General features: G+C 71.2%; 91 protein-coding genes, 5 pseudogenes and 1 riboswitch. Of the genes and pseudogenes, 72 read left to right on the forward strand and 24 right to left on the reverse strand.

Annotated elements, in window-relative coordinates; all coding sequences use genetic code 11:
* Nucleotides 1-258 precede the first annotated feature (258 nt).
* Both AB0A61_RS27415 and AB0A61_RS27420 read right to left on the reverse strand, forming a co-directional pair.
* The gene (locus AB0A61_RS27415; RefSeq protein ID WP_361297547.1) at nucleotides 259-3,303 is read right to left on the reverse strand and encodes a tetratricopeptide repeat protein; all 3,045 of its coding nucleotides are present in this window, start codon (nucleotides 3,301-3,303) and stop codon (nucleotides 259-261) included.
* A complete protein-coding gene (locus tag AB0A61_RS27420; protein ID WP_361297550.1) occupies nucleotides 3,296-5,152 on the reverse strand; it encodes an HSP90 family protein in 1,857 nt (618 codons plus the stop codon). The genes AB0A61_RS27415 and AB0A61_RS27420 overlap by 8 nt, the downstream gene beginning before the upstream one ends.
* A 169-nt stretch (nucleotides 5,153-5,321) precedes the next feature.
* Here AB0A61_RS27420 and recG point away from each other — a divergent pair, with 169 nt between their 5' ends.
* The 9 genes from recG (at nucleotide 5,322) to AB0A61_RS27465 (ending at nucleotide 13,512) form a co-directional block, all read left to right on the forward strand.
* On the forward strand, nucleotides 5,322-7,553 hold the full coding sequence (recG, locus tag AB0A61_RS27425; RefSeq protein WP_361297553.1) for an ATP-dependent DNA helicase RecG: 2,232 nt from the start codon (nucleotides 5,322-5,324) through the stop codon (nucleotides 7,551-7,553).
* Nucleotides 7,554-7,848: 295 nt separating this feature from the next.
* Complete coding sequence (rsmD, locus tag AB0A61_RS27430) at nucleotides 7,849-8,436, forward strand: 16S rRNA (guanine(966)-N(2))-methyltransferase RsmD (RefSeq protein WP_361297556.1); 588 nt, start codon at nucleotides 7,849-7,851, stop codon at nucleotides 8,434-8,436.
* Between the two features lie 26 nt (nucleotides 8,437-8,462).
* The gene (gene coaD / locus AB0A61_RS27435) at nucleotides 8,463-8,942 is read left to right on the forward strand and encodes a pantetheine-phosphate adenylyltransferase (RefSeq protein WP_361297792.1); all 480 of its coding nucleotides are present in this window, start codon (nucleotides 8,463-8,465) and stop codon (nucleotides 8,940-8,942) included.
* A 155-nt stretch (nucleotides 8,943-9,097) separates the two neighbouring features.
* Nucleotides 9,098-10,198, forward strand: a complete 1,101-nt coding sequence (locus AB0A61_RS27440; protein ID WP_361297559.1) for a cell division initiation protein — start codon at nucleotides 9,098-9,100, stop codon at nucleotides 10,196-10,198.
* A 133-nt stretch (nucleotides 10,199-10,331) separates the two neighbouring features.
* Nucleotides 10,332-10,985 (forward strand): YceD family protein, encoded by a 654-nt coding sequence (locus AB0A61_RS27445; RefSeq protein WP_361297562.1) that lies wholly within the window; start codon nucleotides 10,332-10,334, stop codon nucleotides 10,983-10,985.
* A gap of 2 nt (nucleotides 10,986-10,987) precedes the next feature.
* A complete protein-coding gene (gene rpmF, locus AB0A61_RS27450) occupies nucleotides 10,988-11,161 on the forward strand; it encodes a 50S ribosomal protein L32 (protein WP_003951102.1) in 174 nt (57 codons plus the stop codon).
* A 7-nt stretch (nucleotides 11,162-11,168) separates the two neighbouring features.
* Entirely contained in the window at nucleotides 11,169-11,993 is an 825-nt protein-coding gene (rnc, locus tag AB0A61_RS27455; RefSeq protein ID WP_361297565.1) for a ribonuclease III, read from the forward strand.
* Nucleotides 11,994-12,191: 198 nt separating this feature from the next.
* Nucleotides 12,192-13,076: a bifunctional DNA-formamidopyrimidine glycosylase/DNA-(apurinic or apyrimidinic site) lyase gene (mutM, locus tag AB0A61_RS27460; protein ID WP_361297568.1), complete on the forward strand. Its 885-nt coding sequence runs from the start codon at nucleotides 12,192-12,194 to the stop codon at nucleotides 13,074-13,076.
* Between the two features lie 13 nt (nucleotides 13,077-13,089).
* Nucleotides 13,090-13,512, forward strand: coding sequence for a hypothetical protein (locus AB0A61_RS27465; RefSeq protein WP_361297571.1), 423 nt, complete (start codon nucleotides 13,090-13,092; stop codon nucleotides 13,510-13,512).
* A gap of 11 nt (nucleotides 13,513-13,523) precedes the next feature.
* On the opposite strand, the gene AB0A61_RS27470 is transcribed toward AB0A61_RS27465, so the two are convergent.
* On the reverse strand, nucleotides 13,524-13,922 hold the full coding sequence (locus AB0A61_RS27470) for a helix-turn-helix domain-containing protein (protein WP_361297574.1): 399 nt from the start codon (nucleotides 13,920-13,922) through the stop codon (nucleotides 13,524-13,526).
* Nucleotides 13,923-14,027: 105 nt separating this feature from the next.
* On the opposite strand from AB0A61_RS27470, the gene AB0A61_RS27475 reads away from it, so the two are divergent.
* From AB0A61_RS27475 to AB0A61_RS27485, 3 genes and pseudogenes are all read left to right on the forward strand, one after another.
* Nucleotides 14,028-14,612, forward strand: a complete 585-nt coding sequence (locus AB0A61_RS27475; RefSeq protein WP_361297577.1) for a flavodoxin family protein — start codon at nucleotides 14,028-14,030, stop codon at nucleotides 14,610-14,612.
* Nucleotides 14,613-14,721: 109 nt separating this feature from the next.
* Nucleotides 14,722-14,802, forward strand: a pseudogene (locus AB0A61_RS27480) (integrase); the annotation flags it as partial.
* 111 nt (nucleotides 14,803-14,913) lie between these two features.
* Nucleotides 14,914-15,213, forward strand: coding sequence for a DUF5959 family protein (locus tag AB0A61_RS27485; protein WP_361297580.1), 300 nt, complete (start codon nucleotides 14,914-14,916; stop codon nucleotides 15,211-15,213).
* Nucleotides 15,214-15,428: 215 nt separating this feature from the next.
* Here AB0A61_RS27485 and AB0A61_RS27490 read toward each other — a convergent pair whose 3' ends face one another.
* Nucleotides 15,429-15,803, reverse strand: a complete 375-nt coding sequence (locus AB0A61_RS27490; RefSeq protein WP_361297795.1) for a hypothetical protein — start codon at nucleotides 15,801-15,803, stop codon at nucleotides 15,429-15,431.
* A gap of 399 nt (nucleotides 15,804-16,202) precedes the next feature.
* On the opposite strand from AB0A61_RS27490, the pseudogene AB0A61_RS27495 reads away from it, so the two are divergent.
* A pseudogene (locus tag AB0A61_RS27495) lies at nucleotides 16,203-16,448 on the forward strand (tyrosine-type recombinase/integrase); the annotation flags it as partial.
* Nucleotides 16,449-16,468: 20 nt separating this feature from the next.
* Here AB0A61_RS27495 and AB0A61_RS27500 read toward each other — a convergent pair.
* Nucleotides 16,469-17,584, reverse strand: coding sequence for a CAP domain-containing protein (locus AB0A61_RS27500; protein WP_361297583.1), 1,116 nt, complete (start codon nucleotides 17,582-17,584; stop codon nucleotides 16,469-16,471).
* A 169-nt stretch (nucleotides 17,585-17,753) separates the two neighbouring features.
* Between AB0A61_RS27500 and AB0A61_RS27505 the strand changes: the two genes are divergently transcribed.
* The 4 genes from AB0A61_RS27505 to AB0A61_RS27520 all read left to right on the forward strand — a co-directional run bounded on the left by AB0A61_RS27505 (nucleotide 17,754) and on the right by AB0A61_RS27520 (nucleotide 24,097).
* The gene (locus AB0A61_RS27505) at nucleotides 17,754-18,035 is read left to right on the forward strand and encodes an acylphosphatase (protein WP_361297586.1); all 282 of its coding nucleotides are present in this window, start codon (nucleotides 17,754-17,756) and stop codon (nucleotides 18,033-18,035) included.
* A 379-nt stretch (nucleotides 18,036-18,414) separates the two neighbouring features.
* Complete coding sequence (locus tag AB0A61_RS27510; protein WP_361297589.1) at nucleotides 18,415-18,618, forward strand: hypothetical protein; 204 nt, start codon at nucleotides 18,415-18,417, stop codon at nucleotides 18,616-18,618.
* A gap of 215 nt (nucleotides 18,619-18,833) precedes the next feature.
* Nucleotides 18,834-22,388: a chromosome segregation protein SMC gene (smc, locus tag AB0A61_RS27515; RefSeq protein WP_361297592.1), complete on the forward strand. Its 3,555-nt coding sequence runs from the start codon at nucleotides 18,834-18,836 to the stop codon at nucleotides 22,386-22,388.
* 290 nt (nucleotides 22,389-22,678) lie between these two features.
* Nucleotides 22,679-24,097 (forward strand): sugar porter family MFS transporter, encoded by a 1,419-nt coding sequence (locus tag AB0A61_RS27520; protein ID WP_361297595.1) that lies wholly within the window; start codon nucleotides 22,679-22,681, stop codon nucleotides 24,095-24,097.
* A gap of 152 nt (nucleotides 24,098-24,249) precedes the next feature.
* Here the strand turns inward: AB0A61_RS27520 and AB0A61_RS27525 are convergent, their stop codons facing one another.
* Nucleotides 24,250-25,221, reverse strand: coding sequence for an LLM class flavin-dependent oxidoreductase (locus AB0A61_RS27525; RefSeq protein WP_361297598.1), 972 nt, complete (start codon nucleotides 25,219-25,221; stop codon nucleotides 24,250-24,252).
* A 207-nt stretch (nucleotides 25,222-25,428) separates the two neighbouring features.
* Nucleotides 25,429-26,880, reverse strand: coding sequence for a cytosine permease (locus AB0A61_RS27530; protein ID WP_361297601.1), 1,452 nt, complete (start codon nucleotides 26,878-26,880; stop codon nucleotides 25,429-25,431).
* A gap of 168 nt (nucleotides 26,881-27,048) precedes the next feature.
* Here AB0A61_RS27530 and ftsY point away from each other — a divergent pair, with 168 nt between their 5' ends.
* A complete protein-coding gene (ftsY, locus tag AB0A61_RS27535) occupies nucleotides 27,049-28,260 on the forward strand; it encodes a signal recognition particle-docking protein FtsY (RefSeq protein WP_361297604.1) in 1,212 nt (403 codons plus the stop codon).
* Between the two features lie 307 nt (nucleotides 28,261-28,567).
* Here ftsY and AB0A61_RS27540 read toward each other — a convergent pair whose 3' ends face one another.
* Nucleotides 28,568-29,230, reverse strand: coding sequence for a bifunctional DNA primase/polymerase (locus AB0A61_RS27540; RefSeq protein ID WP_361297607.1), 663 nt, complete (start codon nucleotides 29,228-29,230; stop codon nucleotides 28,568-28,570).
* Nucleotides 29,231-29,677: 447 nt separating this feature from the next.
* On the opposite strand from AB0A61_RS27540, the gene AB0A61_RS27545 reads away from it, so the two are divergent.
* The 6 genes from AB0A61_RS27545 to ftsH all read left to right on the forward strand — a co-directional run bounded on the left by AB0A61_RS27545 (nucleotide 29,678) and on the right by ftsH (nucleotide 39,405).
* Complete coding sequence (locus AB0A61_RS27545; protein ID WP_361297610.1) at nucleotides 29,678-31,201, forward strand: hypothetical protein; 1,524 nt, start codon at nucleotides 29,678-29,680, stop codon at nucleotides 31,199-31,201.
* Nucleotides 31,202-31,543: 342 nt separating this feature from the next.
* On the forward strand, nucleotides 31,544-32,884 hold the full coding sequence (locus tag AB0A61_RS27550) for an ammonium transporter (protein WP_361297613.1): 1,341 nt from the start codon (nucleotides 31,544-31,546) through the stop codon (nucleotides 32,882-32,884).
* Complete coding sequence (locus tag AB0A61_RS27555; RefSeq protein WP_030990174.1) at nucleotides 32,881-33,219, forward strand: P-II family nitrogen regulator; 339 nt, start codon at nucleotides 32,881-32,883, stop codon at nucleotides 33,217-33,219. Before AB0A61_RS27550 ends, AB0A61_RS27555 begins: the two co-directional genes overlap by 4 nt.
* 26 nt (nucleotides 33,220-33,245) lie before the next feature.
* Complete coding sequence (locus AB0A61_RS27560; protein ID WP_361297616.1) at nucleotides 33,246-35,702, forward strand: [protein-PII] uridylyltransferase; 2,457 nt, start codon at nucleotides 33,246-33,248, stop codon at nucleotides 35,700-35,702.
* A gap of 81 nt (nucleotides 35,703-35,783) precedes the next feature.
* Nucleotides 35,784-37,334, forward strand: a complete 1,551-nt coding sequence (gene ffh / locus AB0A61_RS27565) for a signal recognition particle protein (protein ID WP_361297619.1) — start codon at nucleotides 35,784-35,786, stop codon at nucleotides 37,332-37,334.
* A gap of 124 nt (nucleotides 37,335-37,458) precedes the next feature.
* Nucleotides 37,459-39,405 carry an ATP-dependent zinc metalloprotease FtsH gene (gene ftsH / locus AB0A61_RS27570; protein WP_361297622.1) on the forward strand — a complete coding sequence of 649 codons (1,947 nt, stop codon included), beginning with the start codon at nucleotides 37,459-37,461 and terminating at the stop codon, nucleotides 39,403-39,405.
* A 24-nt stretch (nucleotides 39,406-39,429) separates the two neighbouring features.
* On the opposite strand, the gene AB0A61_RS27575 is transcribed toward ftsH, so the two are convergent.
* The gene (locus tag AB0A61_RS27575; protein WP_361297625.1) at nucleotides 39,430-40,287 is read right to left on the reverse strand and encodes an SAM-dependent methyltransferase; all 858 of its coding nucleotides are present in this window, start codon (nucleotides 40,285-40,287) and stop codon (nucleotides 39,430-39,432) included.
* A 199-nt stretch (nucleotides 40,288-40,486) separates the two neighbouring features.
* On the opposite strand from AB0A61_RS27575, the pseudogene proS reads away from it, so the two are divergent.
* The 18 genes and pseudogenes from proS (at nucleotide 40,487) to AB0A61_RS27665 (ending at nucleotide 55,487) form a co-directional block, all read left to right on the forward strand.
* Nucleotides 40,487-41,902, forward strand: a pseudogene (proS, locus tag AB0A61_RS27580) (proline--tRNA ligase).
* 260 nt (nucleotides 41,903-42,162) lie between these two features.
* Nucleotides 42,163-42,759, forward strand: a complete 597-nt coding sequence (locus AB0A61_RS27585) for a hypothetical protein (protein ID WP_361297628.1) — start codon at nucleotides 42,163-42,165, stop codon at nucleotides 42,757-42,759.
* Between the two features lie 286 nt (nucleotides 42,760-43,045).
* Complete coding sequence (gene rpsP, locus AB0A61_RS27590) at nucleotides 43,046-43,468, forward strand: 30S ribosomal protein S16 (RefSeq protein ID WP_361297631.1); 423 nt, start codon at nucleotides 43,046-43,048, stop codon at nucleotides 43,466-43,468.
* A gap of 5 nt (nucleotides 43,469-43,473) precedes the next feature.
* Nucleotides 43,474-43,713 (forward strand): RNA-binding protein, encoded by a 240-nt coding sequence (locus tag AB0A61_RS27595; RefSeq protein ID WP_030612780.1) that lies wholly within the window; start codon nucleotides 43,474-43,476, stop codon nucleotides 43,711-43,713.
* Between the two features lie 84 nt (nucleotides 43,714-43,797).
* The gene (gene rimM / locus AB0A61_RS27600; protein WP_361297634.1) at nucleotides 43,798-44,361 is read left to right on the forward strand and encodes a ribosome maturation factor RimM; all 564 of its coding nucleotides are present in this window, start codon (nucleotides 43,798-43,800) and stop codon (nucleotides 44,359-44,361) included.
* Complete coding sequence (gene trmD / locus AB0A61_RS27605) at nucleotides 44,361-45,194, forward strand: tRNA (guanosine(37)-N1)-methyltransferase TrmD (RefSeq protein ID WP_361297637.1); 834 nt, start codon at nucleotides 44,361-44,363, stop codon at nucleotides 45,192-45,194. The genes rimM and trmD overlap by 1 nt, the downstream gene beginning before the upstream one ends.
* Before the next feature lie 134 nt (nucleotides 45,195-45,328).
* Complete coding sequence (rplS, locus tag AB0A61_RS27610) at nucleotides 45,329-45,679, forward strand: 50S ribosomal protein L19 (RefSeq protein WP_361297639.1); 351 nt, start codon at nucleotides 45,329-45,331, stop codon at nucleotides 45,677-45,679.
* A 47-nt stretch (nucleotides 45,680-45,726) separates the two neighbouring features.
* Nucleotides 45,727-46,482 carry a signal peptidase I gene (lepB, locus tag AB0A61_RS27615; protein ID WP_361297642.1) on the forward strand — a complete coding sequence of 252 codons (756 nt, stop codon included), beginning with the start codon at nucleotides 45,727-45,729 and terminating at the stop codon, nucleotides 46,480-46,482.
* Entirely contained in the window at nucleotides 46,475-47,566 is a 1,092-nt protein-coding gene (lepB, locus tag AB0A61_RS27620) for a signal peptidase I (protein ID WP_361297645.1), read from the forward strand. Before lepB (AB0A61_RS27615) ends, lepB (AB0A61_RS27620) begins: the two co-directional genes overlap by 8 nt.
* On the forward strand, nucleotides 47,454-48,464 hold the full coding sequence (gene lepB / locus AB0A61_RS27625) for a signal peptidase I (RefSeq protein WP_361297648.1): 1,011 nt from the start codon (nucleotides 47,454-47,456) through the stop codon (nucleotides 48,462-48,464). Before lepB (AB0A61_RS27620) ends, lepB (AB0A61_RS27625) begins: the two co-directional genes overlap by 113 nt.
* 251 nt (nucleotides 48,465-48,715) lie before the next feature.
* A complete protein-coding gene (gene lepB / locus AB0A61_RS27630; RefSeq protein WP_361297651.1) occupies nucleotides 48,716-49,492 on the forward strand; it encodes a signal peptidase I in 777 nt (258 codons plus the stop codon).
* 94 nt (nucleotides 49,493-49,586) lie between these two features.
* Nucleotides 49,587-50,054, forward strand: coding sequence for an NUDIX hydrolase (locus tag AB0A61_RS27635; protein ID WP_361297798.1), 468 nt, complete (start codon nucleotides 49,587-49,589; stop codon nucleotides 50,052-50,054).
* Nucleotides 50,055-50,110: 56 nt separating this feature from the next.
* Entirely contained in the window at nucleotides 50,111-50,419 is a 309-nt protein-coding gene (locus tag AB0A61_RS27640; protein ID WP_008745401.1) for a DUF2469 domain-containing protein, read from the forward strand.
* Nucleotides 50,420-50,507: 88 nt separating this feature from the next.
* Nucleotides 50,508-50,909 (forward strand): YraN family protein, encoded by a 402-nt coding sequence (locus tag AB0A61_RS27645; RefSeq protein ID WP_361297654.1) that lies wholly within the window; start codon nucleotides 50,508-50,510, stop codon nucleotides 50,907-50,909.
* Nucleotides 50,909-52,534 carry a YifB family Mg chelatase-like AAA ATPase gene (locus AB0A61_RS27650; RefSeq protein ID WP_361297657.1) on the forward strand — a complete coding sequence of 542 codons (1,626 nt, stop codon included), beginning with the start codon at nucleotides 50,909-50,911 and terminating at the stop codon, nucleotides 52,532-52,534. The genes AB0A61_RS27645 and AB0A61_RS27650 overlap by 1 nt, the downstream gene beginning before the upstream one ends.
* The gene (gene dprA, locus AB0A61_RS27655) at nucleotides 52,531-53,691 is read left to right on the forward strand and encodes a DNA-processing protein DprA (protein WP_361297660.1); all 1,161 of its coding nucleotides are present in this window, start codon (nucleotides 52,531-52,533) and stop codon (nucleotides 53,689-53,691) included. The genes AB0A61_RS27650 and dprA overlap by 4 nt, the downstream gene beginning before the upstream one ends.
* Nucleotides 53,692-53,960: 269 nt before the next feature.
* A complete protein-coding gene (whiG, locus tag AB0A61_RS27660; RefSeq protein WP_361297663.1) occupies nucleotides 53,961-54,803 on the forward strand; it encodes an RNA polymerase sigma factor WhiG in 843 nt (280 codons plus the stop codon).
* Between the two features lie 126 nt (nucleotides 54,804-54,929).
* Nucleotides 54,930-55,487 (forward strand): helix-turn-helix domain-containing protein, encoded by a 558-nt coding sequence (locus tag AB0A61_RS27665; RefSeq protein ID WP_361297801.1) that lies wholly within the window; start codon nucleotides 54,930-54,932, stop codon nucleotides 55,485-55,487.
* 176 nt (nucleotides 55,488-55,663) lie between these two features.
* On the opposite strand, the gene AB0A61_RS27670 is transcribed toward AB0A61_RS27665, so the two are convergent.
* A complete protein-coding gene (locus AB0A61_RS27670) occupies nucleotides 55,664-56,206 on the reverse strand; it encodes a M23 family metallopeptidase (RefSeq protein WP_361297666.1) in 543 nt (180 codons plus the stop codon).
* Between the two features lie 521 nt (nucleotides 56,207-56,727).
* On the opposite strand from AB0A61_RS27670, the gene rpsB reads away from it, so the two are divergent.
* From rpsB to AB0A61_RS27725, 11 genes and pseudogenes are all read left to right on the forward strand, one after another.
* Complete coding sequence (gene rpsB, locus AB0A61_RS27675; protein WP_361297669.1) at nucleotides 56,728-57,642, forward strand: 30S ribosomal protein S2; 915 nt, start codon at nucleotides 56,728-56,730, stop codon at nucleotides 57,640-57,642.
* Between the two features lie 155 nt (nucleotides 57,643-57,797).
* Complete coding sequence (gene tsf, locus AB0A61_RS27680) at nucleotides 57,798-58,634, forward strand: translation elongation factor Ts (RefSeq protein ID WP_361297672.1); 837 nt, start codon at nucleotides 57,798-57,800, stop codon at nucleotides 58,632-58,634.
* A gap of 196 nt (nucleotides 58,635-58,830) precedes the next feature.
* Nucleotides 58,831-59,589, forward strand: coding sequence for a UMP kinase (gene pyrH, locus AB0A61_RS27685; RefSeq protein WP_361297675.1), 759 nt, complete (start codon nucleotides 58,831-58,833; stop codon nucleotides 59,587-59,589).
* Nucleotides 59,590-59,772: 183 nt separating this feature from the next.
* Complete coding sequence (frr, locus tag AB0A61_RS27690) at nucleotides 59,773-60,330, forward strand: ribosome recycling factor (RefSeq protein WP_361297678.1); 558 nt, start codon at nucleotides 59,773-59,775, stop codon at nucleotides 60,328-60,330.
* Complete coding sequence (locus tag AB0A61_RS27695) at nucleotides 60,330-61,517, forward strand: phosphatidate cytidylyltransferase (RefSeq protein ID WP_361297681.1); 1,188 nt, start codon at nucleotides 60,330-60,332, stop codon at nucleotides 61,515-61,517. The genes frr and AB0A61_RS27695 overlap by 1 nt, the downstream gene beginning before the upstream one ends.
* Nucleotides 61,518-61,573: 56 nt before the next feature.
* A pseudogene (locus AB0A61_RS27700) lies at nucleotides 61,574-61,687 on the forward strand (polyisoprenoid-binding protein); the annotation flags it as partial.
* A gap of 71 nt (nucleotides 61,688-61,758) precedes the next feature.
* Complete coding sequence (gene rlmN / locus AB0A61_RS27705; protein ID WP_361297684.1) at nucleotides 61,759-62,865, forward strand: 23S rRNA (adenine(2503)-C(2))-methyltransferase RlmN; 1,107 nt, start codon at nucleotides 61,759-61,761, stop codon at nucleotides 62,863-62,865.
* 27 nt (nucleotides 62,866-62,892) lie between these two features.
* Nucleotides 62,893-63,000, forward strand: a riboswitch (TPP riboswitch).
* Between the two features lie 80 nt (nucleotides 63,001-63,080).
* Nucleotides 63,081-64,154 carry a thiamine ABC transporter substrate-binding protein gene (locus AB0A61_RS27710; RefSeq protein ID WP_361297687.1) on the forward strand — a complete coding sequence of 358 codons (1,074 nt, stop codon included), beginning with the start codon at nucleotides 63,081-63,083 and terminating at the stop codon, nucleotides 64,152-64,154.
* Between the two features lie 92 nt (nucleotides 64,155-64,246).
* A complete protein-coding gene (locus tag AB0A61_RS27715; protein WP_361297690.1) occupies nucleotides 64,247-65,851 on the forward strand; it encodes an iron ABC transporter permease in 1,605 nt (534 codons plus the stop codon).
* The gene (locus AB0A61_RS27720; RefSeq protein WP_361297693.1) at nucleotides 65,851-66,885 is read left to right on the forward strand and encodes an ABC transporter ATP-binding protein; all 1,035 of its coding nucleotides are present in this window, start codon (nucleotides 65,851-65,853) and stop codon (nucleotides 66,883-66,885) included. The genes AB0A61_RS27715 and AB0A61_RS27720 overlap by 1 nt, the downstream gene beginning before the upstream one ends.
* A 9-nt stretch (nucleotides 66,886-66,894) precedes the next feature.
* Nucleotides 66,895-67,689 carry a maleylpyruvate isomerase family mycothiol-dependent enzyme gene (locus AB0A61_RS27725; protein WP_361297696.1) on the forward strand — a complete coding sequence of 265 codons (795 nt, stop codon included), beginning with the start codon at nucleotides 66,895-66,897 and terminating at the stop codon, nucleotides 67,687-67,689.
* Nucleotides 67,690-67,745: 56 nt separating this feature from the next.
* Here AB0A61_RS27725 and AB0A61_RS27730 read toward each other — a convergent pair whose 3' ends face one another.
* The 6 genes from AB0A61_RS27730 to AB0A61_RS27755 form a co-directional block, all read right to left on the reverse strand.
* A complete protein-coding gene (locus AB0A61_RS27730) occupies nucleotides 67,746-68,435 on the reverse strand; it encodes an LAETG motif-containing sortase-dependent surface protein (RefSeq protein WP_361297699.1) in 690 nt (229 codons plus the stop codon).
* Nucleotides 68,436-68,741: 306 nt separating this feature from the next.
* Nucleotides 68,742-69,149 (reverse strand): VOC family protein, encoded by a 408-nt coding sequence (locus AB0A61_RS27735; protein ID WP_361297702.1) that lies wholly within the window; start codon nucleotides 69,147-69,149, stop codon nucleotides 68,742-68,744.
* A 142-nt stretch (nucleotides 69,150-69,291) separates the two neighbouring features.
* Entirely contained in the window at nucleotides 69,292-70,929 is a 1,638-nt protein-coding gene (locus tag AB0A61_RS27740; protein WP_361297705.1) for a hypothetical protein, read from the reverse strand.
* Nucleotides 70,911-71,660 carry an ATP-binding cassette domain-containing protein gene (locus AB0A61_RS27745; RefSeq protein WP_361297707.1) on the reverse strand — a complete coding sequence of 250 codons (750 nt, stop codon included), beginning with the start codon at nucleotides 71,658-71,660 and terminating at the stop codon, nucleotides 70,911-70,913. Before AB0A61_RS27745 ends, AB0A61_RS27740 begins: the two co-directional genes overlap by 19 nt.
* A 215-nt stretch (nucleotides 71,661-71,875) precedes the next feature.
* Complete coding sequence (locus tag AB0A61_RS27750) at nucleotides 71,876-73,255, reverse strand: aspartate aminotransferase family protein (RefSeq protein WP_361297710.1); 1,380 nt, start codon at nucleotides 73,253-73,255, stop codon at nucleotides 71,876-71,878.
* Entirely contained in the window at nucleotides 73,240-73,752 is a 513-nt protein-coding gene (locus AB0A61_RS27755; RefSeq protein WP_361297713.1) for an Lrp/AsnC family transcriptional regulator, read from the reverse strand. The genes AB0A61_RS27750 and AB0A61_RS27755 overlap by 16 nt, the downstream gene beginning before the upstream one ends.
* 250 nt (nucleotides 73,753-74,002) lie before the next feature.
* On the opposite strand from AB0A61_RS27755, the gene AB0A61_RS27760 reads away from it, so the two are divergent.
* Nucleotides 74,003-75,442: a gamma-aminobutyraldehyde dehydrogenase gene (locus AB0A61_RS27760; protein WP_361297716.1), complete on the forward strand. Its 1,440-nt coding sequence runs from the start codon at nucleotides 74,003-74,005 to the stop codon at nucleotides 75,440-75,442.
* A gap of 279 nt (nucleotides 75,443-75,721) precedes the next feature.
* Nucleotides 75,722-76,912, forward strand: a complete 1,191-nt coding sequence (locus AB0A61_RS27765) for a spermidine/putrescine ABC transporter substrate-binding protein (RefSeq protein WP_361297719.1) — start codon at nucleotides 75,722-75,724, stop codon at nucleotides 76,910-76,912.
* A gap of 78 nt (nucleotides 76,913-76,990) precedes the next feature.
* Here AB0A61_RS27765 and AB0A61_RS27770 read toward each other — a convergent pair whose 3' ends face one another.
* From AB0A61_RS27770 to AB0A61_RS27790, 5 genes are all read right to left on the reverse strand, one after another.
* A complete protein-coding gene (locus AB0A61_RS27770; protein WP_361297722.1) occupies nucleotides 76,991-77,413 on the reverse strand; it encodes a peptidase inhibitor family I36 protein in 423 nt (140 codons plus the stop codon).
* Nucleotides 77,414-77,763: 350 nt separating this feature from the next.
* A complete protein-coding gene (locus AB0A61_RS27775) occupies nucleotides 77,764-78,876 on the reverse strand; it encodes a histidine kinase (RefSeq protein ID WP_361297725.1) in 1,113 nt (370 codons plus the stop codon).
* Nucleotides 78,873-79,097: a hypothetical protein gene (locus AB0A61_RS27780; RefSeq protein ID WP_361297807.1), complete on the reverse strand. Its 225-nt coding sequence runs from the start codon at nucleotides 79,095-79,097 to the stop codon at nucleotides 78,873-78,875. The genes AB0A61_RS27775 and AB0A61_RS27780 overlap by 4 nt, the downstream gene beginning before the upstream one ends.
* 635 nt (nucleotides 79,098-79,732) lie before the next feature.
* A complete protein-coding gene (locus AB0A61_RS27785; RefSeq protein WP_361297728.1) occupies nucleotides 79,733-80,437 on the reverse strand; it encodes a glycerophosphodiester phosphodiesterase in 705 nt (234 codons plus the stop codon).
* Between the two features lie 70 nt (nucleotides 80,438-80,507).
* Entirely contained in the window at nucleotides 80,508-81,557 is a 1,050-nt protein-coding gene (locus AB0A61_RS27790) for an adenosine deaminase (RefSeq protein ID WP_361297731.1), read from the reverse strand.
* A gap of 194 nt (nucleotides 81,558-81,751) precedes the next feature.
* On the opposite strand from AB0A61_RS27790, the gene AB0A61_RS27795 reads away from it, so the two are divergent.
* Together AB0A61_RS27795 and AB0A61_RS27800 are read left to right on the forward strand one after the other, a co-directional pair.
* On the forward strand, nucleotides 81,752-82,483 hold the full coding sequence (locus AB0A61_RS27795) for a DUF4190 domain-containing protein (RefSeq protein ID WP_361297733.1): 732 nt from the start codon (nucleotides 81,752-81,754) through the stop codon (nucleotides 82,481-82,483).
* Nucleotides 82,484-82,604: 121 nt separating this feature from the next.
* Nucleotides 82,605-83,090: a DUF4190 domain-containing protein gene (locus tag AB0A61_RS27800; protein WP_361297736.1), complete on the forward strand. Its 486-nt coding sequence runs from the start codon at nucleotides 82,605-82,607 to the stop codon at nucleotides 83,088-83,090.
* Between the two features lie 47 nt (nucleotides 83,091-83,137).
* On the opposite strand, the gene AB0A61_RS27805 is transcribed toward AB0A61_RS27800, so the two are convergent.
* Nucleotides 83,138-83,701, reverse strand: a complete 564-nt coding sequence (locus AB0A61_RS27805) for an NADAR family protein (RefSeq protein WP_361297739.1) — start codon at nucleotides 83,699-83,701, stop codon at nucleotides 83,138-83,140.
* A 208-nt stretch (nucleotides 83,702-83,909) separates the two neighbouring features.
* On the opposite strand from AB0A61_RS27805, the gene AB0A61_RS27810 reads away from it, so the two are divergent.
* The 7 genes from AB0A61_RS27810 (at nucleotide 83,910) to AB0A61_RS27840 (ending at nucleotide 91,717) form a co-directional block, all read left to right on the forward strand.
* Nucleotides 83,910-85,448: a gamma-aminobutyraldehyde dehydrogenase gene (locus AB0A61_RS27810; RefSeq protein ID WP_361297744.1), complete on the forward strand. Its 1,539-nt coding sequence runs from the start codon at nucleotides 83,910-83,912 to the stop codon at nucleotides 85,446-85,448.
* 85 nt (nucleotides 85,449-85,533) lie between these two features.
* Nucleotides 85,534-86,781: a spermidine/putrescine ABC transporter substrate-binding protein gene (locus AB0A61_RS27815; RefSeq protein ID WP_361297747.1), complete on the forward strand. Its 1,248-nt coding sequence runs from the start codon at nucleotides 85,534-85,536 to the stop codon at nucleotides 86,779-86,781.
* Entirely contained in the window at nucleotides 86,778-87,941 is a 1,164-nt protein-coding gene (locus AB0A61_RS27820) for an ABC transporter ATP-binding protein (RefSeq protein WP_361297750.1), read from the forward strand. Before AB0A61_RS27815 ends, AB0A61_RS27820 begins: the two co-directional genes overlap by 4 nt.
* Nucleotides 87,941-88,870 (forward strand): ABC transporter permease, encoded by a 930-nt coding sequence (locus AB0A61_RS27825; protein ID WP_361297753.1) that lies wholly within the window; start codon nucleotides 87,941-87,943, stop codon nucleotides 88,868-88,870. Before AB0A61_RS27820 ends, AB0A61_RS27825 begins: the two co-directional genes overlap by 1 nt.
* On the forward strand, nucleotides 88,871-89,671 hold the full coding sequence (locus AB0A61_RS27830) for an ABC transporter permease (RefSeq protein ID WP_361297756.1): 801 nt from the start codon (nucleotides 88,871-88,873) through the stop codon (nucleotides 89,669-89,671).
* A gap of 35 nt (nucleotides 89,672-89,706) precedes the next feature.
* The gene (locus tag AB0A61_RS27835) at nucleotides 89,707-91,134 is read left to right on the forward strand and encodes an FAD-dependent oxidoreductase (RefSeq protein ID WP_361297759.1); all 1,428 of its coding nucleotides are present in this window, start codon (nucleotides 89,707-89,709) and stop codon (nucleotides 91,132-91,134) included.
* Nucleotides 91,135-91,258: 124 nt separating this feature from the next.
* Entirely contained in the window at nucleotides 91,259-91,717 is a 459-nt protein-coding gene (locus tag AB0A61_RS27840; RefSeq protein ID WP_361297762.1) for a hypothetical protein, read from the forward strand.
* A 226-nt stretch (nucleotides 91,718-91,943) separates the two neighbouring features.
* On the opposite strand, the gene AB0A61_RS27845 is transcribed toward AB0A61_RS27840, so the two are convergent.
* Together AB0A61_RS27845 and gabT are read right to left on the reverse strand one after the other, a co-directional pair.
* On the reverse strand, nucleotides 91,944-92,756 hold the full coding sequence (locus AB0A61_RS27845; protein WP_361297765.1) for a phosphatase PAP2 family protein: 813 nt from the start codon (nucleotides 92,754-92,756) through the stop codon (nucleotides 91,944-91,946).
* Between the two features lie 437 nt (nucleotides 92,757-93,193).
* Nucleotides 93,194-94,528: a 4-aminobutyrate--2-oxoglutarate transaminase gene (gabT, locus tag AB0A61_RS27850; RefSeq protein ID WP_361297768.1), complete on the reverse strand. Its 1,335-nt coding sequence runs from the start codon at nucleotides 94,526-94,528 to the stop codon at nucleotides 93,194-93,196.
* Nucleotides 94,529-94,880: 352 nt separating this feature from the next.
* Between gabT and AB0A61_RS27855 the strand changes: the two genes are divergently transcribed.
* The 8 genes and pseudogenes from AB0A61_RS27855 to AB0A61_RS27890 form a co-directional block, all read left to right on the forward strand.
* Nucleotides 94,881-97,310, forward strand: a complete 2,430-nt coding sequence (locus tag AB0A61_RS27855) for an ATP/GTP-binding protein (RefSeq protein WP_361297771.1) — start codon at nucleotides 94,881-94,883, stop codon at nucleotides 97,308-97,310.
* A 159-nt stretch (nucleotides 97,311-97,469) separates the two neighbouring features.
* Nucleotides 97,470-99,254, forward strand: a complete 1,785-nt coding sequence (locus tag AB0A61_RS27860; RefSeq protein ID WP_361297774.1) for a PucR family transcriptional regulator — start codon at nucleotides 97,470-97,472, stop codon at nucleotides 99,252-99,254.
* A gap of 173 nt (nucleotides 99,255-99,427) precedes the next feature.
* The gene (locus AB0A61_RS27865) at nucleotides 99,428-100,873 is read left to right on the forward strand and encodes an aldehyde dehydrogenase family protein (protein ID WP_361297777.1); all 1,446 of its coding nucleotides are present in this window, start codon (nucleotides 99,428-99,430) and stop codon (nucleotides 100,871-100,873) included.
* A 227-nt stretch (nucleotides 100,874-101,100) separates the two neighbouring features.
* Nucleotides 101,101-101,841, forward strand: a complete 741-nt coding sequence (locus tag AB0A61_RS27870) for a DUF4097 family beta strand repeat-containing protein (protein WP_361297780.1) — start codon at nucleotides 101,101-101,103, stop codon at nucleotides 101,839-101,841.
* 315 nt (nucleotides 101,842-102,156) lie between these two features.
* Nucleotides 102,157-104,097 (forward strand): acyl-CoA dehydrogenase family protein, encoded by a 1,941-nt coding sequence (locus tag AB0A61_RS27875; RefSeq protein ID WP_361297783.1) that lies wholly within the window; start codon nucleotides 102,157-102,159, stop codon nucleotides 104,095-104,097.
* 198 nt (nucleotides 104,098-104,295) lie between these two features.
* Nucleotides 104,296-105,558 carry a 1-deoxy-D-xylulose-5-phosphate reductoisomerase gene (dxr, locus tag AB0A61_RS27880; RefSeq protein ID WP_361297786.1) on the forward strand — a complete coding sequence of 421 codons (1,263 nt, stop codon included), beginning with the start codon at nucleotides 104,296-104,298 and terminating at the stop codon, nucleotides 105,556-105,558.
* 8 nt (nucleotides 105,559-105,566) lie between these two features.
* On the forward strand, nucleotides 105,567-106,859 hold the full coding sequence (locus AB0A61_RS27885) for a site-2 protease family protein (protein ID WP_361297804.1): 1,293 nt from the start codon (nucleotides 105,567-105,569) through the stop codon (nucleotides 106,857-106,859).
* A 169-nt stretch (nucleotides 106,860-107,028) separates the two neighbouring features.
* Nucleotides 107,029-107,166 (forward strand): annotated as a pseudogene (locus AB0A61_RS27890) (4-hydroxy-3-methylbut-2-en-1-yl diphosphate synthase); the annotation flags it as partial.

Consider the following 107,166-nt stretch of genomic DNA (forward strand, 5'->3'; position numbering starts at 1 on the left):
TACGTGCTGGGTGTCCGGCCCGTACGGGTACCGGGTTCGCGGTGCATCCGTACTGCTGGGTGTCCGGCCCGTACGGGTACCGGGTTCGCGGCGGATCCGTACTGCTGGGTGTCCGGCCCGTACGGGTACCGGGTTCGCGGCGGATCCGTACCGCTGGGCACCCGCCCCGCACCGCCGCGCACTCGCATCGCACTTGCACCGCGCCTGCAGCGCATCCGCACGGCACCCGCGGCGCGCGCACCGCCCCCGCTCCGGTCACTACTCCACCCGTGCCTCCGGCACGTTCAGCAGCCGCCCCGCCTCGGCCCTGCGCGACTGGACCGTGGCGTCCCCGTCGTCGGCACCCTCGTACGCGGCGAGCACCGCACGCGCGCGTGCCGCCCCCGCGCCGGGCCGGCCCAGGTCGACCTCCAGCCGGCCGGCGGCGAGCTCGGCGCCGGTGCGCTCGTGCAGGGCGGTTTCGCCCAGCGACGCGAACGTCCCGGCGGCGCGGTCCACTTGGGCCAGGGCCTCCTCGAACGCCCCCCGGATCGCGTCGTCCTTCGCCGCCTCGGCGCCGTACCGGGCGAGCAGGTCGGCGAACTGCCGGTGGGTGTGCCCGAGTTCGGCGACCAGCCGCAGCCGCGCCTCCTCGTCGTCAACCGAGTCCAGCGCCGCCCGGCACTCCCGGACAGCGGCCGTCATCAGCTCCCGCGCCCGGTCCCCGCGCGCCCCGTCAACACCCCCTGGCTCCACGCCTCCCGACTCAACACTCCCCGACTCAACTCCCGCTGCCTCCACACCCCTTCCCTCCCCACTCGCCCCGGTGCGCAGCGCAAGCCAAGCGCGGGCACGCAGTGAGCGGACGAGGCCGTGGACGCTGCCCAGCGAGCGCCACAGGTCGCCCGCGCGCGCGTAGGCACGGTCCGCCTCGGTGAGCAGTCCCGCCTGGCCAAGGGACTCCGCGGCGAGGTGGGCGAGCGTCGCGTGGTCCTGCTGCTCGGGCCAGTGACGGGCGATCTCGGCCGCCTGGAGCCGGCGTTCGGCGGCGGCGCGGTGCTCCCCCAGCTCGCTCAGACAGTCGCCGAGCCACCACTGCGTCTGCACGACCGCGCCGTCGCCGTGCGTCTCGGCCGTCAGGTCCGGCAGCGCGGACTCCAGCACCTCCGCGGCCTCGGCCCAGCGCCCCAGCCGCAGCAGCAGCCCGCCGAGCTGCTGACGCGCCCAGGCGCCCAGCGTCGGACCCTGGCCGGCCTCGTCGGCCCAGTGCGCCGCCTGGAGGGCGTGGTCCGCGGCCTCCTCGGCCCGGTCCCGTCCGCCGAGCACCTCGGCGAGCTGGAGGTGGAGCTGGGCCCGTCCCGTCGCCTCCAGATGCGGCCCGCCGTGCTCCAGGGCGGCCCGCAGGGCCCGTTCGGCCCCCGCCGGGTCGCCCAGGTGGTGCGCGAGTCCGGCCAGCCGCGCCTCGTACTCCACCGCGAACCACGGCAGCCCGGCGTCGACGTACTCGTCCGAGGCCCGCTGGAACAGCTCCGCGGCCGCCCGGAGGTCCCCGGTGCGGGCGGTGATCTCCGCGAGCATCGCCCGCGCCTCCGCCGCCCGCGACGCGAGGCGCACATCGTCCCCGGCGTACCCGTCGACCAGCGCCAGCACCTCCCGCGCGGCCGCGTCCGCGGCCGACAGGTCCGCCTGTGCCACCGGCCCGTCGGCCTCGTGCACCCGCCGCATCAGGATCCGCGCCCGCCCGATCAGCACGGACGCCGTCTGCCGTACACCGGTGCCGTCCTCGGCGTACAGCGCGAGGACGGTGTCGCAGGGCCCGGCGACTGCCGCGAGCGCCCCGTCCACGTCGCCCGCCAGTGCCCGTACGTACGCCGCACGGGCGTGCGCGGCCAGCGCCTCGCCGGGGTCGCCCGCCTCCGCGTACAGTGCGGCAGCCCGCTCGAACAGATCGGCGCCCTCGGGGCCCCGGTCCATCGCCTGGTGGTCGGCGATCTCCGCGCGGTCGCGGGCGTCCAGCTCGACGCCCGCCAGACCCTCCGCGGCCCGCGCGACCGCCGCCCATGCCTCCATGGCGTGCGGCTGCAGCGTCTCCGACAGCCGCCGGGCCTCGGCGATCAGTGCGGGCAGCCCGGACGCGTCCGCCGGGACGTCCGCGGCAGGCGTCGCCGTGGGGCGCACCGGGGGAGCCGGGGAGGCGGCGGCCGGTCGCGCCGCCGTCCGCACGCCCAGCGGCAGCCGGTCCACCAGCGGGCGCTGCGCCATGCGCGAGCGTGCTCCCTCGCTGATGTGGGAGGTGCCGTTGCGCAGGTCGAAGCGCGCGGCCAGCGCCTCGGCCTGCGCGCGCGTGTGGACGGCCAGTTCGGCGGCGGTCCAGGCGCGACCCGCCGGGCCGGGCACCCGCTGCCCGCCCAGCCCGAGCTGCACCAGACGGTCCATCAGCAGGGTCACCACGGCCAGGAAGTCCAGCCTGCTGCGCGGATGCCCGGAGTCGGTGAAGTACGCCGGGCGCTGCGCCAGCAGCTCGAGGCCACGCGCCTCGTTGCCGGTCAGCGCGCAGAACTCCACGTGGTCGGCGTACGCGCCGCGCATGCTCTCCATCGGCCGCACCAGCCGGAAGCCGCGCAGATGGTGGGCGCGTGCCTCGTCGACGCGGCCGAGCCGCAGCAGCGGCGTCAGGGAGGACGCGAGGGCGGTGTGCGGCTGGTGGGCGCAGCTGTACTCGCCCTCCAGGACCGGCCGCCACAGTTCGACCGCCTCCGCGTCCCGGCCCCGTTCGGCCTGCCACCAGCCCTGCCCGTGCAGCTCGCAGGCGTGGCAGTCGGCCATGCCGTCCCGGTCGGCGGACAGCCATGCCGCGTAGGCGCGTTCGGCGCGCGCCACGTCTCCGACGTGTGCGGCGACATGGAACTCGGCGCTGCGCACCGCCCGTTCGGAGTGCCCGGCGAGCCGGTAGCGGTGCTCCATCTCGCCCAGCCACTTCTCGACCGACGCCAGCGGGATGTGCGGCTGGTCGAGCATCCCGGCCGTCATCCACTTGAAGACCCAGTGCAGTGAGTGGGTCTCGTACTCGTCGAAGTCCTCGGGGCGTTCGTCCCACATGCGCAGCAGCCGCGCGAACGGGACGAACATCTTGTCCTTCTCGGAGCTGTAGTTGTAGACCTTCAGCTGGTGCCCGAGCGCCTCGATCACGGCGAGCGGGACGTTCAGCCTCTCGGCCTCGGCGAGCAGTTGCTCCGCGCGCGCGTTGCGGGCCGGGCCCTCCGGCTGCTCGCCGTTCTCGGCCATCGCCCGGCGCAGCGAGTCGAAGTCGGTGATCTCACTCATCGGTGACCGTCCCCGTCGAGTCGGTGTCGCTGTGGGTGGCCCACTCCAGGAGGCCGAGGAACGCGCGGTTGAGCAGTGCCGAGTCGGCCGGCCGCAGCGGACGCTGCGCCATCAGCAGCGCCTGGCCGTACAGGGACTCCGTGGCGGTGCCGATCAGTTCCGCCTCGTGCAGCGAACCGATCCGGCGGATCAGCGGGTTGAGGTGGTTGAGCACCAGACGCGCGCGTGGGGCGCCACCGCGCAGCGAGCCCAGGATGCCCGCCCACAACTCGTCGGCCTGCGCCTCGGCCTCGGCGCGCGCCTGCTCGTGCCGTGCCGCCCGGTCGTCCAGGTGCAGCGCGGGCACCGACAGGGGGTGGAAGGCGCGCAGGACGACATCACAGCCCAGCGGGTCCAGCTTGGCGCGCGCGGCGGCCAGAAAGTCCGACAGTGCCAGCTCCTCGGCCGGGTCGACGGCGTCCAGGTGGGCGGTCACGGTGTCCGCGTCGAGCTCGGCGACCACCGTCCCCGGCCGCACCGACGGCAACGCCTCGATCAGCTCGCTGTCGTACGTGTAGCCGCCGTTGACGACGCCGATGCCCTGCGCGGAGGCGATCGGGGCGACCTGCCGGTACTCCTCGACCGTCCGGGTGAAGTGCACGACCGGATGCCGCTGCGCGAACTCCTCCAGGGACAGCTGCCCGTCGGTCGTCTCGAAGGGCAGCCACGGCAGCATCGTGCGCAGCATGTCCCTGTCGTGCCGGGCCAGGGACTTCACACCCAGGAAGTGCACGGACAGGAACGCCGCCAGCCGTTCCGGATCGCCGGCCGCCAGGCCCGTCAGCCAGGACCGAATCCTTTCGCCGAGTGCCTCCCGCACGGCGGCCAGCGTCTCGTCCTCGTACAGCGCCTCGCGGGAGGCGGTGGGCCGCAGGCTGTCGGTGTCCAGCACACAGCGCACGAAGAACGCCCAGTCGGGCAGCAGCTGTTCGGCCCGCTCGGTCAGCAGCATGCCCTTCAGATGCACCCGGTGTCCCGCCCGCTGTGCCGGGCTGACCGCCGAGGGCAGTACGTACGCCACCCCGCGGATCCCGGCCAGCGGCACGTCCAGGTCGATCGAGTCCAACGGCGTGAAGCCGAACACGTCGTGGCAGTGCCGGGCCAGGGCCACCCGCCGGGTCGCGGGGGAGGGGTACGCCCGGTCCCAGGGCGCGGGCAGCTCGGTCACCGGGGTGTCGCCGACACGGACGTCGTAGGGCAGCAGCGATCCGAAGTCCCGGGCCAGGGCGAGCACACGCTGCTCGGACAGCCACTCGGCCGCCCCCGCCCGCGCCTGGAGGTGCACGGTGGTGCCGGGTTCGGGCCGTACCGAGTCCGGCAGCGTCCGCACGGTGTACGAGCCGTCGTCGCGCGCCGTCCACTCCACGGGCGGCGCCCCGGGCGTACGGGCGCTGCGGCTGACGACCCGGATCCGCTCGGCGACCACGAAACAGGCCAGCAGGCCGATGCCGAACTGGCCGAGGAAGTCCGAGCGGGCCTCCTGCAGCCCCTCGGCCCGCTTGGAACTGCGGCCGATGGTCGCCAGCAGGTCGTGCACGTCGGACTCGGTGAGCCCGACGCCGGTGTCCTCCACCCGCAGCGTGGCGGCTCCTTCGGTGTCCACCGACAGCCGCACCACGGCCGGGGCGTCGGGGTGTTCCGCGCGCCGGGCGGTGATGGCGTCCACGGCGTTCTGCAACAGCTCGCGCAGATAAACCTTGGGACTGGAGTACAGGTGGTGCGAGAGCAGGTCCACCAGACCGCGCAGGTCGACCTGGAACATGTGGGCTGACTGGGGTGCCTGTGATGACTGTGAGGTCTGGGAGTCCATCGTCGCAGCGCCGGTGGGGGGAACTTCGCGACGGCGCGGGGTCGGGCGGTCCCATGGGTGGGGCGGTGACCGCGGGGGAGGCCGGAGCGCGCCATCCTAGAGCCGGGACGACCCGCCTGACCAGGGGTTTCACCGGACGTATACGGCATTGTCGGTGCCGTGGTGTGCAATGGATCTCGTGCCCGCACTGGAAGAACCACTGGAACAGCCACTGAAGTCGGTGCTCGGCCCCGCCACCGCGAAGGTGATGGCCGAGCACCTCGGCCTGCACACCGTCGGCGACCTCCTCCACCACTACCCGCGCAGATACGAGGAGCGCGGTCAGCTCACCCACCTGGCCGACCTCCCCATGGACGAGCACGTCACGGTGGTCGCCCAGGTCGCCGACGCCCGCCTGCACAGCTTCGCCTCCCCCAGGGCGCCCCGTGGCAAGGGCCAGCGCCTGGAGGTGACGATCACCGACGGCAGCGGCCGGCTGCAACTGGTCTTCTTCGGCAACGGCGTGCACAAACCCCACAAGGAACTCCTGCCGGGCACCCGCGCGATGTTCGCGGGCAAGGTCTCCGTGTTCAACCGACGGCTCCAACTGGCGCATCCCGCGTACGAATTGCTGAAGAGCGACACCGAGGAGGCGGTGGAGACCTGGGCCGGAGCGCTCATCCCCCTCTACCCCGCCACCGCCAAGCTGGAGTCCTGGAAGATCGGCAAGGCGGTCCAGACGGTGCTGCCCAGCGCCCGGGAAGCCCTCGACCCCCTCCCCGACTCGCTCCGAGAGGGCCGGGGCCTCGTCTCCCTCCCCGAGGCCCTGCTCAAGATCCACCGCCCGCACACCAAGGCGGACATCGCCGACGCCCGCGCGCGCCTGAAGTGGGACGAGGCCTTCGTCCTCCAGGTCGCCCTGGCCCGCCGCCGGCACGCGGACGCCCAGCTCCCGGCGGTCCCGCGCAGGGCCGCCCCGGACGGCTTCCTCGCGGCCTTCGACGACCGCCTGCCGTTCACGCTCACCGAGGGCCAGCAGAAGGTCTCCAAGGAGATCTTCGACGACCTGGCGACCGAACATCCGATGCACCGGCTGCTGCAGGGAGAGGTCGGCAGCGGCAAGACACTCGTGGCCCTGCGCGCCATGCTCGCCGTGGTCGACGCGGGCGGGCAGGCCGCGATGCTCGCGCCCACCGAGGTGCTGGCCCAGCAGCACCACCGGTCGGTCGTCGAGATGATGGGCGCGCTGGCCGAGGGCGGGATGCTGGGCGGGGCCGAGCAGGCCACCAAGGTGGTGCTGCTCACCGGGTCGACGGGCGCGGCCGCCCGACGGCAGGCGCTGCTCGACCTGGTCACCGGGGAGGCCGGCATCGTGATCGGCACGCACGCGCTGATCGAGGAGAAGGTTCAGTTCCACGACCTGGGGCTCGTCGTGGTCGACGAGCAGCACCGGTTCGGGGTCGAGCAGCGCGACGCCCTGCGCGGCAAGGGGCACTCCCGGGGGGAGAAGCGGACTCCGCACCTGCTCGTCATGACCGCCACGCCCATTCCGCGCACGGTCGCCATGACCGTCTTCGGCGACCTGGAGACGTCCGTACTCGACCAGCTCCCGGCCGGCCGCTCACCCATCGCCAGCCATGTCGTCCCGGCCGCCGACAAGCCGCACTTCCTGGCGCGCGCCTGGGAGCGGGTGCGCGAGGAGGTGGCGAACGGGCACCAGGCGTACGTCGTCTGCCCGCGCATCGGCGACGAGGAGGACGGCGCGAAGGCGGCGAAGAAGAAGTCCCCGGAGGACGAGGCCGAGAAGCGGCCCCCGCTCGCCGTGCTCGACGTGGCCGACCAGCTCGCCAAGGGTCCGCTGGGCGGCCTGAGGGTCGAGGTCCTGCACGGCCGTATGCACCCCGACGACAAGGACGCGGTGATGCGCCGCTTCGCCGCCGCAGAGACCGACGTGCTGGTCGCCACGACCGTCATCGAGGTCGGCGTGAACGTGCCGAACGCCACGGCGATGGTGATCATGGACGCGGACCGCTTCGGCGTCTCCCAGCTGCACCAGCTGCGCGGCCGGGTCGGCCGGGGCTCGGCGCCCGGCCTGTGCCTGCTGGTCACCGAGATGCCGGAGGCGAGCGCGGCCCGCCAGCGGCTGAACGCGGTGGCGTCCACCCTCGACGGCTTCGAACTCTCCCGCATCGACCTGGAACAGCGCCGGGAAGGTGACGTCCTGGGCCAGGCGCAGTCCGGCGCCCGCTCCAGCCTGCGCGTGCTCGCGGTCATCGAGGACGAGGAGGTCATCGCCGAGGCCCGTGAGGAGGCCGCGGCGGTGGTGGCCGCCGACCCGAACCTGGAGCGCCTCCCGGGGCTGCGGACCGCACTGGACGCCCTGCTCGACGACGACAGGGAACAGTATTTGGAAAAGGGCTGAAAACGGCAGAAGCAGAAAAGGCCTGAAGGGGGCAGGAAAGGGCTGGGGCGGCTGAGGCGGCTGAGGGCAGCGCGGTCAAGGGGCGCGGGGAACTGCGCGCCCAGCCACCGCGAATCCGCACCCGCCGACGGCGAATCCGCACCCGCCGACGGTGAATCCGCACCCGCCGACGGCGAATCCGTGCCACCACCTCTGCCTGCCAAAGATCCGCACTCACCTCTGCCTGACAAAAATCCGCACCCCACCTCTGCCTGCCAAACTGGACGCGTAACCATCCCCGGAGCAAGGACCCGAGATGACCCGCGTGATCGCCGGCGCAGCCGGCGGACGCCGCCTGGCTGTACCACCCGGCACCGGAACCCGGCCGACCTCCGACCGCGCACGCGAGGGCCTCTTCTCCACCTGGCAGTCCCTCATCGGCGGCCCCCTGGACGGCGAACGGGTCCTCGACCTCTACGCCGGATCGGGCGCGGTCGGCCTGGAGGCGCTGTCCCGCGGCGCCGGGCACACCCTCCTCGTCGAGGCCGACGCCCGCGCCGTCCGCACGGTCCGCGACAACGTCCGCAGCATCGGCCTGCCCGGCGCCGAGGTGAGGGCGGGCAAAGCCGAACAGATCGTCCGCACGGCACCGCCGAGGGACCCGTACGACATCGTCTTCCTCGATCCCCCGTACGCCGTCTCCGACGACGATCTTCGCGAGATTCTGCTCACACTCCGCACGGAGGGGTGGCTCGCCGAGGAAGCCCTCGTCACCGTGGAGCGCAGCACCAGGGGCGGAAAATTCACATGGCCGCACGGATTCGCCGCGATCCGGGCCCGTCGCTACGGCGAAGGGACGTTTTGGTACGGTCGCGCCGCCTCTACGTGCGAAGACGCACAATGACCGGACCGGAGAGCGAGGGATCCCAGTTGCGCCGCGCCGTCTGTCCCGGGTCGTTCGACCCCATCACCAACGGACACCTCGACATCATTGCCCGCGCCTCCCGCCTGTACGACGAGGTCTATGTGGCGGTGATGATCAACAAGGCCAAGAAGGGCCTGTTCGAGATCGACGAGCGGATCGACCTCATCCGCCAGGTCACCGCCGAGTACGGGAACGTCCGGGTGGAGGCCTTCCACGGGCTCCTCGTCGACTTCTGCAAGCAGCGTGACATCCCCGCCATCGTCAAGGGCCTGCGCGCCGTCAGCGACTTCGACTACGAGCTGCAGATGGCCCAGATGAACAACGGCCTCTCGGGCGTCGAGACGCTCTTCGTGCCCACCAACCCCACCTACAGCTTCCTGTCGTCCTCCCTGGTCAAGGAGGTCGCGGCCTGGGGCGGCGACGTCTCCCACCTGGTGCCGCCGGTGGTCCTGGACGCCCTCACCGAGCGCCTGAAGACGGACTGACCCCCCTCCCGGGCGGCCCATGTCCGGCCCCCCGGAAACCCACGGGGACCGCCGGGAGGCCTGACTGCCCGTCACCCGGTGTCCCGCGGCCACCCCAGGGCCGTACAGTCGTCCCGTCCGTCTCCAACACATCGGTAGAGAGTGGCGAGCACACGGTGGACGTGCAGAAGAAGCTCGACGAGATCGTCACCGCGATCTCCAGTGCCCGGTCCATGCCCATGTCGGCGTCGTGCGTGGTCAACCGCGCCGACCTGCTCGCCATGCTCGACGAGGTGCGCCAGGCCCTGCCCGGCTCCCTCGCGCAGGCCCAGGAGCTGATCGGCGACCGCGAGCAGATGGTCGAGCAGGCCCGCCAGGAGGCCGAGCGGATCATCGAGCACGCGCACGCCGAGCGCGGCTCGCTGATCTCCGACACCGAGGTCGCCCGCCGCTCCCAGGCCGAGGCCGACCGGATCCTCACCGAGGCCCGCCAGGAGGCCGAGGAGATCCGCGCCGACGCCGACGACTACGTCGACTCCAAGCTCGCCAACTTCGAGGTCGTCCTCACCAAGACCCTGGGCTCGGTCGGCCGCGGCCGCGAGAAGCTGCTCGGCACCGGCCCCGGCCTGGACGAGGACGGCTACGAGGACGAGGACGCCCCCGAGCGCAGCCACGACCCCGACACCCTGCGCCGCAACGCCGACGCCTACGTCGACGTCAAGCTCGGCGCCTTCGAGGCGGTCCTCGCCAAGACCCTGGAGGCGGTCGGCCGAGGCCGTCAGAAGCTGCACGGCCGGATCGCCACCGACGACCTCGGCGCCCTCGCCGACGACACCAGCACCGTCCAGCACTCCAGCGACGCCGACTACCTCGCCGACCTCGCCGCCATGACGGAGACGCCCGTGGTCCAGCCGGCCGAACAGCCCGCCCCACCGTCGTACGAGCCGCAGCCGGCGTACGGCTACCAGCAGCCCGCGCAGACCGACCCGTACGCCGGCTACCAGCAGGGCTACGGCCAGCAGGCCGACCCGTACGGCTACCAGCAGGCCGATCCGTACGCCTCCACCCAGGGTTACGCTCAGGCGGGAGGGGCCACCTTCCAGGGCTACGACGCCCAGCAGGCGGCCTACGACCCGAACCAGGTCCAGCACGAGCACCAGGGGTACGCCCAGCCGCAGGCCCAGCAGCCGCACGCCCTCGACGAGACCAGCCTCTTCGACACCAGCATGATCAGCGCGGAGCAGCTGCGGGCCTACGAGCAGGGCCGCGGCCTGTAGCCGGACACCGGATTGGGCCGAGAGCGAAAGGTCCAGTATCCTGGCTCTTCGGTCGCGAGTACGTCTGCGATCAGCGCTGCCCGGGGGCACCTCCGGACGGCGTCCCCCCGAACCCAGAAGATCGAAAGCAGGAATGGCCGCCAACGCCCGCCTCGACCACCGCAACCCACTCGTGTTCGACACGCATGAGCTGGGTCGGCGTCCCGGTGCGCTGCAGCGGCTGACCCGCACGGTCCCGGCTCCCCGGGACTTCGGTATCCAGGGGGTCATCGGAGTGCCGGACGGCGCTCCGGTGGAGCTCGAACTCCGGCTTGAGTCGGTCATGGAAGGGGTGCTCGTCACGGGCACCGCCCGTGCAACGGCCCAGGGGGAGTGCGTAAGGTGTCTGGAGCCGGTCGGGCTGGAGCTCGAAGCGGAATTCCAGGAGATGTTCTCGTACCCTGACGCCGACGACCGGGGCCGCGTGATCGCGGAGCCCGGCGACGACGTTGAGGACGACGAGGACAGGCTCTTCCTCGAGGACGGACTCTTCGACCTCGAACCTCTGCTGCGCGATGCGGTGGTGCTCGCACTGCCGATGCAGCCGGTGTGCCAGGAAGACTGTCCGGGCCTGTGCTCCGAGTGCGGAGCGCGGCTCGCGGACGACCCGGACCACCACCACGACGCCGTCGACATCCGTTGGGCGGCTTTGCAGGGACTCGCCGACACCATGACGGGCGGCGAGAAGGACGAGATGAGCGGCGACGCGCCTCGATCAGCACGCGTCGACGAGAAGCAGGAGAAGTAGCCGTGGCTGTTCCGAAGCGGAAGATGTCGCGCAGCAACACGCGCCACCGCCGGTCGCAGTGGAAGGCTGCGGTCCCCACCCTGGTTGCGTGCGAGCGCTGCCACGAGCCCAAGCAGCAGCACATCGCGTGCCCGTCTTGCGGCACCTACAACAAGCGCCAGGTCCTCGAGGTCTGAGCGGCTGGTGAGAGGCACCGTGTCCACTGCCAAGAAGGCGGATGACGCCAAGGCGGACCCAACCGCCAGGAAAAAGTCGGACAACACGGCCTCGTCCCACACGCTTCTGGAAGGGCGGCTCGGCTACAAGGTCGAGTCCGCCCTTCTGGTGCGAGCACTGACCCACCGTTCCTACGCGTACGAGAACGGCGGTCTGCCGACGAACGAGCGGCTGGAGTTCCTCGGTGACTCCGTCCTGGGTCTCGTCGTCACGGACACGCTGTACCGCACCCACCCCGACCTGCCCGAGGGCCAGCTGGCCAAGCTGCGGGCCGCGGTGGTGAACTCGCGTGCGCTGGCGGAAGTGGGCCGCGGTCTCGACCTGGGTTCCTTCATCCGGCTGGGCCGGGGTGAAGAGGGCACGGGCGGCCGGGACAAGGCGTCCATCCTCGCCGACACCCTCGAAGCGGTGATCGGCGCGGTCTATCTCGACCAGGGCCTCGACGCGGCGTCCGAACTGGTGCACCGCCTGTTCGACCCGCTGATCGAGAAGTCCTCGAACCTCGGAGCCGGCCTGGACTGGAAGACCAGCCTCCAGGAGCTCACCGCGACCGAGGGGCTCGGCGTGCCCGAGTACCTGGTCACGGAGACCGGTCCCGACCACGAGAAGACCTTCACTGCTGCCGCCCGCGTCGGAGGCGTCTCGTACGGCACCGGCACCGGCCGCAGCAAGAAGGAGGCGGAGCAGCAGGCCGCGGAGTCCGCATGGCGGGCCATCCGGGCCGCGGCGGACGAGCGCGCCAAGGCGGCGCGGGCCGCCGAGGGCGCCGACGAGGCGTCCGCCTCCGCCTGACCGACCGAGCGTCGGACCCCCGTCGGCCCTGCCGCGCGGGGAGCGGCGCGAAGAACGCACCCGAGCGCCCGCCCCTGCCCCGGGGCGGGCGCTCGGCCGTCCCGGCGGGTGCCCGGGTCGGGCTTTTGGGCGCTCCGCCGCGGACGCGTAGGCTCAGACGACGGCCCCAGCGGCCGTACACGTGTGGACGGGGGAGCCATGCCCGAGTTGCCAGAGGTCGAGGTCGTACGGCGTGGGCTGGAGCGGTGGGTCGCCCACCGGACCGTGGCCGACGTGGAGGTGCTGCACCCGCGCGCGATTCGGCGGCATCCAGCGGGCGCCGACGACTTCGCGCACGCCCTCAAGGGCCACCGCGTCGGTACGCCCAGCCGCCGCGGCAAGTACCTGTGGCTGCCCCTGGAGGACAGCGGCCAGGCGATCCTGGCCCACCTCGGCATGAGCGGCCAACTGCTGATACAGCCGCACGAGGCGCCGGCCGAGAAGCACCTGAGGATCCGGGTGCGGTTCGCGGACGCCCTCGGCACCGAACTCCGCTTCGTCGACCAGCGCACCTTCGGTGGTCTGTCGCTGCACGACACCTCCCCCGACGGCCTGCCCGACGTCATCGCGCACATCGCCCGTGACCCCCTCGACCCGCTGTTCGACGACGAGGCCTTCCACCTGGCGCTGCGCCGCAAGCGGACCACCATCAAGCGGGCTCTGCTCGACCAGTCGCTGATCAGCGGGGTCGGCAACATCTACGCGGACGAGGCGCTGTGGCGGGCCCGTGTCCACTACGAGCGTCCGACCGCGACCTTCACCCGCCCGCGCACGGCCGAGCTCCTCGGCCACATCAGGGACGTCATGAACGCGGCCCTCGCCGTGGGCGGCACCAGCTTCGACAGCCTGTACGTCAACATCAACGGCGAGTCGGGCTACTTCGACCGCTCCCTGGACGCCTACGGCCGCGAGGGCCTGCCCTGCCGCCGCTGCGCCACCCCGGTGCGCCGCCGCCCGTGGATGAACCGGTCCAGCTACTTCTGCCCGACGTGCCAGCGGGCGCCGCGGACCCGAGTCGCCGCGGGCCCGGCCGACCGGGGCTGAGAGGATCACGGGGATGGCCCTGCCCGAGCACGACGACCTGACCACCCTCGTCCTGCGGACCGACTTCCGTGACGACGCGGCCTGGGACGCGCTGTGCGCCGCGATCGACGAGGAGCAGGAGTACTCGACCGCCACCTGCGCGAGCGATCCCCGCTTCGCCGAAGTGAGCGTCCAGGCGCTGATCGAGGAGGACGGCGCCGCGCAGGACGACGCGAAGGCCCTCCAGGTGTTCCTCGCGGACGCGACCACCATGGCCGACCCCTGGCACCGGCTGCTGGCCGTCGACCTGTACGACCAACCCGGACGGACGTTCCGGGTGCCGCCCCGCTGGTTCTCCGAGATCTCCGGCAACCTGAGCATCGCCAACACGGACTTCGCCGAGTTCGCGGACGCCGCCGACACATCGGGCACGTACCGGGGCTTCGGCGACGCCTGAAGTCCGAAGCCCTACGACGACTGACGGGCGTCGTACTCCTCGCGTGCCGTCAGCACCTCGTCCATGCGGCCCTCCACGCAGTGGATGAGGGCCAGCAGGCGCTCGGCGACCTCGCGGCCGAGCGGGGTCAGCTCGTAGTCCACCCGGGGCGGGTTCGTCGGCTGGGCGTCGCGGTGCACCAGGCCGTCGCGCTCCAGCGCGTGCAGCGTCTGGGACAGCATCTTCTCGCTCACGCCGTCGACGCGGCGGCGCAGCTCGTTGAAGCGCATCGAGCCCTCGTACAGCGCGCCGAGCGTGAGACCGCCCCAGCGGCCGGTGACGTGCTCCAGCGTGCCGCGGGAGGGGCACGCCTTGGCGAACACGTTGTACGGGAGGTCCTGCTCCTCCGCACGCTCCTGAATGCCGTTCATCCCTTGAGCATACTCACGCGCAGCGCTAACTGGTCGCTTGCGCTAACGAAAAGTTAGTGCTTTCCTATGGTTACTTCTACTGAGCTGCCCCTTCGAGGAGTTCGCATGACCGCGCCCGTTCTCTCCATCGCCTACCACTCCGGCCACGGCCACACCGCCGTCCTCGCCGAGGCCGTCCGGTCCGGTGCCGCCGAGGCCGGTGCCGAGGTGCACCTGATCAAGGTCGACGAGATCACCGACGAGCAGTGGGCAACGCTCGACCGCTCCGACGCGATCGTCTTCGGCTCGCCCACCTACATGGGCACCGCGTCCGGCGCCTTCCACGTCTTCGCCGAAGCGTCCTCCAAGCGCTGGTTCGGGCAGGACTGGAAGGACAAGCTGGCCGCGGGCTTCACCAACTCGGGCTCCAAGAGCGGCGACAAGCTGCACACCCTGCAGTTCTTCCAGATCCTCGCCGCCCAGCACGGCATGAACTGGGTCAACCTCGGGCTGCACCCCGGCTGGAACAACAGCGCCGGCTCCGAGCACGACCTCAACCGTCTCGGTGTCTTCGCGGGCGCGGCCGCCCAGACCAACGTCGACGAGGGTCCCGAGGCCGTCCACAAGGCCGACATCGCGACGGCGGAACACCTCGGCCGCCGGGTCGCCGACACGGCACGCGCATTCGCCCGGGGCCACGCGGCGGCCTGAGCCGGAAGGCACCGCACACGTACTACGAGGCCCCCGGGGACAGGGCGAATTCGAGGGGGCCTCGCAGTACGACGGCCGGCCGGTGAGCAGCCGGAGAAGTGAAGGGCCCTTCCATGCCTCGGTCCTCCTGGACGCGGGGGAGAGCATCAAGGCCCGGAGCGAGTGCCTGGGGCACCACGACCCCGGTTTTCTCTCAGGTCTCTGACCTGCGGTTGTCTCGGTAGCCGAAGAAGTGAAGGGCCGGGTCTCTGACCTGCGGCCGTGTAATCGATCAACGCTGCGACCTGCGACTCAGCTGCCGGTGTGGTTGTCAGCGTTGGTCGTCGTTGAGCGCCTTCCGGCGGCTCCGCGACGGCCCCAGGGGTTCGAAGAGTGGGAGGAGGCACTGAGACGCCTCGGTGCTGGTGAAGACGCCAGCTGGCCCCATGGAGGCCAAGGGCTAGGGCTGTACTTTCACCTACACGAAGACGGCTGGCTCTCCATCTCAGTCCACGATCCTGACAGGTTGACGGTGATGCTGGGGCTCGAACCAACGTCTGAGTGGATTGATGAGCACGAGGCAAAGCTTCAGCGTCTACGTGACGCCTGCGGCGAGTCCTGAAGACAAGCAACAAGGGCGCATGCGCTCTCGATCAGTTCTTCTGGAAGTGATGACCCAAGTCCCTCACGAACGGCGACACACTGTAGCTGAGCCTGCGACCTGCGTGAATGTCGGGACTAGCTGTCATCCTCTGTCAACGTCGGTTCGCCTCGGACGGCCCAGAGACGGCCCAGGGTCGGCTGGCACCAACGCCGGTCGCACCAGGCCTTCCCGAGCTACTCGTCGATCGGACGCACGTATTCCAGGGTCCACGTCTGCTGGAAATCGGGCTTCGGTGGGGTGAGTTCGATCTGCGCGCCGCGGTGGCTAGCGGACCAGGCGAGGCCTTTCTCCGAGAGGATCTTGACGCCGCCGAGAACCGGCTCGAAGGTGAACCTCGCCCACTCGCTGCTGGGGACGTTGTTGACCCAGAGTTTGTCCTCGGCGATCACCAGCCCCGCGGTCTCGTGGGAGGCGAGGCGAATCAAGTAGGGCGCTCCCGGTTCCGGCTCGAAGGGCTCGATGGCCCACTCCTGTTCGATCGGGAGGGGATTGAGGCGGTCGGTGATGACTGGGGCGCCGTTCTTCACGGCGTACTCGGTGGCAGTCACCAAGGAGCTCGGGCCAATGATGTGGGCGTGAAGCTTGTAGACGCCAGGTTTCAGCGGGACCGGAGGCATGGACAGACCCTCTCTCGCGCTCTGCTGTCAATTGATGACCTACTGTCACCAACACAGTTGCAACATCACCATGAGTTCACCGCCGACGCACGAGGGGTTCCGCCATGCTGGGTACGGCAGGTGCTGCGCTGTCACGTTTGCGGCTTCGGCGTACCGCTTGCCCCAGCAGCCACGCCAGGTCGGCGGAACGGCTTTGGGCTGGAGCTGCCTTGGCGCGAGTGATCATGGCCCCTTACGCTGGCCCGCGAATCGGGCAGGCTTGTGGACCTGCCCGTTAGTGCCCGCTGCGGGGCCATGATCTTCGAGGCTCGCGATCGGGCTGCTGGCCCCGAGACCGGGCGGGACAACGGCATGCACGCGCTGAGGCACTTCTACGCCTCGGTGCTCCTGGACGCGGGGGAGAGCATCAAGGCGCTCAGTGAGTACCTGGGCCACCATGACCCCGGCTTCACGCTCCGCACCTACACGCACCTGATGCCGTCGAGTGAGACCCGGACCCGGGCCGCCGTTGATCGCGTCCTCCAGGAGGACGATCCTGCGGATGACGGCCCCGAGACGGCCCAGGAAGGGTTTTAGTTCGCTGACCTGCGGTTGTCTCAGTAGCCGAAGTCCTGCGTCCACCACGGGCCGCCGGGCCCGAAGTGCACGCCCACGCCCAGCGTCTTGAAGTCGCAGTTCAGGATGTTGGCGCGGTGGCCGGGGCTGTTCATCCAGGCGTCCATCACGGCTGCCGCGTCGGCCTGGCCACGGGCTATGTTCTCGCCGCCGAGGTTGCTGATGCCGAGCTTCGCCGCCCGGTCCCACGGCGAGGCGCCGCTCGGGTCGGTGTGGTCGAAGAAGTCCTGCACGGCCATCGCCTTGCTGAAGGTCTCCGCCAGGTCGGTCAGGGTGCTGTTGGCCGCCACCGGGCTGCAACCCACCTTGGCTCGCTCCTGGTTGACCAGCCGGAGCACCTCCGCCTCGGCGGCCGCCTCGGCGGTGACCTTCGCCGGGCCCTGGGTCTTGGCCGGCGCCTTCGGACCCTTCCGGGGCGGCGGGATCTTCGGTTCCTTGGTCTTCGCCGGCGCGGGGGCCGGTTTCGTCGACGGCGCCGACGTGGTGGGGGTCGCCGACGGCGTGGCGGAGGCCGAGGGGGACGCGGGGGAGGAGGCGGACCGCGTCGGCGAGCCCGACCGGTCCGAGCCCCGGCTCGTCGACGAGCCGCCGCCCCGGTTCTCGACGCTGCCGGACGTGCCGCCCTGCTGGCTCTCGCTGTTGGACGGCGAGCCGTCGGCCTGCACCTTGTCGGCGCCGCTGTTCGTGCCGCCGCCCAGCTTGTAGTTCTGCAGGCCGGGCACCGCGCCCGTGGCGACCGCCACCGTACCGATGGCGACCGCGGCCGAGACCCCCAGCAGGCCCGTGCGGACCGGCGTCGCGGCCTTCTTCCTGCGGCGGTGCCCACCGCCCTGGCGCGGCCCGTTGGAGGGGGTGAAGCCATCCGGCGGGAAGACGACGGTGTCGGTCGCCCGGGCGAAGTCGTCGTCCGTGGCGAAGAGGTACTCCTGGGTCCTCGTGTACGCCTCGGCATACACGTCGGGGTTCAGGTAGGGCGCGATACCCATGCGGTCGTCCGCGTCGTACGAGTTCCGCGGCGGGTGGCCCTGCGGGTGAGAGCCCTGCGTTTCCGTGACGCCCGTGGCGCGGCCGGCGTCCGAACGGCGGTGGCGTCCCATGTCCTGGCCTTCCTCGTCCCTGGCGGTCGACGCGCGCGTTGAACCGTTGCGGTCAACCGAACTCACTCCATCGAGTGAGTTTCATATGAGATTCATTGGCTCGGGACGGTACCGCATGGCGCCAGGGGGTGAAGTGTCTGCGGAGACATTGGCCCGTTAGGTTGCAGCCATGAGTGAGGATGTACGGATGGTCGCCTGGGTGCGCGGACGCGTCCAAGGTGTGGGTTTTCGCTGGTTCACGCGGGCGAGGGCCCTGGAGGTCGGCGGCCTGAGTGGCTTTGCTCTCAATTTGGGCGACGGACGGGTCCAGGTGGTCGCCGAGGGCTCGCGAGAGGCGTGCCAGAAGCTCCTCGACTGGCTGCAGGGCAGCGACACGCCCGGACTCGTGGACGGCGTCACCGAGATCTGGGACACACCGCGCGGGGGCTATGACGGCTTCGCCGTCCGCTGAGCCGGTGGCGCGTGATCGCCGGCCGGATGCGGAGGGAGACGCCCTCGGCACCGGTCGTGAGCAGAAAGAAGCAGGTGGTTGCCAAGAAGTGCTTGCCGTGGCAGGCTCCGCACGGCAGGATGATCGCCACGCCCCGAGGGGCCCGCAGGAGTCGCAGCGCAGCCACTTTCCGGCCGCGCGCCCCCGGGACGCCCGCCGATACGGGGCGTGATCGTGTTGACCGTCAAACTTTTTGGTGAGACGCTGAAAGCCCGCGCACCTTAGCTGTTTGGCATGGATGAACGGCAGCACAAACTCAACAGTGCCAAGCACCGCGGGTGCGAATCCCTCACGACCCACACCGCTTCGGTCGGTCACTCAGTGTGGAGGACCATCCATCATGGCAAAGGCGCTTCTCGGTTACGTCGGTGGCTCCGACCCTCGACTCCTCGCCGAGATGCGACGGCTCCAGCAGCGTGTCCAGGACCTGGAATCCGAAATCGTACGGATCCAGGCCGAGAATGATGCGCTGACGGCTGCCGCTTCTCACGACAGGATCATGGAGCGCGTCGACGCACACCAGGCGGAGCCTGCGCTCACCTGATCACTGCATCGCACAACGACACAGTGGTTGGGCTGCCCGTATCAACCGCTCAGCTGTCAGAGTTGCAAGGGACGCTTCGGCGTCCCTTCTTTCTTGCCCCCGCGCATCCTTTCACCGTCTTTAACGTCTGGTGTGCCCTGCATGTTCATACGTGAAACCGCGTGGTTGCGAGGGTTCATGGAGTGAGACAGCGGCGGCGGGTAGAGTCCACCGGCGTGCACCTCAAGGCCCTGACCCTCCGTGGGTTCAAGTCGTTCGCCTCGGCGACCACCCTCCGGTTCGAGCCGGGGATCACGTGCGTCGTCGGTCCGAACGGCTCGGGCAAGTCCAACGTCGTGGACGCGCTCAGCTGGGTCATGGGCGAACAGGGCGCCAAGTCGCTGCGCGGCGGCAAGATGGAGGACGTGATCTTCGCCGGCACCACCGGCCGTCCGCCCCTCGGCCGCGCCGAGGTGTCCCTGACCATCGACAACTCCGACGGGGCCCTGCCCATCGAGTACGCCGAGGTCACCATCACGCGGATCATGTTCCGCAACGGCGGCAGCGAGTACCAGATCAACGGCGACACCTGCCGCCTGCTGGACATCCAGGAACTGCTGTCCGACTCCGGCATCGGCCGCGAGATGCACGTCATCGTCGGCCAGGGCCAGCTCGACTCCGTCCTGCACGCCGACCCCATGGGCCGCCGCGCCTTCATCGAGGAGGCCGCGGGCGTCCTCAAGCACCGCAAGCGCAAGGAGAAGGCGCTGCGGAAACTGGACGCGATGCAGGCCAACCTCGCCCGCGTCCAGGACCTGACCGACGAACTGCGCCGCCAGCTCAAGCCGCTCGGCCGGCAGGCGGCGGTGGCCCGCCGGGCAGCCGTGATCCAGGCCGACCTGCGCGACGCGCGCCTGCGCCTGCTCGCCGACGACCTCGTCCGGCTGCGGGAGGCGCTGAAGGCCGAGATCGCCGACGAGGCCGCCCTCAAGGAACGCAAGGAAGCCGCCGAACAGGAGCTCAAGAAAGCGCTCCAGCGCGAGACAGTCCTGGAGGACGAGGTACGCCGGCTCACCCCGCGCCTCCAGCGCGCCCAGCAGACCTGGTACGAGCTGTCCCAGCTGGCCGAGCGGGTGCGCGGCACCATCTCGCTGGCCGACGCACGGGTGAAGAGCGCCACCTCCGCACCCGTCGAGGAGCGGCGCGGCCGCGACCCCGAGGACCTGGAGCGCGAGGCCGCCCGGATCCGCGAGCAGGAGGCCGAGCTGGAGGCGGCCCTGGAGGCGGCCCAGCGCGCGCTGGACGACACGGTCGCCCACCGCGCCGAGCTGGAACGCGAACTGGCCCAGGAGGAGCGGCGCCTGAAGGACGCGGCCCGCGCCATCGCCGACCGCCGCGAGGGCCTCGCCCGGCTCAGCGGCCAGGTCAACGCGGCCCGCTCCCGCGCCACCTCCGCTCAGGCGGAGATCGACCGGCTGGCCGCCGCCCGGGACGAGGCCCGCGACAGGGCCGTCCGCGCGCAGGAGGAGTACGAGGCCCTCCAGGCCGAGGTCGACGGCCTGGACGCGGGCGACCAGGAACTCGCCGAACGGCACGAAGCCGCCAAGCAGCAGCTGGCCGAGGCGGAGACCGCCCTCACGGCCGCCCGCGAGGCGGCCACGGCGGCCGAACGCAAGCGGGCGGCCACCCAGGCCCGGCACGACGCCCTGGCCATGGGCCTGCGCCGCAAGGACGGCTCCGGCGCGCTGCTCGACGCCCGGGACCGCCTCACCGGGCTTCTGGGCCCGGCGGCGGAGCTGCTGACGGTCACTCCGGGCCACGAGGTCGCCCTGGCCGCCGCCTTCGGCGCGGCGGCGGACGCGGTCGCGGTGACGACCCCGGCCGCGGCGGCGGACGCGATCCGCCTGCTGCGCAAGCAGGACGCGGGCCGGGCCGCGCTGCTGCTGGGCGGGGCCCGCGACGACGTACCGCGGGAGCCGGTCACCGACGGCCCTCCCCACGCCGCCGACCTCGTGAGCGGCCCCGCCGAGCTCATGCCCGCGGTACGCCGGCTGCTGCGCGGGATCGTCGTCGTCGGCACCCTCGAAGACGCCGAGGACCTGGTCCAGGCACGGCCCGCCCTCACCGCGGTCACCGCCGAGGGCGACCTGCTCGGGACGCACTTCGCGCAGGGCGGTTCCGCCGGGGCGCCCAGCCTGCTGGAGGTGCAGGCGTCCGTGGACGAGGCCGCGGCCGAGCTGGAGGAGCTGGCCGTACGGTGCGAGGAGCTGACCGGGACTCAGCACCACGCCGGCGAGCGCCGCAAGGAGTGCGCCGCGCTCGTCGAGGAACTGGGGGAGCGGCGACGGGCCGCGGACCGGGAGAAGTCGGCCGTCGCCCAGCAGCTCGGGCGGCTCGCCGGGCAGGCCCGTGGCGCCGCCGGGGAGGCGGAGCGCTCCACGGCCGCCGCGACCCGCGCCCAGGAGGCCCTCGACAAGGCCCTCACCGAGGTCGAGGAACTCGCCGAACGGCTCGCTGTCGCCGAGGAGATGCCGGTGGAGGAGGAACCCGACACCTCCGTACGGGACCGGCTCGCCGCGGACGGCGCCAACGCCCGCCAGACCGAGATGGAGGCCCGCCTCCAGGTCCGTACGCACGAGGAGCGGGTCAGGGGGCTCGCCGGCCGGGCCGACTCCCTCGACCGGGCCGCCCGCGCCGAACGCGAGGCACGCGCGCGTGCCGAACAACGGCGCGCCCGGCTGCGCCACGAGGCGGCCGTCGCCGAGGCCGTCGCCTCCGGTGCCCGCCAGCTGCTCGCCCACGTGGAGGTGTCGCTGGCCCGCGCCGGGCGGGAGCGGACCGCCGCCGAGGCCGCCAAGGCCCGCCGGGAGCAGGAACTCACCCAGGCCCGCGCCGAAGGGCGCGATCTCAAGGCCGAACTCGACAAGTTGACCGACTCGGTCCACCGGGGCGAGGTGCTCGGTGCCGAGAAGCGGCTGCGGATCGAGCAACTGGAGACCAAGGCGCTGGAGGAGCTCGGCGTCGAACCCGCGGGGCTGATGACCGAGTACGGCCCGCACCAGCCGGTGCCGCCCTCGCCCCCGGCCGAGGGCGAGGTGCTGCCGGAGGACCCGGAGCACCCGCGCAACCAGCCGAGGCCGTATCTCAGGGCCGAGCAGGAGAAGCGGCTCAAGGCCGCCGAGCGGGCCTACCAGCAGCTCGGCAAGGTGAACCCGCTGGCCCTTGAGGAGTTCGCGGCGCTGGAGGAACGACACAAGTTCCTCAGCGAGCAACTGGAGGACCTGAAGAAGACCCGCGCCGACCTGCTCCAAGTGGTCAAGGAGGTCGACGAGCGCGTCGAGCAGGTCTTCACCGAGGCCTACTGGGACACCGCCCGCGAGTTCGAGGGCGTCTTCGGCCGGCTCTTCCCGGGCGGCGAGGGGCGGCTCGTGCTGACCGACCCCGACAACATGCTCACCACGGGCGTGGACGTCGAGGCGCGGCCGCCGGGCAAGAAGGTCAAGCGGCTGTCCCTGCTCTCGGGCGGGGAGCGGTCCTTGACCGCCGTCGCGCTCCTGGTGTCGATCTTCAAGGCCCGGCCCAGCCCGTTCTACGTGATGGACGAGGTCGAGGCGGCCCTGGACGACACCAACCTCCAGCGGCTGATCCGGATCATGCAGGAGCTGCAGGAGACCTCGCAGCTGATCGTGATCACCCACCAGAAGCGCACGATGGAGGTCGCCGACGCGCTCTACGGCGTCTCCATGCAGGGCGACGGTGTGTCGAAGGTCATCTCGCAGCGCCTGCGCTGAAACCGCACGGGCGCCCCGCAGAAGTGCAGGTCGTCTCCCGCGGCAGCCACGCCGCCTCGCGGGTCCCGCATGCCTCCGCTCCTTCCGGGTAGACGGACCCCGTCTGGCATGTGAATTCAAGACTTGAAGGCAAGCCTCTGACGGGTCGCCGGGAACTCCTTGAGAAGAAACTATTGACTTCGAAACTTGAAGGCATAGTCTCTGCAACGTTGTATTTACCTTCAGGACTCACCGCCTGGAAGGGCTGACCCCCCACCCCGGCAGCGTTGCCGGTGGCCCGAGGAGTACACGTGACCAGCACAGCGCAGGCACCCCAGTCAGGAGCCAGGACGGCTCACCCCGATCATCTCGGGCACGTCATCTTCATCGCGGCAGCGGCCGCGATGGGCGGTTTCCTCTTCGGCTACGACAGTTCCGTGATCAACGGTGCCGTCGAGGCCATCCGGGACCGCTACGGCATCGGCTCCGCCGCCCTGGCCCAGGTCATCGCCATCGCCCTGATCGGCTGCGCCGTCGGCGCCGCGACCGCCGGCCGCATAGCCGACCGCATCGGCCGCATCCGCTGCATGCAGATCGCCTCGGTCCTCTTCACCATCAGCGCCGTCGGCTCGGCCCTCCCCTTCGCCCTGTGGGACCTCGCCCTGTGGCGCGTCGTCGGCGGCTTCGCCATCGGCATGGCCTCCGTCATCGGCCCCGCCTACATCGCCGAGGTCGCCCCGCCCGCCTACCGCGGCCGCCTCGGCTCCTTCCAGCAGGCCGCGATCGTCGTCGGCATCGCCATCTCACAGCTGGTCAACTGGGGCCTGCTCAACGCCGCCGGCGGCGACCAGCGCGGCAAGCTGATGGGCCTGGAGGCCTGGCAGGTCATGCTCGGCGTGATGGTCGTCCCGGCCGTCCTCTACGGCCTGCTCTCCTTCGCGATCCCCGAGTCCCCGCGCTTCCTGATCTCCGTGGGCAAGCACGACCGGGCCCGCCGGATCCTCGCCGAGGTCGAGGGCAACGGCGTTGACCTGGACGCCCGCGTCGCCGACATCGAGCACGCCATGAAGCGCGAGGAGAAGTCCAGCTTCCGCGACCTGCTCGGCGGCGGCTTCTTGTTCAAGCCGATCGTCTGGGTCGGCATCGGCCTGTCGGTCTTCCAGCAGTTCGTCGGTATCAACGTCGCGTTCTACTACTCCTCGACGCTGTGGCAGTCGGTCGGCGTCGACCCCACGGACTCGTTCTTCTACTCCTTCACGACGTCGATCATCAACATCATCGGCACCGTGATCGCGATGATCTTCGTGGACCGCATCGGCCGCAAGCCGCTCGCGCTCATCGGTTCCGTCGGCATGGCTCTCGGTCTCGCGCTGGAGGCCTGGGCCTTCTCCCACGACCTGGTCGGCGGCAAGCTGCCCGCGACCCAGGGCTGGGTCGCGCTGATCGCCGCCCACGTGTTCGTCCTCTTCTTCGCCCTGTCCTGGGGTGTGGTCGTCTGGGTCATGCTCGGTGAGATGTTCCCGAACAAGATCCGTGCCGCGGCCCTGGGCGTGGCCGCCGCCGCGCAGTGGATCGCCAACTGGGCCATCACCGCGAGCTTCCCGTCGCTGGCCGACTGGAACCTGTCCGGGACCTACGTGATCTACACCGTCTTCGCCGCGCTCTCCGTCCCGTTCGTCCTGAAGTTCGTCAAGGAGACGAAGGGCAAGGCGCTGGAGGAGATGGGCTGACCCGTTCGGCAGCCCCCTGACCCGAGGAGAAGGGCCAAGTCCCCGCTGCCCCTCTCCTCGTACCCTCCGCCGCCCCCGTTCCGGCCACCGCCCGGACCGGGGGCGGCGGTGTCGTACCGCTCACCGTACGAGGCCGGCCGCGCCGGCCCAGGTCAGCCGTCCAGTGCCGGAAGCACCTCCTCGGCGAACAGCCGCAGGCTGCGCCACCCCTCGTCGACGGGCATCCCGCCGGCCAGGGGATGCAGGACGTAACTGTCCAGGCCCTGCGCCACACACTCGTCCGGGGTGAGGATCCGGTAGACGCCCTCCGCGCGCAGTTCCCGCACCGTCGTCGCGGCGGACCTCACGGCCGACCGGATACCGCCGGACTGCCAGGAGGCGTAGGTCCGGGCCTCGTGCAGGAAGTGCCCGCCGTACTCGGCCCAGGCTCGGTCCGGGTCGGCGGCGATGTGCAGCAGCGGGGTCTCGGCGGCGGGCATCATCGTCCAGCCCTCGGTCCCGTACTCGACGAGCCGCTCCTTGTAGTACGCCTCCAGCTCCGGCAGGTGCGCGCTGGGGAAGAACGGCAGGCCGAGCCGAGCCGCCCGGCGGGCGGCGGCCTTCGAGGAGCCGCCGACCAGGAGCAGCGGGTGCGGGTCGGAGCAGGGGCGCGGGGTGACCCGTACGGTACGGCCCCGGTACTCGAACTCCTCGCCGGTCCAGGCCTTCAGCAGGGTCTCCAGCAGCTCGTCCTGGAGCCTGCCGCGCCGTGCCCACTCCACGTCGAACAGGGCGTACTCCTCGGGCCGGTACCCGATTCCGGCGACCGTCACCAGCCGCCCGCCGCTCAGCAGGTCCAGTACGGCGATGTCCTCGGCCAGCCGCAACGGGTCGTGCAGCGGGCCGATGACCGCCGACACCGTGACCGCGATCCGGCGGGTCGCCCCGAACACCGCGCCCGCGAAGGCGAACGGCGACGGCAGCCAGTTGTTCGCGACCCCGTGGTGCTCCTCGGTCTGCACGGTGGTGACCCCGTGGTCGTCGGCGTACCCGGCCATGGCGACCGCCGCCCGGTAGCGCTCGCCGAGCGAGGCGGGGGTGGCACCGGGTTCGACCAGGTTGAAGCGCACGACCGTGACAGGCATGGGAAGTCCCCCTTCGCCGGGCGGGTGGGGTTCCCGCGCAGGGGGACGGTAGCTGACGGAGCGTCAGATGGCCATGGCTGTGGCTGTGGCTGTGGCTGTGGCCGTGGGGGTGGCCACGGGGCCGGCATGGCCGGGACGGGGCGCGGGCCGGCCCGGTCGTCAGGCCGTGACGTCGTCAGGCGGTGACGTCGTCAGGCGGTGACGTCGTCAGGCGGTGACGGAGACCGATTCCTCGGTCGGCGCCGTCGACGCGGCCGGGGTGACGACCGGTGGCTTGGGCAGCACCACGTACAGCAGCCCCGAGACGACGATCGTGGCGACCCAGCCCAGGCCGTACTCGCCGATCACGTTGTTCTTCGCCAGCGGGCCGGTGAACCAGTCCGACGTGGTGAACATCAGGCCCGCGCCGAGGCCGATCGCCCAGGCCGCGACCGCGGCGGGGGAGAAGCCGCCCCGGTACCAGTAGGCGCTGGTCCGGGTGGTGTCGGTCATGGCCTGCCCGTCGTACTCCGTACGCCGCAGCATGTCCGCGCCGAAGACGCCGACCCAGGCGGAGAAGGCGACCGCGAGCAGCGACAGGAAGGCGATGAAGGAGCCCATGAAGCTGGTCGCCACCAGCATCAGCGCGCCGCCGAAGACCAGCGAGATCACGGCGTTGACCGAGACCGCCCAGTGGCGGGGCACCTTGAAGCCGAGGGTCTGCGCGGTGAAGCCCGCCGAGTACATCGACATCGAGTTGATCAGCACCATGCCGATCAGGGCGATCAGCAGATACGGGACCGCGATCCAGGTGGGCAGGATCTCGCCCAGGAAGGAGACCGGGTCGGAGGCGGAGGCCAGGTCCGGCGTGGCGACCGCCATCACGGCGCCCATCAGCACCATGGGCAGTACGACGATGCCGGCACCGCCGACCGAGGTGCCCACGATCGCCCTGGACGAGGCGGTGCGCGGCAGATAGCGGGTGAAGTCGGGCGCCGAAGGGATCCAGCTGACGCCGCCCGCCGCGATCATGCCGATACCGGTGATCACCGCGGCCGTCGAACCGGCGGCGTGGCCGAGCACCTTCGACCAGTCGGTGTTCACCACCAGGTAGACCAGCACCAGCACCGAGAAGAGGCCGAAGAGGTAGGTCGCGTACTTGTTGCACTTCTGCACGGCGTGGATGCCGAGCCCGGAGATCGCGAAGGTCGCCACCACGAACGCCAGCAGCATCACCATGTCCAGCACGCCGTTGGCCTTGAGGCCGAAGGCGATGTCCAGGATGGTGAGCATCGCGTAGGCGCCGGTCACCGCGTTGATCGTCTCCCAGCCCCAGCGGGCGACCCAGATCAGCGAACCCGGCAGCAGGTTGCCGCGCTGCCCGAACACCGCGCGGGACAACGCCATGCCGGGCGCTCCGCCCCGCTTGCCGGCGATCCCGATCAGCCCGACCAGGCCGTACGCCACGACGGGGGCGGCGACGGCGACGACGAGCGCCTGCCAGATGTTCAGGTGGTACGCCACGACCAGGCTCGCACCCATCGTCAGCAGCAGAACACTGATGTTGGCGCCGACCCAGGTGGGGAACAGGTCGCGGGTCCTGGCGGTGCGCTCGTGGTCGGGCACCTGCTCGATGCCGCGGGTCTCCAGGGCGCCTTCGGTCTCGGCGATCTTGGTCATGTAGGAGGGTGCCTCAACGGTGGGGGACGGGTCGTCGGGACTCTACGCGCGTCGACGGAGCCATTGCCATCGTACTTTGGTCCTACTCCTGCCCTCAAGTGACGTTTGTCCCTTGGATGAAGACACAAGCAGGGTATGGCGAGGCCCATGGCTGATACTGGACGCGTTATGGAAACCGTCATCCTTGCTGTAGTCATCGCCGTGGTGGTGCTCGGCGCGCTCGGCGGGCTCATCGTGGGCAGCCGGCGGAAGAAGTCGCTGCCCCCTCCGCCCCCCGCCGCGCCCGACATCACCGCCCCGCCGGCCGAGCCGCATGTCGGCGACGAGGCCGAGACGCCGCGCGAAGAGCCGCGGCGAACCATCGAGGAGGTGGACCTACCGGACGGCTCGGCCCCCGTTGCCGTCGAGGAACCACCCTCCGTAGAAGAGCTCCCGGCACCCCCGATCGAGGTCCCGGAGCCCACCGCCGGCCGGCTGATCCGGCTGCGCGCCCGCCTCTCCCGCTCGCAGAACGCACTGGGCAAGGGCCTGCTCACCCTTCTGTCGCGCGAGCACCTCGACGAGGACACCTGGGAGGAGATCGAGGACACCCTGCTCACTGCCGACGTCGGCGTGCAGCCCACCCAGGAGCTGGTCGAGCGGCTGCGCGAGCGCGTCCGGGTGCTCGGCACCCGCACCCCGGACGAGCTGCGCGGGCTGCTGCGTGAGGAGCTGCTCACGCTGATCGGCACCGATCTGGACCGCACGGTGAAGACCGAGCCGGCGACCAGCAAGCCGGGCATCGTGATGGTCGTCGGCGTCAACGGCACCGGAAAGACCACCACCACCGGCAAGCTGGCCCGGGTCCTGGTCGCCGACGGCCGCAGTGTCGTGCTCGGCGCCGCGGACACCTTCCGCGCCGCCGCCGCCGACCAGCTGCAGACCTGGGGCGAGCGGGTCGGCGCCTACACCGTGCGGGGACCCGAGGCGGGCGACCCCGCCTCCGTGGCCTTCGACGCGGTGAAGGAGGGCAAGGAGATGGGGGCCGACGTCGTCCTCATCGACACCGCCGGGCGCCTGCACACCAAGACCGGTCTCATGGACGAGCTCGGCAAGGTCAAGCGAGTGGTGGAGAAGCACGCGCCGCTGGACGAGGTGCTGCTCGTCCTCGACGCGACCACCGGCCAGAACGGTCTCGTCCAGGCCCGCGTCTTCGCCGAGGTCGTCGACATCACCGGCATCGTGCTGACCAAGCTGGACGGCACGGCCAAGGGCGGCATCGTGGTCGCGGTCCAGCGCGAGCTGGGCGTGCCGGTCAAGCTGGTCGGCCTCGGAGAGGGCGCGGACGACCTGGCGCCGTTCGAGCCCGAGGCGTTCGTGGACGCGCTCATCGGGGAGTGACCGCCCGCCTTCCCGCAACGGCGCCCGTCCCCGAGATCCAGTGGGGGACGGGCGCCGCCGTCTTCGGGCAGTGATGCCGGGACCCGGCCGGGCGCGTCCCCCCGGACGGTTCGCCGGGCGACGAGACCTGCCACCGTCCGCCGCAAGCCGCAAGCCGCAAGCCGCAAGCCGCAAGCCGCAAGCCGCAAGCCGCAAGCCGCAAGCCGCAAGCCGCAAGCCGCAAGCCGCAAGCCGCAAGCGTCCGGGTGGAGGTGGCGTTGCCGGTGCCCCGCCGCTCGTATCGAAGGGTGGCGGGGTCGGGCAGTTCCTAGGCGCGCGACCGGTGCGCCACGTACGCCAGGGTGCCCAGGAGCAGTCGGGCTTCCGGGGGTCTGGCGGCCTCCAGGGCGGGCGGGCGCAGCCAGCGGACGGGGCCCAGGGCGCCCCGGTCGGAGGGTGGCGCCGTGATGTGAGTGCCCGGCCCGAGGCCGCGCAGGTCCAGGGAGGCCGGGTCGTCCCAGCCCATCCGGTAGAGCAGGGCGGGCAGCTCGGCCGCCGCTCGGGGGGCGACGAAGAAGTGGGCACGGCCGTCCGGGGTCGCGGCCACCGGGCCGACCGGGAGGCCCATGCGCTCCAGCCGGGCCAGGGCGCGCCGCCCCGCGGGCTCGGCGACCTCGATCACGTCGAACGCGCGCCCGACCGCCAGCATCACCGCGGCCCCGGGGAACTCCGCCCAGGCCCGGGTCACCTCGTCGAGCGTGGCGCCGGCCCGGATCTCGGGCGCGAAGTCCAGGGGATGGGCGCCCGGCGCGGAGCAGTCGGTGCGGCCGCACGAGCACGCGCCGCCGACGGCCCGCGCGCCCCGCACCACGTCCCAGCCCCACAGGCCGGTGTACTCGGCCACCGCGGTGCACTCCGACGAGCGGTACGACCGGCCGCGCCGCCGCGCGCCGGAGCGGATCTCGCGAATGCCGCCGATCGTGAAGCCCATGCCCCCTCCAACGGATCCGGCGCCTCGATGGTTACGAGGCGGATGCGGATCGTCACTCTCTGTTCACGCACTCTTCCCGGTCGCGCACAATCCAGGCGGCGTCCGGAAGCGTCCGGGGTGGTGCGCTCGACGTCGCGCGCCCTGACGCGCACCGCTCCGCCGACTCCCGGCTGTCCTGTGTCAAGTGAATCGCGACAAGGCCACCGAGAGTTCATTCGAAGGGGTGGCGAATGGTGGCGTTTCCGGGATCGCCGTGGCCGGGCGGGTGATCGTAGGATTACTGTGAGTGCGCGAGTCCTGGGGGCACATGCGCTTGTGGGTATGCCGGAGGCAAGTCGGCATTCCGTTCGACGGGTGAGAAACGGCGGACGGCGGCTGTGTTGACGGGCATTCTGATAGGGCTTGGCGCACTCGGCGACAAGTGGTCTCGGGAATGGGGGCGTTCCAGTGAGCGGCAACGGCGGTAGCGGGACGAGCGCTGCGAGTGCGGACAAGCGCCCCAATGAGCTGCTCACCTCGTGGTTCGTGCGCAGCGGCTGGTCCAAGGGCGAGCTCGCCCGCCAGGTCAACCGCCGGGCCCGTCAGCTGGGGGCCAACCACATCTCCACCGACACCTCGCGGGTACGGCGCTGGCTCGACGGGGAGAACCCGCGCGAGCCCATCCCCAGGATCCTGTCGGAGCTGTTCTCCGAGCGGTTCGGCTGTGTCGTCTCCGTGGAGGACCTCGGCCTGCGCACCGCGCGCCAGTCACCCTCCGCGATCGGGGTCGACCTGCCCTGGACGGGCCCGCAGACCGTGGCCCTGCTCAGCGAGTTCTCGCGCAGCGACCTGATGCTGGCGCGGCGCGGCTTCCTCGGGACCTCGCTGATGCTGTCCGCGGGCCCGTCCCTCATCGAGCCGCTGCAGCGCTGGCTCGTGCCCTCGCCCCCGTCCCCCAGGCTCCCGGCCTCGCTCGACCAGGCGGGACCTCCTTCGCTCCACGACCTCGAGCCCCCGGCCGCGTCCCGTCGCCCGGGCCGGCTCTCCCGGCCCGAGCTGGACCTGCTGGAGACCACCACCGTGATGTTCCGGCAGTGGGACGCCCAGTGCGGCGGCGGCCTGCGCCGCAAGGCGGTCGTCGGCCAGCTGCACGAGGTGACGGACCTCCTCCAGGAGCCCCAGCCCGAGGCCACCACCCGCAGACTGTTCAAGGTCGCCGCGGAGCTGGCCGAGCTGGCCGGCTGGATGAGTTACGACGTGGGGCTGCAGCCCACCGCGCAGAAGTACTTCGTCCTCGCGCTGCACGCCGCCAAGGAGGCGGGCGACAAGCCGCTCGGCTCGTACATCCTCTCCAGCATGAGTCGCCAGATGATCCACCTCGGCCGCCCCGAGGACGCCCTGGAGCTCATCCACCTCGCGCAGTACGGCAGCCGTGACTGCGCGAGCCCGCGCACCCTGTCCATGCTGTATGCGATGGAGGCGCGGGCCTACGCCAACATGGGGCAGCCCGGCAAGTGCAAGCGGGCGGTGCGCATGGCCGAGGACGCCTTCGCCGACGCCGAGGACTGGGACGACCCGGACCCCGACTGGATCCGCTTCTTCTCCGAGGCCGAGCTGTACGGCGAGAACTCCCACTCCTTCCGCGACCTCGCCTACGTCGCCGGCCGCAGCCCCGCCTACGCCTCGCTGGCCGAGCCACTGATGAACAAGGCCGTGCAGATGTTCGCCGAGGACCACGAGCACCAGCGGTCGTACGCGCTCAACCTGATCGGCATGGCCACCGTGCACCTGCTGCAGCGCGAGCCCGAACAGAGCACGGAGTACGCCGCGCGGGCCATGCGCGTGGCCAAGAAGGTCCGCTCCGAGCGCGTGAACACCCGTATCCGAAAGACCGTCGCCGGCGCCGTGCGCGACTTCGGCGAGCTCGCCGAGGTCATCGACCTCACCGAGCAGCTCGCCGTGGAGCTGCCGGAGACCGCAGAGGCCGTCTGAGACGCCCCGTACCCCGGCCGCGGCCGGCCCTCCCGAACTGCCCGACTCGGCTCCCCCATGCCAGGTCATCGGAAGGCCGCCCGCGGCCGGCCTTTTCCCGGGAAGCGCTTCCAGGACTTCTCTCGGAAGGTTGCGCCACGATAACGATCGCGCAGCCGGACATCCCGCAATTCATCGACGCGTAACACGCCAGGCGCCTTCGTCACCCCGGCGAAACAACGAGGGGCTTCCACCGAAACCGCGCTGCGCCAATCTCATGGCGCATAACCGGCCCACCCCTCACTGACCCGGACCGCTCAGGCTTCGCCCGCACGGGCCGTACCAACCGACGAGGAGACGCCGATGGCACCAGCCATCATGCTTGCGGCGGACGCACCCAAGTTGTCGTCCGCCAACACAGGCTTCATGCTGATCTGTTCCGCCCTGGTGATGCTGATGACCCCGGGCCTGGCCTTCTTCTACGGAGGCATGGTCCGCGTCAAGAGCACGCTGAACATGCTGATGATGAGCTTCATCAGCCTCGGCATCGTCACCATCCTGTGGGTGCTCTACGGCTTCTCGATGGCCTTCGGCACCGACCATGGCTCGATCGTCGGCTGGACCTCCGACTTCGTCGGTTTCAGCGGTATCGGGAAGACGGACCTATGGCCCGGATACACCATTCCGACCTTTGTCTTCGCCGTATTCCAGCTGATGTTCGCGATCATCACACCCGCGCTGATAAGCGGGGCGCTGGCCGATCGCGTGAAGTTCACGGCGTGGTCCCTGTTCCTCGTGCTCTGGGTCACGATCGTGTACTTCCCGGTCGCCCACTGGGTGTGGGGCACCGGCGGCTGGGCCTTCAAGCTCGGGGTGATCGACTTCGCCGGTGGTACCGCGGTCCACATCAACGCAGGTGCGGCGGCGCTGGGCGTGATCCTCGTCATCGGCAAGCGCGTCGGCTTCAAGAAGGACCCGATGCGCCCGCACAGCCTCCCGCTGGTCATGCTCGGTGCCGGTCTGCTGTGGTTCGGCTGGTTCGGCTTCAACGCCGGTTCCTGGCTCGGCAACGACGACGGCGTGGGCCCGCTGATGTTCGTCAACACGCAGGTCGCCACCGGTGCGGCCATGCTGGCCTGGCTGGCCTACGAGAAGATCCGGCACGGCGCGTTCACCACGCTGGGCGCCGCCTCGGGCGCGGTCGCCGGTCTGGTCGCGATCACCCCCTCCGGTGGTGCGGTCTCCCCGCTGGGCGCCATCGCCGTCGGTGCCATCGCGGGTGTGGTGTGCGCCATGGCGGTCGGCCTGAAGTACAGGTTCGGCTACGACGACTCGCTCGACGTGGTCGGCGTCCACATGGTCGGCGGTGTCATCGGCTCCCTGCTGATCGGGCTCTTCGCCAGCGGCAAGGGCCAGTCGGACGTCAAGGGCCTGTTCTACGGCGGCGGTCTGGACCAGTTCTGGAAGCAGTGCGCCGGTGTCTTCGCCGTCCTCGCCTACTCCCTGATCGCCTCCGCGATCCTCGCCTTCCTGCTCGACCGGACGATCGGCATGCGGGTCACCGAGGACGAGGAGATCTCCGGTATCGACCAGGCCGAGCACGCGGAGACCGCCTACGACTTCAGCGGTGCGGGCGGCGGCGTCCTCAGCGCCGTCACCGCCCAGGCCCCGGCCGCCACGCAGAGCAAGAAGGTGGACGCATGAAGCTCATCACCGCCGTCGTCAAGCCCCACCGGCTCGACGAGATCAAGGAGGCCCTGCAGGCCTTCGGCGTCCACGGCCTGACGGTGACCGAGGCGAGCGGCTACGGTCGTCAGCGGGGCCACACGGAGGTCTACCGCGGAGCCGAGTACACGGTCGACCTGGTCCCCAAGATCCGTATCGAGGTGCTCGCCGAGGACGACGACGCCGAGCAGCTGATCGAGGTCATCGTCAAGGCGGCCCGCACCGGCAAGATCGGTGACGGCAAGGTCTGGTCGCTCCCGGTCGAGACGGCCGTCCGGGTCCGGACCGGCGAGCGCGGCCCGGACGCGCTCTGACATCGCAGAAGGACAGGAGTCGCTGGGTGACGAGTACGGACGTGCGCGACGAAGCAGAGGACTCTGGACCCAGTGGCTACGCGGCGGCCCGGCTGCGCCTCCTCACCGAGGAGGCGCGGTCCGGGCCGCCGCGCCGTGCGGCCCTCGCCGAACTGACCGACAACTGGCTGGCCGGGCTGTTCGACGCGGCGGGCGAGGGACTGCGCGGCGTCTCGCTGGTCGCCGTCGGCGGCTACGGGCGCGGTGAGCTGTCCCCGCGCAGCGACCTCGACCTGCTGCTCCTGCACGACGGCGGCGACGCCAAGGCGGTCGCCGCCCTCGCCGACCGCATCTGGTACCCGGTCTGGGACCTCGGGCTCGCCCTCGACCACTCGGTCCGGACGCCGGCGGAGGCCCGGAGGACGGCGGGGGAGGACCTCAAGGTCCAGCTCGGCCTGCTCGACGCCCGGCACCTCGCGGGCGACCTCGGCCTGACCGCGGGTCTGCGCACCGCGATCCTCGCCGACTGGCGCAACCAGGCGCCCAGACGTCTGCCCGAACTCCAGGAGCTGTGCACCGAGCGGGCCGCCCGCCAGGGTGAGCTGCAGTACCTCCTCGAACCCGATCTGAAGGAGGCCCGCGGCGGCCTGCGCGACGCCACCGCCCTGCGTGCGGTCGCCGCCTCCTGGCTGGCCGACGCTCCGCGCGAGGGCCTCGCCGAGGCCCGCCGGCGCCTGCTCGACGTACGCGACGCGCTGCACCTGTCCACCGGACGCGCCACCGACCGGCTCGCCCTCCAGGAGCAGGACCAGGTGGCCGCCGAGCTGGGCCTGCTGGACGCCGACACACTGCTGCGCCAGGTGTACGAGGCGGCACGGGTGATCTCGTACGCCAGCGACGTCACCTGGCGCGAGGTGGGGCGCGTGCTCAGGTCGCGCGCCGTGCGGCCGAGGCTGCGCGCCATGTGGGGCGGCGGGAAGCCCGTCGCCGACAGGTCTCCGTTGGCCGAGGGCGTCGTGGAGCAGGACGGCGAAGTGGTGCTCGCCCGCGTCGCGCGCCCCGAACGCGACCCCGTTCTCCCGCTGCGGGCCGCGGCCGCCGCCGCGCAGGCAGGCCTGCCGCTCTCCCTGCACGCCGTACGGCGCATGGCGGCCACCACGCGCCCCCTGCCCGCGCCCTGGCCCGCCGAGGCGCGCGAGCAGCTCGTCACCCTGCTCGGCTCAGGCCGCCCCACCGTCGAGGTCTGGGAGGCCCTGGAGGCCGAGGGCCTGATCACCCGCCTGCTGCCGGACTGGGAGCGGGTGCGCTGTCGCCCGCAGCGCAACGCCGTGCACATCTGGACCGTCGACCGGCACCTGATCGAGACCGCCGTCCGCGCCTCCGAGCTGACCCGCGGCGTCAGCCGCCCCGACCTCCTCCTGGTCGCGGCTCTGCTGCACGACATCGGCAAGGGCTGGCCGGGCGACCACTCGGTGGCCGGCGAGATCATCGCCAGGGACGTCGCCGCACGCATCGGCTTCGACCGCGCGGACGTGGCCGTCCTCGCCACGCTCGTACGCCACCATCTGCTGCTGGTCGAAACCGCCACCCGGCGCGACCTGGAGGACCCGGCCACCGTCCACGCGGTCGCCGAGGCGGTGGGCAGCCAGAGCACGCTGGAGCTGCTGCACGCCCTGACCGAGGCGGACGCGCTGGCCACCGGACCGGCCGCCTGGTCGTCCTGGCGGGGCTCGCTGGTCGCCGAGCTGGTCAGGCGGGTCTCGGCGGTCCTCGCCGGGAATGTGCCCGACGAGCCCGAACCCGCGGCACCCACCGCCGAGCAGGAGCGGCTCGCCATCGAGGCAGTCCGCACGGGCGGCCCGGTGCTCGCGCTGCGCGCACAGCCCGAGCGGCCGCGCGAGCAGGAGCCGTCCGGCCCGGGCGAGCCCGAGCCCCTCGGCGTGGAGCTGGTGATCGCCGTCCCCGACCAGCCGGGCGTGCTGCCCTCGGTCGCCGGGGTGCTGGCCATGCACCGGCTGACGGTCCGCACGGCCGAGCTGCGCGCCCTGGAGCTGCCCGACGGCGTCGAGGAAGGCTCCGTCCTGCTGCTGAACTGGCGGGTCGCGGCCGAGTACGGTTCCCTGCCCCAGGCCGCCCGGCTGCGCAGCGACCTCGTCCGTGCCCTTGACGGCTCCCTCGACATTGCGGGCCGTCTGGCCGAGCGGGACGCCGCCTACCCGCGCCGCCGGGGCGTCGTGGCGCCCCCGCCGCGGGTGACCCTCGCGCCGGCCGCCTCCCGGCACGCGGCCGTGATCGAGGTGCGTGCCCAGGACGCACCGGGGCTGCTGTTCCGGATCGGCCGGGCCCTGGAGGACGCCAAGGTGCGGGTGCGCAGCGCGCACGTGTCCACCCTGGGTGCCAACGCCGTGGACGCCTTCTACGTCACCGGCCCGGCCGGCACACCGCTGCCCGCGGACGAGGTGGCGTCGGTGGCAAGGAAGCTGGAGGAGGCGCTGCGCGGATGACCGTGCCCCGGTCTTGTGCGGCCGGGATACCCTGGAGGGCGATTCCCCTAGCCATCCCCGACCCCGAGGACCGCGAGCGCCGTGTTCGACACTCTCTCCGATCGCCTGTCAGCGACTTTCAGGAACCTGCGCGGCAAGGGACGGCTCTCCGAGGCGGACATCGACGCCACCGCACGCGAGATCCGCATCGCGCTTCTCGAAGCCGACGTGGCGCTTCCCGTGGTGCGCACGTTCATCAAGAACGTCAAGGAGCGCGCCCTCGGCGCCGAGGTGTCCCGGGCGCTGAACCCGGCCCAGCAGGTTCTGAAGATCGTCAACGACGAGCTCGTCACCATCCTCGGCGGCGAGACCCGGCGCCTGCGTTTCGCCAAGCAGCCGCCGACCGTGATCATGCTGGCCGGTCTGCAGGGTGCCGGTAAGACCACCCTGGCGGGCAAGCTCGGCAAGTGGCTCAAGGAGCAGGGGCACTCCCCGCTGCTCGTCGCCGCCGACCTCCAGCGCCCGAACGCGGTCAACCAGCTCAGCGTGGTCGCCGAGCGCGCCGGTGTCGCGGTCTACGCGCCGGAGCCGGGCAACGGCGTCGGCGACCCGGTCAAGGTCGCCAAGGACTCCATCGAGCACGCCAGGACCAAGGTCCACGACATCGTGATCGTGGACACCGCCGGCCGCCTCGGCATCGACCAGGAGATGATGCAGCAGGCCGCGGACATCCGTGACGCGGTCTCGCCGGACGAGATCCTGTTCGTCGTCGACGCGATGATCGGTCAGGACGCCGTCAACACCGCGGAGGCGTTCCGCGACGGCGTCGGCTTCGACGGCGTGGTGCTCTCCAAGCTCGACGGTGACGCCCGTGGTGGTGCGGCCCTGTCGATCCGGCAGATCACCGGCAAGCCGATCATGTTCGCGTCGAACGGCGAGAAGCTCGAGGACTTCGACGCCTTCCACCCGGACCGGATGGCCTCCCGCATCCTCGACATGGGTGACCTGCTCACCCTGATCGAGCAGGCGGAGAAGACGTTCAGCCAGGAAGAGGCCGAGAAGATGGCCTCCAAGCTGGCGTCCAAGAAGGGCCAGGACTTCACCCTGGACGACTTCCTGGCCCAGATGGAGCAGGTCAGGAAGATGGGCAGCATCAGCAAGCTGCTCGGCATGCTGCCCGGTATGGGCCAGATCAAGGACCAGATCAACAACCTCGACGAGCGGGAGGTCGACCGCATCGCCGCGATGATCAAGTCGATGACCCCGGGCGAGCGCCAGGACCCGACGATCATCAACGGCTCGCGCCGCGCCCGTATCGCCAAGGGTTCCGGTGTCGAGGTCAGCGCGGTGAAGGGCCTGGTCGAGCGGTTCTTCGAGGCCCGCAAGATGATGTCCCGGATGGCCCAGGGCGGCGGCATGCCCGGCATGCCGGGGATCCCGGGCATGGGCGGCGGCCCCGGCCGGACCAAGAAGCAGCCGAAGAAGGCCAAGGGCAAGCAGCGCTCCGGCAACCCGATGAAGCGCAAGCAGCAGGAGCAGGAGGAGGCCGCCCGGCGGGCCGCCGCGGCTCAGGGCGGTGGCGCCTTCGGGCTGCCGCAGCAGGGCGGCCAGGACTTCGAGCTGCCCGACGAGTTCAAGAAGTTCATGGACTGACCGCCGCGTCAGCCGTGCGGCAGCCGACCGAGGGCGCTCCTCTTCGCAGGGGCGCCCTCAGCACGTGTTTGCAGGGGTGCCCTCAGCACGTGCCGGGGGCTGCCGTGTGTCGTAACGTCCAGGTATGAGCAATGCCGCGCCACCACGCAAGGCCCCTGACCAGCCGTGGCGCACCGAGGGCACGCCGGAGGAGTCGCCCAGGCGGCCCGGTGGCAGAAGGATGCGCGGCAGATGGTGGGGCCTGCTCGTCACCGCAGTGGTCGTCTTCCTGCTGTCCTACGTGGGGCTGACCTACTTCAACACGGGCAACGAGCCGACCGTTTCGTACACGGAGTTCAGCCGTCAGGTCGCCGCCGGCAATGTCGCCAAGATCTACTCCAAGGGCGACGCGATCCAGGGGCAGCTCAGGAACGACCAGGTCAACCCCGACGGCGGTGGCAAGTACAGCAAGTTCAGGACGCAACGCCCGGCCTTCGCCAACGACAACCTCTGGCAGAACCTGACCAGCCACCACGTCACCGTGACCGCGCAGCCGGTCGTGCAGGAACGCAGCCTCCTGTCCAACCTGCTGATCTCGCTGATCCCGATCGTGATCCTGCTGGCGGCGTGGATCTTCATCGTCCGGCGGTTCGGCCAGGGGCTGGGCGGCGCGGGCGGCCTCCTGGGGCGCAAGACCCCGCCCCGGCCGGTCGAGCTCCGGCCGGGCACCCAGCGCACGACGTTCGCCGACGTGGCCGGCATCGACGAGGTCAAGGGCGAACTGGACGACGTCGTCGACTTCCTGGAACACCCCGACGCCTACCGCAGGATGGGCGCCAAGATGCCCCGCGGTGTGCTGCTCGCGGGGCCGCCCGGCACCGGCAAGACCCTGCTGGCGCGCGCGGTGGCCGGCGAGGCGGGGGTGCCGTTCTTCTCCGCCTCCGCGTCCGAGTTCATCGAGATGATCGTCGGTGTCGGCGCCTCCCGCGTGCGTGAACTGTTCGCCGAGGCCCGCAAGGTGGCACCGTCGATCATCTTCATCGACGAGATCGACACGATCGGGCGGGTGCGCAGCGGCGGCGCGTCGGTGAGCGGCCACGACGAGCGGGAACAGACGCTGAACCAGATCCTGACCGAGATGGACGGCTTCTCCGGCTCGGAGGGCGTGATCGTCATCGCCGCCACGAACCGCGCCGACATCCTGGACCCGGCGCTGATCCGGCCCGGACGCTTCGACCGCGTGGTCACCGTCTCGCCGCCGGACCGGGCCGGACGCGAGGCGATCCTGAGGATCCACACCCGCGACATCCCGCTCGGCCCGGACGTGGACCTGGTCCAGGTCGCCCGGACGACCCCCGGCATGACCGGAGCGGATCTGGCCAACCTGGTCAACGAGGGCGCCCTGCTGGCCGTCAAGCGCAAGCAGGACCAGGTGACGCGGGCGGACCTGTCCGAGGCGCTGGAGAAGGTGCAACTGGGCGCGGAACGCTCCCTGGTGATGCCGGAGGAGGACCGCCGCCGGACCGCGTACCACGAGAGCGGGCACGCCCTCCTCGGCATGCTGCAGCCCGGCGCCGACCCGGTCCGCAAGGTGACGATCGTGCCGCGAGGCCGGGCGCTCGGGGTGACGCTGTCCACGCCCGAGGTGGAGAAGTACGCGCACTCGGAGGAGTACCTGCGGGGCCGCATCATCGGCGCACTCGGCGGCATGGCGGCGGAATACGTGGTCTACGGCGTCATCACCACCGGTTCCGAGAGCGACCTGGAGCAGGTCACCAACATCGCTCGCGGCATGGTGGCACGCTGGGGCATGAGCGAGCAGGTGGGCCGGCTGTCCGCCCTCCCCAGCGACGCCCAGCAGGCCTACGGGCTGTCGGCCGCCCCGCAGACCCTGGATGTGATCGACGCCGAGATGCGGCGCATCGTCGACGAGTGCTACGAGGAGGCCTGCCGCAAGCTGCGCGAGCACCGGGGTCAGCTGGACGCGCTGACCGAGGCCCTGATGGAGAACGAGACCCTGGACGAGGCCGACGCCTACCGGGTCGCCGGCATCACCCGCCTGAAGAAGGAGACGGACGCGGGCAGGCCCTAGCGAGGGCCTTCCTTCCGGGAGGCTTCAGCGGGTGCGGGCGATGAGGTACCGGAAGACGTTGGGCATCCACACCGTGCCGTCCCGCCGCTGGTGTGCGTGCAGAGCCTCCGTCAGCTCCTTGTCGACCTGGTTCCGGTCGGTCGCCGCGATCGCCGCGTCGAACAGCCCCGTCGACTTCAGGCCACGTACCGCGCTGTCGACGTCGGCGTACCCGAAGGGGCAGGCGACCCGACCCGAGCCGTCCGGCCGCAGACCGGCCCGCTGGGCCACCTCCTCCAGGTCGTCGCGCAGGGCGGTACGCCAACTCCGCCCACTGCGCGGCGGATCGGCCTGCCTGGTCGCCACACGCAGTACGGTCGAGGTGGTGCAGCGTTCCGGCGGCCCCCAGCCGGCCAGCACCACGGGTGCCCCGCGCTCGGCGAGCGGCGTCGCCGCGCCCAGCAGCTCGCCGAGCCCGTCCGAGTCACCGGCCAGGCACCCGATCGGCTCGAAGGCGGTCACCAGGTTGTACGCGGGCGTCTGCGCGTCGGCCGCGTCCCCGGGGGATCCGTCGACGATCCGGGCGTGTGCACGCGCGCGCGTGTCCCAGCCCTCCGGAAGCAGCCGCTGCCGCGCGAGGGCGAGCCGTTCGGGGCAGGAGGAGTCGACACCGGTGACCGCCGCCCCTCTGGAGGCCGCCATCAGCAGGGCGAGCCCGGAGCCGCAGCCGAGCCCCAGCAGCCGTGTGCCACAGCCCACTTCCAGTCGCTCGTAGACGGCCTCGTAGAGCGGAACCAGCATCCGCTCCTGGATCTCGGACCAGTCACGCGCGCGTGCACGCAGATCCACGCGGGGCACCGTCCCCGGGTGACGTACGTGCTGCCGCACGAGCGTAGGTGTCATGGATAAGCGCCCCAATCCGCCGAGAGTTGCCCCTGTGCCCGATTCCGTGGCCCCCGTGCAGTGCGCTCGCACTCCCCCCGTATGCCAGGAAACTGCGAGCTCGACCGTGCGTCCAGTGGGATGCCGTACCGGCTTGCGAGTTGACGGCGCGGGTGGCGAGATTTCACATTCCGGCAACCTGGGCCCGTACCATCGCGCCATGGCCAAGGCACCCGTACTCACGCCGCGGGCGGAGGACTTCCCCCGCTGGTACCAGGACCTGATCAACAAGGCGGAACTGGCCGACAACGGGCCCGTGCGCGGCACCATGGTCATCCGGCCGTACGGCTACGGGCTGTGGGAACGGATGCAGCAGGAGATGGACGCCCGGATCAAGGACGCGGGTGCCGCCAACGCCTACTTCCCGCTCTTCATCCCGCAGTCGTACCTCACCCGGGAGGCCGAGCACGTCGAGGGCTTCGCGCCCGAGCTCGCGGTCGTCACGCACGGCGGTGGCAAGGACCTGGAGGAGCCCGTCGTCGTCCGGCCGACCTCCGAGACGGTCATCAACGCCTCCTTCGCCAAGTGGGTGCAGAGCTACCGCGACCTGCCGCTGCTGATCAACCAGTGGGCCAACGTGGTCCGTTGGGAGATGCGCCCGCGCGTGTTCCTGCGCACCACCGAGTTCCTCTGGCAGGAGGGCCACACCGCCCACGCCACCTACGAGGACGCCCGGGACTACGCCGCGTACATCCACAAGGAGGTCTACGCCGACTTCATGGTGAACGTCCTGGGCATCGACGTGGTCCTCGGCCGCAAGACGGCGAGCGAGCGGTTCGCCGGCGCCATCAACACCCTCACCCTCGAAGGGATGATGGGCGACGGCAAGGCCCTGCAGCTGGGCACCAGCCACGAACTCGGCCAGAACTTCGCCAAGGCCTTCCACACCCAGTACCTCTCCAGGGACGGCCGGCAGGAGTACGTCTGGCAGACCTCCTGGGGCTCCTCCACGCGCATGATCGGTGGCCTGATCATGTCGCACGGCGACGACAACGGGTTGCGGGTGCCGCCACGGCTCGCGCCGGTCCAGGTCGTCGTCCTCGCGATCAAGGAGGACGACGCGGTTCTGGCCAAGGTCCGCGAGCTCGGCGACCGGCTGCGGGCGGCCGGGGTCCGCGTCCAGGTCGACGACCGCACGGACACCCCCTTCGGCCGCCGCGCCGTCGACTGGGAGCTCAAGGGCGTGCCCGTGCGCGTCGAGGTCGGCCCGCGCGACCTGGAGAACGGCACGGCGACGCTGGCCCGCCGTATCCCGCGCACCAAGAACCCGGTGTCCCTGGACGGGCTGGCCGCGCTGCTCCCGGCCGTCCTCGAAGAGGACCAGGCCCTGCTGCTGTCCCAGTCCCGGGCACATCGCGAGTCCCGCACGGCCGACGTGACGACGGTCGAGGAGGCCGCCGAGGCCGCCACCGCCGGCGGCTGGGCGCGCGTGCCCTAGGACGTCCTCGGCGAGGAGGGCGAGGCCAGGCTGGCCGAGCAGGCGGTGACCGTACGGTGTCTGGTCGCCGAGGACGGGTCGGTGCCGGACGCCGACGACGCGCCGGGTAACGTCGCGGTCGTCGCGCGCGCTTACTGAAGTAGCGCCTTCCGGAGCCAGAGCGGCCGAAACGCCTCTTGCGCATCGCGCGCCCCCAGGTGCACCGGCGTGCGCACAGGGGCTACGCGCCGGTGCGTACGCGGGGCTACGCACCACCTTGGTACGAGCTGTGAGGCTTCTCCGCAGATCGGCGCACCCGCCCTCGTCGGGACGCATCAGTGCCAACTGACGGGTAAGTGCAAATTATTTGGGATGGCCCGGAATAGGAACACAGCGGCCCCCAGGCTCGTTGTCATTACGTGAGCACGACACCACCTGTTCTCGCCGCAGAGCTGGCGCAGGCGTGGGCCGACATTCAGCGGTACCACCCCGAGCTGCCCGATCTTGCCGCGCCAGAGTCCCTGATCGGAGAGTCGTCGTCCGCATGCGGGCACGAACTCTCCTTCGAACGACTGCTCCATGAGGCAGTCCACGGCATCGCAGCCGCGCGCGGAGTGCGCGACACCTCCCGCGCCGGCCGGTACCACAACCGCCGATTCCTCGCGATCGCCGAGGAGCTGGGCCTGGACCACCCCGAGGAGCCGCACCCCAGCAGCGGCTTCTCGCTGGTCACGCTCAGCCCCGAGGCCAAGCGGCGCTACCGCCCGACGATCGAACGGCTGCAACGCGCCCTGAAGGCCCACACGGCGGCCACCGCCGCCGACACCGCCCGCAGCTTCCGGGGCCCGGCGGCCCGCCACGGCTCCTCCGGAGGCGGCGTGCGCGTCAAGGCGGTCTGCGACTGCGGGCGCAACGTCCGGGTCGTCCCGTCCGTCCTGGCCCAGGCCCCGATCGTGTGCGGAGGCTGCGGAAAGCCGTTCAGGATCCCCGAGGTGGTCGGCGCGGCGGCGGGCTGAGGCTGCGGCTGCTCGTGGCAGCCGCAGCCTCAGCCCGCTTGCGCGGCCGACGTGACCCACGGTCGGCACGGCGCCGGGTGCCGCTCAGTCATGCCCGCGTACAGCGCGCACCCGCCCTCGGCGGAAAGCGGCCCGCAGGGTGTGGCACAATGGCTAGCTGTACTCGACAGCCGCACAGGACCCCTCTCTCCTCCGGCTGACGCGTCCGTCGGGCACTCGGGTACCGCAACCCCACGCGGCCGCTCCGCCGTGCCCAACCACGTCAAAACCAGGAGAACCCACTCCCGTGGCAGTCAAGATCAAGCTGAAGCGTCTGGGCAAGATCCGTTCGCCTCACTACCGCATCGTCGTCGCCGACTCCCGTACCCGCCGTGACGGCCGGGCCATCGAGGAGATCGGCCTGTACCACCCGGTGCAGAACCCCTCCCGTATCGAGGTCGACGCCGAGCGCGTGGCGTACTGGCTCTCCGTCGGCGCCCAGCCGACCGAGCCCGTGCTCGCCATCCTGAAGAAGACCGGCGACTGGCAGAAGTTCAAGGGCGAGCCCGCCCCTGCTCCGCTGCTGCAGCCGGAGGAGAAGGCCGCGCGTCCGTCGTTCGAAGCCCTCGGTGGCGACGACGAGGGCAAGGGTGAGGCGATCACCCAGAAGAAGAAGGCCGAGAAGAAGGACGAGGCCGCTGCCGAGTCCTCCGAGTCGACCGAGGCCTGAGCAGCATGCTCGAAGAGGCGCTTGAGCACCTCGTGAAGGGCATCGTCGACAACCCTGACGATGTGCAGGTCGCCTCGCGCAACCTGCGCCGCGGGCGCGTGCTGGAGGTCCGGGTCCACCCCGACGACCTCGGCAAGGTGATCGGCCGCAACGGCCGCACCGCGCGCGCCCTGCGCACCGTCGTGGGCGCCATCGGCGGCCGCGGTGTCCGCGTCGACCTCGTCGACGTGGACGACGTCCGCTGACGCTTTTCACAGCACCGGCTCGGGCCGGGGAGGGCCACAGGGCCGTCCCCGGCCCGTAGTCGTTACGACAGGAGATCTTCCACAGTGCAGCTGGTAGTCGCACGGATCGGCCGCGCCCACGGCATCAAGGGCGAGGTCACCGTCGAGGTACGTACCGACGAGCCGGAACTCAGGCTCGCACCCGGCGCCGTACTGGCCACCGATCCCGCCTCCGCGGGCCCGCTCACCATCGAGACGGGCCGGGTGCACAGCGGCCGTCTGCTCCTGCGCTTCGAGGGCGTCCAGGACCGCACCGCCGCCGAGGCCCTCCGCAACACCCTCCTGATCGCCGAGGTCGACCCGGAGGAGCTGCCCGAGGGCGAGGACGAGTACTACGACCACCAGCTGATCGACCTCGACGTGGTGACCAAGGAGGGTGCGCAGGTCGGCCGGATCACCGAGATCTCGCACCTCCCCTCCCAGGACCTGTTCATCGTCGAGCGCCCCGACGGAACCGAGGTGCTGATCCCCTTCGTCGAGGAGATCGTCACCGAGATCGACCTGGACGAGCAGAGGGCCGTCGTCGATCCGCCGCCCGGCCTGATCGACGACCGTGCCGAGATCGCCTCCGCCCGGGAATCCGCGGAGCCCTCCGGGGAAGAGGCGTGATGCGGCTCGACGTCGTCACGATCTTCCCCGAGTACCTGGAACCGCTGAACGTCTCCCTCGTCGGCAAGGCACGCGCGCGTGGGCAGCTGAACGTCCACGTGCACGATCTGCGCACCTGGACGTACGACCGCCACAACACCGTCGACGACACGCCGTACGGCGGCGGCCCCGGCATGGTGATGAAGACCGAGCCCTGGGGCGACGCCCTGGACTCCGTCCTCGCCGACGGCTACGAAACGGGTTCCCGTGCGCCCGCGCTGATCGTCCCCACCCCCAGCGGCCGGCCCTTCACCCAGGAGCTCGCCGTCGAACTGTCCGAGCGCCCCTGGCTGATCTTCACGCCCGCCCGGTACGAGGGCATCGACCGCCGGGTCATGGACGAGTACGCGACCCGGATGCCGGTGTACGAGGTGTCCATCGGCGACTACGTCCTGGCCGGCGGCGAAGCGGCCGTCCTGGTCGTCACCGAGGCCGTGGCCCGGCTGCTGCCCGGCGTCCTGGGCAACGCCGAGTCGCACCGCGACGACTCCTTCGCGCCCGGCGCCATGGCCGGCCTCCTGGAAGGCCCCGTCTACACCAAGCCGCCCCGGTGGCGCGGCCGGGAGATCCCGGAGATCCTGCTCAGCGGCCACCACGGGAAGATCGCCCGCTGGCGCCGCGACGAGGCCCTCCGGCGCACGACGGCCAACCGCCCGGACCTGATCGAGCGTTGCGACCCCAGGGCGTTCGACAAGAAGGACCGCGAGATGCTGTCCATCCTGGGCTGGTGCCCCGACCCCGAAGGGGAGCCGTTCGGCCGATTTTGGCGCAGGACACCGGACGTGGAAGAATAGGCCGCTGTTGTGCGCCGTCCGGCGTGCGCCCCTGCCGCAGGGGGACACGACGCCCGTCCCGACGCGTGCAGCACTCGTCCCGAACACCTAGTTCCCGTTGATGACCTGTGGCATCAGCGAAGAAAGCAGACGAAATGTCTCACCTGCTCGACTCCGTCGACTCCGCGTCGCTGCGCGAAGACGTCCCGGCCTTCCGCCCGGGTGACACCGTCAACGTCCACGTGCGCGTCATCGAGGGCAACCGCTCCCGTGTGCAGCAGTTCAAGGGCGTCGTGATCCGCCGCCAGGGTTCCGGCGTGCGCGAGACCTTCACGGTCCGCAAGGTCTCCTTCTCCGTCGGCGTCGAGCGCACCTTCCCGGTGCACACCCCGATCGTGGAGAAGATCGAGCTCGTCACCCGCGGTGACGTCCGCCGCGCCAAGCTGTACTACCTGCGCGAGCTGCGCGGCAAGGCCGCGAAGATCAAGGAGAAGCGCGAGAGCTGAGCGCGCTCACCGGGGTTCACAGCGGGGCCGGATAGCATCTGGCCCCGATGGACACCGAAGCACAGCCCACGGAGCGCGACCGCTCCTCCCGCCCTTCCGCATCCGGGGAGTCCCCGGAGCCGCAGGGGCCGGAGGAACGGTCGCGTTTCGCGTTGGTGGCACGCGTCACGGACTGGCTGCCCGGCGGGCGGATCAGTCTGACCGTGCTGATCTGCCTGGTCTTTTTGCTTCTCCTCAGCACGTTCGTGGCGCAACCGTTCCAGATTCCGAGCGGATCCATGGAACGTGGATTGAGGATCGGGGACCGCGTTCTCGTAAATAAGTTGGCGTACCGTTTCGGTGGCGGGCCGCGGCGCGGCGACGTCGTCGTGTTCGACGGCAGCGGCTACTTCGGGGACGGCGACTACATCAAACGCGTTGTGGGTGTAGGGGGAGATCATGTCGTCTGCTGTGACAAGGAGGGGAGGCTCCAGGTGAACGGCCGGTCGGTCGACGAGTCGACCTTCCTCTACCCCGGCGACAGCCCGTCCACGGTGCCCTTCGACGTCGTCGTGCCCGACGGCACCCTGTTCGTCCTCGGCGACCACCGCGGCGACTCCAGCGACTCCCGCGACCACCTGGGCTCTCCGGGCGGCGGCATGATCCCCGTCGGGGAGGTCGTCGGCCGGGCCGACTGGATCGTCTGGCCCTTCGGCCACTGGACCCACCTGCGCCGCCCCGGCGCCTACGCGCGCGTGCCCGCCGCCGCGCCGGCCGGCTCGGGGACCGGCGAGCCGAGAGACGCGGGTGGCGCCCATGGGTAACCGCGGCAAACCGCGCGGCGTCCCCGTCAGCGCCGCCGACAACCTCCTGCCCACCGGGGCCCGGCGTACCTCCAGCCCGGGCGGCGGCCGCACCCGCGCCGAGCGGCGCAAGCTCCAGCGCAAGGTCAAGCGCAAGCGCAGACGTTCCGCCGTCCGGGAGATACCGCTCCTCGTCGGCGTCGCCGTCCTCATAGCCCTGGTGCTCAAGACCTTCCTCGTGCAGGCCTTCGTGATCCCCTCGGGCTCCATGGAGCAGACGATCCGCATCGGCGACCGGGTCCTGGTCGACAAGTTCACCCCGTGGTTCGGCTCCAAGCCGCAGCGCGGGGACGTCGTCGTCTTCCACGACCCGGGCGGCTGGCTGGCGGGGGAGCAGACCACGAAGAAGAACGACCCCGTCGTCGTCAAGCAGGTCAAGGAGGGGCTGTCCTTCATCGGTCTGCTGCCCTCCGACAACGAGAAGGACCTCATCAAGCGGGTCGTCGGTGTCGGCGGGGACCACGTCAAGTGCTGCGACGCGCAGGGACGGGTGACCGTCAACGGCGTTCCCCTGAACGAGAGGGACTACCTGTATCCCGGCAACGCGCCGTCCGACACGCCGTTCGACATCACCGTCCCCAAGGGGCGGCTGTGGGTCATGGGCGATCACCGGGGCAACTCCGCGGACTCGCGCGCCCACCAGAACACCGCCTACGGTGGGACGGTCTCGGAGAACTCCGTGGTCGGGCGAGCCATGGTCATCGGCTGGCCGCTCGGGCACTGGAGCATGCTGAAGGAACCGAGAACCTTCGCCGCGGTGTCCGACTCGGCGACCGGGTCGACCGCTGCCGCCCGGCTGTCGCATAGGGTTGCTCCCGACCATCCGAACGGATCGGTTCAGCTCCCGACCCCTGCGGAACTCCCGCTCGTTATGGGAGTGGTGGGCCTGCGCCGTGCGCGGCGCGGGCGGCGGCACGGAGTAAGGAGTTGGCGTGGGGGATGTGGCGGTTGGCGCACGGTCCGGACACGACGGCGAGGAGCACCGCGGACACCCCGTGGAAGCAGCTGTCCCCGCCTCGGGCGGGGCCGTGGCCTCCGGGAGTGACTCCACAGCACCCGAGGACGGCACGGTGACGGAGCAGAACGAGACCGGCGATCAGGGGACGGGTGGCAGCACCCCGCAGCAGCGCAAGCCCCGCTCCTTCTGGAAGGAGCTGCCCATCCTGATCGGCATCGCGCTGGTGCTGGCGCTGCTGATCAAGACGTTCCTCGTACAGGCGTTCTCGATCCCCTCGGACTCGATGCAGAACACCCTGCAGCGGGGCGACCGCGTCCTGGTCGACAAGCTGACGCCGTGGTTCGGCTCCAAGCCCGAGCGTGGCGAGGTCGTCGTCTTCCACGACCCGGCCGACTGGCTGGCCGGCGAGCCGACGTCCAAGCCGAACGCCCTGCAGACGGTCCTCAGCTGGATCGGCCTGATGCCGTCCGCGGAGGAGAAGGACCTCATCAAGCGGGTCGTCGGTGTCGGCGGCGACACCGTCGAGTGCAAGGGCACCGGCCCGCTGATGGTCAACGGCAAGGCGCTGAACGAGCCGTACGTCTACCCCGGCAACACGCCGTGCAGCGTGGACGACCAGGGCGGCCAGTTCAAGGTGAAGGTGCCCAAGGGCTACATCTGGGTGATGGGCGACCACCGGCAGAACTCGCGGGACTCGCGCTACAACCAGACCGACAAGAACCACGGCATGGTCCCGGTGAACGAGGTCGTCGGTCGCGCCATCGTGAAGGCCTGGCCGATCAACCGCTGGGGCACCCTGCCCATCCCGGACACCTTCGACCAGCCGGGCGTCAACCAGCAGTCCTCGGCGGCAGGAGCCCTGACGGCGGCACCCGAGGGCGTCGCCCTCACCGCGGTCGTCCCCGTGGCGCTGTGGCGCCGCAGGCGGACCGCGCGCGCCGAGTCGACGACGAGCACGGCATCGGTATCCGCCGGCAGCCGCTGAACGGTCTAGGTGCGGGGTCGCCGAGCGTGGTCGGCCCCGGGCCGCTGAGCATCGCCGGCCGGGAGTCGCTGAGTGGCATCGTCCGGAAGAGTCGCTGAGTGGCATCGGCCCGGAGCCGTGCGCGCGTCGGCGGGTGGTACGCGGCATTCCGCTCCTACCGCCCGTCCTCCGTGAAGCCCACGTGGAGCTGTGATCGCGGTCCCGAAAGAGGGACTCCCCCGCTTCCCAACCGCCGGGTAGGGTGCGGATCCATGGGTGGCGAGAGCACGACGCGTACGGCCCCGCGCAGCGGCGGCACAGGCAGGAGCCAGGTGGGCAGCCGGACCGGGCAGCGTTTGTCCGGGCTGGCCGTCGCGCTGGGCCTGCTGCTGTTCCTCGGAGGATTCGCATGGGGAGCGGTGGTCTACCGGCCGTACACCGTGCCCACCAGCTCGATGACGCCGACGATCAACATGGGCGACCGCGTCCTGGCGCAGCGCGTCAGCGGCAGTGAGGTCCGCCGCGGCGATGTCGTCGTCTTCACCGACAAGAGCTGGGTGACCAACGCCCCCGTGGTCAAGCGGGTCGTCGCCGTCGGCGGCGACACGGTCTCCTGCTGCAAGCAGGGCAAGCTGAGCGTCAACGGCAAGGAGATCGACGAGCCCTACCTGAAGGGGGGCGTCGCCGAGATCAAGAACTTCCCGACCGTCACGGTGCCCGCGGGCCGCCTGTTCCTGCTCGGTGACGAACGCCAGGGCTCCCTGGACTCCAGCGCCCACCTCACGGACGCGGCGAGCGGCACCGTCTCGCGTGGCGCAGTGACCGCCCGGGTGGACGCCGTCGTATGGCCCGCCAAGGGCATGCTGGAGCGCCCCACCGGCTTCGAGACCCTGGGCGCCCTCTCGCAGCCCGGACCGCTGCGCACGATCGTCCTCCTGATCATCGCCGGCGCCGTCCTCGTCCTCGCCGGCGGCGCCTACGGCCCGATCGCCAAGCGGCTGGGCCGCTCCCGGGGCCGCACGCGGACGGAGCCCGCGGGTGCCCGGTGAGGTGACGGACACCGACCCGACGGCGCGGCACGGCTCCTGCGACGACGCGCACGACGGCCCCCGTGGCGACGCGCACGACGGCGGGCCGCGCAAGGTGGCCCGGGTCGTCCTGCTGGACCCCGAGGACCGCATCCTCCTCCTGCACGGCCATGAGCCGGGCGATCCGGCCGACGACTGGTGGTTCACACCCGGCGGCGGTCTGGAGGGCGACGAGACGCGAGAGGAGGCCGCTCTCAGGGAACTCGCGGAGGAGACCGGCGTCACCGAGGTCGAACTGGGCCCGGTGGTGTGGCGGCGCCGGTGCTCGTTCCCGTTCGCGGGCCGCCGCTGGGACCAGGACGAGTGGTACTACCTGGCCCGCACGACCCAGACGGGGACCGAAGCCCTGGGCCTCACGGAGCTGGAGCGGCGAAGTGTCGCCGGAGCACGCTGGTGGACGTGTGGGGAACTGACCCGGGCACATGAGACGGTGTATCCGACCAGACTCGCCGAGCTGCTCCGCACACTGCTCGACGAAGGTCCCCCGGCCAGGCCTGTGACCCTTGATACGGAAATCGTCTAGGGCCTCACAAGACTGGCGCACAATGGGGGGATCGCACGGCTGAAGGGGAACATGCCATGAGCGCCGAGGACCTCGAAAAGTACGAGACCGAGATGGAGCTCAAGCTCTACCGGGAGTACCGCGATGTCGTCGGTCTGTTCAAATACGTGATCGAGACCGAGCGGCGCTTCTACCTCACCAACGACTACGAGATGCAGGTCCACTCGGTCCAGGGCGAGGTGTTCTTCGAGGTTTCCATGGCGGACGCCTGGGTGTGGGACATGTACCGGCCTGCTCGCTTCGTGAAGCAGGTACGCGTCCTCACCTTCAAGGATGTGAACATCGAGGAGCTGAACAAGACCGATCTGGAGCTGCCGGGCGGCTGACCGCCGGGCTCTGATCACCCGTACGAGTGATGGAGTTGTCCACAACCGCCGAGTAGCCCACCAAGATCCAATCGGTCGGGCCGGATGCGTGACGGTTGGCGCCGGAGGTGGTGCCGACATGAGCACACATCGGGCACGCAGCGCACTCGGCAAGTACGGAGAGGGCCTGGCCGCACGGCGGCTGACGGAGACCGGGATGTCGGTCCTGGCCCGCAACTGGCGCTGCGGCAGGACGGGCGAGATCGACATCGTGGCCAGGGACGGCGACGTCCTGGTCGTCTGCGAGGTGAAGACCCGCAGGGCGGGACCCTTCGGGTACCCCATGGCCGCGGTCACCGCGGACAAGGCACGGCGTCTGCGCGGCCTCGCCGAACGCTGGATCCAGTCCCACGGAGGCGCACCCGCGGGAGGCGTCCGTATCGACCTGGTCGGGGTACTCCTGCCTCGCCGCGGCGCACCCGTGGTCGAGCACGCGCGGGGGGTGGCTTGATGGGGTTCGCGCGCACGTGCTCCGTGGCCCTCGTCGGCGTCGAGGGCGTGGTCGTCGAGGTGCAGGCCGACCTGGAACCGGGCGTGGCCGCATTCACCCTGGTCGGACTGCCGGACAAGAGCCTGACCGAAAGCCGCGACCGGGTGCGGGCCGCAGTGGTCAACTCGGGTGCGGAGTGGCCGCAGAAGAAGCTCACGGTGGGACTCAGCCCGGCCTCGGTGCCGAAGGCCGGCAGTGGTTTCGACCTGGCCGTCGCCTGCGCGGTGCTCGGCGCCGCCGAGCGGATCGACCCGCGGGTGCTCGCCGACATCGTGATGATCGGAGAGCTCGGCCTGGACGGGCGGGTGCGCCCCGTCCGAGGCATCCTCCCGGCCGTCCTGGCCGCGGCGGACGCGGGGTACGAACAGGTGGTCGTGCCCGAATCCGCCGCGGCCGAGGCCGCCCTCGTCCCCAGTGTGTCCGTGCTCGGTGTACGCAGCCTGCGCCAGCTGATCGCCGTGCTGACCGACGAGCCCGTACCGGAGGAGGAGCCGGACGAACAGGGGCGGCCGGATCCGCTGCTCGCCGGCCTGCGGGTACCCGGAACCGGCGCGGCCACGGGCATGCACGGCATGGGCGCGGCCCAGCACGACCACGGACATGACCTGGCCGACGTCGTCGGCCAGATGTCGGCGCGGACCGCGGTGGAGGTCGCCGCGGCCGGCGGGCACCACCTGTTCCTGGAAGGGCCGCCGGGCGCGGGCAAGACCATGCTGGCGGAGCGGTTGCCCTCGGTGCTGCCCCCGCTCGGCCGGGAGGAGTCCCTGGAGGTCACGGCGGTGCACTCGGTGGCCGGACTGCTGCCTGTCGGCAAACCGCTGATCGACGTCGCGCCCTACTGCGCCCCGCACCACTCGGCTACCATGCAGGCACTGGTCGGCGGCGGCCCCGGCATCGCCCGGCCGGGTGCCGTCTCGCTGGCCCACCGCGGGGTGCTCTTCCTCGACGAGACACCGGAGTTCAGCAGCCGGGCCCTCGACGCCCTGCGCCAGCCCCTGGAGGCGGGGCATGTGGTCATCGCCCGCAGTGCGGGCGTCGTGCGCTTTCCGGCGAAGTGCCTCATGGTGCTCGCGGCCAATCCGTGTCCCTGCGGCCGCTTCTCGCAGCGGGACACCCTGTGCGAGTGCCCGCCCTCGGCCATCCGCCGCTACCAGGCCCGGATCTCCGGCCCGCTGATCGACCGGGTCGATCTCCGGGTCGAGGTGGACCCGGTCACCCGGGCCGAGCTCGCCCACAGGGGCGCCGGCGGCGAGTCCACGGCGACGGTCGGCGACCGGGTGCGAGCCGCCCGGGAACGCGCGGCCGCACGGCTTGCCGGAACGCCCTGGCGGACGAACAGCGAGGTGCCGGGGCGGGAACTGCGCAATCGCTGGCATGCCGTGAGCGGTGCGATGGACGAGGCCGAGCGCAACCTGGAGCGCGGCGTCCTTACGGCCCGTGGTCTCGATCGCGTGCTCCGTGTCGCCTGGACGGTCGCGGACCTCGTCGGCCACGACCGGCCCGACGCGACGGACGTCGCCCTGGCGCTGCAACTGCGCACCGGAGTGCCGCGGGGCGTCCCCATGGCCATCGGGGCACCGAGGTGACCGCCGAGCACGACGCCGACGCCGAACTGCTCGCCCGGGTCTTCCTCAGTCGCGTCGTCGAGCCGGGTGACGAGGTCGGTGGGCGGTGGGTGCGCGAGCTCGGAGCCGTGGAGGTGGCGCGGCGGCTGCGGGTGGGTGGGCCGCCGCCGCACGGTGTGTCCGACAAGCGGTGGGCGGGGCTGCGGGCGCGCGCCGCGCGAGCCGAGCCGGAGCGGGACCTCGCCCTCGCGCGCAGCGCCGACGTCCGGTTCGTCTGCCCCGGTGACACCGAATGGCCCGCGCAACTCGACGACCTGGGGGACGCGCGCCCCACGGGGCTGTGGGTGCGCGGCCGGCCCAGCCTGCGCACCTGGGCGCTCACATCCGTCGCCGTCGTCGGCGCCCGTGCCTGCACCGAGTACGGCGCCCACATGGCCACCACCCTCGCCGCCGGACTTGCCGAGCGCGGCTGGGTCGTGGTGTCCGGCGGTGCCTACGGGGTCGACGGCGCCGCCCACCGAGGCGCGCTCGGCGCCGGCGGCGCCACCGTCGCGGTCCTGGCCTGCGGTGTCGACCGGCCCTACCCCCCGGGGCACACCGAACTGATCGGCAGAATCGCCGGACAGGGCCTGGTCATCGGCGAGCTGCCGCCGGGCGATCACCCGACGCCGAGCAGATTCATCGTCCGCAACAGGGTCATCGCCGCGCTCACCCGCGCCACCGTGGTCATCGAGGCCGCGCACCGCAGCGGGTCCCTGGTCACCGCTCGCGCGGCGCAGCGGCTGGGCCGCCACACCATGGGGGTCCCCGGTCCGGCCACCAGCGCGCTGTCCGCCGGCGTCCACGAACTGCTGCGGGGTGAGGCGACGCTGGTCACCGATGCCGCCGAGGTCGTCGAACTGGTCGGCGACATGGGAGAACTGGCCCCGCCCCGGCGCGGTCCCGTACTGCCGCGCGACCTGCTGGAACCGGACACCGCAGACGTCCTGTCCGCCCTGCCCGCCCACCGCGCGGCGACACCGGCCGAGCTCGCGCGCGCCGCCCGGACGACGGAGGACGACGTGATCGCGAGACTGTACGAGCTCCGATCACTTGGCTATGTCGAACGACATGGCGATGGCTGGAAGTTGACACGCGAGGCGATGACCCCGGCCCGGTTCGGACCACCTCGATGCTGACCGAGCGTGTTCGGCCGTTCGGGCGAACCTCCCGGCCTGCGCGGATTCCCGCCGTCGGGGGCTCCCTCAGTCACCGAGGGTGACGCCCATGACCCGGCGGGGCGCTCAGCGGAACGAATCTGCGCACGCTCCGCGCCTCGCCGTTCGCGCACCGCGACACTCCAGTCACGCTACGCTCACGAGGTTCCGACGCAGACACCCGAATCGACACCAGACCGACACGCCCCACCGGCACCCCCACTTCACGGCAGAACGACACAAGGCGACGAATGCCCCAGCACACCTCCGGGTCCGACCGGGCGGCGATCCCCCCAGCCGCCCGCGACGGTGGCAGCGTGCGGCCGCCCGCTCCCTCGACGCTCGACGAGCTGTGGCGGTCGTACAAGGCGACGGGGGACGAGCGGCTGCGGGAGCAGCTGATCCTGCACTACTCGCCGCTGGTGAAGTACGTGGCGGGACGGGTGAGTGTCGGTCTGCCGCCCAACGTGGAGCAGGCCGACTTCGTCTCCTCGGGGGTCTTCGGGCTCATCGACGCGATCGAGAAGTTCGACATCGACCGGGAGATCAAGTTCGAGACCTATGCGATCACCCGGATCCGGGGCGCCATGATCGACGAACTGCGGGCGCTGGACTGGATCCCGCGGTCGGTGCGGCAGAAGGCGCGGAACGTGGAGCGGGCCTACGCCACGCTGGAGGCCCGGTTGCGGCGCACGCCGACGGAGGGGGAGGTCGCCGCCGAGATGGGCATCGCGGTGGACGAGCTGCACGCCGTGTTCAGCCAGTTGTCGCTGGCCAATGTGGTCGCACTGGAGGAGCTGCTGCACGTCGGCAGCGAGGACGGTGACGGCCTGAGCTTCATGGACACGCTGGAGGACACCGCCGCCGACAACCCCGTCGAGGTGGCCGAGGACCGGGAGCTGCGGCGGTTCCTGGCACGTGCGATCAACACGCTGCCCGAGCGTGAGAAGACCGTGGTCACGCTGTACTACTACGAGGGGCTCACCCTCGCCGAGATCGGCAACGTGCTCGGCGTGACCGAGAGCCGGGTCAGCCAGATCCACACCAAGTCGGTGCTGCAACTGCGCGCGAAGCTGGCGAGTTTCGGACGGTGACCCGGCGGGAGACGAGGGGATCGGGAGTCGAGGGGGACACGGGGCGCGGCCGGGGATGCAAGACGCTCCCGTCCCGGGTGGCGCGTCCGTACAGTGGTCGACGTGCCAAGGATTCGAGCGGCCTCCGTGGCCGAGCACCGGTCGATGCGGCGAGCCGCCCTCCTGGACGCGGCGCGGTCCCTGCTGGCCGAGGGCGGCACGGAGGCGCTGACTTTCCCGGCTCTGGCCGAGCGGACGGGGCTGGCGCGGTCCTCGGTGTACGAGTACTTCCCGTCACGGGCCGCGGTGGTCGAGGAGCTGTGCCGGGTCGACTTTCCGGTGTGGGCCGCGGAGGTCTCGGCCGCGATGGAGCGGGCGCAGGGGCCGCAGGCCAAGATCGAGGCGTATGTCCGCGTGCAGCTCGCGCTGGTCGGGGACCGGCGGCACCGGGCCGTGGTGGCGATCTCCGCCAGTGAGCTCGACGCGGCGGCCCGGGAGAAGATCCGGGCCGCGCACGGTGGGCTGGTCGCGATGATCGTCGAGGCACTGGCGGACATGGGACACGCCCGGCCGAGGTTGGCCGCGGTGCTGCTCCAGGGCGTCGTCGACGCGGCGGTGCGGCGGATCGAGCTCGGCGCGGCGGAGGATCCGGCGGAGGTCACGGACGCGGCCGTGGCGATGGCGCTGCGAGGTGTCCGGGGCTGAGCCCCGGGGACCGCGGAAGCCGCTGGGCTGCCGCGGCACCAGCAGCCACCAGTCGCGTCGCCTCCCGCGCCCGGGACCGTGCTCTTGCGGGGTCCCGCGTCCGGGACCCTGCCCTGTGCCGGACGACTCCCAGGGGGCAGGCCGGCACGCCCGGGGCGAGGTCGGCACTCCCGGGATCAGGCCGGCAGTGGAATCCCCACTACCGGCAGCAACCTCGAGGGTCCGGATCGCAGCAGCCAGGGCGGCAGCAGCAACAGCGGGTTCAGGTAGGTGTCGCCTCTCAGCAACCCCCAGTGAACGCACGCCGTCGCGCAGTGTGACCCCGTCGCCTCCACCGTGCCGATCACCTCGCCCGCCGCCACGTCGTCCCCCTTCCGTACCGACGCCCGCACGGGTTCGTACGTCGTGCGCAGCGGCGGGTCGCCGGACCCCGTCAGCGCCACCGACACCACGCCCCGCCCGGCGACCCGGCCGGCGAAGAGCACCCGGCCCGCGGCGACCGTCCGTACGGGAGCGCCCGCCGGTGCCGCCAGGTCCACCCCCCGGTGCCCCGGGCCGTACACCGTCGCCGGGGGCTCCCACCCGCGGACGACCGCGGGCCGCACCCCCACCGGCCACACGCGCGCCACCTCAGGCGCCGCCGGCACCGCCCCATCCGCCCCCGCCGACGCCGGCCCACTCGTCCCCGCCGGTGTCCGCCCGTCCGCCCCCGCCGTCACCCCCGCATCCGTCCCCGCCCGTCCCCCAGGAGCCGGAGAAGCCGGAGAAGCCGGAGAAGCCAGTACAACCGGGACAGCCGGAGGAGCCGGTCCACCGGCCGCCCATGCCGCCGAGGCCGGAACGCCGCCCGCCAATACCAGCAGCAGGCACACACCCAGCCCCACACTCAGTCCGGCAACCAACCCCGCACCCAACCCCGCACCCGGCGACACACCCGAGCGCCGCCGCATTCGCATCCGATCCATGCGCCCACCGTCCCGCACCCTTGGCGATCATGGCCGGGATCTGTGGACAACTCACCGGTTGTGGACAGCGGCGTCACCCGGTGCCTCCCCGGTCCCGTACACTTCTGGTGGCGACCCGGGTCACCGGGTCGACTTCGCACGCCCCGACATTCACGGCCGGCAACGGTCGGTGTCAGCGCCCCTCGGTCCTTCGTGGCACGGCGCACCGCGGGCGTCAGGCGCGGGAGCCGTCCGGCATCCGCGGCACAACCGAGAAACTCAAGGAGAGTACGGCCATGGCCGTCGTCACGATGCGGGAGCTGCTGGAGAGCGGCGTCCACTTCGGTCACCAGACCCGTCGCTGGAACCCGAAGATGAAGCGCTTCATCTTCACCGAGCGCAACGGCATCTACATCATCGACCTGCTCCAGTCGCTGTCGTACATCGACCGCGCCTACGAGTTCGTCAAGGAGACCGTCGCCCACGGCGGCACGGTCATGTTCGTCGGTACGAAGAAGCAGGCGCAGGAGGCCATCGCCGAGCAGGCCACCCGCGTCGGCATGCCCTACGTCAACCAGCGCTGGCTGGGCGGCATGCTCACCAACTTCTCGACCGTCTACAAGCGTCTGCAGCGCCTGAAGGAGCTTGAGCAGATCGACTTCGAGGACGTCGCGTCCTCCGGTCTGACCAAGAAGGAGCTCCTGGTCCTCTCCCGCGAGAAGGCCAAGCTGGAGAAGACCCTCGGTGGTATCCGCGAGATGCAGAAGGTGCCGAGCGCCGTCTGGATCGTGGACACCAAGAAGGAGCACATCGCGGTCGGCGAGGCCCGCAAGCTCAACATCCCGGTCGTCGCCATCCTCGACACCAACTGCGACCCCGACGAGGTCGACTACAAGATCCCGGGCAACGACGACGCGATCCGTTCCGTCACCCTGCTCACCCGCGTGATCGCCGACGCCGTCGCCGAGGGCCTGATCGCCCGCTCGGGCGTCGCCACCGAGGGCAAGGGCGAGAAGGCCGCGGGCGAGCCGCTCGCCGAGTGGGAGCGCGACCTGCTGGAGGGTGAGAAGAAGGCCGAGTCCGAGGAGGCCGCCCCGGCCGCCGAGGCTCCCGCCGCCGAGGCTCCCGCTGCTGAGGCGCCGGCCGCCGAGGCTCCCGCTGCTGAGGCGCCGGCCGCTGAGGCGCCGGCCGCCGAGGGCGAGCAGGCCTGACCGTCAGCGTCAGTGTTGACGGCGGGAGCGGTGACATGAAGTCCGCTCCCGCCGTTCACCCGTAGGTCAGCGGTGCGTCAGCGAGCCCCCGCTACATGGGACCGCAGACCCCCTGATCTTCGATCTTCCAGACATCGAGAAAGATTCACAGACTCATGGCGAACTACACCGCCGCCGACGTCAAGAAGCTCCGTGAGCTCACCGGCGCCGGCATGATGGACTGCAAGAAGGCGCTGGACGAGGCCGAGGGCAACGTCGAGAAGGCTGTCGAGGCGCTGCGCATCAAGGGCCAGAAGGGCGTCGCCAAGCGCGAGGGCCGCTCCGCCGAGAACGGCGCCGTGGTCTCGATCCTCGCCGACGACAACTCCTCCGGTGTCCTCGTCGAGCTGAAGTGCGAGACGGACTTCGTCGCCAAGGGCGACAAGTTCCAGGCCGTCGCCAAGGCGATCGCCGAGCACGTCGCCAAGACCTCCCCGGCCGACATCGAGGCGCTGCTCGCCTCCGAGATCGAGGCCGGCAAGACCGTCCAGGCGTTCGTGGACGAGGCCAACGCCAACCTCGGCGAGAAGATCGTCCTGGACCGCTTCGCGCAGTTCTCCGACGGCTTCGTCACGGCCTACATGCACCGTACGATGCCCGACCTGCCGCCGCAGATCGGTGTCCTCGTCGAGCTCGACAAGCCGAATGCCGAGGTCGCCAAGGGCGTCGCTCAGCACATCGCCGCCTTCGCGCCGAAGTACCTCGCCAAGGAGGACATCCCGGCCGACGTCGTCGAGTCCGAGCGCCGCATCGCCGAGGAGACCACCCGCGCCGAGGGCAAGCCCGAGGCCGCGATCGCCAAGATCGTCGAGGGTCGTCTCAACGGCTTCTTCAAGGACGCCACCCTGCTCGGCCAGCCGTACGCGCTGGACAACAAGAAGTCCGTCCAGAAGGTCCTGGACGAGGCCGGTGTCACCCTGAAGCGCTTCACGCGCATCAAGGTCGGCATCTGAGTCCGTACCGCGACGGACGCCCGACCCGGATAGGGTCGACAGCAGTCGTCCATGTCGCACGCGTACGCCACGCACGCGCGTGACGGACGACAGCAGATCTGACGAGGAGGCCATTGCCGCAGATGGGATGCGAACCACACCCCACCGGCAATGGCCTTCTTCGTATGTGCACCACGTAACAAAGGCGGAATCTCCGATGACCACCAAGGCCCAGAAAAGCGACGACGGCAAAGTGTCCGGCCGGTTTCTGCTGAAGCTGTCCGGTGAGGCGTTCTCCGGCGGCGGGGGCCTGGGCGTCGATCCCGACGTGGTGCACGCCATTGCCCGCGAGATCGCGGCCGTCGTACGGGACGGCGCCCAGATCGCGGTCGTCATCGGCGGCGGCAACTTCTTCCGTGGCGCCGAACTCCAGCAGCGGGGCATGGACCGCGCCCGCTCCGACTACATGGGCATGCTCGGCACCGTGATGAACTGCCTCGCCCTGCAGGACTTCCTGGAGCGGGAAGGCATCGACAGCCGGGTCCAGACCGCCATCACCATGGGCCAGGTCGCCGAGCCGTACATCCCGCTGCGCGCCGTGCGCCACCTGGAGAAGGGCCGTGTGGTCATCTTCGGCGCCGGTATGGGCATGCCGTACTTCTCCACCGACACCACCGCCGCCCAGCGCGCCCTGGAGATCGACGCCGAGGCGCTCCTCATGGGCAAGAACGGTGTGGACGGGGTTTACGACTCCGACCCGAAGGCCAACCCGGACGCCGTGAAGTTCGACTCCCTCGGCTACGGCGAGGTCATCACGCGCGATCTGAAGGTCGCCGACGCCACGGCCATCACGCTGTGCCGCGACAACAAGCTTCCGATCGTCGTCTTCGAACTCCTCAAGGAGGGCAATATCGCCCGCGCCGTCAAGGGTGAGAAGATCGGCACGCTTGTGGGTGACCAAGGCAGCCGGGACTGACCGGCAGACCTCCCGGTCCGCGGGACGGCACCTGTCCGGACGACGGACGGGACGGACCCTGACCGGGGGATGGACAATGTCCTGCCGGTCGGGAACCGTGCAGGAAGAAGACGCGACGCAGCCGGCCGTCGGCCCCGACAAGGAACCGCAGCCGGGCCTACTCAAGACACGCAGGAGCAAGTGGTGATCGAAGAGACCCTCCTCGAAGCCGAGGAGAAGATGGAGAAGGCCGTCGTGGTCGCCAAGGAGGACTTCGCCGCGATCCGCACCGGCCGTGCGCACCCGGCGATGTTCAACAAGATCGTGGCCGACTACTACGGCGCGCCGACGCCGATCAACCAGCTGGCTTCGTTCTCCGTGCCGGAGCCGCGGATGGCGGTCGTGACCCCGTTCGACAAGAGCGCGCTGCGCAACATCGAGCAGGCGATCCGCGACTCGGACCTTGGCGTCAACCCGAGCAACGACGGCAACATCATCCGGGTGGTCTTCCCCGAGCTCACCGAGGAGCGCCGCCGCGAGTACATCAAGGTCGCCAAGGGCAAGGGCGAGGACGCCAAGATCTCGATTCGCTCCGTGCGCCGCAAGGCCAAGGAGGCCATCGACAAGCTGATCAAGGACGGCGAGGTCGGCGAGGACGAGGGCCGCCGTGCGGAGAAGGAGCTCGACGACACCACCGCGAAGTACGTCGCGCAGGTGGACGAGCTCCTCAAGCACAAGGAATCGGAGCTGCTCGAGGTCTGATGAACGACTCTTCCTGGGGGGCGCCGCAACCGGCGGGGTACTGGGGGCCCGCGGACCAGGGTTCTGCCCGGGGTCCGGTCCAGGGGGCCGCCCCGGCGGGCCCCGCGTACGATGCGCATGACGCCCAGCAGACTCGCCCCATGCCCATCGTGCCCGACGTGCCCGCACACGGCGGAATCCAGGATGACGACCGGGGGGCCGCTCGGCCGGGCGGCCCCCCGTTCCGCGACGACACGCCGCAGACGCATCCGTACGACACGATGCGGCCGCGGTCCTACGACACGCCGCAGACGTCGCCCTCCCGCAGGACGGCCGCGCAGAATCCGGAGCCCATGCCCGACGCCCCGCAGCCGGCGCCCGCGCCGCAGAAGAAGAGCGCGGGCCGCGACCTGGGCGCCGCCATAGGGGTCGGTGTCGGCCTCGGTGTGGTGATCATCGCGTCGCTGTTCATCGTCAAGGCCGTGTTCGTCGGGGTCGTGGCGGTCGCGGTCGTGGTGGGCCTGTGGGAGCTGACCAAGCGGCTTCAGGAGCGCAAGGCCATCAGGGCGCCCCTGGTGCCGCTCGCGGTGGGCGGCGCGGCGATGGTGGTCGCCGGGTACGTGCGGGGCGCCGAGGGCGCCTGGGTGGCCATGGCACTCACCGCGCTGGCCATCCTGGTGTGGCGCATGACGGAGCCCCCCGAGGGCTACCTCAAGGACGTCACGGCCGGGGTCTTCGCCGCCTTCTACGTGCCGTTCCTGGCCACGTTCGTCGCGATGATGCTGACTGCCGCGGACGGTCCGTTCCGCGTTCTGACCTTCCTGCTCCTGACGGTGGTCAGCGACACCGGGGCCTACGCCGTCGGCTGGCGCTTCGGCAGGCACAAACTGGCCCCGCGCATCAGCCCCGGGAAGACCCGTGAGGGCCTGCTCGGAGCGGTCACGTTCGCCATGGCCGCGGGCGCGCTGTGCATGCAGTTCCTGATCGACGGGGGCGCCTGGTGGCAGGGCCTGCTGCTCGGCCTCGCCGTCGCCGCCAGCGCCACGCTCGGCGACCTCGGCGAGTCCATGATCAAGCGGGACCTGGGGATCAAGGACATGGGCACGCTGCTCCCCGGGCACGGCGGCATCATGGACCGCCTGGACTCGCTGCTGCCCACGGCACCGGTGGTGTGGCTGCTGATGGTGATCTTCGTGGGGTCCGCCTGACCGGCGCCCCGCCCGGGCCGCAGGGGCTCGTCGTCCACGGGACGGCGGGCCCCTCTGCCGACCGGGGCCTGACCTACGACGCCAGGCCGGCCGGGGGCGGAGCCATGGTGAGCGAGAAGGTCCGCCTCCAGTTCGACATCGCCGTCATCCGCGCCACCCCCACGCCCTGAAGAAGCACCGACCCGGGGACCTCGGCGCGGACCCCAGGTCACCCCATTCGATCTGAGACACTGGTGAGACCATGCCCAAGCCCGGAGAACTCACCTTCGTCGCCCCCCGCGGTGCCAAGAAGCCACCGCGGCACCTTGCCGATCTCACGCCTGCCCAGCGCAAGGAGGCTGTCGCCGAGATCGGTGAGAAGCCGTTTCGTGCCAAGCAGCTTTCGCAGCACTACTTCGCGCGGTACGCGCACGACCCCGAGCAGTGGACCGACATCCCCGCCGGATCGCGCGCCAAGCTGCGTGAGGCGCTGCTTCCGGACCTGATGACGGTCGTCCGGCACCTGTCGACCGACCAGGGCACCACCCGCAAGACGCTGTGGCGGCTGTTCGACGGCACGCTCGTCGAGTCGGTGCTCATGCGCTACCCGGACCGGGTCACCATGTGCATCAGCTCGCAGGCGGGCTGCGGCATGAACTGCCCGTTCTGTGCGACCGGGCAGGCCGGACTGGACCGCAACCTGTCGACCGCCGAGATCGTGCACCAGATCGTGGACGGGATGCGTGCCCTGCGGGACGGGGAGGTCCCCGGTGGTCCCGCGCGTCTGTCCAACATCGTCTTCATGGGCATGGGTGAGCCGCTCGCCAACTACAACCGCGTCGTCGGCGCCATCCGGGCGCTGACCGACCCCGAGCCGGACGGGCTCGGGCTGTCCCAGCGCGGCATCACCGTCTCGACCGTCGGTCTCGTCCCGGCGATCCACCGGTTCTCCGACGAGGGCTTCAAGTGCCGCCTCGCCGTCTCGCTGCACGCGCCGGACGACGAACTGCGCGACACCCTGGTCCCCGTCAACACGCGCTGGAAGGTGCGGGAGGTCCTCGACGCCGGGTTCGAGTACGCCGCGAAGTCGGGGCGCCGGCTGTCCATCGAGTACGCCCTGATCCGGGACATCAACGACCAGGCCTGGCGCGGTGACCGGCTCGGACGGCTGCTCAAGGGCAAGCCGGTGCACGTCAACCTCATCCCGCTCAACCCGACGCCGGGCTCCAAGTGGACGGCCTCGCGGCCCGAGGACGAGAAGGCGTTCGTGGAGGCGATCGCCGCCCACGGGGTGCCGGTCACCATCCGGGACACCCGGGGCCAGGAGATCGACGGGGCATGCGGTCAGCTCGCGGCCACCGAGCGGTAGTCTGAGGCCGTACACATCTTCATACTCATATTCCGACAGGGGAGCGCCACAGCGCTGAGAGTGCGGCAACCGGGCCGCAGACCCTCTGAACCTCGCCCAGGTCATTCTGGGTAGGAAGTTCGGTCATCACTCAAGCTGTTGCGCCCTGCCCGGAGATCCCCGGCGGATCCCGGGCAGGGCCGCGTCTCTTCCTGGTCAACCCCAGGAGGAATCCAGTGCACAACAAGAGGTTCGTCGCCGTGGCGGTGGGGCTCGGCCTGGTCACGCTGTCCGCGTGCGGGTCGTCGGCCGACAAGGGATCCGCCGACTCCAAGACGGTGACCCTCGTCAGCCACGACTCGTGGGCCGTGTCGAAGAACGTCCTCAAGGACTTCGAGAAGCAGTCCGGGTACACGGTCAAGGTGCTCAAGGACGGCGACGCCGGACAGGCCGTCAACAAGGCCATCCTCACCAAGGACAACCCGCAGGGTGACGTCTTCTTCGGCGTCGACAACACGCTGCTGTCGCGCGCCCTCGACAACGGGCTGTTCCAGCCGTACCAGGCCAGGGGGCTCGACAAGGTCGGCGCCCCCTACCAACTCGACGGGGCCAGGCACCGGGTCACCCCGGTCGACTACGGCGACATCTGCGTCAACTACGACAAGAAGTACTTCGCCGACCACAAGCTGACCCCGCCGGCCTCCTTCGACGACCTCGTCAGGCCGGAGTACAAGAACCTCCTCGTCACCGAGAACGCCGCCACCTCCTCGCCCGGACTCGGCTTCCTGCTCGGCACGGCCGCCCGGTACGGCGACGGCGGCTGGCAGGCGTACTGGAAGAAGCTGAAGGCCAACGGCGTCAAGGTGGTCGACGGCTGGGAGCAGGCGTACGACCAGGAGTTCTCCGGGTCCGCCGGTGGCCACAAGGCCAAGGGCGACCGGCCGCTCGTCGTCTCCTACGCCTCCTCCCCGCCCGCCGAGGTCGTCTTCGCCGAGCCCAGGCCCAAGACCGCGCCCACCGGTGTCGCGGCCGGCACCTGCTTCCGCCAGATCGAGTTCGCGGGGCTGCTGAGCAACGCGAGGAACACCAAGGGCGGCAAGGCGTTCATCGACTTCCTGGTCTCCAGGGAGTTCCAGCAGGACATGCCGTTGAACATGTTCGTGTACCCGGTGGTCCAGGGCACCTCGGTGCCCGCCGAGTTCACCCAGTACGGCCCCGCGGCCAAGGACCCCGAGAACATGGCTCCGGGCAAGATCGCCGCCAACCGTGACCAGTGGGTCAAGTCGTGGACCTCACTCGTACTGAAGTAGCCACCCACGAGGGCCGCCACACCCCCACAGGCCCCGACACCCCAACGGGCCGCCACAGGACCCGCACGGGGAACGCGGCGCGGCTCGGGCTCATGGCCGGGCCCGTCGCGTTCTTCGCGCTGTTCTTCGCCTACCCGGTGGCCGCGATCGTCGAGCGCGGCCTGCGGGTCGGCGGGGCCTGGCAGTTCGGGCGGCTCGTGGACGTGCTCGCCCAGCCCGGCATCCGGCACGTGCTGTGGTTCACCACCTGGCAGGCGCTCGCCTCCACCGCGCTCACGCTGCTGATCGCGCTGCCCGGGGCGTACGTCTTCGCCCGCCTGGACTTCCCCGGCCGCCAGGTGCTGCGGGCCATCGTCACCGTGCCCTTCGTGCTGCCCACGGTCGTCGTCGGCACCGCCTTCCTCGCCCTCGTCGGACGCGGCGGGCTCCTCGACGAGTTGTGGGGCGTGCGGCTGGACACCACCGTGTGGGCGATCCTGCTCGCGCACGTCTTCTTCAACTACGCCGTCGTCGTACGCACCGTCGGCGGCCTGTGGGCGCAGCTCGACCCGCGGCAGGAGGAGGCCGCGCGGATGCTCGGCGCGTCGCCCCTGACGGCCTGGCGGAGGGTCACGCTGCCGGCTCTCGCCCCCGCGGTCGCCGCCGCCGCGCTCATGGTCTTCCTCTTCACCTTCACCTCCTTCGGCGTGGTGCAGATCCTCGGCGGCCCCACCTTCTCCACCCTGGAAGTGGAGATCTACCGGCAGACGTCCGAGATCTTCGACCTGTCCACGGCCGCGGTCCTGACGATCGTCCAGTTCGCGGCGGTCGGCATGGTCCTGATGGTGCACGCCTGGACCGTCCGCAGGCGGGAGACCGGCCTCGGGCTGGTGGACGCGTCCGTGACCGCCCGGCGGCCGCGCGGGGCGGGGCAGTGGGCGCTGCTGGCGGGAGTTCTCGCCACCGTCGTCGTGCTCCTGGTGCTGCCGCTCGCCGTGCTGGTGCAGCGGTCGCTGGACACACCCGGCTTCGGCTACTACCGGGCGCTGACGGACGCCGACGGCGGGACCTTCCCGGTGCCCCCGGTCGACGCCGTCGGTACGTCCCTGTCGTACGCCGCCACCGCCACCGCCATCGCCGTGGTGATCGGCGGTCTCGCCGCGGCCGCTCTCACCCGCCGGGACGCGGGCCGGATCGTGCGCGGGTTCGACGCGCTGCTGATGCTGCCGCTCGGCGTGTCCGCGGTGACCGTGGGCTTCGGCTTCCTGATCGCCCTGGACACACCACCGTTGGACCTCAGGTCCTCCTGGATCCTCGTACCACTCGCGCAGGCCCTGGTGGGCGTGCCGTTCGTGGTGCGGACCATGCTGCCCGTGCTGCGGGCGGTGGACGCCCGGCTGCGGGAGGCGGCCGCGGTGCTCGGGGCGTCGCCGTGGCGGGTGTGGCGGGAGGTGGACCTGCCGATGGTGCGGCGGGCGCTGCTGATCGCCGCGGGGTTCGCCTTCGCCGTGTCGCTCGGCGAGTTCGGGGCGACCGTGTTCATCGCCCGGCCGGACAACCCGACCCTGCCGGTCGCCGTTGCGCGGCTGCTCGGGCGGCCCGGCGACCTCAACTACGGGCAGGCGATGGCCCTGTCGACGATTCTGATGATCGTGTGCGCCACCGTTCTTCTGGTGCTGGAGCAGTCGTGGGTCGCGGACCGGACGGGGGAGTTCTGATGTTGCTGAGCCTGGATGCCGCGACCGTCCGATTCGGTGGGCGGGCCGTGCTCGACGCCGTGGACCTGGCGGTCGCCGAGCACGAGATCGTGTGCGTGCTCGGTCCCAGCGGCAGCGGCAAGTCGACGCTGCTGCGCGCGGTGGCCGGGCTGCAGCCGCTGGATTCCGGGCGGGTGCTGCTCGACGGACGCAACCAGGCAGGGGTGCCGGTGCACCGGCGCGAGGTGGGGCTGATGTTCCAGGACCACCAGCTCTTCCCGCAGCGGGACGTCGGCGGCAACGTGGCCTTCGGTCTGCGCACGCGCGGCACCCCCAAGAACGAACAGGCGGCCCGCGTACGGGAGTTGCTGGAGCTGGTCGGACTGCCCGGCGCGCAGTCCCGGGCCGTGGCCGCCCTATCCGGCGGGGAGCAGCAGCGGGTGGCGCTGGCCCGCGCGCTCGCCCCCCGGCCGCGGCTGCTGATGCTCGACGAGCCGCTCGGCCAGCTGGACCGCTCGCTGCGGGAGCGGCTCGTCGTCGAACTGCGCGAGCTGTTCGGGCGGTTGGGCACCACGGTGCTCGCCGTCACCCACGACCAGGGCGAGGCCTTCGCGCTCGCCGACCGGGTCGTGGTGATGCGGGACGGGCGGATCGCCCAGTCGGGTACGCCCCTTGAGGTGTGGCAGCGGCCGGCGGACGCCTTCGTGGCCCGCTTCCTCGGCTTCGAGAACGTCGTCGAGGCGACGGTGGACGGCGAGGCCGCGATCACCCCGTGGGGCAAGGTCCCCGTCCCCGAGGGCGCACCGCAGGGTCCGCACACCCTCCTCGTACGCCCCGCCGGTGTCCGTCTCCTTCCCGCCGGAGAGGGTCTGCGCTGCACCGTCGCCGCCCGCACTTTCAAGGGCACTCATGTGGCCGTCCACCTCGAGCCCCGGGACGCGCCGCGGCTGGAGGCCGCTTGCGCGCTGCGCGCGGCACCGGAGGTCGGGGACGAGGTCGGGGTGGAGTTCGACGCGGCCGAAATTGCTGTGCTGGGGAGATCATCGGGCCCGTAGGGTCGCGCCATGACACTCGCACATGAGCGCTACTGTGATGAACTCGCACACCAGGTCGGCCGGCTGAGGGCCGTGATCACTTCGGGTGCCGATCTGTCCGCCACCGTGCCGACCTGCCCGGACTGGTCACTGGAGGACCTGGTACGGCACATGGGCGGGGCCCTGCGCTGGGTGGAGGCGCTGGTCCGGACACGGGCCCAGGAGGACATCCCGGAGGAGCGGATCCCACTGGCCAGGGGCCCGGAGAAGCAGGGCGACGCAGCCGCGCTGGACGCCTGGCTGGCCGAGACCGGCCGGATGGTCGTCGAGGCCCTGCGGGAGGCCGGGCCGGACACCAAGGTGTGGTCGTGGGCCGGGGTGCTCAACAGCGGCTTCTGGGCGCGGCGCATGACGCACGAGATCACCGTCCACCGGGCCGACGCGACGCTCGCCGCCGGGCTGCCCTACGAGGTCGCCCCGGATGTGGCGGCCGACGCGGTCGACGAGTGGCTGCAGATCGTGGAGTGGGTGCAGCAGGCGGGGCGGAGCAAGGACGCCACGGAACTGCGCGGCCCGGGCCGCAGCATCCACCTGCACGCCACCGACACCGGCCCCGAGCTGAATGCCGAGTGGGTCGTCGAACTCACCGAGAAGGGCGTCACCTGGCGGCGCGGCCACGAGAAGGCGACGGTCGCCCTGCGCGGGCCGCTCACCTCCGTCCTGCTCGCGTTCTACCACCGACTGCCGCTGGACAGCCCGGAGTTGGAGGTGCTCGGCGAACGTGAGCTGCTGGAGTTCTGGCTGCAGCGGGCCACGTTCGGGTGAACGACTGCGGCCCGTCTCCCGGTGCGGGAGACGGGCCGCGGGCGGTGTGCGAGGCGTCAGCGACCGCCGTTCGCCCCACGACGGCGCAGGCCGAAGAAGACCGCGCCGCCGCCGACGGCGACCAGGGCGGCTGCGATGCCGGCGATCAGACCGGTGTTGGAGCTCGCACCGGTCTCGGCGAGGTTGGAGTCACCGGCCGCGGGCGAGGGAGCGTTGCTCGCGGTGCCCGCGGGGGCGCTGCTGCTCTCGGAGGCCGACGGCGTCGGGGTGGCGGGCTGCGATGCGGACGGCTTCGGAGCCGTCGGCTTGCTCGGAGTGGCCGGCGCGGTCGGAGTCTGGCTCTCCGCCTTCTTGCAGGCCGTGGACGGGGTGGTCAGGTTCTGCTTGATGTCCTCGTCGACCAGGTTCGCGGCCTTGACGTGGACGCGGTACGTGGCGTTCGGCTGCCAGTCCTCGGCGAAGGTGATCGTGGTGCCTTCGCGCGAGCCCTTGACCTCCTTCTGGCCGACCTTCTTCGCGTCGGCGCCGTTGTTCTCCAGGAACACGGAGACGACGGCCGGCGTGCCGGAGGCATCCACGTCCTTGACGGTGATGACGCCCTTGGCACCGTCGCACTTGGCTTCGGCGGAGAACTCGCTGATGTCGCAGGCGAACGCGTTGCCGGCGACACCGATCGCGAGCGCGGCCGAGGCGGAGGCGACACCGAGGATGCGCACGGAACGTGCGGTACGGCGGGATATGGACAAGATGGCCACTTTGCCCTTCACGGGATGCGCAATTGCGGGGGGTTGAGGGGGGAGTTGAGGCGACTGTGAGGTGACGCCCCAGCACCCCCAGGAGGATCACAGGTCTATAAGCGCTCCGTCGGGAGTGTCAATGCATATGCGCCTCAGGGGCGTTGGCTTTGCCGTCTTATTAACTACAGAGACGTTTCAACGCCTCCGCGGCCGCCACATCGATCCGGAACACCCGGGCACCGCCGTGGAGTTCCTGCGGCCGGGCGGGTGCCGGACGCACCCGCCCATGCCGGGCAGGGAGTTGCCCGGACGGGATCAGCCCTGCACCGCCGCCGGGTCCATCCACATGACCTCCCAGGTGTGGCCGTCGAGGTCGTCGAAGGCGCGGCCGTACATGAAGCCGTGGTCCTGGGTCTCGCCGGTCGCGGTGCCGCCGGCCGCGATCGCCTTCCCGACCAGCTCGTCGACCTTCTCGCGGCTCTCGGCGCTCAGACACACCAGCACCTCGCTGGACTTCGTCGAGTCGACGATCTCCTTCTTCGTGAAGGTGGCGTAGTGCTGCTTGCTGAGCAGCATCGCGATGATCGTGTCGCTGATCACGACGCAGGCGCACTCGTCGGTCGAGAACTGCGGGTTGATGGTGTAGCCGAGCTCCGTGAAGAACTTCTTCGACGCCTCGACGTCGCTGGTGGCCAGGTTCACGAAGATCATCTGCTGGTACATGTGAGGTCTCTCCCGTCGGGGTTCGTGCCGTTCGCAGGGGTAGACCGGGGGGCCGGGCCGAACTCATCGGTGACCCGGCGGCTTTTCCGCGCCTCTTCCCATACGTCTGATCGGCGGGCCGGCCGCTCAGCGAGCCGGCCGCTCAGCGGGCCAGCGGCAGCGCGGCGAGCTCGGCGATCACCAGGGTCAGCGGGGTGAACACGGCGAGCAGCGCGACGACGCGGAGGGCGGCGGCCGCGCGCAGCACCGTGGCGGTCGCGCCGAGCCGGAGCAGGGCGGCGGTGGTGCCGGTGCGGGACTGCCTCGCCTCGACGGCGGCCGTCAGCAGGGTGGCCACGGTGCAGCCGCCGACGAGGGCCGTACCGAAGGCGGTCAGCGGGCCAAAGGGGGGTGCGGAGCCGTCGTAGAGCGCGATCATGGCGTACGTACCCGAGGCCACCGCGCACACGATGCCCAGCGGGCGGCCGATGCGTCCGGCCTCCTCCATCAGGACGCGGCCGGCCAGAAGGCGCAGAGCGCCTGGGCGGACCGACTGGAGCAGGCGGCCGCAGAGGTGGGTGAGACCGGGCCCGGCCAGGGCGAGGCCGAGGGCGGTCAGCAACCAGCCGACGAGGACCGGGGCGGAGTCGGCCGCCAGGCCGCCGGGGAGGGCCGGGCCGGAGGCGGTGGGCGTGGGGCGCGTGGAGCGGCTCGCGTACGCCTCCACGGCCAGGCCCGCAGCCAGCACGGTGATGCCCCAGGGGAGGCCGACGGGGGGCCTGCGGGGGGCCGGGGGACGATGGGGGTCGGGGTCGGCGTCGGCGCGCTCCGGGTCGAGGGCAGCGCCGGAAGGGTCGCTCGGCGCGTCCGGAACGCGCCCCGGGGCCGTCCTCAGGCCGGTCGAGCGACCCGGCGCCTGTGCGGTGCCCTCCGCCGTCCCCGAACCTGAACGCCTTTCCGCGGCCGCCCCCGAACCCGCGGCCGCCCAGTCGCCGCCGCGGCCCGGCTCCGTGCCCGCTGTTGCCGCCCCGGCGGCGCGACTGCCCGCCGGATGCGTGGTGAGCCGGGCCGCGCCCTTGCCCGCGCGTCGCGCAGCCGGGTGTGAGCCGCCCTCCGGTGCGGAGCCGGTGGCACCGCCGCCCGGGCGTGCCCCGAAGCGCCCGTACGCCCCGAACGTCTGCCGGGGGCCCGTCCGCCGGTTCGCCCCGAACGTCTCCCGGGATCCCGTCCGCCGGTACGCCCCGAGGCGTCCGGACCCGCGGGGTCTGTCACCAGCCGTCGCCGGCTTTGCGTCCCGGGGACGCAGCACCAGCACCACCGACACGGACGCGGTCACCGGTACGACCGTCAGCAGGGTCAGCGCGGCCGGAATCGGCAGGGGCTCCTTCACGGCCAGGAACTCCGCGGTCGCGCCGTCGAACGGCGTGCCCGTCGGATCGCCGCGCAGAAAGAGGAAGAGGAACAGGGCGAGCAGCGAGCCGAGGGTGCAGGACACGGCCGTCGTGGCGGCCGAGACGGCCATCAGACGGCCGGGGCCGAGGCCGAGCGCCGACAGACCGGGGCGGGGCCGGGTGCCCGGGTCGGTGCGGGACACCGCGACCGCCAGATACACCGTGGCCGCCAGTGGCACCGCGCACCAGGCCAGGCGAAGGACCGCCGCGGCGGACGCGTCCGGGTGGCCCAGGGCGTAGCCGAGCGTGCACAGCATCAGGAATCCCGTGCCAGCCGACGCCGCCGCCACCGTCAGCCGGCGGAGCTGGACGGCGGGGTGGGCGGCACGGGTCAGACGGAGAGCGAGCACGCGGTCCGGCCTTCCGTGCCGCCGCTGTCGCCGACCGGCGGCAGGTGCAGCGTCTTCACGCACCGCCCGTCGAGCAGCGCCACCGTGCGGTCGGCGAGGGCCGCGGTCTCCGCGTCGTGCGTGGCGAGCACGACCGTGATGCCGTGCGAGCGGGCCGCCGTGGTCAGCGTCCGCAGCACATGGGCGCGGTCGGCCCGGTGCAGCGGGGCGGTCGGCTCGTCGGCGAAGAGCACCGTCGGACCAGGGGCGAGCGCGCGGGCGATGCAGACCCGCTGCCGCTCCGCCTGGCGCAGCCGGTGCGGGCGTTTGCGGGCGTGGTCACCCACGTCGAGGCGCTCCAGCCACTCCAGGGCGGCCGTCTTGGCCCGGCGCCGGCTGATGCCGCGCAGCATCAGGGGCAGGGCCGTGTTCTCCCAGACGTTCAGCTCCGGGACGAGCACGGGGGCCGGGTCGATCCAGCCGAAGCGGTCCCGGCGCAGCCGCTCCCGCGCCAGGGGGCCGAGCGTGTGCACGGGACCGCTGTTGAACCAGACCTCGCCGCTCCGCACGCGGACCAGTCCGGACAGGCACCGCAGCAGGGTCGTCTTGCCGCTGCCGCTCGGGCCGCTGACGGCGAGGATCTCGCCCTGGCGGACGCCGAGCGACACGCCGCTGAGCGCGGGCGAGCCGTCGCTGTGGGTGTAGTGCAGGGCGCGAGCCCAGAGCACGTCGTTGTCCGGCGGGGCCACCATGGCGTACACCTCGGTTCTGATCAGAAAGGCCGTGCGCTGTCCGCGAATTCCCCCATACGGGGGAACGAAGGCCGGGCCGATCGGTCACTGGCACGCTAGGCAGCCGACGCCGGGAGGCCGGACAGCACGCGGCCCCGGGCCGCCGTTTCTCACTCGAACGGCAGACACCGGGGCCGATAATGATCATCTGATCGGACGTACGCCGCCCTGGAGGGTCAGAGCTTGGTCCACGCCTCCGTCAGCGTCGCGCGCAGGATCTGCTCGATCTCGTCGAAGGTCTCCTGGTTGGAGATCAGCGGCGGGGCGAGCTGGACGACCGGGTCGCCGCGGTCGTCGGCACGGCAGTACAGCCCGTTGTCGAAGAGTGCCTTGGACAGGAAGCCGTACAGGACGCGCTCGGTCTCCTCCTCGTTGAAGGACTCCTTGGTGTTCTTGTCCTTCACGAGCTCGATGCCGTAGAAGAAGCCGTTGCCGCGGACGTCGCCGACGATCGGCAGGTCGTGCAGCTTCTGCAGCGTGGAGAGGAAGGCGGACTCGTTGTCGAGGACGTGCTGGTTCAGGCCCTCACGCTCGAACAGGTCGAGGTTGGCCAGGCCCACCGCGGCCGACACCGGGTGGCCGCCGAAGGTGTAGCCGTGCAGGAAGGTGTTCTCGCCCTTGTAGAACGGCTCGGCGATCCTGTCGGAGATGACGCACGCGCCGATCGGGGAGTAGCCCGAGGTCATGCCCTTGGCGCAGGTGATCATGTCCGGGACGTAGCCGAACTTGTCGCAGGCGAACATCGTGCCCAGCCGGCCGAAGGCGCAGATGACCTCGTCCGACACCAGCAGTACGTCGTACTTGTCGCAGATCTCGCGGACCCGCTGGAAGTAGCCGGGCGGCGGCGGGAAGCAGCCGCCGGCGTTCTGCACCGGCTCCAGGAAGACCGCGGCGACCGTGTCCGGGCCCTCGAAGAGGATCTGCTGCTCGATCTGGTCGGCGGCCCAGCGGCCGAAGGCCTCCGGGTCGTCGCCGAAGATCGGGGCGCGGTAGATGTTGGTGTTCGGGACCTTGTGCGCACCCGGCACCAGCGGCTCGAACGGGGCCTTCAGGCTCGGCAGGCCGGTGATGGACAGGGCGCCCTGCGGGGTGCCGTGGTAGGCGACCGCGCGGGAGATGACCTTGTACTTGGTGGGCTTGCCGACCAGCTTGAAGTACTGCTTGGCGAGCTTCCAGGCGGTCTCGACGGCCTCGCCGCCGCCCGTGGTGAAGAAGACCTTGTTCAGATCGCCCGGCGCGTAGTCGGCCAGGCGCTCCGCCAGCTCCACCGCCTTCGGGTGGGCGTAGGACCACACCGGGAAGAACGCGAGCTCCTGCGCCTGCTTGAGGGCGGTCTCGGCCAGTTCGGTACGGCCGTGACCGGCCTGGACCACGAACAGACCCGCCAGACCGTCGAGGTAGCGCTTGCCCTTGTCGTCGTAGATGTAGGTCCCCTCGCCGCGCACGATCGTCGGCACGGGGGAGTTCTCGTACGAGGACATGCGGGTGAAGTGCATCCACAGGTGGTCGTACGCGGTTCGGCTGAGGTCCTTGCTCACGGTTATCGGGTTCCCCACATGTAGGTCTGCTTCTTGAGCTTGAGGTAGACGAAGCTCTCGGTGGAGCGCACGCCGGGCAGCGCCCGGATGCGTTTGTTGATGACGTCCAGCAGGTGGTCGTCGTCCTCGCAGACGATCTCGGCGAGGATGTCGAACGAGCCCGCGGTCATCACCACGTACTCGACTTCCGCCATGTCGGTCAGCACATCCGCCACGGCCTCCACGTCACCCTCGACGTTGACACCGACCATCGCCTGCCGGCGGAAGCCCACGGTGAGCGGGTCCGTCACGGCGACGATCTGCATCACGCCCTGGTCGAGCAGCTTCTGGACGCGCTGGCGCACGGCCGCCTCGGACAGGCCGACGGCCTTGCCGATCGCGGCGTACGGCCGGCGGCCGTCCTCCTGGAGCTGCTCGATGATCGCGAGGGAGACGGCGTCCAGATGGTTGCCGTTCCTGGACTCGCGGGGGTCCCTCTGGTCTGCGCTTCGACTGGCCACGGCCTCACTGTGCACGACGTCTCAACAGTTTCGCAAGGCTTGATCGATGAAATTCGTTGTTTATGGGACCGAGACTTGCGGATTTCGCAGCACGGCCGGGATCGGGGGTGTTGAAAACGTCGGCTTGCCGATTAGGGTGGGGGTGTCTCAGCCACTGGACATCGAGCGACAGCCGGCGGCGAGACCTCTGAAACCTCTGAGACCACCGAGCCCCAGAGATCCAGAGACCTTCGAGACAAGCCAGAACCTGACAGGAGGGCCGGCAGTGAGCACCGAGCTGCGTCGTCTGCGCAACTACATCGACGGTGAGTTCCGGGACGCCGCCGACGGACGGACCACCGAGGTGGTCAACCCCGCGACGGGCGAGGCGTACGCGACCGCCCCGCTGTCCGGGCAGGCGGACGTCGACGCCGCGATGGCCGCCGCCGCCGCGGCCTTCCCGGGCTGGCGCGACACGACCCCGGCCGAGCGTCAGAAGGCCCTGCTGAAGATCGCGGACGCGTTCGAGGAGCGCGCCGAGGAACTGATCGCGGCCGAGGTGGAGAACACGGGCAAGCCGATCGGGCTGACCCGCTCCGAGGAGATCCCGCCGATGGTCGACCAGATCCGCTTCTTCGCGGGCGCGGCGCGGATGCTCGAGGGCCGCTCGGCTGGCGAGTACATGGAGGGGATGACCTCGATCATCCGCCGGGAGCCGGTCGGTGTCTGCGCGCAGGTCGCGCCGTGGAACTACCCGATGATGATGGCCGTGTGGAAGTTCGCCCCGGCGATCGCCGCCGGCAACACGGTCGTCCTGAAGCCGTCCGACACCACCCCCGCCTCCACGGTCCTGATCGCCGACATCATCGGCGCGATCCTGCCCAAGGGCGTCTTCAACGTCATCTGCGGCGACCGCGAGACCGGACGCATGATGGTCGAGCACGACACCCCGGCGATGGCCTCCATCACCGGCTCCGTACGTGCCGGCATGTCGGTCGCCGAGTCCGCCTCCAAGGACCTCAAGCGGGTCCACCTGGAGCTCGGCGGCAAGGCCCCGGTCGTCGTCTTCGAGGACACCGACATCGAGAAGGCCGTCGAGGACATCTCGGTGGCGGGCTTCTTCAACGCGGGCCAGGACTGTACGGCCGCGACCCGCGTCCTCGTGCACCAGTCGATCCACGACGAGTTCGTCGCCGCGCTCGCCAAGGCCGCCGAGGACACCAAGACCGGTCAGCCGGACGACGAGGACGTCCTGTTCGGCCCGCTGAACAACCCGAACCAGCTCAAGCAGGTCTCCGGCTTCATCGAGCGGCTGCCCGCCCACGCCAAGGTCGAGGCCGGCGGCCACCGGGTCGGCGACAAGGGCTACTTCTTCGCCCCGACCGTCGTCTCGGGCCTGAAGCAGAGCGACGAGATCATCCAGAAGGAGGTCTTCGGCCCCGTCATCACCGTCCAGTCCTTCACCGACGAGGACCAGGCGGTGGAGTGGGCCAACGGCGTCGAGTACGCCCTCGCCTCCTCGGTGTGGACCAAGGACCACGGCCGTGCCATGCGGATGTCGAAGAAGCTCGACTTCGGCTGCGTGTGGATCAACACCCACATCCCGCTGGTCGCCGAGATGCCGCACGGCGGCTTCAAGAAGTCCGGCTACGGCAAGGACCTGTCGGGGTACGGCTTCGAGGACTACACCCGCATCAAGCACGTCATGACGTCGCTCGACGCGTGAGCGCTCCGCTGAAAGAGCCGCTCGTCGCTGCGGGCCACGCGTAGCCGCCCGCTCGTCGTGGCCGGCCGCGCAGTTCCCCGTGCCCCTGGGGAGTTGACGTGGTCGGCGTGAAATGTGCGGCTCCGGACGGGACATCTGCCCGTCCGGGGCCGCCCCTTTTGCCGGCGGCCGTGCCGCCGCCGGACGCATGGCTGTGATCGACAACCTGTCGGTTCCGTCCGGGCACGCTCGACGCAGCGTCAGTGGTCCGGCCGCCGACCGGGACGGCATGCTGCCCGGGTGCACCGGACATCGAAGACGCTCCCGCCCTCCCGTCGCTCCCTGCTGCGCGCGCTCGGCGGCAGCGCCGTGCTCGGCGCGCTCGCCGGATGCGGTGTGCCCGCCGCCTACGTCCGGCCCGGTGACCGCGCCGTCCCGGACACCTCGGCCACCGACAGGCGGCTTACCTGGGCCAACTGGCCGCTGTACATCGACACCGACGACAACGACCCGAACCGGCGGCCCACTGTGGCGGCCTTCCGGAAGCGCACCGGCATCTCCGTCGACTACGTCGAGGAGATCAACGACAACGACGAGTTCTTCGGCAAGATCAGCCCGGCCCTGATGAACCATCAGCAGCCCGGGCGCGACCTCATCGTCATCAGCGACTGGATGTGCGCGCGGTTCGTCCGCCTGGGCTGGGTGCAGGAGATGGACCGCGCCCGGCAGGCCCATGTGGCCAGGTACCTCGACCCGCTGCTGCGCTCGCCCGCCTTCGACCCGGGGCGCAGGTTCACCGTGCCGTGGCAGTCGGGCATCACCGGCATCGCGTACGACCGCCGCAGGCTCGGCCGCGAGATCCACCGGGTCCAGGACCTGTGGGCGAGCGACCTGAAGGGCCGGGTCACCCTGCTGTCCGGACTGGACGAGGCCTTCGCGCTGCTGATGCAGGGCAACGGCGTCGGCATCACCAAGTGGACGGCCGACGACTTCCACACGGTGTGCGACCAGGTGGAGCGGGAGGTCCGCAGGGGCCAGATCCGCCGCTTCACCGGCAACGACTACACCAAGGACCTGGTCAGCGGCGACGTCCTGGCCTGCCAGGCGTACTCCGGCGACGTCATCCAGCTCCAGGCCGACAACCCGGACATCCGCTTCGTCGTCCCCGAGGAGGGCGCCGAGCTCTGGGCGGACTCCCTGATGATCCCCAACCGCGCCCGCCACAAGGCGAACGCGGAGCGGCTCGTCGACTACTACTACGAGCCCGAGGTGGCAGCGGAACTCGCCGCCTGGGTGAACTACGTCTGCCCGGTCCCGGCCGCACAGGCCGTCCTGGCCGGGTCCAAGGACAAGGACACGGCGGCACTGGCCGGCAACCCGCTGATCTTCCCCGACGCCGCCATGCGCAGGCGGCTCGCCGTCGCCCGGGACATCACGTCCACGGAGCGACTGGAGTTCGCGCGGCGCTGGAACAAGATCGTGGGGCTGTAGGGGTGGCGCTCCGCCGCCGGAGCGCCACCCCGAGCACCGCCGCGGTCCGCCGCGGCTCACCGGCGCGACCCCGACGGGTCAGGACAGCCGGCAGGAGTGGAAGCGGTGGGAGCGGATGTGGCCGAACGACGCCGGGAGGCGGGGGATGCCCTGGTTCGGCCGGACGGTCAGCTTCCGGCCCGTGTAGTCGGCCTTGCTGTACACGGTGACGCACCGGCCCCAGCGCTTGCCGCCCGAGCGCCATGTGGCGGCGCTGTTCCACACCGAGAGGCCGTCGTTGAAGCCGACGTAGGCGGTTGTCTCCGGGTACCGCGGCATGTCCTGCGCGACGAGGCTCGCCACGCCCGTGTAGCCGGGAGCGGTCCAGCCGCACACCCAGCCGGACGTGCAGCTCTCGGACCGGGTGGAAGCGCCGGTGACGTCGGCCTGTGCCGTGGGGGCGAGGGCGATGCTCGCGGCGATGAGGGCTGCGGCCGCCACTGCGCGTCTCCTGAGGCTCATGTGGCTCCTTGTCCGCGCCGGCCGGGCGGAGGGCCGCGGTACCGGGGTTCGGGGGGTTGCCGGGAGAGTCAGGGGGGCGTGGAACGTCCCTGCGGCGGGGGAGCGGCGGCCGGACCGCTCGTCCGGGGGCGATGCCTCTGCGAGCCGCGTCCCGCTTCGACGCTAGGACTGGTTCCGGGGGGCCGCAACTTGACCGGATCCGCAGCTCCGGACGACGTCACCAAGGGGCTGAGACCGTCACGTCGACGGCGGCCGAACTCGTCGGCGAAGTATTAGGGCTGGCACAGGGTCAGTGCCGAGTGACCGCCCGGACCGCCAAGTTCCGTGCACCGGTGGGCGGCCCGCCGTGGTCATCGGTTCCGGTTCGCGGGCAGTTCGAGACGGAGCTCGAAACCGCCGTGGGCGGTGGGGCCGGACGTGACCCTGCCGCCGAGGAGTTCGGCGCGCTGACGGAGGCCGGCCAGGCCGTGGTGGGCGCTGGGCAGGGCGAGCGCGGGCCGGGTGGGGGCGGTGTTGGTGACGGTGGTGTGAATGACGCCGTCCTCGCGGTGGATGCGTACGGTCGCCACGGCCCCCGGGGCGTGCTTGCGGACGTTGGTCAGGGCCTCCTGGACGGTGCGGTAGACGGCCCGCTGGACGGTGGGCGGAAGCTCTTCGCCGAGGTCCACCTCCAGTTTCGCCTCGATGCCGCTGGCGGCGACCAGCCGCTCCACGTCGGCGAGGGAGGGCTGGGGAGTGAGTTCCGTGGAGCGGCCGCCGGAGGCACGCAGCACGCTGACCATGTGCCGCAGTTCGTCGAGCGTCTCCACACTGAGCCGGCGGATCGTGGCCGCGGCCCTTCTGGTCCCGGCGTCCTGGCTGCCCACCTGCAGGGCCCCGGCCTGCACGGCGATGAGACTGACCTGGTGGGACACCACGTCGTGCATCTCCCGTGCCAGCTGCGCGCGTTCCTTCGCCAGAACACTCTGGGCGGTCAGCAGCCGCTCGTGTTCCCGGGCCTCGGAGATGTCGGCGAGCCGCAGGGAGAGTTCGCGCCGGGCCTGTACCAACTGGCCCAGGAAGACGGGCGCGGCCGCCGTGGCCAGCGTGTAGCTGAGATGGAACAGGGTGTTCGTCTGGGCGAGTTCGGTGGCCTTCAGCGACGACCACGGCCAGGGCATGAAGTCGGTGACCGCGTAGGCAAGGGCGCAGCCCGCCAGCAGCAGCCGCCGGCGGTTGAGCGAGGCGAGCGTGTAGAGAGCGGCCATGGGGGCGACCACCGCGTCGGTGACCGTGGCGGTGGGAAGCGTGAGGACGAAGGTCGTCAGGGGCAGTCGGCGTCGCAGCGCCAGGGCGAGGGCGCCGAGCAGCGCCCAGGACATGGCCGGTCGCTCCGCGACGTCGACGTGGGCCCAGGCGTCCCACAGCGCGAACGCGACGAGGGCGATGTCGAGCAGCGGAGCCGGCGGCCGTCGCGGGATCACCGGACGTCCTCGTCCTGCCGGGACGAGGCGGCTTTGCTCGCCGCACGCGTGGGGCTGCTCGCGCCCCCGGCCCGCTCGCGCACCGTCCGGACGGCCTGGCCGCCGGGAACCGCGGCCACGCCCTCCAGAACGTCCGCCGTGCTGAGAATGTGTCTGCTGAGAATGTGTGTGAAGCCCGTCCGGATCAGGGCTTCGCCGTCGACCACCAGTACCCGGATCACGTGCGCTCCGCTCGTCGCATGCCCACCGTTGGATGCGTACCACCGCGCGAGCCGGGCACCGGTGGGCCGGATGCGATTCCCGCCGGTTGGCGGCGCACGACTTTACTGCCTCTTTATGAACTGGCCTGTCGCTGCCTCGTCTCTCCGCTCGATCCGCAAGCCGATCCGTGGATCTTCAGCCGATACGGAAGTCAGCCCGGCCCGGTACCGGGCGGACCGATGAAAAGTCCTGCGTCGTCGCCGCCCTCATCGCGCTGCCCCTCCGCCTGGGCACAACAGAGGCACCCGCGCCCCCGGAGGTTCCGCTCGCCCCGCCCCCGGGACGGGTGCTACGGCACCCCCCACCTCCGCGTCGCCCACCCCGCCGGCGTCACCAGCCCCGTCGGCGCCGGTGTCCCCGTCGGCGTCGCCGACCCCGTTCGCGTCGCCCACCCCGTCGGGGCCTGGGAAAACCGTCGGCTCCGGCCGCACCGCACGGCCACGGACCGGCAACTCCGGCGCCCCGAACGCCTCGTCCCTCCCGCCCCGCGTATCGTCCGCGACACCGACCACGGCACGGCCCGAAGGGCCGTCGACCCGGGCGGGCGCCGTCATCGGCCCCGAGAGCGGCACCCGTCCGTAGCGACGGCAGCGGCCTACTCGTACCGGCCCGTCCCCGTCTGCTCGCGGAGGGCGCACAGCAGGTCGACGCGGTTGGTGGTGATCGAGTCGACGCCGAGGCCGACCAGACGGCGCAGGGAGCGGCGGGTGTCCGGGGTCCAGACGGACAGCAGGTAACCGTCACGGTGCACGCGGGCCGCGAGGGCGCGGTCCACCAGTGGGAAGCGGTAGTTCAGCCAGCGCGGCCGCACCGCGTCCAGCAGTCCGGCCCGCGGCGGCGCGAGCGTCGTCCAGGTCAGGGCGATCTCGGCGGACGGTTCGGCGGCACGGACCGCGAGCATGGTGGCGGCGCCCGCGCAGTAGTAGACACGGTCCTGCGCCCCGCACTCGCGGACCACGTCGACGATCCGCCGCACCGCCCGCGGGCCGGGAGCGCCCGGCAGGTCGATCATCACCCGGCTGCCGTCCGTCGCCGTGAGCGCGTCCGCCAACGTCGGCACCCGGCCCGCCGTCAGGGCGCGCACCTCCTGCGCCGACAGCGAGCGCAGCGGCCGGTCCTGCCCCCACAGTCGCTTCAGCGTCTCGTCGTGCAGCAGGACGGGCACGCCGTCCCGGGTGAGGCGTACGTCGATCTCGACCGCGCCCGCGCCCTGGTCGAGCGCGGAACGCAGCGAGTCGATCGTGTTCTCGCGGAAGCGGTAGGGGTCGCCGCGGTGGGCCACGGCCGTCACGGTCTGCATGGGCCCATTGTGAGGGCCCCGCGTCGGGCGGCGGCTCCGGCGGGGGCGGTGGCCGGATGCCGGGCGGGTGTCAGGGGGCGAGCCACGCCTCGGTGCAGGTGTCGATCTCGTCCGCGATGCGCGCCTTGCCGGCGTCGTCGAGGAAGGAAGCGTGCACCGCGTTCCGGGCGAGTTCGGCAAGGCCGCGCTCGTCGAGGCCGAGGAGCCGTGCGGCCACCGCGTACTCGTTGTTGAGGTCGGTGCCGAACATGGGCGGGTCGTCGGAGTTGACGGTCACGAGGACTCCGGCGCGCGCGAACTCCTTGATCGGGTGCTCGTCGAGGGTGCGGACCGCGCGGGTGGCGATGTTGGAGGTGGGGCACACCTCCAGCGGGATGCGGTGCTCGGCGAGGTGCGCGAGCAGCTTCGGGTCCTGGGCGGAGCTGGTGCCGTGGCCGATGCGTTCGGCACCGAGCTCGTTCAGGGCGTCCCACACCGTCTCCGGCCCGGTGGTCTCCCCGGCGTGCGGCACGGAGCGCAGTCCGGCGGCGATCGCACGGTCGAAGTAGGGCTTGAACTGGGGCCGGGGTACGCCGATTTCGGGTCCGCCCAGGCCGAAGGAGACCAGCCCCTCCGGGCGCAGCCGGTCGTCGGTGGCGAGCCGGGTGGTCTCCTCCGCGGCCTCGAGTCCCGCCTCGCCGGGGATGTCGAAGCACCAGCGCAGGAGCGTCCCGAAGTCGGCCTCGGCCGCCTTGCGGGCGTCCTCGATCGCGTCCATGAAGGCGCGTTCGTCGATGCCGCGGCGGGTGGAGGAGTACGGCGTGATGGTCAGCTCGGCGTAGCGCACCTGCTGACGGGCCATGTCCCGGGCCACCTCGTACGTCAGCAGGCGCACGTCCTCCGGGGTGCGGATGAGGTCCACCACGGACAGGTACACCTCGATGAAGTGGGCGAAGTCCGTGAAGGTGAAGTAGTCGACCAGGGCCTCGGGGTCGGTGGGCACCTTCGAGTCGGGGTGGCGGGCGGCCAGTTCGGAGACGATGCGGGGAGAGGCGGAGCCGACGTGGTGGACGTGCAGTTCGGCCTTGGGCAGTCCGGCGATGAAGGCGTGCAGATCGCGAGGTGCGTGCTGGTCGGTCAAGGGATCCCTCCCCGGGGACGGCGCCGCAGGGCCCCTGCGGGCGCGGCGCGGGTGATCGGCTGATCGATTCGGCACGGACATCGTAGGCTCACCTGTCTCGCCGAGGACCAGCTGCGGTCCCGCCCCCCGCCCGTCGGAGCTGCGGTGACGAGGCCTTAGCATGGCGGGACGATCGACGAGGGGGATGCGACGACATGACGGACGGAACGCGGCCCGGCGGGGGAGCCGGAGCGGGCGACAACCCCTGGGCCCCGCCGGACAGCAGACCTTCGCTGGACAAGCGCCCGCCCGCACCGCAGCAGCCCCCGGCCCAGGACCAGCCGCCCGCGGCCGCGCCGCAGCCCTGGGCCCAGCAGCCGGCCGCGCCCCAGCCGTTCCCGGGTGCGGGCCCGCCGCCCGCGCAGCCGCCGTCCGTGCACGACCAGGTCACGATGGCCTCGATGCCGTCGGCCGGCCTCGTTCCGCCCGCGTTCGGCTCGCCCGGCCAGGACGCCGCCGTACCGCCGCCGCCCGTCGCCCCCACGGGTCCCGCCGCCTCCGGCGGCTACGGCTACCCCGGTTACCCGGGCTACGGCTGGCCCGGCATGCCGATGACGCCGCAGAACGGCCTCGGTATCGCAGCGATGGTGCTGGGCATCCTCTCGTGCTGCCTGTTCTGCCTGTACGGCGTGGTCTCGGTGGTGCTCGGCGTGCTCGCCGTGGTCTTCGGCGTCAAGGGCCGGCGGAAGGCCGAGCGGGGTGAGGCCGACAACCACGGCCAGGCGCAGGCCGGCTTCGTCATGGGCATCATCGGCATCATCCTCGGCATCGCGGTGATCGTGCTGCTCGCCATCGGCATCACCGCAGCCATCCACGACGAGAAGACGAACTCCGACCCCTACTCCGGAGCCCACCGTCCGTCCGCGACCGTCGCGACGGACCGCTGACCCCGCACCCCCCGTCCCTGGGCCGCCGGGCCGGCGCCGAACCGCGCCCACCCCGGCCGGTGCCCCCGGATCGCAACAGCCTCCGTACGATGCCGTGACTGTCAACGGAGGGGAGATCACCATGTCCGACACCAATCCCGCACCGGGCGGGTTCGGGCCGCCGTCCCAGAGCCCGCAGCAGCCGGCGCCCGGTTACGGGTATCCGCAGTCGGGTCCCGGTTACGGGTATCCGCAGTCGGGTCCCGGCTACGGTTACCCGCAGCCCGGTGCCGCCCACCCGGTCGCGCCCCCGGTGGCCTACCCGCAGGGCCCCGGTTATGGCATGCCCATGCAGCCGAGCAACGGAATGGGCACCACGGGGCTCGTGCTGGGCATCATCGGCCTGGTGTGCAGCCTGACCTTCATCCTCTGGTTCTTCGGGGTCCTCCTGGGCATCCTCGGGATCATCTTCGGCGCCATCGGGCGGGGGAAGGCCAACCGCGGCGAGGCCACGAACAAGGGCGCGGCGACCGCCGGGCTCGTCTGCGGCATCGTGGCCACCGTGGTGCTGCCGCTGCTGGGCCTCCTGGTCTTCGCCAGCATCATGGGCAGCTCGAGCACCTTCTGACGGGGGCCGGGCCGCGAGGGGGGTCGGTCCCACGGACCGGCCCCCTCCTACTCCGTCCCATCCCGCAGTCGCTGCCGCGCCTCCATCAGGGCGAACCCCAGCAGGTTCGGCCCCCGCCAGCGCTCCGGGTCCGCCGCGGCCTCGTCGTCCGCGGCCAGCCCGATGCCCCAGACCCGGTCCACGGGGCTCGCCTCCACCAGGACCCGCTCGCCCGTGCCCAGCAGGAACTCCCGCAGCACGGGGTGCGCACCGAACTTGTGGACGCTGCCCTCGACCACGATCGGGAAGCGCTCCCGCTGCCATATCGCGTCGTCGAAGCCGCGCACCAGCCGCCCCGCCTTCTTCGCCCCGGCCGGATGCTCCGCGGCCAGCACCCGCCGCTCCGCCTCCGCGTCCTGGAACAGCCGCGCCTTGGCGGCCATCATCCAGTGCTCGGCGGTCGCATACGTCACCCCGTCCACCGTGAACGGCGAGGGCCACCACTGGCTGAGACAACTCGCGCCCACCCGGCCGTCCGGCCTGGGCCGGTGTCCCCAGAAGTGCAGATACCTGATCCTCGCCCCCGCGTGGACCTCCCCGATCAGGGCTTCCCAGGAATCGATCTTCCCCATGCACGCGAGTGTGGCACGCACCACTGACACTCCGTCCCGCCTTTTCCGCACCCACTCGACACCTGGTCGACAGATTCCGTCGCGTAACCAAAAGGCAACAACGGAATCACTTGTTGGAGTCCCAGTGCTCTGTCAGGATCGGCACTCAATTCGAGCTGGAGCTACGCCACCCGCCTCCGGGGACGGGGCGGCGGCGGAGGAGAGCGACATGCACAACCCGGGCACCGCCACCCCGGACCGATTTCCGGCCCAGGACCGTTTCGCGGACGGCGCGCAGTACATCGCCGGCCGGCTGACCAAGGGCACCTCGGGCCGCAGCCACGCGGTCGTCGACCCGGCCACCGGCGAGGACGCCTACACCTACGAGCTGGCCGCCCCCGAGGACGTCGACGCGGCGGTCGCCGCCGCACGCGAGGCGTTCCCGGAGTGGGCGGGCGCCACGCCAGGCGAGCGCTCGGACGCGCTGCACCGGTTCGCCGCCGTGCTCGCCGAGCGCGCCGAGGACTTCGCCCGTGCCGAGTCGCTGCAGTGCGGCAAGCCGCTGAAGCTGACCCGGGAGTTCGACGTCCCGGGCACCATCGACAACACCGCCTTCTTCGCGGGCGCCGCCCGGCATCTGGCGGGTCAGTCCGCGGGCGAGTACTCCGGTGACCACACCTCGTACGTCCGCCGCGAGCCCATCGGCGTCGTCGGCTCCATCGCCCCCTGGAACTACCCCCTCCAGATGGCCGCCTGGAAGATCCTCCCGGCGATCGCCGCGGGCAACACCATCGTCCTGAAGCCGGCCGAGGTGACCCCGCTGACCTCGCTCATGTTCGCCGAGGCCGCCACCCACGCCGGGATCCCGGACGGTGTGATCAACATCGTCACCGGAACCGGCAGGGAGGCCGGCGAACACCTCGTCGGCCACCCCGACGTGGCGATGACCTCCTTCACGGGATCCACCGCCGTCGGCAGGCGCGTCGCCGAGATCGCCACGGCCACCGTCAAGCGCCTCCACCTGGAGCTGGGCGGAAAGGCGCCGTTCGTGGTCTTCGACGACGCCGATCTGGAGGCCGCCGTGCACGGCGCGGTCGCGGGCGCGCTCATCAACTCCGGGCAGGACTGCACGGCCGCCACGCGCGCGTACGTGCAACGGCCCCTGTACGAGGCGTTCGTCGAGCGGACCGCCGCCCTCATGGAGACCGTCCGGCTCGGCGACCCCTTCGCCCCCGGCACCGATCTCGGCCCGCTGGTCTCGCACGTACAGCGCGACCGGGTGGCCGGGTTCGTCGACCGGGCGCGTGCCTACGCGCGCGTGGTGACCGGCGGCGAGGCGCCCCGGGGCGAACTCGGCGACGGCGCCTACTACCGCCCCACGCTCATCGCGGACGCGGCGCAGGACAGCGAGATCGTCCAGTCGGAGATCTTCGGCCCGGTGCTGGTCGTGCTGCCCTTCGACAGTGACGACGAGGGCATCCGGCTGGCCAACGACACCCCGTACGGGCTGGCCGCCTCGGCGTGGAGCCGCGACGTCTACCGGACCAACCGCGCGACCCGGGAGATCAAGGCGGGATGCGTGTGGATCAACGACCACATCCCGATCATCAGCGAGATGCCGCACGGCGGATACAAGCAGTCCGGCTTCGGCAAGGACATGTCCTCGTACTCGTTCGAGGAGTACACGCAGATCAAGCACGTCATGTTCGACAACACCGCGGTCGCCCGGAAGGACTGGCACCGCACCATCTTCGGGGACCGGCCCTAGTCGGCTTCATCGACATCCGGCCGCCGTCAGGTGGCACGACCGGCCGCCGATCACGGCCCATCCCTCTCGAAAGGGCACCACGAGCATGGAGCAGTACGAGCCCGACCGCCTCACACCACCCCAGGTGGCCGCCATACGACGCAGCTTCCGCAACGGCCGGGCCGCCCTCAGCCGCCGTTCGCTGCTCCGCGCCTCCGCGGGCGGTGCGCTCGCGGTCGGCGGACTCGGGGCGCTGAGCGGCTGCGGGATCCCCGCGGCAGGCCAGACCCAGGGCGGCACCGCGGTCCAGGACCACTCGGCCAAGGAGAAGGTCGTCAACTTCTCCAACTGGCCCGAGTACATCGACGTCGACGACAGCGGCAAACACCACCCGACGCTGGAGGCCTTCACCAGGCAGTCGGGCATCCAGGTCAAGTACACCGAGGACATCAACGACAACAACGAGTTCTTCGGCAAGATCAAGCCGCAGCTCGCCGCCGGCCAGGACACCGGCCGGGACCTCATCGTCCTCACCGACTGGCTGGCCGCCCGGCTGATCCGCCTGGGCTGGGCCCAGAAGCTGGACCCGTCGAACCTGCCGCACGCCTACACCAACCTGTCGGCACAGTTCCGCAACCCCGACTGGGACCCGGGCCGCGCTCACTCCTATCCCTGGCAGGGCATCGCGACGGTCATCGCGTTCAACAAGAAGGCGCTCGACGGCATCGAGGTCAAGTCGGTCTCCGACCTCCTGGACAACCCCAAGCTCAAGGGCCGCGTCGGCTTCCTGTCGGAGATGCGCGACAGCATCGGCATGACGCTGCTCGACATGGGCAAGGACCCGGCGAAGTTCACCGACGACGACTTCGACGCGGTCATAGCCCGCCTGCAGAAGGCCGTCGACAAGGGCCAGATCCGCCGATTCACCGGCAACGACTACACCTCCGACCTCACCAAGGGCGACCTGGCGGCCTGTGTGGCCTGGGGCGGCGACATCGTCCAGCTCAAGGCGGACAGCCCGGACGTCGACTACATCATCCCGGACAGCGGATACATGACGTCGACCGACAACATGCTGATCCCCAACAAGGCGCGCCACAAGACCAACGCCGAACGGCTCATCGACTTCTTCTACCAGCCCGACCAGGCCGCCGCCCTCGCCGACTACATCAACTACGTCTCTCCGGTCGAGGGCATCAAGCCCTACCTTGCGAAGATCGACAAGTCGGCGGCGGACAACCCGCTGATCATTCCCGACAAGGCCATGGCCGCGAAGTCCCATCCCTTCCGCTCCCTGACGCAGAGGGAAGAGACGGCCTACGAAGAGAAGTTCGCGAAGCTCACAGGGGCGTGACGACGATGATGACCACAGACAACAGCGGCGACGTCCGCCTCTCCGGGATCAGCAAGACCTACGGCTCCTTCACCGCCGTGCACCCGCTGGACCTGACCGTGCCGCAGGGTTCCTTCTTCGCCCTGCTCGGCGCGTCCGGCTGCGGCAAGACCACCACCCTGCGCATGATCGCCGGTCTGGAGGAACCTTCCTCCGGCACCGTGCGCCTCGGCGACCAGGACGTCACCGCCCTGCCGCCGTACAAGCGCCCGGTGAACACGGTATTCCAGTCCTACGCCCTCTTCCCGCACCTCGACATCTTCGAGAACGTCGCCTTCGGCCTGCGCCGGCGCGGCATCAAGAGCGTGAAGAAGCAGGTCGAGGAGATGCTGGAACTGGTGCAGCTCGGCGAGCAGGCGCGCAAGAAGCCGCACCAGCTCTCCGGCGGCCAGCAGCAGCGTGTCGCGGTCGCCCGCGCGCTGATCAACCACCCCAAGGTGCTCCTGCTCGACGAGCCGCTCGGCGCCCTGGACCTGAAGCTGCGCCGCCAGATGCAGCTGGAGCTCAAACGGATCCAGACCGAGGTCGGCATCACCTTCATCCACGTCACGCACGACCAGGAGGAGGCCATGACCATGGCCGACACGGTCGCCGTGATGAACGCCGGCCGCGTCGAGCAACTCGGCTCGCCCACGGACCTGTACGAGAACCCGCAGACCACGTTCGTCGCCAACTTCCTCGGCACCTCGAACCTGATCGAGGCCGAGGTGGACACCAAGAGCGGCGGGGAGATCATCCTCAAGGCGGGCGGCGGCAAGCTGGTGCTGCCCGAGGCGCGATGTTCCGCACCGACGAAGACCGGCGGCAAGGTGCTGGTAGGCGTCCGGCCCGAGAAGATCTCCCTCACCCACGCCGACGAGGCCGGCGAGATCCCCGAGGGCCGCAACCGGATCACCGGGAGGATCGCCGACTCCAGCTTCATCGGCGTCTCCACGCAGTACGTCATCGACAGCCCCGTCTGCCCCGAGTTCGAGGTCTACGCCCAGAACATCGACCGCGACGCCCGCCTGGTGCCCGGCGCCGAGGTCGTCCTGCACTGGAACCCGGCCCACACCTTCGGCCTGGACGCCGCTCAGGACATCGACGCGGGCGTGGAGAGTGTTGAGGAGGACGCCGCCTGATGGCCGCCGTCACCGAGGCGCGCCCACCCCTGGCGCCCACCGCCCCCGAGAAGAAGCCCCCGCGCAGACGGGGCCGCCTCACGCCGTACTGGCTGCTGCTGCCCGGCATGCTCTGGCTGATCGTCTTCTTCGCGCTGCCGATGATCTACCAGGCCTCCACGTCCGTGCAGACCGGCTCCCTGGAACAGGGCTACAAGGTCACCTGGCACTTCGCGACCTACTGGGACGCGCTGTCCCAGTACTGGCCGCAGTTCGTGCGCTCGGTCCTGTACGCGGCCTCCGCGACGATCCTGTGCCTGCTGCTCGGCTACCCGCTCGCGTATCTGATCGCCTTCCGCGCGGGCCGCTGGCGCAACCTGATCATGATCCTGGTGATCGCGCCGTTCTTCACCAGCTTCCTGATCCGCACGCTGGCCTGGAAGACCATCCTCGCGGACGGCGGCCCGGTCGTCGGCGCCCTCAACACCCTGCACGTCCTGGACGTCACCAACTGGCTCGGCTGGACCGCCGGAGACCGTGTCCTGGCCACACCGCTGGCGGTGGTGTGCGGACTGACCTACAACTTCCTGCCGTTCATGATCCTGCCGCTCTACACCTCACTGGAGCGCATCGACTCCCGGCTGCACGAGGCGGCGGGCGACCTGTACGCCAAGCCCTTCACCACCTTCCGCAAGGTCACCTTCCCGCTGTCGATGCCGGGCGTGGTCTCCGGCACCCTGCTGACCTTCATTCCGGCGGCCGGCGACTACGTCAACGCGGACCTGCTCGGCTCGACCGACACCCGCATGGTCGGCAATGTCATCCAGACACAGTTCCTGAGAATTCTCGACTATCCGACGGCCGCGGCCCTTTCCTTCATCCTCATGGCCGCGATCCTCCTGATGGTCACCGTATACATCCGTAAGTCCGGCACGGAGGATCTGGTTTAAATGGCCTTCGTCAACTGGCTCAAGCGCCATCTCGTCGTCATCGCCGGGCTGCTGACCCTCGGATACCTGCTGCTGCCGAACGTCATCGTCACGGTCTTCTCCTTCAACAAGCCCAAGGGCCGCTTCAATTACGAGTGGCAGCAGTTCTCCACGGACGCCTGGAAGGACCCGTGCGGCGTCGCCGACATGTGCGGCTCGCTCGCGATCAGCCTGCAGATCGCCGTCTGGGCGACGGTCGGTGCGACGGTCCTCGGCACGATGATCGCCTTCGCGCTGGTCCGCTACCGCTTCCACGCCCGCGGCGCCGTCAACTCGCTGATCTTCCTGCCGATGGCGATGCCCGAGGTCGTCATGGCGGCCTCGCTGCTCACCCTGTTCCTCAACCTCGGTGCGCAGCTGGGCTTCTGGACGATCCTCATCGCCCACATCATGTTCTGCCTCAGCTTCGTGGTGACCGCCGTCAAGGCGCGTGTGATGTCGATGGACCCGAGGCTGGAACAGGCCGCGCAGGACCTGTACGCGGGACCCGTCCAGACCTTCCTCCGGGTCACCCTGCCGATCGCGGCACCCGGCATCGCCGCGGGCGCGCTGCTCGCCTTCGCGCTCTCCTTCGACGATTTCATCATCACCAATTTCAACGCGGGCTCGACCGTCACCTTCCCCATGTTCGTCTGGGGCTCGGCGCAGCGGGGCACGCCCGTTCAGATCAACGTCATCGGTACGACCATGTTCATCGTCGCCGTACTGTTCGTCCTGGCCTCCATGGTCATCGGGAACCGCCGCACCAGGCAAAAGGCATAACGCCCAACCGGAAGACTCTGTAGGGAGTTGAAATCATGGCCCCAAGCGCCATGAGCCGTGGCAACAACTGGACCACATCTCTTTCCGAAGCCCAGCCGGTCCCGTACTGGCTGGAAGACCCCGGCAGGCCCCGCCCCGAACCCGCGCTCACCGGCGCCGAGACCTGCGATCTGCTGGTCGTCGGCGGTGGCTACAGCGGACTGTGGACCGCGCTGATCGCCAAGGAGCGCGACCCCGGGACGGACGTGGTCCTGGTCGAGGGCCGTGAGGTGGGCTGGGCCGCCTCCGGCCGCAACGGCGGCTTCTGCGCCGCCTCCCTCACGCACGGACTGGCCAACGGCCTCACCCGCTGGCCGGACGAGATCCACAGGCTCCAGGAGCTGGGCGAGGCCAACCTCGACGCGATCGAGGAGACGGTGGCCCGCTACTCCATCGACTGCGACTTCGAGCGCACCGGCGAGATCGACGTCGCGACCGAGCCCTACCAGGCGTGGGAGCTCAAGGACTGGTACGCGGAACTGGAGCAGCGGGGGCTTGCCGAGGGCACCGAGTTCCTCGACCGGGACGCGGTGCGGGAACAGGTCGGCTCACCGACCTTCGAGGCCGGCCTGTGGGACCGCCGGGGCGTCGCCATGGTCCACCCGGCCAAGCTCGCCTGGGGACTGAAGCGGGCCTGCCTGGACCTCGGGGTGCGCGTGTACGAGCACACTCCCGCCCTGACCCTGAAGCCGTACGGCGCCGGCATGGCCGTACGCACCCCCTACGGCCAGGTCCGCGCCCACCGGGTCGCGCTCGGCACCAACATCTTCCCCAACCTGGTCAAGAGGGTCCGCTCATACACGGTCCCGGTCTACGACTACGCCCTGATGACCGAGCCGCTCAGCGCCGACCAACTGGCCTCGATCGGCTGGAAGAACCGCCAGGGACTGGGGGACAGCGCCAACCAGTTCCACTACTTCCGGCTGTCGGCGGACAACCGGATCCTGTGGGGCGGCTACGACGCGATCTATCCCTACGGCGGCCGGGTGCGCGCCGAGTACGACGACCGCCCGGAGACGTACGCCAAACTCGCCGGCCACTTCTTCACCTGCTTCCCGCAGCTGGAGGGCGTCCGCTTCACCCACGCCTGGGGCGGGGCGATCGACACCTGCTCGCGCTTCTCGGCCTTCTTCGGCACCGCCCACCAGGGGAAGGTGGCGTACGCGGCCGGGTACACCGGGCTGGGGGTGGGGGCCACCCGCTTCGGCGCCGACGTGATGCTCGACCTGCTGGCCGGCGAGCGCACCGAGCGCACCGAGCTGGAGATGGTCCGCAAGAAGCCGCTGCCCTTCCCTCCCGAGCCGTTCGCCTGGACCGGCATCGCGCTCACCAGGTGGTCGCTGGCACGGGCCGACGCGCACGGCGGCCGGCGCAACCTGTGGCTGCGGACCATGGACCGGCTGGGCCTCGGCTTCGACAGCTGAGCCCAAACGGGGCCGGTGACCGGGTTCACTCGAACGAGGGGCCGGAATCCGCGTAATGGCCGCCGGAGGACCTCCCTCTCTCCCATGACGCTACCGCGTCCACGACACAGGGGGAGGTCTTGTGATGGCTGGCGCGAAGACGGCGGTCGAATGGCTGGCATCCGTCGCACCGGATCCGGAGGCCTGCCGCCGGGCGTGGGAACGCAACCCCCAGAGGGTCGCCCTGCTGCCCGCCGGCAAGGCCTGGGACGTACTGATCCTGCCGGGCGGGCTCGGCTACTCCACACTCGACGTACTGACCCGCGTTCTCGACCAGCTGGGCCCGGTACTGGTGGACTTCGGCGAAGCGCGTATGGGCTTCTTCGTGCCACCGGGCACCGCGGCCCGCTGGCTCGGCACCGGCATCCGTACCGCCGGGGGCGGCACCTGGATCGTCGTGCCGTACCCGGGCCGGACCACCGGCGGGGTGCGCTGGCTGATTCCGCCGGACGGATCGGGGATCCTCACCGACCCGGTCCTGCTGGAACTGGCGATGCACGAGGCGGCGGCCGGGCCGGCCGCGGAGGAGGACGGCAGGGCCTAGTGCCCCGGCAGGCAGCGTTCGCCCCGTCGCGGCGCCCGGCACTCCCCCAAGCTCTTCGAGCAGGGGGGACCCCCACTCGCCGCACCGGCCGAAAGCCCAAGTACGTCCAGTACGAGGACTTCCGGCCGGCACGCCGAGAGCACGCTCCCGAGCTCTCGGCTTCGCTCGAGCAGGGGGGACCCCCATGACGCCACTCCTTGACGGGCGAACGTTGCCCGCCGGGGCACTAGGAGGTCCTGACGGCGGAATCGGACCCTCCGACGGAATCGGCGCCTCCGACTTCGTCTGTCCTCCGAGGGCATCGGCCCCCAGACGTCATCGGGCCCTCCGGCGCCGACTGCTGCTTCGGCCGGGTGGGGCGACCGGTGCGGCCGAGCAGGAGCCAGAGCGCGGAGAGCAGCACCGCACCCAGGCACCAACTGGCCACGACGTCCAGCGGCCAGTGGTAGCCGCGCCGGACGAGGCCGAAGGAGACCCCGAGTACGAGGACGGCGCAGGCGGTGACGGCGGCACGGCGGGCGGCCGCCGAGCGCAGCCACGGAAGGAGGAGCAGGGTCGCGCAGCCGTAGGCCACGGCGGCGGTGGCCGTGTGCCCGGACGGGTAGTAGCCGGCACCTGGCGGCACGACGGCCGTACCGTGCCGGGCGGTCGCGTCCTTGAGCGGCACGATCACCGCCGGGAGCAGTGCCATCAGGAGGGCCGCGGCAAGCGGCGGCAGCCACCAGCGGCCCACGCCCGCGCGGCGGCCCCACCGGGCGACGTACGCCAGGGTGACGGCGAGGACGGGCACGGCCACCTGCACGTTGCCGAAATCGGAGAGGAGCTCGGAGGCGCGGTCGGGGTGAACGAGGGCCCGGCTCAGGTGCTCGTCCAGCCGCAGCAGCGGTCCGTGGGCGACGACCTGCCAGGTGATCAGCGCGAAGAGGACGGCGGGAAGGCCGAGGAGCGTGGCGGCGAAGGACGGCCGTCCCGCGACCGCGGACCTTCCGCCCTGCCCGCCGGGTGCCTGCGCGGGCTTGTTGTCCTGATCGGTCGCCACGCTGCACATCCTGGCAGGCGCACCGTTCGCGGGCGCGGCGGCATCCGATCGCGGTGGCCTGTGCCCGCGGTGGCCTACGCCTGTGGAAGGGGAAATAGGTCGGCCGCTCCGGAACAAGGGGGGGTGGTTCCGGGGCGGCCGTCCGGACCGGAACGTCGCGCGCCCCGGGGGGTCTGGGGCGGGCGACCGTCCGATCGGTGAGGAGAACCGGGGCCGGAGCCCCGGGTTGTGTGCGCGAGGCACGACCAGGTCGAAGCTGGGGAGGCCCCGCCCTGATGCCGCCCACAGTCCCCTGTGAGCGGGGTGTATCTCTCATCTGGGTAGAACCTACGGCAGCCGGTGGCCGTACGACAGCAGGAATCGCGTCCCGCCATGCACCTCGCACACCTTCTTCACACGCTCTGCCGCCGACTGCGACAGACGTGCGAACAGGGCGCTCAGATGCTGGTGAACGCCTGCTCGATGATGTCGAGACCCTCGTTGAGGAGGTCCTCGCCGATCACCAGCGGGGGCAGGAAGCGGAGCACGTTGCCGTAGGTGCCACAGCTGAGGACCAGCAGGCCCTCCTGGTGGCAGGCCTTGGCGAGCGCGGCGGTCGCCTCCGGGTTCGGCTCCTTGGTGGCGCGGTCCTTGACCAGCTCGATGGCGATCATGGCACCGCGACCGCGGACGTCGCCGATGATGTCGAACTTCTCGGCCATGGCGGTGAGGCGGCTCTTCATGATCGCCTCGATGTTCTTCGCCTTGGTGTTGAGGTCGAGGTCCTTCATCGTCTCGATCGCGCCCAGCGCACCGGCGCAGGCGACCGGGTTGCCGCCGTAGGTGCCGCCCAGGCCGCCGGCGTGCGCGGCGTCCATGATCTCGGCGCGGCCGGTCACGGCGGCCAGCGGAAGGCCGCCGGCGATGCCCTTGGCCGTCGTGATCAGGTCCGGCACGATGTCCTCGTCCTCGCACGCGAACCACTGGCCGGTGCGGCAGAAGCCGGACTGGATCTCGTCGGCGACGAAGACGATGCCGTTGTCCGCGGCGAACTGGCGGATCGCGGGCAGGAAGCCCCTGGCCGGCTCGATGAAGCCGCCCTCGCCGAGCACCGGCTCGATGATGATCGCGGCCACGTTGTCCGGACCGACCTGCTTGGTGATCTGGTCGATCGCCATCTTGGCGGCCTCCGGACCCGCGTTCTCGGGACCGGTCGGCCAGCGGTAGGCGTAGGCCACCGGGACGCGGTAGACCTCGGGCGCGAACGGGCCGAAACCATGCTTGTACGGCATGTTCTTGGCCGTCAGCGCCATGGTGAGGTTCGTACGGCCGTGGTAGCCGTGGTCGAAGACCACGACGGCCTGGCGCTTGGTGTACACACGGGCGATCTTGACCGCGTTCTCGACCGCCTCGGCGCCGCTGTTGAAGAGGGCGGACTTCTTGGCGTGGTCACCCGGCGTGAGCTCGGCCAGCGCCTCGGCGACGGCCACGTAGCCCTCGTACGGCGTGACCATGAAACAGGTGTGGGTGAAGTCGGCGAGCTGCGCGGAGGCGCGGCGTACGACGGCCTCGGCGGAGGCGCCGACCGAGGTCACCGCGATGCCGGAGCCGAAGTCGATCAGGCGGTTGCCGTCGACGTCCTCGATGATGCCGCCGCCCGCCCGCGTGGTGAAGACCGGCAGCACGGAGCCCACGCCCTGCGCGACCACAGCGGTACGGCGGGCCTGCAGCTCCTGCGACTTGGGGCCGGGAATGGCGGTGACGACGCGGCGCTCCTGCGGAAGTGCGGTCATGGGGGCTCCCTGATGATCTTGCGTACCGGACGGTCCGGCAGACCCGGCACCGGCGGACCCGGCACCGGCGGACCGGGGAGTTCCGGGAGGTGTTCCGGGCGGGGCGTTTTTCGGACGCTTTCCTTCTTTCTTCGCAGGTTAGGGCGGCAGAAGGGGGGTGGGCATGCTCCATGTGGGCGTTGTCGGCCATCGTGGTTGTCCGCGATGGATATAGAAGGGGTGCGGGCCCGGAGTACGAGAAGTACCGACGTGATGCCGCGCGGCTTGCCGCACAATCGGTGAACTCCCCTTGCCCGGGCGTTAGATTGACTCGCTGATGGTGTACGGAACGGCTGGTCAGGGGGCAACGGCGATGGACGACGGGACGCAGGACGCGCGGGGTACCCATGCGAACCCTGTGCCGCGCCCGGCGGTGCCGCGGGACGCTCCCGCGATGCCACCGCGCCCGGCCGGGCCGCCGGGCACGCCCGCGGCCTCCGGAGCACCGGCCGCGCCGCAGGCACCCGGGTACGAGCAGGCCGCGCGGCAGCGCTCGGCCGTCGCCGAGTGGCTCGACCAGCCACGCCCCGCCGCCGGACCCGGCATCTGGCGCCTGGGCTACCGCCCGCCGAAGGGCGCGCAGGCGCCGGACCGGCTTCCCCCGATCACGATCGTCGGTCTGCTGATCCCGCTGGCCGTGGCGCTGCTGGTGTGGTCGCTGTGGCGCCAGGGCAGCGTCCCCTACGAGTGGGCGGTGCTGAAGCTGTTCACCCCGGACGACTGGTGGTGGGGCGGCACGGTCACCCCCAAGGGCATGCAGGGCAGCGAGGCGATCGTCGTCTACAACGGCGTGTTCTTCGCCGTCCTGGTCTACGCCGTCGGCCGGCTCGGCAGCTGGCCCGACGTCCTGCGCCACTTCGTCGGCCGGCGCCCGCAGCCCGCACGGGCCCTGCTCGCGGCCGTCGGCGCCCTGATCACCCTGAGCCTCGTCTTCCCGAACGCCTTCGGCGCCGGCTGGGACGCGCTGCCGGTCGTCGACCCGCTGTTCTCCCTCGTGGTCCTGATCTCCGGCGGCTACGACCTGTTCGCCTCCCAGCTGTTCACCGACGGGCTGTACGCGCTCATCACCGGGCTGGTCCTGTGGCCGTTCGCGCGGATCGGCGGCTGGTGGGCGTACGCGAGGGAACTCGCCGCGCGCCGTGCCGCGGCGGGGGACCCCACCGCGGCACCGGCAGCGGACCTGCCGCGGTCGCAGTGGCCCGAACTGCGGCACGCGGGGCAGCGCGAGGCGGCCGACCTGCTGACCGCCGAGGTGGCCGGCGGCCGGATGAACGACGTGGACTGCGCCCGGGTGGAACGCGTCTGGGCCCAGGCCGGCGGCGGCGCGCGGACGGCCGCCTTCGCGGACACCGTGCTGCGCCAGGGGGCCGCGGCCTGGACCCACCCCTCCGGGGCCCGCGACCTGCCCGGCCGCAGCGCGCGGCACGACCTGCTGGAGGGCCAGGTACGCATCGGACGGTGGGTGCCGGGGGAGCGGACCCCCCGCGCCTACCACGGCGTCGGCGCGGCCGTGGACCAGGACGTCCTCGGCACCTCCCTCCTGCTGGTCGGACCGCCCGGCTCCGGCAAGACCCGGCACGTCGTCGAACCGGTCACCGAGGCGCTGGCGCTGCAGGCGCTCACCGGGCGCTGCGCCCTCGTCGCCGTCTCCGCCGCCGGTACCTCGCTCGGACCGGACTCGGCCTACGACGTCGTGGTCCGGATCGGGGACCCCGCCTCCGTCCACGACCTCGACCCCTACGCCGAGACCGAGGACCCGGACGAGGCCGCCGGCTTCCTCGCCGAGGCCCTCGTGGGCGACCTCGACACCGTCGGCAGCCGGAGCGCCGCCACCGCGCTCGCCCAGCTGCTCGGCCCCTACCGGGCGGTGCACGGGCACTTCCCGCCGCTGCCGGTGCTGCGCGAACTCCTGGAGGGCGAGCCCTCGGCGCTGTCGTCCCTGCGGACGGCCCTGGCGGGCGACGAGCACGCCCTGATGCGCCGCGAACTCGACGCCCGGCTGCGGCAGGCCGCAAACCCGGCCGACGCCGGACCGGCCCTCGCCGACCGGCTGGCCCTGCTCGACCGCCCGGTCTTCGCCGACTTCTTCGGCGTCTCGGGCGGCAGCCGGCCCTTCTCGCTGCGGGCCGTGGCCCACCATCCGCTACGGGTCCGCATCGACCTGCCCGAGCGTGGACACGAGGAGGCCTCCCGGCTGCTCACCCGGCTGATCCTGGCGCAGTTCGGCAGCGTCGTACGGGACGGCGGGCGCCCGCACTTCGCGTGCCTGGTCCTCGACGACGCCACCGGGACGGTCACCACGGAGTCGGTACGGCGGATCCAGCGCCTGCGCTCCCAGAACGCCGGCGTGGTCCTCGCGCTGCGCACCGTCGCCGATGTGCCCGAGGCGCTGCACGGCCCGCTGTTCGGGGCCGTCGGCTGCCGCATGGCGCTCTGCGGCGTCACCACCTGGGACGGCAGCCGGTTCGCGCACGCCTGGGGCACCGAGTGGGTGGAGACCAAGGAGGTGGCCAAGCACACCGTCTTCGCCGACCAGCCGATGACCCGCGCCATCCACGCCCTGCGCAAGCTGGTCACCGGCAAGGCCGTGACCACGGACGCGGTGACCGTGAAGCAGGTGGAACGGGAGCGCTGGTCCGCCTCCGAGCTGGCCCACCAGGTCCCGGCCGGGCACGCGGTGCTGTCGCTGACGAGCGTGCGGGGCGAGCACGCACCGCCGCTGCTGGTCGATCTACGGGACTGAGCCGTCGTCCCTCGGACAGCTGGACGACCGGTTCCATCGGACATCTGGACGAGCGCTGCCCACGCGACCGTACGGTGAGGCAGAATCGGCATAGGTCGTTCATACATGGCGGCCAAAAGATCACAATGATCACCCGATCTTCTCAGACCTGAAGGCCTCATGCCCCCCACGCTCGCCTCGCTCGTCCACCACTCCGCGCTGAAGCTGACCGTGCGCGCGGGCGAGGACCACCTGGACGTGCCCGTCCGCTGGGCCCACGCCAGCGAGCTCGCCGATCCCGTGCCGTACATGGAGGGCGGGGAGCTGCTGCTGATCACCGCGCTCAAGCTGGACGCCGAGGAGCCGGAAGCCATGCGCCGCTATGTGAGGCGGCTGGCCGGGGCCGGCGTCGTCGGGCTCGGCTTCGCGGTGGGCGTCAACTACGACGAGATCCCCAAGGCGCTGGTCGACGCGGCCCAGGAGGAGGGGCTGCCGCTGCTGGAGGTGCCCCGGCGCACGCCCTTCCTCGCCATCAGCAAGGCGGTGTCGGCCGCCATCGCGGCCGACCAGTACCGGGCGGTCACGGCCGGGTTCGCCGCCCAGCGGGAGCTGACCAAGCAGGCCCTGAACGCCGGACCGGAGGGGCTGCTCGCCGCGCTGGCGGCCCAGGTCGACGGCTGGGCGGCCCTCTACGACGCCTCGGGCGCCGTGGTGGCCACCGCGCCGGAGTGGGCGGGGCGGCGGGCCGCCCGGCTCACGGCGGACGTCGAGCGGCTGCGGGACCGGCCCGCGCCCGCGTCGGCGGTGGTCGGCGGCCCCGAGACCGAGGACCGCGTGGAACTGCACTCCATCGGCACCGGACGGCGCCCGCGCGCCGCACTCGCCGTCGGCACGGCCGCACCGCTGGGCACCGCGGAACGGTACGCCGTCCACTCCGCCATCGCCCTGCTCACCCTCACCACGGAACGGTCGCGGTCGCTGCACGTCGCCGAGCAGCGGGTCGGCGCGGCCGTACTGCGCATGCTGCTCGCCGGACAGCCGGACCACGCCCGGGCCGTCGCCGGGGACCTGTACGGCGGGCTGCTGGACGCGCCGTTCCGGTTGATCATCGCCGAGTCGGCCTCCGCGTCGGCCGCCCGGGCGCACGCCGACGCCCACGCGCGCGTACCGGCCGCCCAGCCGCCGGTCACGCCGTCGGCCGCCCTGCCGGGCCCCCCGGCCTCGGCCTCCCCGCCGCCGACGGCCCCGACGGCACCGACGGCCAAGTCCCGGTCGGCCAAGTCCGTGGCCGCCAAGCCCTCCACCGCCGGGCCGGCGGTGGCCGACCACGGCGGCGATCCGCTCGCCGGCCTCTGCGACGTCGTGGAAGCGGCGGCCGCGCGCGCCGGTGAGGCCGTGCTTGTCGTTCCCGAGGGCGAGCGGCTGGTGGTACTGGCCGCGGACGGGGGCGCGGCCGTGGCGGCCTGCGCCGCGTACGCGGCGGGACTGGAGGCCGCGCGGGCGGCGGCCGTGCAGGAGCGGCCGGGCGGCGGCGGCGAGGACGAACTGGTCGTGGGACTGTCGGCACCCGCCGGGCCGATCGCGGCCGCCGCCGCGTACAAGCAGGCCGAGCAGGCGCTGTCGGTGGCGCGGCGGCGGGGGCGGGTGTGCGTGGAGCACGACCAGCTGGCGTCCGGCTCGGTGCTGCCGCTGCTCGCCGACGACGCGGTCCGGGCGTTCGCCGACGGGCTGCTGCGGGCGCTGTACGAGCACGACGCCACCGGACGCGGGGACCTGGTTGCCTCGCTGCGCGCCTGGCTGTCGCGGCACGGCCAGTGGGACGCGGCCGCGGCCGACCTCGGAGTGCACCGGCACACGCTCCGGTACCGGATGCGCAGGGTCGAGGAGATCCTCGGACGTTCCCTGGACGACCCGGACGTACGGATGGAGCTGTGGCTGGCGCTGAAGGCGACGGCGGCGGAGTGAACCGGGCGCCTCTTGGGCCGGTCCCGCCCGCCGGGTAGGCCAATTCGGCGTGTCCCCCGCCCACACTGCTACGACTCGGACAAACGATCCCCGGCCGCCTCCGCCCTACCGTGGACCACGCAAGCGCAAGAACACACCCACCACACCCACAGCGGAAGGGCCGGGACTCGCACATGACTTCCACCCACGCCTTCTGGCTCGCCGGCCGCCAGGTCACCGGCGAGGACACCTTCGACGTCACCAACCCGTGGGACGGACGTCTGGTCGGCAAGGTCAGCGTGCCGACCGACGCCCAGGTCGAGGAGGCCGTGGCCGCCGCGTACGCCGTGCGGGACGAGTTCGCCGCGACCCCGGCCCACGTGCGCGCCGCCGCCCTCGACCACGTCAGCAAGCGCCTCGTCGAGCGGACCGAGGAGATCGCGCAGCTGATCTCCGCCGAGAACGGCAAGCCGATCAAGTGGGCCCGGGGCGAGGTCGGCCGTGCCGTCTCCGTGTTCCGGTTCGCCGCCGAGGAGGCCCGGCGGTTCAACGGCGGCGAGGCCCAGCGCCTCGACACCGACGGCGGCGGCCAGGGGCGCCTCGCCCTCACCCGCCGTTTCCCCAAGGGCGTCGTCCTCGGCATCGCGCCGTTCAACTTCCCGCTGAACCTGTGTGCCCACAAGGTCGCCCCCGCGATCGCCGCCGGCGCGCCCATCATCCTGAAGCCGGCCCCGGCCACCCCGCTGTCCGGCCTGATCATCGGCGACCTGCTCGCCGAGACCGACCTGCCCGCCGGCTCCTGGTCGATCCTTCCGGTCACCAACGACCGCATGCCCGCCCTGGTCCAGGACGAGCGCCTGCCGGTCATCTCCTTCACCGGCTCGGAGAAGGTCGGCTACGCGATCATGGACTCGGTGCCGCGCAAGCACTGCACCCTGGAGCTGGGCGGCAACGGCGCGGCCGTCGTCCTCGCCGACTACGCGAGCGACGAGGACCTGGACTGGGCCGCGAGCCGCATCGCGACCTTCTCCAACTACCAGGGCGGCCAGTCCTGCATCTCCGTGCAGCGCGTGATCGCCGACGCCTCCGTCTACGACCGTCTGCTGCCGCGCATCGTGGCCGCCGTCGAGGCCCAGGTCACCGGCGACCCCACCGACGACAAGACCGACGTCGGCCCGCTGGTCAGCGAGGACGCCGCCCAGCGCGTCGAGGCGTGGGTCGACGAGGCCGTCGCCGCGGGCGCGAAGCTCCTCACCGGCGGCAAGCGCGACGCCGCCTCCTACGCGCCGACCGTCCTCGCCGACGTACCGGCCGACGTCACGATCTCCTGCGAGGAGGTCTTCGGACCCGTCCTCACCGTGCAGCGGGTGGACGGCGAGGCCGAGGCGTTCGCGGCCGTCAACGACTCCAAGTACGGCCTGCAGGCGGGCGTGTTCACCCACGACCTGCAGACCGCCTTCCGCGCCCACCGCGCCCTGGAGGTCGGCGGCGTGGTCGTCGGCGACGTCCCGTCCTACCGCGCCGACCAGATGCCCTACGGCGGCGTCAAGCAGTCCGGCGTGGGCCGGGAGGGCGTCCGGTTCGCGATGGACGACTACACCTACGAGCGCGTCCTCGTCCTGACCGGACTCGCCCTGTAACCGCGACCGACCGCGAAGCATCTGCCGACCGACGGCCGGAGCCCACTGTGCGGGGGCTCCGGCCGTCGGCGTACACGCTCCTGGTCGGGGCGTGACCATGGGGACGACCCGGGGGTTGTCCCCATGGTCATCCGCCCACGCGCTCGATAGCGTCGGGGGCGTTCGACCCGCACGGCGCACCCGACCCGCGCTCGTGCCGGGTGCCGGTACAGACACGGGGGACATGGATGCATCAGCGGCTTCGCTGCCTCGGGATCTTCGTCGCGGCCGCCGGAGCGGCCGCCTGCGGGCTGGTCGCGTGCGGCCCGGTGCACAGGGAGACCTTCCAGGACGACAGCGCTCTGCCCAGCGGGATCACCGCGGTACGACTGGAGGCCGGCTCGGGTGACGTCAACGTGCACGGCACCCACGGCAACGGCTCTGCGCCCGGTGGCTCCCTGCACCGCAAGGTCCAGTACAGCGGCGACAAGCCCGGCGCGACCCACCGCGTCGAGAACGGAGTCCTCGTCCTGCGCGGCTGCGGCGAGGACTGCACGGTGAACTACGTCGTCGACGTGCCCGCCGGTGTCCCGGTCAGCGGCACGGCCTCGAGCGGCGAGGTCAGCCTGGCGGAGGTGGGCGCGGTCGAGGTGGCCACCAACTCCGGCGGCATCGAGATCGACGGGGCGTCCGGCCCGGTGGACGCACGCACCAGCAACGGCCCTATCAGCGGGAAGGGCATCGCGGGCCGCCGCATCCGGGCGCAGACCTCCAACGGCGCCATCGACCTCACCCCCGACACACCCCAGGACGTGCAGGCCACGACGTCCAACGGGGACATCACCCTCACCGTGCCCAAGGCCCGCTACAAGGTGACCGCCCACACGAGCAACGGCGACAAGCACGTCGACGTACCCGACGACCCGGCCGGCGCCCACGAACTCGCCCTGAAGACCAGCAACGGCGACATCACCGTCAAGAACCCCTGAGCCCGCCGCCCGACGAGCGACAGCGCCCGGTACTCCGGCACCGCGGGCGACCGGTGCCGGCGGGCCCTGCCGTCACCCGGACGGACCATCCGCCCCACCCGGAGTGCCGGGCCGTTCCGTCCGCCCCCTGGCCTTCGCCGCGCCCTGACGCGATGCTGGTGGCAACCGCACGGAAACAGGCGGCGACAGACGGGGGACCGCGAGCCTCGGCGCACGAGGGGTGGTGGGTCCGCCCGGGATCGGGTACATACGATCCAGTAGCACCGGTCAGTAACGTACCGCCCCAAGATCCCTATTCGCGGCGAGGTGAGCCTCATGTCCGCACCAACGACCAAGAAACCCACCGTCACCGAGCGTGAGGCCCGTCAGGTGGCGGAGGCCGCCCGGGAGCAGGACTGGCGCAAGCCCAGCTTCGCCAAGGAACTGTTCCTCGGCCGCTTCCGGCTCGATCTCATCCACCCCCATCCGCTGCCGGCCGACGAACACGTCCAGCGCGGCGAGGAATTCCTCGCCAAGCTGCGCGACTTCTGTGAGACCAAGATCGACTCGGCCCGCATCGAGCGCGACGCCCGGATCCCGGACGAGGTCATCACCGGGCTCAAGGAGCTCGGCGCCTTCGGCATGAAGATCGACACCAAGTACGGCGGTCTCGGCCTGACCCAGGTGTACTACAACAAGGCCCTGGCCCTGGCCGGCTCGGCGAGCCCCGCGATCGGCGCCCTGCTCTCCGCCCACCAGTCGATCGGCGTACCGCAGCCCCTGAAGATCTTCGGCACCCAGGAGCAGAAGGACACCTTCCTGCCGCGCTGCGCCCGCACCGACATCTCGGCCTTCCTCCTCACCGAGCCGGACGTGGGCTCCGACCCGGCACGCCTGGCGACCTCGGCCGTGCCCGACGGGGACGACTACGTCCTCGACGGCGTCAAGCTGTGGACGACCAACGGCGTCGTGGCCGATCTCCTCGTCGTCATGGCCCGCGTGCCCAAGTCCGACGGACACCGCGGCGGCATCACCGCCTTCGTCGTCGAGGCCGCCTCCGAAGGCGTCACGGTGGAAAACCGCAACGCCTTCATGGGCCTGCGCGGCATCGAGAACGGCGTCACCCGCTTCCACCAGGTCCGCGTCCCCGCCGCCAACCGCATCGGCGAGGAGGGACAGGGCCTGAAGATCGCCCTGACCACCCTGAACACCGGCCGGCTGTCCCTGCCCGCCATGTGCGCCGGCGCCGGGAAGTGGTGCCTGAAGATCGCCCGCGAGTGGTCCGCGGCCCGGGAGCAGTGGGGCAAGCCGGTCGCCCTGCACGAGGCGGTCGGCTCGAAGATCTCCTTCATCGCGGCCACCACCTTCGCCCTCGAGGCCGTCCTCGACCTCTCCTCCCAGATGGCCGACGAAAACCGCAACGACATCCGCATCGAGGCCGCCCTCGCCAAGCTCTACGGCTCCGAGATGGCCTGGCAGATGGCCGACGAACTCGTCCAGATCCGCGGTGGCCGCGGCTTCGAGACCGCCGAGTCCCTCGCCGCCCGCGGCGAACGCGCCGTCCCCGCCGAGCAGATGCTGCGCGACCTGCGCATCAACCGCATCTTCGAGGGCTCCACCGAGATCATGCACCTGCTGATCGCACGTGAGGCCGTCGACGCCCACCTGTCGGTCGCGGGCGACCTGATCGACCCCGACAAATCCCTGTCGGACAAGGCGAAGGCGGGCGCAAACGCCGGCGTCTTCTACGCCAAGTGGCTGCCCAGGCTGATCGCGGGTCCGGGCCAACTCCCGCGCTCCTACGCCGAGTTCCACCCGGCCGGGCACACCGACCTCTCCCCGCACCTGCGCTACGTCGAACGCCACGCCCGCAAGCTCGCCCGCTCCACCTTCTACGCCATGTCCCGCTGGCAGGGCCGGATGGAGACCAAGCAGGGCTTCCTCGGACGGGTCGTCGACATCGGCGCGGAACTGTTCGCCATGAGCGCGTCCTGCGTCCGGGCGGAACTGCTGCGCAGCCAGGGCGACCACGGGCGCGAGGCCTACCAGCTCGCCGACGCCTTCTGCCACCAATCACGCATCCGTGTCGCGGAGCTCTTCGACCGCCTGTGGACCAACACCGACGACCTCGACCGCAAGGTGGTCAAGGGCGTCCTCGGCGGCGCCTACGAGTGGCTGGAGCAGGGCGTCATCGACCCCTCCGGCGACGGCCCCTGGATCGCCGACGCGACGCCCGGCCCGCCGCGACGGGAGAACGTGCACCGGCCGATCAGGTGACGACCTGCCACCGGCAGCCCGATGGCACCGCCCGGCGGTCGCGGCGACGAGCACATCGACCGCGCCCGCCGAGCGGCGCCCGACCTGCCCTCCTTCGGGGCCGCCGTCACGGGTGACCTTCCTCGCCCCGGTACGGTTCACCGCCCGGGAGAGGGACGCGCTGTCCTCCCCGCCGGTCGTTGCGGCAACAATGGAGGGATGAGCGACAGCCCAGCCCCTCTCGCCGACCCGCATCTCGTCTTCGACCCCGTCGCCGCAGACGGCCCCAAGGACGTGGTGATCCTCGGGTCCACCGGGTCCATCGGCACCCAGGCCATCGACCTGGTGCTGCGCAACCCGGACCGCTTCCGGGTCACCGCACTCTCGGCCAACGGCGGACGGGTCGGCCTCCTCGCCGAGCAGGCGTACCGGCTCCGCGTGCGGACCGTCGCCGTCGCCCGTGAGGACGTCGTACCGGCCCTGCGCGAGGCGCTCTCGGCGCAGTACGGGACGACGGGGCCGCTCCCCGAGATCCTCGCCGGACCCGACGCCGCCACCCAGCTCGCCGCCTCCGACTGCCACACCGTCCTGAACGGAATCACCGGCTCCATCGGACTCACCCCGACACTCGCCGCCCTCGAGGCGGGCCGCACCCTCGCGCTCGCCAACAAGGAGTCGCTCATCGTCGGCGGCCCGCTCGTCAAGGCCCTCGCCAAGCCCGGGCAGATCATCCCGGTCGACTCCGAGCACGCCGCCCTCTTCCAGGCCCTCGCGGCCGGCACCCGGGCCGACGTCCGCAAGCTCGTCGTCACCGCCTCCGGCGGCCCCTTCCGCGGCCGCACCAGGGACGAGCTCGCCCACGTCACCGTCGAGGACGCCCTCGCCCACCCCACCTGGGCCATGGGCCCGGTGATCACCGTCAACTCCGCGACCCTGGTCAACAAGGGCCTGGAAGTCATCGAGGCACACCTGCTGTACGACATTCCCTTCGACCGCATTGAGGTCGTCGTGCACCCGCAGTCGTATGTCCACTCGATGGTTGAGTTCACCGACGGATCCACACTCGCCCAGGCGACGCCCCCCGACATGCGCGGGCCCATCGCCATCGGCCTCGGCTGGCCCGAACGCGTCCCGGACGCGGCGCCCGCCTTCGACTGGAGCACGGCGTCGACCTGGGAGTTCTTCCCGCTGGACAACGACGCCTTCCCCTCGGTCGGCCTCGCCCGGCACGTCGGGCAGCTCGCCGGCACCGCCCCGGCCGTCTTCAACGCGGCCAACGAGGAATGTGTCGACGCGTTCCTGCGCGGAGCACTGCCCTTCAACGGAATCATGGAGACCGTGACACGAGTGGTGGAGGAGCACGGCACACCCCGCACGGGAACCTCCCTGACCGTGCCGGACGTCCTCGAAGCGGAGACCTGGGCCCGCGCCCGGGCCCGCGAACTGACAGCGCAGATGGCGACCGCGGAGGCGCGTGCATGACGTCCCTGATGATGATCCTCGGCATAGTCGTCTTCGTGATCGGCCTGCTGGTCTCCATCGCGTGGCACGAGCTGGGGCATCTGTCCACCGCGAAGCTCTTCGGCATCCGCGTGCCCCAGTACATGGTCGGCTTCGGCCCGACCATCTGGTCGCGCAAGAAGGGCGAGACGGAGTACGGCTTCAAGGCCATCCCGTTCGGCGGCTACATCCGCATGATCGGCATGTTCCCGCCCGGACCCGACGGCCGCATCGAGGCCCGCTCCACCTCGCCCTGGCGCGGCATGATCGAGGACGCCCGCTCGGCCGCCTTCGAGGAGCTCGGGCCCGGCGACGAGACCCGCCTGTTCTACACGCGCGCCCCGTGGAAGCGGGTCATCGTGATGTTCGCGGGCCCGTTCATGAACCTGATCCTCGCGATCGCGCTGTTCCTCACCGTGCTGATGGGATTCGGCATCTCCCAGCAGACGACGACGGTCAGCTCGGTCTCCCAGTGCGTCATCGCACAGAGCGAGAACCGCGACACCTGCAAGAAGACCGACGCGCCCTCCCCGGCCGCGGCGGCGGGCCTGAAGGCGGGCGACAAGATCCTCTCCTTCAACGGGGTGAGGACCGACAACTGGAACCAGCTCTCCGACCTGATCCGCGCCAACCCCGGCAAGGAGGTGCCGGTCGTCGTCGAGCGCAAGGGCCAGGACGTCACCCTGCACGCGAAGATCGCCACCAACCAGGTCGCCAAGAAGGACTCCCACGGTCAGATCGTCCAGGGCCAGTTCGTCAGCGCCGGGTTCCTCGGCTTCAGCGCCGCCACCGGCATCGTCCGCCAGGACTTCGGCCAGTCCCTGACCTGGATGGGCGACCGCCTCGGCGAGGCCGTCGACTCCATCGCGAGCCTGCCCGGCAAGATCCCGGCCCTGTGGAACGCGGCCTTCGACGGCGCCCCGCGCCAGCCCGACTCCCCGATGGGCGTGGTCGGCGCGGCCCGCGTCGGCGGCGAGATCTTCACCCTGCACATTCCGCCCACCCAGCAGCTGGCCATGGCCCTGATGCTGGTGGCCGGCTTCAACCTGTCCCTGTTCCTCTTCAACATGCTCCCGCTCCTCCCACTCGACGGCGGCCACATCGCCGGCGCCCTGTGGGAGTCCCTGCGCCGCCACCTCGCCAAGGTCATGCGCCGCCCCGACCCGGGCCCGTTCGACGTGGCGAAGCTGATGCCGGTGGCGTACGTGGTGGCGGGGATCTTCATCTGCTTCACCGTCCTCGTCCTGATCGCGGACGTCGTCAACCCGGTCAAAATCTCCTAGCCACGCGCTGTTCACGGCGGCCGGGCAGGGTCTTTGCCCGGCCGCCTTCCATTGAGTGGGTTTGCCGGGTGGGATGTGCTCGCGCGAGCAGCCGTGCCGTAATCTCGAAGCCTGGAGCCCGCCGCTGACGGGACCGGACCTTGATCCACGACTTGGGGTTGCACAGCAGATGACTGCGATTTCTCTCGGCATGCCGTCCGTTCCGACCAAGCTCGCCGAGCGCCGGAAGAGCCGGCAGATCCAGGTCGGATCGGTGGCGGTGGGCGGGGACGCGCCGGTGTCGGTGCAGTCGATGACGACGACTCGT

The organism is Streptomyces sp. NPDC046197, assembly GCF_040646295.1.
GTDB lineage: Bacteria > Actinomycetota > Actinomycetes > Streptomycetales > Streptomycetaceae > Streptomyces.

Excerpts from the sequence above, each read along its gene's own strand:
- AB0A61_RS27415 (WP_361297547.1), bottom strand. The coding sequence starts at position 3,303 with ATGAGTGAGATCACCGACTTCGACTCGCTGCGCCGGGCGATGGCCGAG.
- AB0A61_RS27420 (WP_361297550.1), bottom strand. The coding sequence starts at position 5,152 with ATGGACTCCCAGACCTCACAGTCATCACAGGCACCCCAGTCAGCCCAC.
- recG (WP_361297553.1), top strand. The coding sequence starts at position 5,322 with ATGGATCTCGTGCCCGCACTGGAAGAACCACTGGAACAGCCACTGAAG.
- rsmD (WP_361297556.1), top strand. The coding sequence starts at position 7,849 with ATGACCCGCGTGATCGCCGGCGCAGCCGGCGGACGCCGCCTGGCTGTA.
- AB0A61_RS27445 (WP_361297562.1), top strand. The coding sequence starts at position 10,332 with ATGGCCGCCAACGCCCGCCTCGACCACCGCAACCCACTCGTGTTCGAC.
- mutM (WP_361297568.1), top strand. The coding sequence starts at position 12,192 with ATGCCCGAGTTGCCAGAGGTCGAGGTCGTACGGCGTGGGCTGGAGCGG.
- AB0A61_RS27465 (WP_361297571.1), top strand. The coding sequence starts at position 13,090 with ATGGCCCTGCCCGAGCACGACGACCTGACCACCCTCGTCCTGCGGACC.
- AB0A61_RS27470 (WP_361297574.1), bottom strand. The coding sequence starts at position 13,922 with ATGAACGGCATTCAGGAGCGTGCGGAGGAGCAGGACCTCCCGTACAAC.
- AB0A61_RS27475 (WP_361297577.1), top strand. The coding sequence starts at position 14,028 with ATGACCGCGCCCGTTCTCTCCATCGCCTACCACTCCGGCCACGGCCAC.
- AB0A61_RS27500 (WP_361297583.1), bottom strand. The coding sequence starts at position 17,584 with ATGGGACGCCACCGCCGTTCGGACGCCGGCCGCGCCACGGGCGTCACG.
- AB0A61_RS27505 (WP_361297586.1), top strand. The coding sequence starts at position 17,754 with ATGAGTGAGGATGTACGGATGGTCGCCTGGGTGCGCGGACGCGTCCAA.
- AB0A61_RS27510 (WP_361297589.1), top strand. The coding sequence starts at position 18,415 with ATGGCAAAGGCGCTTCTCGGTTACGTCGGTGGCTCCGACCCTCGACTC.
- AB0A61_RS27525 (WP_361297598.1), bottom strand. The coding sequence starts at position 25,221 with ATGCCTGTCACGGTCGTGCGCTTCAACCTGGTCGAACCCGGTGCCACC.
- AB0A61_RS27530 (WP_361297601.1), bottom strand. The coding sequence starts at position 26,880 with ATGACCAAGATCGCCGAGACCGAAGGCGCCCTGGAGACCCGCGGCATC.
- ftsY (WP_361297604.1), top strand. The coding sequence starts at position 27,049 with ATGGAAACCGTCATCCTTGCTGTAGTCATCGCCGTGGTGGTGCTCGGC.
- AB0A61_RS27540 (WP_361297607.1), bottom strand. The coding sequence starts at position 29,230 with ATGGGCTTCACGATCGGCGGCATTCGCGAGATCCGCTCCGGCGCGCGG.
- AB0A61_RS27550 (WP_361297613.1), top strand. The coding sequence starts at position 31,544 with ATGGCACCAGCCATCATGCTTGCGGCGGACGCACCCAAGTTGTCGTCC.
- AB0A61_RS27555 (WP_030990174.1), top strand. The coding sequence starts at position 32,881 with ATGAAGCTCATCACCGCCGTCGTCAAGCCCCACCGGCTCGACGAGATC.
- ftsH (WP_361297622.1), top strand. The coding sequence starts at position 37,459 with ATGAGCAATGCCGCGCCACCACGCAAGGCCCCTGACCAGCCGTGGCGC.
- AB0A61_RS27575 (WP_361297625.1), bottom strand. The coding sequence starts at position 40,287 with ATGACACCTACGCTCGTGCGGCAGCACGTACGTCACCCGGGGACGGTG.
- AB0A61_RS27595 (WP_030612780.1), top strand. The coding sequence starts at position 43,474 with ATGCTCGAAGAGGCGCTTGAGCACCTCGTGAAGGGCATCGTCGACAAC.
- trmD (WP_361297637.1), top strand. The coding sequence starts at position 44,361 with ATGCGGCTCGACGTCGTCACGATCTTCCCCGAGTACCTGGAACCGCTG.
- rplS (WP_361297639.1), top strand. The coding sequence starts at position 45,329 with ATGTCTCACCTGCTCGACTCCGTCGACTCCGCGTCGCTGCGCGAAGAC.
- lepB (WP_361297642.1), top strand. The coding sequence starts at position 45,727 with ATGGACACCGAAGCACAGCCCACGGAGCGCGACCGCTCCTCCCGCCCT.
- lepB (WP_361297645.1), top strand. The coding sequence starts at position 46,475 with ATGGGTAACCGCGGCAAACCGCGCGGCGTCCCCGTCAGCGCCGCCGAC.
- lepB (WP_361297651.1), top strand. The coding sequence starts at position 48,716 with ATGGGTGGCGAGAGCACGACGCGTACGGCCCCGCGCAGCGGCGGCACA.
- AB0A61_RS27640 (WP_008745401.1), top strand. The coding sequence starts at position 50,111 with ATGAGCGCCGAGGACCTCGAAAAGTACGAGACCGAGATGGAGCTCAAG.
- AB0A61_RS27650 (WP_361297657.1), top strand. The coding sequence starts at position 50,909 with ATGGGGTTCGCGCGCACGTGCTCCGTGGCCCTCGTCGGCGTCGAGGGC.
- whiG (WP_361297663.1), top strand. The coding sequence starts at position 53,961 with ATGCCCCAGCACACCTCCGGGTCCGACCGGGCGGCGATCCCCCCAGCC.
- rpsB (WP_361297669.1), top strand. The coding sequence starts at position 56,728 with ATGGCCGTCGTCACGATGCGGGAGCTGCTGGAGAGCGGCGTCCACTTC.
- tsf (WP_361297672.1), top strand. The coding sequence starts at position 57,798 with ATGGCGAACTACACCGCCGCCGACGTCAAGAAGCTCCGTGAGCTCACC.
- pyrH (WP_361297675.1), top strand. The coding sequence starts at position 58,831 with ATGACCACCAAGGCCCAGAAAAGCGACGACGGCAAAGTGTCCGGCCGG.
- AB0A61_RS27695 (WP_361297681.1), top strand. The coding sequence starts at position 60,330 with ATGAACGACTCTTCCTGGGGGGCGCCGCAACCGGCGGGGTACTGGGGG.
- rlmN (WP_361297684.1), top strand. The coding sequence starts at position 61,759 with ATGCCCAAGCCCGGAGAACTCACCTTCGTCGCCCCCCGCGGTGCCAAG.
- AB0A61_RS27715 (WP_361297690.1), top strand. The coding sequence starts at position 64,247 with ATGGCCGGGCCCGTCGCGTTCTTCGCGCTGTTCTTCGCCTACCCGGTG.
- AB0A61_RS27720 (WP_361297693.1), top strand. The coding sequence starts at position 65,851 with ATGTTGCTGAGCCTGGATGCCGCGACCGTCCGATTCGGTGGGCGGGCC.
- AB0A61_RS27725 (WP_361297696.1), top strand. The coding sequence starts at position 66,895 with ATGACACTCGCACATGAGCGCTACTGTGATGAACTCGCACACCAGGTC.
- AB0A61_RS27735 (WP_361297702.1), bottom strand. The coding sequence starts at position 69,149 with ATGTACCAGCAGATGATCTTCGTGAACCTGGCCACCAGCGACGTCGAG.
- AB0A61_RS27745 (WP_361297707.1), bottom strand. The coding sequence starts at position 71,660 with ATGGTGGCCCCGCCGGACAACGACGTGCTCTGGGCTCGCGCCCTGCAC.
- AB0A61_RS27770 (WP_361297722.1), bottom strand. The coding sequence starts at position 77,413 with ATGAGCCTCAGGAGACGCGCAGTGGCGGCCGCAGCCCTCATCGCCGCG.
- AB0A61_RS27785 (WP_361297728.1), bottom strand. The coding sequence starts at position 80,437 with ATGCAGACCGTGACGGCCGTGGCCCACCGCGGCGACCCCTACCGCTTC.
- AB0A61_RS27795 (WP_361297733.1), top strand. The coding sequence starts at position 81,752 with ATGACGGACGGAACGCGGCCCGGCGGGGGAGCCGGAGCGGGCGACAAC.
- AB0A61_RS27800 (WP_361297736.1), top strand. The coding sequence starts at position 82,605 with ATGTCCGACACCAATCCCGCACCGGGCGGGTTCGGGCCGCCGTCCCAG.
- AB0A61_RS27805 (WP_361297739.1), bottom strand. The coding sequence starts at position 83,701 with ATGGGGAAGATCGATTCCTGGGAAGCCCTGATCGGGGAGGTCCACGCG.
- AB0A61_RS27810 (WP_361297744.1), top strand. The coding sequence starts at position 83,910 with ATGCACAACCCGGGCACCGCCACCCCGGACCGATTTCCGGCCCAGGAC.
- AB0A61_RS27815 (WP_361297747.1), top strand. The coding sequence starts at position 85,534 with ATGGAGCAGTACGAGCCCGACCGCCTCACACCACCCCAGGTGGCCGCC.
- AB0A61_RS27825 (WP_361297753.1), top strand. The coding sequence starts at position 87,941 with ATGGCCGCCGTCACCGAGGCGCGCCCACCCCTGGCGCCCACCGCCCCC.
- AB0A61_RS27830 (WP_361297756.1), top strand. The coding sequence starts at position 88,871 with ATGGCCTTCGTCAACTGGCTCAAGCGCCATCTCGTCGTCATCGCCGGG.
- AB0A61_RS27835 (WP_361297759.1), top strand. The coding sequence starts at position 89,707 with ATGGCCCCAAGCGCCATGAGCCGTGGCAACAACTGGACCACATCTCTT.
- AB0A61_RS27840 (WP_361297762.1), top strand. The coding sequence starts at position 91,259 with ATGGCTGGCGCGAAGACGGCGGTCGAATGGCTGGCATCCGTCGCACCG.
- gabT (WP_361297768.1), bottom strand. The coding sequence starts at position 94,528 with ATGACCGCACTTCCGCAGGAGCGCCGCGTCGTCACCGCCATTCCCGGC.
- AB0A61_RS27855 (WP_361297771.1), top strand. The coding sequence starts at position 94,881 with ATGGACGACGGGACGCAGGACGCGCGGGGTACCCATGCGAACCCTGTG.
- AB0A61_RS27860 (WP_361297774.1), top strand. The coding sequence starts at position 97,470 with ATGCCCCCCACGCTCGCCTCGCTCGTCCACCACTCCGCGCTGAAGCTG.
- AB0A61_RS27865 (WP_361297777.1), top strand. The coding sequence starts at position 99,428 with ATGACTTCCACCCACGCCTTCTGGCTCGCCGGCCGCCAGGTCACCGGC.
- AB0A61_RS27870 (WP_361297780.1), top strand. The coding sequence starts at position 101,101 with ATGCATCAGCGGCTTCGCTGCCTCGGGATCTTCGTCGCGGCCGCCGGA.
- AB0A61_RS27875 (WP_361297783.1), top strand. The coding sequence starts at position 102,157 with ATGTCCGCACCAACGACCAAGAAACCCACCGTCACCGAGCGTGAGGCC.
- dxr (WP_361297786.1), top strand. The coding sequence starts at position 104,296 with ATGAGCGACAGCCCAGCCCCTCTCGCCGACCCGCATCTCGTCTTCGAC.
- AB0A61_RS27885 (WP_361297804.1), top strand. The coding sequence starts at position 105,567 with ATGATGATCCTCGGCATAGTCGTCTTCGTGATCGGCCTGCTGGTCTCC.